112 protein-coding genes, 6 tRNA genes and 1 pseudogene (2 of these 119 cut by a window edge) are annotated in these 111,853 nt (G+C 68.8%); 49 read left to right on the top strand and 70 right to left on the bottom strand.

Annotated elements, in window-relative coordinates:
• The 5 genes from HC362_RS34905 to HC362_RS15605 all read right to left on the bottom strand — a co-directional run.
• Positions 1 to 442, bottom strand: the beginning of a protein-coding gene (locus HC362_RS34905) for a histidine kinase (protein WP_279240104.1). Its footprint begins 959 nt before the window's first position; the window shows 442 of its 1,401 coding nt (coding positions 1-442); it begins with the start codon at positions 440 to 442; its stop codon lies off the left edge, out of view.
• Between the two features lie 75 nt (positions 443 to 517).
• Positions 518 to 1,348 carry an ABC transporter permease gene (locus HC362_RS15620; protein ID WP_243084573.1) on the bottom strand — a complete coding sequence of 277 codons (831 nt, stop codon included), beginning with the start codon at positions 1,346 to 1,348 and terminating at the stop codon, positions 518 to 520.
• Positions 1,345 to 2,307, bottom strand: a complete 963-nt coding sequence (locus tag HC362_RS15615) for an ABC transporter ATP-binding protein (protein WP_243084572.1) — start codon at positions 2,305 to 2,307, stop codon at positions 1,345 to 1,347. The genes HC362_RS15620 and HC362_RS15615 overlap by 4 nt, the downstream gene beginning before the upstream one ends.
• A 115-nt stretch (positions 2,308 to 2,422) precedes the next feature.
• Positions 2,423 to 3,001, bottom strand: coding sequence for a class IV adenylate cyclase (cyaB, locus tag HC362_RS15610; RefSeq protein ID WP_243084571.1), 579 nt, complete (start codon positions 2,999 to 3,001; stop codon positions 2,423 to 2,425).
• 17 nt (positions 3,002 to 3,018) lie between these two features.
• Positions 3,019 to 3,864: a helix-turn-helix transcriptional regulator gene (locus HC362_RS15605; protein ID WP_243084570.1), complete on the bottom strand. Its 846-nt coding sequence runs from the start codon at positions 3,862 to 3,864 to the stop codon at positions 3,019 to 3,021.
• A 408-nt stretch (positions 3,865 to 4,272) separates the two neighbouring features.
• On the opposite strand from HC362_RS15605, the gene HC362_RS15600 reads away from it, so the two are divergent.
• Positions 4,273 to 4,842: a hypothetical protein gene (locus HC362_RS15600; protein ID WP_243084569.1), complete on the top strand. Its 570-nt coding sequence runs from the start codon at positions 4,273 to 4,275 to the stop codon at positions 4,840 to 4,842.
• Between the two features lie 946 nt (positions 4,843 to 5,788).
• Here HC362_RS15600 and HC362_RS15595 read toward each other — a convergent pair.
• From HC362_RS15595 to HC362_RS15585, 3 genes are all read right to left on the bottom strand, one after another.
• Positions 5,789 to 5,861: transfer RNA gene (locus HC362_RS15595), tRNA-Gly, on the bottom strand.
• A gap of 79 nt (positions 5,862 to 5,940) precedes the next feature.
• Positions 5,941 to 6,012, bottom strand: a tRNA-Gly gene (locus tag HC362_RS15590).
• Between the two features lie 285 nt (positions 6,013 to 6,297).
• Entirely contained in the window at positions 6,298 to 6,615 is a 318-nt protein-coding gene (locus HC362_RS15585) for an Lsr2 family protein (RefSeq protein ID WP_243084568.1), read from the bottom strand.
• Positions 6,616 to 6,983: 368 nt separating this feature from the next.
• Here HC362_RS15585 and purS point away from each other — a divergent pair, with 368 nt between their 5' ends.
• The 6 genes from purS to purM all read left to right on the top strand — a co-directional run bounded on the left by purS (position 6,984) and on the right by purM (position 13,986).
• Positions 6,984 to 7,292, top strand: a complete 309-nt coding sequence (purS, locus tag HC362_RS15580; protein WP_243084567.1) for a phosphoribosylformylglycinamidine synthase subunit PurS — start codon at positions 6,984 to 6,986, stop codon at positions 7,290 to 7,292.
• A complete protein-coding gene (gene purQ, locus HC362_RS15575; protein ID WP_243084566.1) occupies positions 7,289 to 7,972 on the top strand; it encodes a phosphoribosylformylglycinamidine synthase subunit PurQ in 684 nt (227 codons plus the stop codon). The genes purS and purQ overlap by 4 nt, the downstream gene beginning before the upstream one ends.
• Positions 7,969 to 10,266, top strand: coding sequence for a phosphoribosylformylglycinamidine synthase subunit PurL (purL, locus tag HC362_RS15570; RefSeq protein WP_243084565.1), 2,298 nt, complete (start codon positions 7,969 to 7,971; stop codon positions 10,264 to 10,266). Before purQ ends, purL begins: the two co-directional genes overlap by 4 nt.
• Positions 10,267 to 10,365: 99 nt before the next feature.
• Entirely contained in the window at positions 10,366 to 11,196 is an 831-nt protein-coding gene (locus HC362_RS15565) for a maleylpyruvate isomerase family mycothiol-dependent enzyme (RefSeq protein ID WP_243084564.1), read from the top strand.
• A 54-nt stretch (positions 11,197 to 11,250) separates the two neighbouring features.
• Entirely contained in the window at positions 11,251 to 12,801 is a 1,551-nt protein-coding gene (gene purF / locus HC362_RS15560) for an amidophosphoribosyltransferase (protein WP_243084563.1), read from the top strand.
• A 114-nt stretch (positions 12,802 to 12,915) separates the two neighbouring features.
• Positions 12,916 to 13,986 carry a phosphoribosylformylglycinamidine cyclo-ligase gene (purM, locus tag HC362_RS15555; protein WP_243084562.1) on the top strand — a complete coding sequence of 357 codons (1,071 nt, stop codon included), beginning with the start codon at positions 12,916 to 12,918 and terminating at the stop codon, positions 13,984 to 13,986.
• Between the two features lie 132 nt (positions 13,987 to 14,118).
• Here the strand turns inward: purM and HC362_RS15550 are convergent, their stop codons facing one another.
• Positions 14,119 to 14,379, bottom strand: a complete 261-nt coding sequence (locus tag HC362_RS15550; RefSeq protein WP_243084561.1) for a DUF3073 domain-containing protein — start codon at positions 14,377 to 14,379, stop codon at positions 14,119 to 14,121.
• Positions 14,380 to 14,652: 273 nt separating this feature from the next.
• Positions 14,653 to 15,768, bottom strand: a complete 1,116-nt coding sequence (locus HC362_RS15545) for a Glu/Leu/Phe/Val dehydrogenase dimerization domain-containing protein (RefSeq protein ID WP_243084560.1) — start codon at positions 15,766 to 15,768, stop codon at positions 14,653 to 14,655.
• Positions 15,769 to 15,988: 220 nt separating this feature from the next.
• Here HC362_RS15545 and HC362_RS15540 point away from each other — a divergent pair, with 220 nt between their 5' ends.
• Positions 15,989 to 16,864, top strand: coding sequence for a hypothetical protein (locus HC362_RS15540; RefSeq protein ID WP_243084559.1), 876 nt, complete (start codon positions 15,989 to 15,991; stop codon positions 16,862 to 16,864).
• A 510-nt stretch (positions 16,865 to 17,374) separates the two neighbouring features.
• The gene (gene bldC / locus HC362_RS15535) at positions 17,375 to 17,581 is read left to right on the top strand and encodes a developmental transcriptional regulator BldC (RefSeq protein WP_019355084.1); all 207 of its coding nucleotides are present in this window, start codon (positions 17,375 to 17,377) and stop codon (positions 17,579 to 17,581) included.
• Positions 17,582 to 18,024: 443 nt separating this feature from the next.
• Here the strand turns inward: bldC and HC362_RS15530 are convergent, their stop codons facing one another.
• From HC362_RS15530 to hrpA, 3 genes are all read right to left on the bottom strand, one after another.
• A complete protein-coding gene (locus tag HC362_RS15530) occupies positions 18,025 to 18,201 on the bottom strand; it encodes a DUF6274 family protein (protein ID WP_243084558.1) in 177 nt (58 codons plus the stop codon).
• A 176-nt stretch (positions 18,202 to 18,377) separates the two neighbouring features.
• Positions 18,378 to 18,452, bottom strand: a tRNA-Asp gene (locus HC362_RS15525).
• Between the two features lie 65 nt (positions 18,453 to 18,517).
• Complete coding sequence (hrpA, locus tag HC362_RS15520) at positions 18,518 to 22,600, bottom strand: ATP-dependent RNA helicase HrpA (protein ID WP_243084557.1); 4,083 nt, start codon at positions 22,598 to 22,600, stop codon at positions 18,518 to 18,520.
• A 142-nt stretch (positions 22,601 to 22,742) separates the two neighbouring features.
• Here hrpA and HC362_RS15515 point away from each other — a divergent pair, with 142 nt between their 5' ends.
• From HC362_RS15515 to HC362_RS15490, 6 genes are all read left to right on the top strand, one after another.
• Positions 22,743 to 23,498 carry an ElyC/SanA/YdcF family protein gene (locus HC362_RS15515; protein ID WP_243084556.1) on the top strand — a complete coding sequence of 252 codons (756 nt, stop codon included), beginning with the start codon at positions 22,743 to 22,745 and terminating at the stop codon, positions 23,496 to 23,498.
• Positions 23,495 to 25,579 (top strand): tetratricopeptide repeat protein, encoded by a 2,085-nt coding sequence (locus HC362_RS15510; protein WP_243084555.1) that lies wholly within the window; start codon positions 23,495 to 23,497, stop codon positions 25,577 to 25,579. The genes HC362_RS15515 and HC362_RS15510 overlap by 4 nt, the downstream gene beginning before the upstream one ends.
• Before the next feature lie 36 nt (positions 25,580 to 25,615).
• A complete protein-coding gene (locus tag HC362_RS15505) occupies positions 25,616 to 25,993 on the top strand; it encodes a hypothetical protein (protein WP_243084554.1) in 378 nt (125 codons plus the stop codon).
• Positions 25,994 to 26,059: 66 nt separating this feature from the next.
• Complete coding sequence (locus tag HC362_RS15500; RefSeq protein WP_243084553.1) at positions 26,060 to 26,866, top strand: thioredoxin domain-containing protein; 807 nt, start codon at positions 26,060 to 26,062, stop codon at positions 26,864 to 26,866.
• A complete protein-coding gene (locus tag HC362_RS15495) occupies positions 26,866 to 27,744 on the top strand; it encodes a cytochrome c biogenesis CcdA family protein (RefSeq protein ID WP_243084552.1) in 879 nt (292 codons plus the stop codon). The genes HC362_RS15500 and HC362_RS15495 overlap by 1 nt, the downstream gene beginning before the upstream one ends.
• 75 nt (positions 27,745 to 27,819) lie before the next feature.
• A complete protein-coding gene (locus tag HC362_RS15490; protein ID WP_243084551.1) occupies positions 27,820 to 28,917 on the top strand; it encodes an ABC transporter permease in 1,098 nt (365 codons plus the stop codon).
• A gap of 65 nt (positions 28,918 to 28,982) precedes the next feature.
• Here the strand turns inward: HC362_RS15490 and HC362_RS15485 are convergent.
• The 3 genes from HC362_RS15485 to HC362_RS15475 form a co-directional block, all read right to left on the bottom strand.
• A tRNA-Phe gene (locus HC362_RS15485) sits at positions 28,983 to 29,056 on the bottom strand.
• 61 nt (positions 29,057 to 29,117) lie between these two features.
• A tRNA-Asp gene (locus tag HC362_RS15480) sits at positions 29,118 to 29,192 on the bottom strand.
• Positions 29,193 to 29,649: 457 nt separating this feature from the next.
• Positions 29,650 to 30,135, bottom strand: a complete 486-nt coding sequence (locus HC362_RS15475) for a hypothetical protein (protein WP_243084550.1) — start codon at positions 30,133 to 30,135, stop codon at positions 29,650 to 29,652.
• A 61-nt stretch (positions 30,136 to 30,196) separates the two neighbouring features.
• On the opposite strand from HC362_RS15475, the pseudogene HC362_RS15470 reads away from it, so the two are divergent.
• A pseudogene (locus tag HC362_RS15470) lies at positions 30,197 to 30,376 on the top strand (DNA-binding protein); the annotation flags it as partial.
• Positions 30,377 to 30,555: 179 nt separating this feature from the next.
• On the opposite strand, the gene rraA reads toward HC362_RS15470, so the two are convergent.
• Positions 30,556 to 31,047 carry a ribonuclease E activity regulator RraA gene (rraA, locus tag HC362_RS15465; protein WP_243084549.1) on the bottom strand — a complete coding sequence of 164 codons (492 nt, stop codon included), beginning with the start codon at positions 31,045 to 31,047 and terminating at the stop codon, positions 30,556 to 30,558.
• Between the two features lie 190 nt (positions 31,048 to 31,237).
• Here rraA and HC362_RS15460 point away from each other — a divergent pair, with 190 nt between their 5' ends.
• The 6 genes from HC362_RS15460 (at position 31,238) to HC362_RS15435 (ending at position 40,461) form a co-directional block, all read left to right on the top strand.
• On the top strand, positions 31,238 to 32,116 hold the full coding sequence (locus HC362_RS15460) for a GntR family transcriptional regulator (RefSeq protein ID WP_243084548.1): 879 nt from the start codon (positions 31,238 to 31,240) through the stop codon (positions 32,114 to 32,116).
• Between the two features lie 158 nt (positions 32,117 to 32,274).
• Entirely contained in the window at positions 32,275 to 34,977 is a 2,703-nt protein-coding gene (gene acnA / locus HC362_RS15455) for an aconitate hydratase AcnA (protein ID WP_243084547.1), read from the top strand.
• A gap of 76 nt (positions 34,978 to 35,053) precedes the next feature.
• Complete coding sequence (locus tag HC362_RS15450) at positions 35,054 to 36,217, top strand: extracellular solute-binding protein (protein WP_279240103.1); 1,164 nt, start codon at positions 35,054 to 35,056, stop codon at positions 36,215 to 36,217.
• A gap of 63 nt (positions 36,218 to 36,280) precedes the next feature.
• Positions 36,281 to 38,110 carry an iron ABC transporter permease gene (locus tag HC362_RS15445; protein ID WP_243084546.1) on the top strand — a complete coding sequence of 610 codons (1,830 nt, stop codon included), beginning with the start codon at positions 36,281 to 36,283 and terminating at the stop codon, positions 38,108 to 38,110.
• Positions 38,103 to 39,188, top strand: coding sequence for an ABC transporter ATP-binding protein (locus HC362_RS15440; RefSeq protein ID WP_243084545.1), 1,086 nt, complete (start codon positions 38,103 to 38,105; stop codon positions 39,186 to 39,188). The genes HC362_RS15445 and HC362_RS15440 overlap by 8 nt, the downstream gene beginning before the upstream one ends.
• Before the next feature lie 49 nt (positions 39,189 to 39,237).
• Positions 39,238 to 40,461 carry an MBL fold metallo-hydrolase gene (locus HC362_RS15435; protein ID WP_243084544.1) on the top strand — a complete coding sequence of 408 codons (1,224 nt, stop codon included), beginning with the start codon at positions 39,238 to 39,240 and terminating at the stop codon, positions 40,459 to 40,461.
• Between the two features lie 67 nt (positions 40,462 to 40,528).
• Here the strand turns inward: HC362_RS15435 and HC362_RS15430 are convergent, their stop codons facing one another.
• Entirely contained in the window at positions 40,529 to 41,194 is a 666-nt protein-coding gene (locus HC362_RS15430) for a DNA-binding response regulator (protein WP_243084543.1), read from the bottom strand.
• Positions 41,195 to 41,398: 204 nt separating this feature from the next.
• Here HC362_RS15430 and HC362_RS15425 point away from each other — a divergent pair, with 204 nt between their 5' ends.
• The 3 genes from HC362_RS15425 (at position 41,399) to HC362_RS15415 (ending at position 43,518) form a co-directional block, all read left to right on the top strand.
• The gene (locus tag HC362_RS15425; RefSeq protein WP_019357901.1) at positions 41,399 to 42,244 is read left to right on the top strand and encodes an aldo/keto reductase; all 846 of its coding nucleotides are present in this window, start codon (positions 41,399 to 41,401) and stop codon (positions 42,242 to 42,244) included.
• A 53-nt stretch (positions 42,245 to 42,297) separates the two neighbouring features.
• Entirely contained in the window at positions 42,298 to 42,924 is a 627-nt protein-coding gene (locus tag HC362_RS15420) for an NAD(P)-binding oxidoreductase (RefSeq protein WP_243084542.1), read from the top strand.
• 117 nt (positions 42,925 to 43,041) lie between these two features.
• Positions 43,042 to 43,518, top strand: coding sequence for a hypothetical protein (locus tag HC362_RS15415; protein ID WP_019357899.1), 477 nt, complete (start codon positions 43,042 to 43,044; stop codon positions 43,516 to 43,518).
• Positions 43,519 to 43,572: 54 nt separating this feature from the next.
• On the opposite strand, the gene HC362_RS15410 is transcribed toward HC362_RS15415, so the two are convergent.
• Complete coding sequence (locus HC362_RS15410; protein WP_243084541.1) at positions 43,573 to 44,157, bottom strand: TetR/AcrR family transcriptional regulator; 585 nt, start codon at positions 44,155 to 44,157, stop codon at positions 43,573 to 43,575.
• Between the two features lie 81 nt (positions 44,158 to 44,238).
• Here HC362_RS15410 and HC362_RS15405 point away from each other — a divergent pair, with 81 nt between their 5' ends.
• On the top strand, positions 44,239 to 44,670 hold the full coding sequence (locus HC362_RS15405) for a tautomerase family protein (protein WP_243084540.1): 432 nt from the start codon (positions 44,239 to 44,241) through the stop codon (positions 44,668 to 44,670).
• Positions 44,663 to 45,691 carry an alcohol dehydrogenase catalytic domain-containing protein gene (locus HC362_RS15400; protein ID WP_243084539.1) on the top strand — a complete coding sequence of 343 codons (1,029 nt, stop codon included), beginning with the start codon at positions 44,663 to 44,665 and terminating at the stop codon, positions 45,689 to 45,691. Before HC362_RS15405 ends, HC362_RS15400 begins: the two co-directional genes overlap by 8 nt.
• A gap of 782 nt (positions 45,692 to 46,473) precedes the next feature.
• On the opposite strand, the gene HC362_RS15395 is transcribed toward HC362_RS15400, so the two are convergent.
• Together HC362_RS15395 and HC362_RS15390 are read right to left on the bottom strand one after the other, a co-directional pair.
• The gene (locus HC362_RS15395) at positions 46,474 to 47,109 is read right to left on the bottom strand and encodes an HNH endonuclease (RefSeq protein ID WP_243084538.1); all 636 of its coding nucleotides are present in this window, start codon (positions 47,107 to 47,109) and stop codon (positions 46,474 to 46,476) included.
• Positions 47,099 to 47,545, bottom strand: coding sequence for a hypothetical protein (locus HC362_RS15390; protein WP_243084537.1), 447 nt, complete (start codon positions 47,543 to 47,545; stop codon positions 47,099 to 47,101). Before HC362_RS15390 ends, HC362_RS15395 begins: the two co-directional genes overlap by 11 nt.
• A 539-nt stretch (positions 47,546 to 48,084) precedes the next feature.
• Between HC362_RS15390 and HC362_RS15385 the strand changes: the two genes are divergently transcribed.
• From HC362_RS15385 to HC362_RS15320, 14 genes are all read left to right on the top strand, one after another.
• A complete protein-coding gene (locus HC362_RS15385; RefSeq protein WP_243084536.1) occupies positions 48,085 to 48,822 on the top strand; it encodes a DUF2786 domain-containing protein in 738 nt (245 codons plus the stop codon).
• Between the two features lie 99 nt (positions 48,823 to 48,921).
• The gene (locus HC362_RS15380) at positions 48,922 to 49,329 is read left to right on the top strand and encodes a hypothetical protein (RefSeq protein ID WP_243084535.1); all 408 of its coding nucleotides are present in this window, start codon (positions 48,922 to 48,924) and stop codon (positions 49,327 to 49,329) included.
• Positions 49,330 to 49,912: 583 nt separating this feature from the next.
• Entirely contained in the window at positions 49,913 to 51,691 is a 1,779-nt protein-coding gene (locus tag HC362_RS15375) for a ParB N-terminal domain-containing protein (protein ID WP_243084534.1), read from the top strand.
• A 66-nt stretch (positions 51,692 to 51,757) separates the two neighbouring features.
• Positions 51,758 to 52,180, top strand: a complete 423-nt coding sequence (locus HC362_RS15370) for a hypothetical protein (protein WP_243084533.1) — start codon at positions 51,758 to 51,760, stop codon at positions 52,178 to 52,180.
• Between the two features lie 133 nt (positions 52,181 to 52,313).
• Complete coding sequence (locus tag HC362_RS15365; RefSeq protein WP_243084532.1) at positions 52,314 to 53,528, top strand: hypothetical protein; 1,215 nt, start codon at positions 52,314 to 52,316, stop codon at positions 53,526 to 53,528.
• Positions 53,529 to 54,026: 498 nt separating this feature from the next.
• Positions 54,027 to 54,662: a hypothetical protein gene (locus HC362_RS15360; protein ID WP_243084531.1), complete on the top strand. Its 636-nt coding sequence runs from the start codon at positions 54,027 to 54,029 to the stop codon at positions 54,660 to 54,662.
• Positions 54,663 to 55,212: 550 nt separating this feature from the next.
• Positions 55,213 to 56,067, top strand: a complete 855-nt coding sequence (locus HC362_RS15355) for a hypothetical protein (RefSeq protein ID WP_243084530.1) — start codon at positions 55,213 to 55,215, stop codon at positions 56,065 to 56,067.
• Between the two features lie 120 nt (positions 56,068 to 56,187).
• Positions 56,188 to 56,610, top strand: coding sequence for a DUF6409 family protein (locus HC362_RS15350; protein WP_243084529.1), 423 nt, complete (start codon positions 56,188 to 56,190; stop codon positions 56,608 to 56,610).
• Between the two features lie 330 nt (positions 56,611 to 56,940).
• Positions 56,941 to 58,335 (top strand): DUF3560 domain-containing protein, encoded by a 1,395-nt coding sequence (locus HC362_RS15345; protein WP_243084528.1) that lies wholly within the window; start codon positions 56,941 to 56,943, stop codon positions 58,333 to 58,335.
• A gap of 71 nt (positions 58,336 to 58,406) precedes the next feature.
• Positions 58,407 to 59,057: a hypothetical protein gene (locus HC362_RS15340; protein ID WP_243084527.1), complete on the top strand. Its 651-nt coding sequence runs from the start codon at positions 58,407 to 58,409 to the stop codon at positions 59,055 to 59,057.
• Between the two features lie 61 nt (positions 59,058 to 59,118).
• A complete protein-coding gene (locus HC362_RS15335) occupies positions 59,119 to 59,547 on the top strand; it encodes a DUF6197 family protein (protein ID WP_243084526.1) in 429 nt (142 codons plus the stop codon).
• 44 nt (positions 59,548 to 59,591) lie between these two features.
• The gene (locus tag HC362_RS15330) at positions 59,592 to 59,987 is read left to right on the top strand and encodes a DUF6181 family protein (RefSeq protein WP_243084525.1); all 396 of its coding nucleotides are present in this window, start codon (positions 59,592 to 59,594) and stop codon (positions 59,985 to 59,987) included.
• Positions 59,988 to 60,131: 144 nt separating this feature from the next.
• Positions 60,132 to 60,593, top strand: coding sequence for a DUF6349 family protein (locus HC362_RS15325; protein ID WP_347568540.1), 462 nt, complete (start codon positions 60,132 to 60,134; stop codon positions 60,591 to 60,593).
• 514 nt (positions 60,594 to 61,107) lie between these two features.
• A complete protein-coding gene (locus HC362_RS15320) occupies positions 61,108 to 61,764 on the top strand; it encodes a hypothetical protein (RefSeq protein ID WP_243084524.1) in 657 nt (218 codons plus the stop codon).
• Positions 61,765 to 62,045: 281 nt separating this feature from the next.
• On the opposite strand, the gene HC362_RS15315 is transcribed toward HC362_RS15320, so the two are convergent.
• The 3 genes from HC362_RS15315 to HC362_RS15305 all read right to left on the bottom strand — a co-directional run bounded on the left by HC362_RS15315 (position 62,046) and on the right by HC362_RS15305 (position 64,125).
• Entirely contained in the window at positions 62,046 to 62,261 is a 216-nt protein-coding gene (locus HC362_RS15315; RefSeq protein WP_243084523.1) for a hypothetical protein, read from the bottom strand.
• Positions 62,262 to 62,621: 360 nt separating this feature from the next.
• Positions 62,622 to 63,128, bottom strand: a complete 507-nt coding sequence (locus HC362_RS15310) for a hypothetical protein (RefSeq protein WP_243084522.1) — start codon at positions 63,126 to 63,128, stop codon at positions 62,622 to 62,624.
• A gap of 88 nt (positions 63,129 to 63,216) precedes the next feature.
• A complete protein-coding gene (locus HC362_RS15305; RefSeq protein WP_243084521.1) occupies positions 63,217 to 64,125 on the bottom strand; it encodes a hypothetical protein in 909 nt (302 codons plus the stop codon).
• Positions 64,126 to 64,389: 264 nt separating this feature from the next.
• On the opposite strand from HC362_RS15305, the gene mobF reads away from it, so the two are divergent.
• Complete coding sequence (gene mobF, locus HC362_RS15300) at positions 64,390 to 68,841, top strand: MobF family relaxase (protein ID WP_243084520.1); 4,452 nt, start codon at positions 64,390 to 64,392, stop codon at positions 68,839 to 68,841.
• A gap of 61 nt (positions 68,842 to 68,902) precedes the next feature.
• Here the strand turns inward: mobF and HC362_RS15295 are convergent, their stop codons facing one another.
• From HC362_RS15295 to HC362_RS15245, 12 genes are all read right to left on the bottom strand, one after another.
• Positions 68,903 to 69,775, bottom strand: coding sequence for a sugar nucleotide-binding protein (locus HC362_RS15295; RefSeq protein ID WP_243084519.1), 873 nt, complete (start codon positions 69,773 to 69,775; stop codon positions 68,903 to 68,905).
• A gap of 92 nt (positions 69,776 to 69,867) precedes the next feature.
• Positions 69,868 to 70,329, bottom strand: a complete 462-nt coding sequence (locus HC362_RS15290) for a GNAT family N-acetyltransferase (protein ID WP_243084518.1) — start codon at positions 70,327 to 70,329, stop codon at positions 69,868 to 69,870.
• Complete coding sequence (locus HC362_RS15285) at positions 70,326 to 71,663, bottom strand: UDP-glucose/GDP-mannose dehydrogenase family protein (RefSeq protein ID WP_243084517.1); 1,338 nt, start codon at positions 71,661 to 71,663, stop codon at positions 70,326 to 70,328. Before HC362_RS15285 ends, HC362_RS15290 begins: the two co-directional genes overlap by 4 nt.
• 141 nt (positions 71,664 to 71,804) lie before the next feature.
• On the bottom strand, positions 71,805 to 73,097 hold the full coding sequence (locus HC362_RS15280) for an aminotransferase class III-fold pyridoxal phosphate-dependent enzyme (protein WP_243084516.1): 1,293 nt from the start codon (positions 73,095 to 73,097) through the stop codon (positions 71,805 to 71,807).
• Between the two features lie 80 nt (positions 73,098 to 73,177).
• Positions 73,178 to 73,921 (bottom strand): hypothetical protein, encoded by a 744-nt coding sequence (locus tag HC362_RS35060; RefSeq protein WP_347568446.1) that lies wholly within the window; start codon positions 73,919 to 73,921, stop codon positions 73,178 to 73,180.
• Between the two features lie 10 nt (positions 73,922 to 73,931).
• Positions 73,932 to 74,438: a hypothetical protein gene (locus HC362_RS35055; protein WP_347568445.1), complete on the bottom strand. Its 507-nt coding sequence runs from the start codon at positions 74,436 to 74,438 to the stop codon at positions 73,932 to 73,934.
• Positions 74,439 to 75,143: 705 nt separating this feature from the next.
• Entirely contained in the window at positions 75,144 to 75,569 is a 426-nt protein-coding gene (locus HC362_RS15270; RefSeq protein ID WP_243084515.1) for a DUF6082 family protein, read from the bottom strand.
• Positions 75,475 to 75,918: a DUF6415 family natural product biosynthesis protein gene (locus tag HC362_RS15265; protein WP_243088613.1), complete on the bottom strand. Its 444-nt coding sequence runs from the start codon at positions 75,916 to 75,918 to the stop codon at positions 75,475 to 75,477. Before HC362_RS15265 ends, HC362_RS15270 begins: the two co-directional genes overlap by 95 nt.
• A gap of 44 nt (positions 75,919 to 75,962) precedes the next feature.
• Positions 75,963 to 76,436 carry a LuxR C-terminal-related transcriptional regulator gene (locus tag HC362_RS15260; protein ID WP_243084514.1) on the bottom strand — a complete coding sequence of 158 codons (474 nt, stop codon included), beginning with the start codon at positions 76,434 to 76,436 and terminating at the stop codon, positions 75,963 to 75,965.
• Positions 76,433 to 76,957: a hypothetical protein gene (locus HC362_RS15255; protein WP_243084513.1), complete on the bottom strand. Its 525-nt coding sequence runs from the start codon at positions 76,955 to 76,957 to the stop codon at positions 76,433 to 76,435. The genes HC362_RS15260 and HC362_RS15255 overlap by 4 nt, the downstream gene beginning before the upstream one ends.
• Positions 76,954 to 77,403, bottom strand: a complete 450-nt coding sequence (locus tag HC362_RS15250; protein WP_243084512.1) for an ATP-binding protein — start codon at positions 77,401 to 77,403, stop codon at positions 76,954 to 76,956. The genes HC362_RS15255 and HC362_RS15250 overlap by 4 nt, the downstream gene beginning before the upstream one ends.
• Before the next feature lie 70 nt (positions 77,404 to 77,473).
• The gene (locus HC362_RS15245; protein WP_243084511.1) at positions 77,474 to 77,983 is read right to left on the bottom strand and encodes a hypothetical protein; all 510 of its coding nucleotides are present in this window, start codon (positions 77,981 to 77,983) and stop codon (positions 77,474 to 77,476) included.
• A 271-nt stretch (positions 77,984 to 78,254) separates the two neighbouring features.
• Here HC362_RS15245 and HC362_RS15240 point away from each other — a divergent pair, with 271 nt between their 5' ends.
• The 4 genes from HC362_RS15240 to HC362_RS15225 all read left to right on the top strand — a co-directional run bounded on the left by HC362_RS15240 (position 78,255) and on the right by HC362_RS15225 (position 81,169).
• Entirely contained in the window at positions 78,255 to 79,124 is an 870-nt protein-coding gene (locus HC362_RS15240; protein WP_243084510.1) for a helix-turn-helix transcriptional regulator, read from the top strand.
• Entirely contained in the window at positions 79,124 to 79,336 is a 213-nt protein-coding gene (locus tag HC362_RS15235; protein WP_243084509.1) for a DUF397 domain-containing protein, read from the top strand. The genes HC362_RS15240 and HC362_RS15235 overlap by 1 nt, the downstream gene beginning before the upstream one ends.
• A gap of 58 nt (positions 79,337 to 79,394) precedes the next feature.
• Positions 79,395 to 79,631: a DUF397 domain-containing protein gene (locus HC362_RS15230; RefSeq protein ID WP_243084508.1), complete on the top strand. Its 237-nt coding sequence runs from the start codon at positions 79,395 to 79,397 to the stop codon at positions 79,629 to 79,631.
• A gap of 248 nt (positions 79,632 to 79,879) precedes the next feature.
• Entirely contained in the window at positions 79,880 to 81,169 is a 1,290-nt protein-coding gene (locus HC362_RS15225) for a helix-turn-helix transcriptional regulator (RefSeq protein WP_243084507.1), read from the top strand.
• A 171-nt stretch (positions 81,170 to 81,340) separates the two neighbouring features.
• Here the strand turns inward: HC362_RS15225 and HC362_RS15220 are convergent, their stop codons facing one another.
• From HC362_RS15220 to HC362_RS15120, 21 genes are all read right to left on the bottom strand, one after another.
• Positions 81,341 to 81,853 (bottom strand): hypothetical protein, encoded by a 513-nt coding sequence (locus HC362_RS15220; RefSeq protein ID WP_243084506.1) that lies wholly within the window; start codon positions 81,851 to 81,853, stop codon positions 81,341 to 81,343.
• Positions 81,850 to 83,298, bottom strand: a complete 1,449-nt coding sequence (locus HC362_RS15215; RefSeq protein WP_243084505.1) for a TraM recognition domain-containing protein — start codon at positions 83,296 to 83,298, stop codon at positions 81,850 to 81,852. The genes HC362_RS15220 and HC362_RS15215 overlap by 4 nt, the downstream gene beginning before the upstream one ends.
• Positions 83,299 to 83,339: 41 nt before the next feature.
• The gene (locus HC362_RS15210) at positions 83,340 to 83,603 is read right to left on the bottom strand and encodes a hypothetical protein (RefSeq protein ID WP_243084504.1); all 264 of its coding nucleotides are present in this window, start codon (positions 83,601 to 83,603) and stop codon (positions 83,340 to 83,342) included.
• Positions 83,603 to 83,920: a DUF6238 family protein gene (locus HC362_RS15205; RefSeq protein ID WP_243084503.1), complete on the bottom strand. Its 318-nt coding sequence runs from the start codon at positions 83,918 to 83,920 to the stop codon at positions 83,603 to 83,605. Before HC362_RS15205 ends, HC362_RS15210 begins: the two co-directional genes overlap by 1 nt.
• A 62-nt stretch (positions 83,921 to 83,982) precedes the next feature.
• Positions 83,983 to 85,419: an ATP/GTP-binding protein gene (locus HC362_RS15200; RefSeq protein WP_243084502.1), complete on the bottom strand. Its 1,437-nt coding sequence runs from the start codon at positions 85,417 to 85,419 to the stop codon at positions 83,983 to 83,985.
• On the bottom strand, positions 85,416 to 86,942 hold the full coding sequence (locus HC362_RS15195) for an SCO6880 family protein (RefSeq protein ID WP_243084501.1): 1,527 nt from the start codon (positions 86,940 to 86,942) through the stop codon (positions 85,416 to 85,418). The genes HC362_RS15200 and HC362_RS15195 overlap by 4 nt, the downstream gene beginning before the upstream one ends.
• Before the next feature lie 7 nt (positions 86,943 to 86,949).
• Positions 86,950 to 88,584 (bottom strand): hypothetical protein, encoded by a 1,635-nt coding sequence (locus HC362_RS15190; protein ID WP_243084500.1) that lies wholly within the window; start codon positions 88,582 to 88,584, stop codon positions 86,950 to 86,952.
• Complete coding sequence (locus HC362_RS15185; RefSeq protein WP_243084499.1) at positions 88,565 to 89,878, bottom strand: hypothetical protein; 1,314 nt, start codon at positions 89,876 to 89,878, stop codon at positions 88,565 to 88,567. The genes HC362_RS15190 and HC362_RS15185 overlap by 20 nt, the downstream gene beginning before the upstream one ends.
• Before the next feature lie 3 nt (positions 89,879 to 89,881).
• Positions 89,882 to 90,220, bottom strand: a complete 339-nt coding sequence (locus tag HC362_RS15180; RefSeq protein ID WP_243084498.1) for a hypothetical protein — start codon at positions 90,218 to 90,220, stop codon at positions 89,882 to 89,884.
• Between the two features lie 48 nt (positions 90,221 to 90,268).
• Positions 90,269 to 91,246 (bottom strand): bifunctional lytic transglycosylase/C40 family peptidase, encoded by a 978-nt coding sequence (locus tag HC362_RS15175; RefSeq protein WP_243084497.1) that lies wholly within the window; start codon positions 91,244 to 91,246, stop codon positions 90,269 to 90,271.
• Positions 91,247 to 91,256: 10 nt separating this feature from the next.
• Positions 91,257 to 91,658 (bottom strand): hypothetical protein, encoded by a 402-nt coding sequence (locus tag HC362_RS15170; protein WP_243084496.1) that lies wholly within the window; start codon positions 91,656 to 91,658, stop codon positions 91,257 to 91,259.
• A gap of 675 nt (positions 91,659 to 92,333) precedes the next feature.
• A complete protein-coding gene (locus HC362_RS15165; RefSeq protein ID WP_243084495.1) occupies positions 92,334 to 92,882 on the bottom strand; it encodes a hypothetical protein in 549 nt (182 codons plus the stop codon).
• 68 nt (positions 92,883 to 92,950) lie between these two features.
• Positions 92,951 to 94,060 (bottom strand): DUF2637 domain-containing protein, encoded by a 1,110-nt coding sequence (locus HC362_RS15160; RefSeq protein WP_243084494.1) that lies wholly within the window; start codon positions 94,058 to 94,060, stop codon positions 92,951 to 92,953.
• Positions 94,060 to 94,479, bottom strand: coding sequence for a DUF6195 family protein (locus HC362_RS15155; RefSeq protein WP_243084493.1), 420 nt, complete (start codon positions 94,477 to 94,479; stop codon positions 94,060 to 94,062). Before HC362_RS15155 ends, HC362_RS15160 begins: the two co-directional genes overlap by 1 nt.
• Positions 94,476 to 94,835 (bottom strand): DUF4326 domain-containing protein, encoded by a 360-nt coding sequence (locus HC362_RS15150; RefSeq protein WP_243084492.1) that lies wholly within the window; start codon positions 94,833 to 94,835, stop codon positions 94,476 to 94,478. Before HC362_RS15150 ends, HC362_RS15155 begins: the two co-directional genes overlap by 4 nt.
• Positions 94,835 to 95,560, bottom strand: a complete 726-nt coding sequence (locus HC362_RS15145) for an ATP-binding protein (RefSeq protein ID WP_243084491.1) — start codon at positions 95,558 to 95,560, stop codon at positions 94,835 to 94,837. Before HC362_RS15145 ends, HC362_RS15150 begins: the two co-directional genes overlap by 1 nt.
• A 2-nt stretch (positions 95,561 to 95,562) precedes the next feature.
• A complete protein-coding gene (locus HC362_RS15140) occupies positions 95,563 to 96,372 on the bottom strand; it encodes a hypothetical protein (RefSeq protein ID WP_243084490.1) in 810 nt (269 codons plus the stop codon).
• Positions 96,373 to 96,427: 55 nt separating this feature from the next.
• Positions 96,428 to 96,790 carry a hypothetical protein gene (locus HC362_RS15135; RefSeq protein WP_243084489.1) on the bottom strand — a complete coding sequence of 121 codons (363 nt, stop codon included), beginning with the start codon at positions 96,788 to 96,790 and terminating at the stop codon, positions 96,428 to 96,430.
• Between the two features lie 62 nt (positions 96,791 to 96,852).
• Positions 96,853 to 97,434, bottom strand: coding sequence for a WhiB family transcriptional regulator (locus HC362_RS15130; RefSeq protein WP_243084488.1), 582 nt, complete (start codon positions 97,432 to 97,434; stop codon positions 96,853 to 96,855).
• Positions 97,435 to 97,492: 58 nt separating this feature from the next.
• Entirely contained in the window at positions 97,493 to 97,861 is a 369-nt protein-coding gene (locus tag HC362_RS15125) for a helix-turn-helix domain-containing protein (RefSeq protein WP_243084487.1), read from the bottom strand.
• Positions 97,858 to 98,172 (bottom strand): transcriptional regulator, encoded by a 315-nt coding sequence (locus HC362_RS15120; RefSeq protein WP_243084486.1) that lies wholly within the window; start codon positions 98,170 to 98,172, stop codon positions 97,858 to 97,860. The genes HC362_RS15125 and HC362_RS15120 overlap by 4 nt, the downstream gene beginning before the upstream one ends.
• A gap of 306 nt (positions 98,173 to 98,478) precedes the next feature.
• Between HC362_RS15120 and HC362_RS15115 the strand changes: the two genes are divergently transcribed.
• Positions 98,479 to 99,369, top strand: a complete 891-nt coding sequence (locus HC362_RS15115) for a helix-turn-helix transcriptional regulator (RefSeq protein WP_243084485.1) — start codon at positions 98,479 to 98,481, stop codon at positions 99,367 to 99,369.
• Here HC362_RS15115 and HC362_RS15110 read toward each other — a convergent pair.
• The 5 genes from HC362_RS15110 to HC362_RS15090 form a co-directional block, all read right to left on the bottom strand.
• Positions 99,289 to 99,573 carry a hypothetical protein gene (locus HC362_RS15110; RefSeq protein WP_243084484.1) on the bottom strand — a complete coding sequence of 95 codons (285 nt, stop codon included), beginning with the start codon at positions 99,571 to 99,573 and terminating at the stop codon, positions 99,289 to 99,291. The genes HC362_RS15115 and HC362_RS15110 overlap by 81 nt on opposite strands.
• 277 nt (positions 99,574 to 99,850) lie before the next feature.
• Positions 99,851 to 100,336 carry a GNAT family N-acetyltransferase gene (locus HC362_RS15105; protein ID WP_243084483.1) on the bottom strand — a complete coding sequence of 162 codons (486 nt, stop codon included), beginning with the start codon at positions 100,334 to 100,336 and terminating at the stop codon, positions 99,851 to 99,853.
• 14 nt (positions 100,337 to 100,350) lie between these two features.
• Positions 100,351 to 100,770, bottom strand: a complete 420-nt coding sequence (locus HC362_RS15100; protein WP_243084482.1) for an arsenate reductase ArsC — start codon at positions 100,768 to 100,770, stop codon at positions 100,351 to 100,353.
• Positions 100,763 to 101,854 carry an ACR3 family arsenite efflux transporter gene (gene arsB / locus HC362_RS15095; RefSeq protein ID WP_279240102.1) on the bottom strand — a complete coding sequence of 364 codons (1,092 nt, stop codon included), beginning with the start codon at positions 101,852 to 101,854 and terminating at the stop codon, positions 100,763 to 100,765. Before arsB ends, HC362_RS15100 begins: the two co-directional genes overlap by 8 nt.
• Entirely contained in the window at positions 101,851 to 102,249 is a 399-nt protein-coding gene (locus tag HC362_RS15090) for a metalloregulator ArsR/SmtB family transcription factor (protein WP_243084481.1), read from the bottom strand. The genes arsB and HC362_RS15090 overlap by 4 nt, the downstream gene beginning before the upstream one ends.
• A 78-nt stretch (positions 102,250 to 102,327) precedes the next feature.
• Between HC362_RS15090 and HC362_RS15085 the strand changes: the two genes are divergently transcribed.
• Positions 102,328 to 102,801 carry an ArsI/CadI family heavy metal resistance metalloenzyme gene (locus HC362_RS15085; protein WP_243084480.1) on the top strand — a complete coding sequence of 158 codons (474 nt, stop codon included), beginning with the start codon at positions 102,328 to 102,330 and terminating at the stop codon, positions 102,799 to 102,801.
• 129 nt (positions 102,802 to 102,930) lie between these two features.
• Here HC362_RS15085 and HC362_RS15080 read toward each other — a convergent pair whose 3' ends face one another.
• From HC362_RS15080 to HC362_RS15065, 4 genes are all read right to left on the bottom strand, one after another.
• Positions 102,931 to 103,581 (bottom strand): HAD-IA family hydrolase, encoded by a 651-nt coding sequence (locus HC362_RS15080; RefSeq protein ID WP_243088609.1) that lies wholly within the window; start codon positions 103,579 to 103,581, stop codon positions 102,931 to 102,933.
• An 81-nt stretch (positions 103,582 to 103,662) separates the two neighbouring features.
• Positions 103,663 to 104,841, bottom strand: a complete 1,179-nt coding sequence (locus tag HC362_RS15075) for a family 1 glycosylhydrolase (protein WP_243084478.1) — start codon at positions 104,839 to 104,841, stop codon at positions 103,663 to 103,665.
• Between the two features lie 271 nt (positions 104,842 to 105,112).
• Positions 105,113 to 106,339, bottom strand: a complete 1,227-nt coding sequence (locus HC362_RS15070) for an MAB_1171c family putative transporter (RefSeq protein WP_243084477.1) — start codon at positions 106,337 to 106,339, stop codon at positions 105,113 to 105,115.
• Between the two features lie 21 nt (positions 106,340 to 106,360).
• Positions 106,361 to 106,930 (bottom strand): hypothetical protein, encoded by a 570-nt coding sequence (locus HC362_RS15065; protein ID WP_243084475.1) that lies wholly within the window; start codon positions 106,928 to 106,930, stop codon positions 106,361 to 106,363.
• A 538-nt stretch (positions 106,931 to 107,468) separates the two neighbouring features.
• Here HC362_RS15065 and HC362_RS15060 point away from each other — a divergent pair.
• Positions 107,469 to 108,254 carry a helix-turn-helix domain-containing protein gene (locus HC362_RS15060; RefSeq protein WP_243084473.1) on the top strand — a complete coding sequence of 262 codons (786 nt, stop codon included), beginning with the start codon at positions 107,469 to 107,471 and terminating at the stop codon, positions 108,252 to 108,254.
• Positions 108,255 to 108,554: 300 nt separating this feature from the next.
• Here the strand turns inward: HC362_RS15060 and HC362_RS15055 are convergent, their stop codons facing one another.
• The 4 genes from HC362_RS15055 to HC362_RS15040 form a co-directional block, all read right to left on the bottom strand.
• Positions 108,555 to 109,253, bottom strand: coding sequence for an HNH endonuclease (locus HC362_RS15055; protein ID WP_243084472.1), 699 nt, complete (start codon positions 109,251 to 109,253; stop codon positions 108,555 to 108,557).
• 171 nt (positions 109,254 to 109,424) lie between these two features.
• Positions 109,425 to 110,666 (bottom strand): site-specific integrase, encoded by a 1,242-nt coding sequence (locus HC362_RS15050; protein ID WP_243084471.1) that lies wholly within the window; start codon positions 110,664 to 110,666, stop codon positions 109,425 to 109,427.
• A 102-nt stretch (positions 110,667 to 110,768) separates the two neighbouring features.
• Positions 110,769 to 110,844 (bottom strand) — tRNA-Glu (locus tag HC362_RS15045).
• 209 nt (positions 110,845 to 111,053) lie between these two features.
• Positions 111,054 to 111,853: the end of a metallophosphoesterase gene (locus HC362_RS15040; RefSeq protein WP_243084469.1), read on the bottom strand. It continues 805 nt past the right edge of the window; 800 of the gene's 1,605 nt are visible here — the last part of the coding sequence; the start codon falls outside the window, past its right edge — the gene reads right to left on this strand; the stop codon is at positions 111,054 to 111,056.

Here is a 111,853-nt window from a genome sequence, read left to right as displayed (position 1 = left end):
CCGAGCGGCGCCACGGCACGGTGAGCCCGTAGACCCCCGCCAGCCCTGGGACGCCCGCGAACAGCGCCATCGCCGGCCCGGAGCTGCCGCCCGCCCAGCCGCGCGCCACCAGCACCGTGACCACCGCCGTGCTGAGCGCGAACGTCACCAGCCCGGCGATCAGGAGGCGGCGCGAGACCTCGCCGGTTCCCAGATAGTGGTCGATACCGCGCCGCAGACCGCGCACCGCGATCACACACTGCACGATCCCCAACGCCACGACGACCCCGGCCAGCGCCATCGGCTGCCCCTGGGAGGAGACCTGGACGAGGAACTGCGGCGTGCCGCTCACCAAGAAGATCCACGGAGTGAGCAGCAGCATCCAGCGCGTCGACGCCTCGACCTGCTCCAGCTTGCTGCGCTCCTGCCATTTCCGCCGCTTCTGCCGGCCCCAGCTGATCACCGGCGACCCCCCTCCCGTTCCTGTCCTGCGTACGGCACACCGTATGCGGCGCCCGATGGTGCCGGGCGGCCCCCGTCAGCGGCGCGGCTCCCACCGGAAGCGCCTGCGCACCGCGTAGGCGCCCAGCGCCGTCCACCCCACCGCGACCGCCAGCGCGCGCAACGTTCCCGGCCCGCTGAGCTGCTGTGTCCAGCCGCTCCGCAGCAGGTCCATGACCGGCGTCATCGGGAGCCAGCGGCATATCTCGGCAATCCGGTCGGGGTATATCTCCAGCGGGACGAAGACCCCGGACCCGGCGAACGTGGCCAGCATCAGCGGCATCGGCGTGAGCTGCGCCAGCTCGGTGGTCCTGGTGAACGCGGCCGAGGCGGCAGCCAGCGTCGCCGCCAGCAGCAGACCGAGCACCAGCCCCGCCACCACCAGGTCGGGGCGGGCCGGCGCCCCCACATCCAGCAGCAGCGCCCCGCCCGCCAGCAGCAGCACCGACTGGACGATGCCTATCGTCACGGACGGCAGGGCGGCGGCCCCGAGTATCTCCCGGTCGTCCGCCTCCCCGGTGCGCAGCCGCTTGAGCACCAGTTCCTCGCGGCGGCCCACATAGACCCCGACGAGATTGCTGTAGACGGCGAACAGCAGCACCATTCCCACCATGCCCGGGAGTACGGCGGTGCCCACCGAGAGCCCGGTGCCGGACAGATCCGCCTGGCCGGCGGCGGACTTCAGCGAGAACGTCATCAGGGTCGGCAGCAGCAGCACGACGAACAGCGCCGACCTGTTACGGACCAGCAGCGTCAGCTCCGCGCGCGCCAGTGCCCGCACCCGCTGTGCCGACAGCCTGCCCGATCGGGCGCTCCGTGCCGCCCGGGCCCCCGCAGCGCCGGTCGTGGTCGTCGTCGTACCGCTCATGCCCGGACCCCCGTCATCGCTCGGTCGTCTTCCTGGCCCGGCCGGTTCCCTGCCTGGGCGATCTCCAGAAACGCCTCCTCCAACGAGGCCGCCTTCGCCTGCAGACCCTCCAGTGCGATCCCGGACTCCCGTGCCCATAGCAGCAGTTCGGTCAGCGCCTGCTGCAGCTCGTACGTCCGGACCGTCACAGCGCGGCCGTCCACCGCGGCCGGGACGGACAGCGGCAGCCGCTCAGGGCTGACCCCGGCGGGCAGCCGGAACGTGATCCGCGAGGGCCGCTCGGCCACCACCTGCTCCGGGGTCCCCGACGCCACGATCCGCCCGGCCTGCATGATCGCCAGCCGGTCGGCGAGCTGCTCGGCCTCCTCGAGGTAGTGGGTGGTCAGCAGCACGGTGGTGCCCTCGGCCCGCAGCTCGCGTACCAACTCGGCGGTGTCCCGGCGCCCTTCGGGGTCCATACCCGTCGTCGGCTCGTCCAGGAACAGCACCTCGGGCCGCCCGATCAGCGCCAGCGCCAGATCCAACCGCCGCCGCTCGCCCCCCGACAGCTGCTTGACCCGCACCTCGGTCCTGCCGCCGAGCCCGACCAACTCCAGTGCCTCGCCCGGCGGCCGGGCCTCACTGGTGACTCCCGCCCACATCGTCGCCGTCTCGGCGACCGTCAACTCGGAGGGGAAGCCGCCCTCCTGAAGCATCACACCGGTACGGGGCCGTACGAACGCGCGCTCGGCGAACGGGTCGAACCCCAGCACGCGCACCGTCCCCGCGCTGGGCCGCGCCAGCCCCTCCAGCACCTCCACGGTGGACGTCTTGCCGGCCCCGTTGGTGCCCAGCAGCGCGAATATCTCCCCCTCCCGCACGGAGAACGAGACGTCCCGCACGGCCTCGAACCCGCCGCCGCCCGTACCTTCCCCCGCCGCGTAGCGGCGCCTCAGCCCTTCGACCTCGATCGCATCCATGCCTCCACCATCCCGCCGCCCACCGCCCGAAGGCAGTGCGCCCCGTCATGGCTCCACATGACAAACGTCATCGAAGGGCCCACACCCACGCCGCCCCCGTCTGGGACCGGGACTCCTACTCGTCGGTTCTCGTCCCCGTCGTCCTACGAGCGAGGACAGCATCCGTGTAGAGCTCGCGCGTAAGGTCCGCGTCCTCGATGCCGAGGCTTTCCAGAACCGCGCGGACGTCGGCCAATGCCGCTTGTACGTCGGCCTCGTCCTGCACCAGGGTTTCCAGCTCGATGAACGTCCCGTCGATCTCCGGGACCTGCACCAGCGTCGCCAGCATCAGTCGGCCACGAGCCTGTACGTCGTAGTTCCGGCACCGCTTCTCGAAGGCAATGACCGGCTCGTACCCCAGGCCTTGGAGCATCCGGTGCACCGCCTCCGCGTTCTCCACCCGGGTCTCATGCTCCGGCTTCGAGCCCGAGGCCTCGTCGACCTTCGCCTCCTTGTAGGTGAGGAGGGAGCGCGTCTCCGTCTCGCTGCGCACCGTCCGGACCCGCAACTCGGCGTCCCGCGCCCCGAGCTGCCCCTCTGACGTGTCGTAGTAAGTGTCCCGGTACACCTCGGCGCGGCCGACGGCGTATTCGTCCAGCCGCTGCTTCACCGCGTTCGGGTCCCGTACGCGCGCCTTCAGCTCCGCTTCGATCACTGGGCACCTCCAGCTCGTCAGACCGTGCGTACACCCTCACCGACCATCGCCTCGAACATGCGGCGAAAGCCTCGGTACAGCGGCCCGTGCGGTGTTTCGACCACCTTGTACGTAGCTGACTCGTGGCCTTCCCAGCCCGCGTCGAACGCTGAGACGAACACGGTCGAGTCGACGCGGACCAAGCGCCAGGTCGGCAGCAGGCGGTAGCGGTAGACACGCATGTCACACGAGGCGGAGAGTTCGCGCAGCCGAGCTTCGGTCACGTGTACTCCGCCCGCGAGAGATTCGGTGGACTCGCCGATCTCGGCAGCACGCAGGGCCACTGCGGGTGATTCGGGGTCGAGCAGTAGCACTCGCGCTCGTACGCGGTGCCCGGCTTCACGGATCAGTGAGGAGCGCAGCAACGAGTCGTTCAAGCCGATGAGACCCAGGCCACGCACGGCCAGGACGTCTAGTTCCTCAGCCGTGGCGGCCTGCCTGCGGATCTCTTCGGCGGCGGCGGCCTGAGCGGAGTAGACCCGGACGACTTCGGGGAAGGCAGCCAGATCGAAGGCGGATCCCCCGTTCCGTGTGTCTCGGCCGGCTGCCAGGCCCAACAGATGGCGTGCGTCGTCCGGCATGCCGAGGCCGTCGGCCACGCGCTCGTAGACATCGAGCCGGGAGACTTCCCGGCGGCCGTTGATGATCTCGTTGACCCGGGCCTGGGTCATACCTGTCGCGGTGGCGATTCTCGACTGGCTGGCGCCCGCGTACTGCTGGACGCATCGGAAGACCGCGCCGATATCGCGAGTCCGCAACGCCTGCCGTACCTCGGCACGTTGCCAGGCCCAATCGGGGAGTTCAACGGGCACAAGTACGGACATCAGTCCTCGGTTTCGGTTTCATGTTTCATGTTTCATGGCGGGACGGAAAGTCATCTCACGGTGAGATAGCCAGCAAGGTATCGAGTGGACACATACCGTCACAACACCCTGTGCGTGTGAAGCCAACCAGAATTCCGAACCCAGGCCGGGTCCCCATCGGCCGCACCGTCACGGTGACCGAGTCTCGTCACTGGCGGGACGCCGGATCCATTCCTCGATTGGCCGGCCCAGCGGCCCTCTCCTCAAGCTCTGACGCGGGAGACCGCAACGTGATCCCGACTGGCCAAAGCCGCCAAGGCGCTTACGGCACGTGTCGGAAATGTGGCAGGCCGATTCGGCTCATCAGTGCCGAGGAGGACGGGACCACGGTGATTCGGGCTCGTTGCTGCACGCGGGCGGGGGTGGCCGGTGGCTGAGAATCTTGATCTGACGCTGGTGCGGATGATGGGCGAGCGGCTCGAACGCTTCGGGGTCGAGGGCGTGCTGCGCAGTGAGTTGCTGCGCGGTATGTGGGAGGGCGCCGGAGGCGAGCAGCGGGCGGTGGTTCTCACCCGGCTCGCGTGGCGGGCGCGGGGTGCCGAGGTGCGGCATCGGGCCACTCATGACGCCAGCCGGCTGGCTCTTTGGGCGGTGCGGGAGGCTGCCGCCTGGCATGCGTCGCCCGCTCTCGCGGATGTGGCGTTTCGGCTGCCGTGCGGGCAGTTGGCGCGTATCCCGGCGGGGGTGCAGTGGGAGGCCGCGGTGCGGTTGTTGGTCGCCGTACGTAGCGGCGTGCTGCCGCCTGCCCCTTGGCGCTGCGCGGTCTGCGGTATTGAACGCGATCTCCAGGTGCGGAGCTACGAGTGCGGTTCCGGGCCCGGTCGGGACGAGCTTCGCTGTGTGGTGTGTGCCGGGCTGCCTGCCGATCCCGAGGAGATCCCCGAGGCCGTTGATGCCAGGTGGCGGCGGCTTCCGCGGGGCCCTGCGGAGAGTTGCTGACGCCCCCGGCCCCCCGGGGGGAGTCGTCGCGTGCGGCTTCCGTTCCAACGGGTGACGGTGATGAGTCCGGAGGCGGGTCCCCGCGAAATTCGGCAGCGGGAGGAGCACGATGCAGGCGCTGGTCCTGGCCGCTGGCCCTGGGGGACGACGCGTCTGTTGGTCCCGCTGACTCCCCGGGCCGCGGCGGAGGTCGGGTGACAACTTCACATGCGCGGTGTGCCGTTCGAGGGCGGGGCTGCGCTCGTAAGGAAGGGGCACCGGGCGGTGCACTGGCATGCGTACGCCTATACCGGAGGGCAGTGGCCCAAGGACAGCGAGGCTCGGAACCTCGAGGCAGCCGTGCCCCCGAACACGGTCGGTCACTGGTTCCGCAAGCCGCAGCAGATGCGTGCGGGGACTTTCACCGATCCGGGCGATGCCTGGGCTTGGTTGGAGAGGGAAGTGCGGGCGGCTCCGCCGCGGGACGTCGAGGGGAAGCTGGCGTTTCTGTGGGGGTGCGTTGAGCGGGGTGCTGACGCGTATGCGGGGTATTACTCGCACGGGCAGTTGGTGGTGCGGTGTGTGTTGGTGTGCCCGCGGGGTGGTGAGCGGTGTCCTGATCCGCCGCGGTGAGGGCTCCGCCTTGGAGTGGGGGGTTCCGTCTCTGGGGGGTGGCGGGTGGGGTGGGATGCGTGCATTTGGCGTTGGTTGCCGGGTGCGGGTTTCGTGCGAACGCGCCTTGCGGCCGGCTACGGGGGGAGGGGGCGTGGGTTGCGGCGCGTTCTTGGTGCTGGTGCGGGTGGGCCCAGGGTCCGGTGACCACGGGGAGGGCGTTGGGGTGGTCGCACTGGGGTAGGGGCTCGGGTTCATTTCGTCACCCCTTGAAGGGGTGACGTTTTTGGGGTGGGGGCCGGGGCGAACGCGAAGACGCCCGGCTGGGAACCCAGCCGGGCGTCTCACTGAACTGAGCGGACGACGAGGCTCGAACTCGCGACCTCAACCTTGGCAAGGTTGCGCTCTACCAACTGAGCTACGTCCGCAGTGCCTCCACCCGGCTCTCACCGAGTGGCGCGACCAATACTCTACCTGATCGTTTCCGACCGAAGAGCGGTATTGGAGAGCGGGTGACAGGAATCGCACACTGCGCCTCCCTCTTGGAAAGAGGGCGCTCTACTACTGAGCTACACCCGCACGCTTGCTCGGGTCCCTCCCTTTCGGGGGGCTCCCTTGCGGCGTGCCTTGACTCTAGCCGATCACCCGGGGTCTCTGGCAAGTCGAGTCCGAAGACCCCGGGTTCCGGTCCCTGAGCCGGCGGCGGGACGCACTTCGCGGCCGTCTCTCCCCCGGCGCCCGCAGTGGTGGGAAGCCGCCTGCCCGGGGGCCCGGCGGTAGAGCGACGACCGCCACCTCGCTCCGAGGTCGAGGGGGTCCGGTGGCAAGGACGGGACCGCCATCACGACGTTCGCCGCGATCGGCTCAGCTCGCCGCGCGGAACGCCTCGTAGACCTTCTTCGGGATGCGTCCGCGCGCGGGCACGTCGAACCCGTTCGACTCCGCCCAGGCGCGCACCGCGCGCGGGTCCGGGTCGATCGAGGTCCGGCGGTAGGTCTTGCCGGACCTCGCCCGCTTGCGGCCGGCCTCCACGAAGGGGGCCAGCTCGGAGCGGAGCCGCTTCGCGTTGTCGGAGTTCAGATCGATCTCGTAGGTCTTGCCGTCGAGGCCGAAGGAGACCGTCTCCGCCGCTTCTCCGCCGTCGATGTCGTCGGAGAGCATCACCACTACACGTTGAGCCACGGATATCGGTCCTTCCTCAGGATCACGAAAGGGGGTCACCCGGCATTACGGCGTCGGCGGGACCGTCGGCAAGCTTCGCCGAGGCGGGCCCCCGCCGACCGGCGGGTATGCGGGGCGAACCCGAGTAGGAGACAGGTTCTTATTCAACTATGTGCTGCACACCGGCACCGAAGTGCAAAGAGCGCACAAAGATTGGGCCGTCGGAATTGATTCCGGTTCCGGCCGCATTAGGGACCCTACTTTTTTCCCGCCGGTTTTCCCAGTGCTTCGCGAAGTCCTACCAGGATCGGCACACATATCAACGCGCGTAGATTCTCGCGCCGGGTACGCTGGCCAGCGCAGCGCCCCGCTAAGCACTAGGAGTACCTGTGGCTCGCGTCGTCGTCGACGTCATGCTGAAGCCGGAGATCCTCGACCCCCAGGGACAGGCGGTGCAGCGTGCACTGCCCCGCCTGGGTTTCGAGGGCATCTCCGATGTCCGCCAGGGCAAGCGCTTCGAGCTCGAAGTGGAGGGCCCCGTCGACAGGGACGCCCTCGCCCGTATCCACGAACTCGCCGAGACGTTTCTCGCCAACACCGTGATCGAGGACTTCACCGTCCGCGTCGAGGACGCGGACGGCAACGAGCGTCCGGTCGGGACGGGAACGGCCACCGCGTCCGAGGGAGCAGTGGCGTGACCACCCGTATCGGCGTCGTCACATTTCCCGGCTCTCTCGACGACAGTGACGCGCGACGCGCCATCCGTATCGCGGGAGCAGAACCCGTTGCTCTGTGGCACCGCGAGAAGGACCTGCGCAAGCAGCAGGTCGACGCGGTCGTGCTGCCGGGCGGATTCTCCTACGGCGACTATCTGCGGTGCGGCGCAATTGCCCGCTTCTCGCCCATCATGGAGTCGGTGGTCGAACAGGCGAAGGACGGAATGCCGGTCCTCGGCATCTGCAACGGATTCCAGATCCTGTGCGAAACCCATCTGCTGCCCGGTGCGTTGACCCGAAACGATCATCTGCACTTCCTCTGCCGCGACCAGCGGCTCCGGGTGGAGAACGACACGACCGCCTGGACGTCGGACTACGAGCGCGGCCAGGAGATCGTCGTTCCACTCAAGAACGGCGAGGGCGGTTACGTCGCCGACGAGCGGACCCTGGACGAGCTGGAGGGCGAGGGCCGTGTCGCCTTCCGTTACCTCGGCGGCAACCCCAACGGCTCGCGCCGCGACATCGCCGGAATCACCAACGAGGCCGGGAACGTGGTCGGCCTCATGCCGCATCCCGAGCACGCGGTCGAGGCCCTGACCGGGCCGACGACCGACGGGCTCGGTTTCTTCACCTCGGCCTTGAAGAAGCTGGTCGCCTCATGAGTCCCCAGAGCCACAGTTCGCAGTCCCACAGCCACAGCCTCGACACCGTCAAGCACGCCGAACAGACCCCGGAGACCGACCTCCCCTGGAAGGAGCTCGGCCTCAAGGAGGACGAGTACGCCCGCATCCGGGACATCCTCGGCCGCCGTCCCACCGGCGCCGAGCTGGCCATGTACTCGGTCATGTGGTCCGAGCACTGCTCGTACAAGAGCAGCAAGGTGCATCTGCGGCAGTTCGGCGAGAAGGCACCGACCGAGGGCCCGGGCGCCGAGGCGATGCTGGTCGGCATCGGCGAGCAGGCCGGTGTGGTGGACGTCGGCCAGGGTTACGCGGTCACCTTCAAGGTCGAGTCGCACAACCACCCCTCGTACGTCGAGCCGTATCAGGGTGCCGCGACCGGTATCGGCGGCATCGTCCGCGACATCATCGCGATGGGTGCCAGGCCGGTCGCCGTGATGGACCCGCTGCGGTTCGGCGCCGCCGACCACCCCGACACCAAGCGGGTGCTGCCCGGTGTCGTCGCCGGCATCGGCGGCTACGGCAACTGCCTGGGGCTGCCCAACATCGGCGGCGAGGTCGTCTTCGACGCCTGCTACCAGGGAAATCCGCTGGTCAACGCCTTGTGCGTGGGTGTGATGAAGCACGAGGACATCCACCTGGCGAAGGCCGCGGGCACCGGCAACAAGGTCATCCTCTACGGCGCCAGGACCGGCGGCGACGGGATCGGCGGCGCGTCCATCCTGGCGTCCGAGACCTTCGACGATGAAAAACCCAGCAAGCGCCCCGCCGTCCAGGTCGGCGACCCCTTCCAGGAGAAGCTGCTCATCGAGTGCACCCTGGAGGCGTTCCACGCCGACCTCGTGGTCGGCATCCAGGACCTGGGCGCTGCCGGACTGTCCTGCGCCACCAGCGAGCTGGCCTCCAACGGCTCGGGCGGGATGCGGGTCGAGCTGGACGACGTGCCGCTGCGCGACTCCTCGCTCTCCCCCGAGGAGATCCTGATGTCCGAGTCGCAGGAACGGATGTGCGCGGTCGTCGAGCCGGACAAGGTCGACCGCTTCCTGGAGATCTGCGAGAAGTGGGAGGTCACCGCGACCGTCGTCGGTGAGGTCACCGACGGCGACCGGCTGGAGATCTTCTGGCACGGCGAGAAGATCGTGGACGTCGACCCCCGTACGGTCGCGCACGAGGGCCCCGTCTACGAGCGCCCCTACGCGCGCCCCGACTGGCAGGACGAGCTCCAGGCCGACGACCCGGCCCAGCTGCCCCGCCCGGCGGACGGCGAGGAGCTGCGGGCCGCGACCCTGGCGCTGGTCGCCTCCCCGAACCAGGCCGCCAAGTCCTGGATCACCGACCAGTACGACCGCTACGTCCTCGGTGACACCGTGCTCGCGCAGCCCGAGGACAGCGGCATGATCCGCATCGACCCGGAGACCGGGCTGGGCGTGGCCGTATCCACCGACGGCAACGGGCGCTACGCCAAGCTCGACCCGTACGAGGGAGCGCGGCTGGCGCTCGCGGAGTCGTACCGCAACGTCGCCGCGACCGGCGCGCGCCCCCTGGCCGTCACCGACTGCCTCAACTTCGGCTCCCCGGAGGACCCGGCGGCGATGTGGCAGTTCGCCGAGGCGTGCCGCGGGCTCGCGGACGCCTGCAAGGAGCTCGGCACCCCGGTGACCGGCGGCAACGTCTCGCTGTACAACCAGACGGGCGAGGCCGCCATCCACCCGACGCCGGTGGTCGGTGTGCTCGGCGTCATCGACGACGTCGCCCGCCGCACCCCGATGGCGTTCCGCGACGAGGGGCACCTGATCTACCTGCTGGGGGACACCCGGGAGGAGTTCGGCGGCTCGGCGTGGTCCCAGGTCGCACACGGCCACCTGGGTGGCCGGCCGCCCCGGGTCGACCTGGAGCGGGAGCGGCTGCTGGCGGAGATCCTGATCGCCGCGTCCCGGGACGGGATGGCGGACGCGGCACACGACGTCTCCGACGGCGGCGTCGTCCAGGCGCTCGCGGAGTCCTGCCTCAAGGGCGGCAAGGGGGCCCGCATCGTCGTACCCGACGGTCTCGACCCCTTCGTCTTCCTCTTCTCCGAGTCGCAGGGCCGGGCGCTGGTGGCCATTCCGCGCAGCGAGGAGGTGCGGTTCACCGACATGTGTGCCGCGCGCGGGATGCCCGCGGCCCGGATCGGTGTCGTGGACGGCGACGCGCTGGAGGTCCAGGGGCAGTTCTCCCTCCCGCTGGAGGAGCTGCGCCGCCACCACGAGGCCACGATCCCGGAGCTCTTCGGCTGACGGGCGCACCCTGATCGCCCCCTGCCCGCCCCCCGAAAGAGGGTGGGCAGGGGGCATTCCCCCTCTCGTTCCCGGCCGGGACGGGCTAATCTCACGCGTATGCCGCCCGCTCGACGCGCCACCACCCCCTCCGGAAGAGACCGGCGCACCTACGACCCGACCCGCATCCGCACCGCGCTGATCCACCAGGTCGAGGCCGTGGCCGACGCCGCGCACCGCCTCACGCCCGAGCAGCGCGCCCTCCCGTCCGGACTGCCGGGCTGGGACGTGCACCACCTGCTGGTGCACATCGCCGGGCAGATCGACGCCGTGCCCCGCCTGCTGGGCAGCCCGCAGACGGAGGTGACCGGCAAGGCGCCGGAGGTCTCCCTCTCCCGCTGGGCCGTCTCGACCGCGACCGTCGCCGAGAAGCTGGACGCCGGCACGCGCAAGGACGCGGAGGCGTCGCCCGACGGAGCGGCCCGTATCGACCAGGCCGTCGCCGAGCTGGAGCCGGTGATCGAGTCGGCCGTACGCGAGGACCTGCTGATCCCGCACGACTTCGGCACGATGCGGATGCTCGACTTCACGGTGACCCGGCTGGTCGAGCTGGTGGTGCACAGCGACGACCTGGCGCGGGCCACGGGGGTGCGGGTGGCGCTGGACCGGCAGGCGACAGCGGCCACCGTACGGCTGCTGGCCGATGCGCTGGCCGCCAAGGCACCGGGCGCCTCGGTCGAGGTGCGGATTCCGCCGTTCGCCGTCGTCCAGGCGATCGAGGGCCCGCGGCACACCCGCGGCACCCCGCCCAACGTGGTCGAGACGGATCCGCTGACCTGGATCCGGCTGGCCACCGGGCGCACCACCTGGGCCGAAGCCCTGGGTACGCCACAGCTCACCGCCAGTGGCGCCCGCGCCGATCTGTCCCAGGTGCTGCCCGTACTGGGCTGAAGGTCACAGGTACCCGGTTCGGCGGAGGGGGCCGCTGGCCGTAGACTCGAAGACGTGCCACGTGGTGACGGAAAGCTCAGCCACGACCTCCTCCCCGGCGAGAAGGGCCCCCAGGACGCCTGCGGCGTCTTCGGTGTCTGGGCGCCGGGCGAAGAGGTCGCGAAGCTCACGTATTTCGGCCTGTACGCCCTGCAACACCGCGGTCAGGAGTCCGCGGGTATCGCGGTGAGCAACGGCTCCCAGATCCTGGTCTTCAAGGACATGGGGCTGGTCTCACAGGTCTTCGACGAAACCTCCCTCGGATCCCTGCGCGGCCACATCGCCGTGGGTCACGCGCGCTACTCGACGACAGGCGCCTCGGTCTGGGAGAACGCCCAGCCCACCTTCCGCGCGACCGCCCACGGCTCCATCGCCCTGGGCCACAACGGCAACCTGGTCAACACCGCGCAGCTCGCGGAGCTGGTCGCCCAGCAGGCGGACGTCCCCGGCGGCCGCGCCACCCAGGTCGCAGCGACCAACGACACCGACCTGGTCACGGCCCTGCTCGCGGGCCAGACCGACGAGGACGGCAAGCCGCTGACCGTCGAGGAGGCGGCGCCGCTGGTGCTGCCCCAGGTCAAGGGCGCGTTCTCGATGGTCTTCATGGACGAGGACACGCTGTACGCGGCCCGGGATCCGCAGGGCATCCGGCCGCTGGTGCTGGGCCGCCTGGAGCGCGGCTGGGTCGTCGCCAGCGAGACCTCGGCGCTGGACATCGTCGGCGCCAGCTTCATCCGGGAGATCGAGCCGGGCGAGCTGGTGGCCATCGACGAGGACGGACTGCGCAGCCAGCGGTTCGCCGAAGCAAAGCCGAAGGGCTGTGTCTTCGAGTACGTCTACCTCGCGCGCCCCGACACCGACATCGCAGGCCGCAACGTGTACCTCTCCCGGGTGGAGATGGGCCGCAAGCTGGCGGCCGAGGCCCCGGCCGACGCCGACCTGGTGATAGCGACGCCCGAGTCCGGCACCCCGGCGGCGATCGGCTACGCCGAGGCCAGCGGCATCCCCTACGGCTCGGGGCTGGTCAAGAACAGCTACGTCGGCCGTACCTTCATCCAGCCGTCGCAGACCATCCGCCAGCTCGGCATCCGGCTCAAGCTCAACCCGCTCAAGGAAGTCATCCGGGGCAAGCGGCTGGTCGTGGTGGACGACTCGATCGTCCGCGGCAACACCCAGCGCGCCCTGGTGCGGATGCTGCGCGAGGCCGGTGCGAAGGAGGTCCACGTACGGATCTCCTCGCCGCCGATCAAGTGGCCGTGCTTCTTCGGCATCGACTTCGCCACCCGCGCCGAGCTGATCGCCAACGGTCTCTCGACCGACGAGATCGGCAAGTCGCTGGGGGCCGACTCGCTCGCCTACATCTCCATCGACGGCATGATCGAGTCGACGACGATCCCCAAGAACCAGCTGTGCCGGGCCTGCTTCGACGGGGAGTACCCGATGGAGCTGCCCGACCCCGAGCTGCTGGGCAAGCACCTGCTCGAGGCCGAGGTGGAGTCCGACGTCGACGGGGTCGGCACGCTGGCCTCCGGCGTGGGCGCCGCCGACGCCCTCAAGCGCCCGTAGCCGACGGCAGCCCCGCGCTCCTGGGGGTGGGCGGTCCCGCCCCCTTCCGGCTCGCCGCCGGAGGGGCGCGCGGGGCGCCCTCTCCCTCCCGCAGACACGAGAGACGACGTACCCATGACCAACAGCAGCGAAGGCGTCAGCTATGCCGCCGCCGGCGTCGACATCGAGGCCGGCGACCGTGCCGTGACGCTGATGAAGGAGTGGGTCGCCAAGACCCAGCGCCCGGAGTCCATCGGGGCGCTCGGCGGCTTCGCGGGCCTCTTCGACGCGTCCCGCCTCAAGGGCTACGCCCGCCCCCTCCTGGCGTCGGCGACCGACGGCGTGGGCACCAAGGTCGCGATCGCACAGCGGATGGACGTGCACGACACGATCGGCCACGACCTGGTGGCGATGGTCGTGGACGACCTGGTCGTCTGCGGCGCGGAGCCGCTGTTCATGACGGACTACATCTGCGTGGGCAAGGTCGTCCCGGAGCGCGTGGCACACATCGTCAAGGGCATCGCGGAGGGCTGCGTCCTGGCGGGCTGCTCGCTGGTGGGCGGCGAGACCGCTGAGCACCCGGGGCTGCTGGGCCCTGACGAGTACGACGTGGCGGGCGCCGGCACCGGTGTCGTCGAGGCCGATGCGGTGCTGGGTCCCGATCGCATCCGTACGGGTGATGTCGTGGTGGCCATGGCGTCCTCCGGGCTTCACTCGAACGGGTACTCGCTGGTGCGGCATGTGGTCTTCGACCACGCCGGGTGGTCGCTGGATCGGCATGTGGCCGAGTTCGGCCGCACCCTGGGCGAGGAGCTGCTGGAGCCGACGAAGATCTACTCCCTGGACTGCCTGGAGCTGGCCCGGACCACCGAGGTGCACGCGTTCTCGCACGTCACGGGCGGAGGGCTGGCCGCCAACCTGGCGCGGGTGATCCCGGACGAGCTGCACGCCTCGGTGGACCGCTCGACCTGGCGCCCCGGGGCGGTGTTCGAGGTGGTCGCCGACGCGGGCAAGGTGGCGCGCGCCGAGCTGGAGAAGACGCTGAACATGGGCGTCGGCATGATCGCCGTCGTGCCGCGGGAGTCGGCCGACGCCACGCTGGCGACCCTCGCCGAGCGGGGCGTGGACGCCTGGGTGGCGGGAGAGATCACCGAGCGCGGTGACCGCACGGAAGCGGTCACCCTCACGGGTGACTATGCCCGGTGAGCTGCTGACGGCGGAGCCCGGACGGCCACTGATCGCACGGTGGCCGCGGGGCCACCGTGCGGCGAAGCCGTCGCCGGGCGCGCGCCAGAACCCGGTCCGGCGGATGCCGGACCGGGTCAGTACAGGCGAACGTCAGGCGCCGCGGCGCCTCGACTGGGGGTCGGACGACCCGGGCGCGCCCGCGTCGTCGTCCTCCTCGTCGTTGTACAGATCCGCGTACCGTGCGTACGGGTCGTCCTGCTCATCGTCCTCGAAGCGCTCGCCGTTCGGCGACTCGTTCGATGTCGATGCGCCCAGCTCCTCGGCCAGGCGCGATAGGTCCGTCCCGCCAGTGTTGTACTTCAGCTGGCGGGCGACCTTCGTCTGCTTGGCCTTGGCCCGGCCGCGCCCCATGGCTCGACCCCCTCAACGACGGGGCTCGACGGCCCCAGAGTCTTGACACGCGTTCATGGTTCAGAGCGGCCTCTCGACCGAGAGACCGGTACTCAGGGCTTCAACGGTACCTGCTTCCGCCGCCGTACGGTACGTCGCCCGCACGACACGGCCGCCGTCCGACGCGCCCGTTGACCCTTCTCGTGCTGGTCAGTGGCGATTTTACCTTCCTGTCGCCACGGGACCCGCCGTGGGGTGGTGAGACCACTGTCACGGTGGCCTCCCACGCCACGCTCACCGGCCCATGCGCTGCTCGGCGAGCCGGTCCGCAGCGGCCACCGGAGGTACGCCGTCCGCTTCGGCCCGCTCGAAAATGGCCACCGTCGTGTCGAAGATCTTCTCCGCCTTTGCTTTCGCACGTGCGAAGTCGAACCCGTGGAGCTCGTCCGCGACCTGGATCACGCCGCCCGCGTTGACCACGTAGTCGGGCGCGTAGAGGATGCCGTGCTCGGCCAGATCCTTCTCCACGCCCGGGTGCGCCAGCTGGTTGTTGGCCGCGCCGCAGACGGCCTTCGCTGTCAGCACCGGCACCGTCTCGTCGTTCAGCGCGCCGCCGAGCGCGCACGGCGCGTACAGATCCAGACCCTCGGTCCTGATCAGCGCGTCCGTATCGGCCACGGCCGTCAGCGGGGCGCCCGGGTGGGCCTCCAGCACGGCGCGTACCGACTCCTCGCGCACATCCGTGACCACCACCCGCGCCCCGTCCTCCAGCAGGTGCGCCACCAGGTGCTTGCCGACCTTGCCGACGCCCGCGATGCCCACCAGCCGGCCGCGCAGCGTCGGCGCGCCCCACAGCCGCTGTGCGGCGGCCCGCATGCCCTGGAAGACGCCGAAGGCCGTCAGCACGGAGGAGTCACCCGCGCCGCCGTTCTCCGGCGAGCGGCCGGTCGTCCAGCGGCACTCCTGCGCCACGACGTCCATGTCCCGCACATAGGTGCCGACGTCGCAGGCCGTCACGTACCGGCCACCGAGGGAGGCGACGAACCGCCCGTAGGCGCGCAGCAGGGCCTCGGTCTTGATCTGCTCGGGGTCGCCGATGATCACGGCCTTGCCGCCGCCGTGGTCGAGCCCGGCCAGCGCGTTCTTGTACGACATTCCGCGCGCGAGGTTCAGCGCGTCGAGCACCGCGGCCTGCTCCGGGTCGGCCGCGCCGGGGTACGCGTGGAAGCGGGTGCCGCCCAGTGCGGGGCCGAGCGCGGTGGAGTGCAGGGCGATGACGGCCTTCAGGCCGCTGGGCCGGTCCTGGCAGAGCACGACCTGCTCGTGGCCGCCCTGCTCGGAGCGGAAGAGGGTGCTGATGACCGGGTCCCCAGCGGGGACGCCGTCGGGAACAGGTGATACCTCGATCACGGTAGTGACTCCTGGAATCGCGTCGTAGCCCTCGGCGGACACGCCGCTTGTGGCAGTCGAAGCCCACGAGGGCCGGTCGTGGAGCAGCGTACGACCTGCGCGTCACGGGCACGTTGCGGTCCCACGATCGGGGTAGTCAACTGTCTCCCGGGCTCGCTCATGAGAACGGTTCGCAGCGGCCGGGAAGGCCGTGGTGGCCGTGGAGGCTTGGAGGCAATGCGTGGCTGAGAAAGCGTCGGTCGTCGTCCCGTACGCGGCATACCTACGGGTCTACGAACCACTGGCGGCCTTTCCCGAGCCGGAGCGCTCGCACTGGATCGCATATGCGAAGCAACAGCGCTTTCCCACGGCCCAGGACGAAATCCGCCGCGCCCTGGCCGACTTGGTGCCTGTGCCCCCGGTGGTGGTGCCGGAACGGGAGAGCGCCGAGGCTTTCGTGGCCGAGGCGGACGGCGTGACCTGCGTCTGCCCCTGGCGCACCCGGCTGCGCAGCTGGCAGGCGCTCACGGCCCTCACCCAGGCAGCGGCCGACAACGAAATCGCCCTGCCCCAGCCGGTCCTGGACGCCGCGCTGCCGCCCGTCGTGCGCCGGCAGGCCGCCGCGGACTACGAGCGCTGGCGGGAGCGCAACCCCGACGCCCGCCCCTGGATCCGTACGGCCCTGTGGCATGTGCCCGTGCGCTGGTTCGTTCTCTTCGAAGACGAAGAAAGGGAGTTTGCGAAGCCGGAATCGGGTCAGGAGAGCGGACAGCAGTTCGTTTTCCGCTATCGCACGCCCATGGTCCAGGCGAGGCGCCGCCTCGCTCGCGGCCTGAAGGTGCTCCGCGAGGAGCTGGAAGAGGGGCCGCTCGTCGAGGGTCTGATCGATGTGGGCCGCTGGCTGGAGGAATTCCACCCGCGCTCCCTGGTCGAGCTGGACTACGGCGGGCTGGCTCACGCCATCCCCGAGGAGCAGCTTGTGGGCGACCACTCCGCCGCCGATGTGGCGGAGGGCCTCCAGGCCCTCCGCGAGGGCGACGGGGAGCGTGCCGGTGCGGCGTACGAGCGGCTGACAGCGCGCTGGAGGGCGGTTCGCCGGCTCCAGTACGCGAGCTGAGGCCCATCCCCTTCCGTCAGGGGGAGGGGTGTCACCGGAGCCCCCCCGATCGACGGGGGTGGGGGTGGGACCTAGGTCCCGAACCGGGTGATTGCCTCAAGCGTGACGGATAGCACTTAAACGGGTCTTGCTCTCAGAGCTACCCCTCGTGTCAAAATAGGACAAGGAGTCCGCAGCGGGCTCCTTCCGTCCAACTATGGGCGGATAGATCGGTATTGCGCTCCTTGGTGGGTCTGATGACCCCTGCTCCCGTTGTGACTGATCGTTACAGGGGGGTGACTGTCCGCTATAGGACGGTCCATCGGCTTCCGCCGAGGTTGAACACCTGAGAGGGCAATTCCATCGGTTTGGCCGACGTGGCTGGACAGATGGTGTAGTTGTAGTGCCGAGGACAAGCCGTTCGTCCTATAACCGACTCGGCTCGCGTCCGCCATATCGGGCAACGCGGGCCAAGGTGCAGAATTTAGAGGAAAGAACCGTGATGGTTCGGTTCTCCCGAGGAGGCCGCTCATGACCGCTCGCACCCCTGATACCGAGCCGCTGTTGACCCCGGCTGAGGTTGCCACGATGTTCCGCGTGGACCCCAAGACGGTCACGCGCTGGGCAAAGGCGGGCAAGCTCACGTCCATCCGCACGCTCGGAGGACACCGCCGCTACCGCGAGGCGGAGGTTCGCGCACTGCTGGCGGGCATCCCGCAGCAGCGCAGCGAAGCCTGATCAGGGTTCCTGAGCAGGCACAACAGCACCACACAGGGGCGTTTCCGGGGCCCCCACCCCATCGATCCGCCCTCTGCGCACCACACGGCCAGGCCGCTGCCCCAACAGTGGTTGTCCGTTGATCGCGCTGGACTCCGCCGGGTCCAGCGCGATCTTTTTGTTTGCCCGGGGTCCGGTGACCTCCCTGCCCGGGGTGCGTCGGCGTGTGCCGGGTGCGTCAGCGGGCCGCGTGGGGGTTGCTGAGCGGTTCTGGGCGGGAGTGGGAGGGGTGGCGGGAGGGCAGCTCACCGGGCAGTGCAATTGCACATATTAAATTGAGGGCTTCTGAGGGTGTCTCAAGTTCCCCGTGGGTACCGGATAATCACGTGACACCCGTCACACCGGTGGGATCTTGTGACGATCATCGCCGGTACGGTAGTGCGCCAACGGCTGGGCGCCGTCCCTCACTTGCCGTTCCAGCCGCCCTCTCGAGGGGGCGTCGCCGAGGCCATCGCCAGCCGCAGCAGGCGGTGGCAGACCGCACAGTGCCGGCTCGCATGGTGCCGCCGCCCCGCGAGGTGGCTTCGCAGGAGCGCCCGCAACTCCTGGCGTCCCTCGTCGACGGTCCGCCGCCTCACCACGCGCCACCTCCTCTCGCGCCAAGGACTACCCATGGTGCCCCGTCCGTCAACACACGGAAGGGAGCAACGAAAAGGGCCCGCGCAACCAGTGGCTGCGCGGGCCCGCTCGAAGTGGCCTCCGGCCCCAACGGCAAGAGGGCCCCCGAATCAGCTTCGGGGGCCCTCTCGAAAAGGTGCGGTCCTGACGGGATTTGAACCCGCGGCCTCCACCTTGACAGGGTGGCGAGCACTCCAAACTGCTCCACAGGACCTCGCGAGATGGAACTCTACAGCAGGTCAGGGGTCCGGAGCGAACTCACTCTGAGCGACAGCGCCCTCACGGGGCGGCCGCGTCGACGGCCTTGACGATCCGCTTGTCGGAGATCGGATACGCGGTACCCAGCGCGTGGGCGAAGTAGCTGACCCGCAGCTCCTCGATCATCCACCGGATGTCCCGCGCGGCCTGCGGCACCGGCCGTCCCTGAGGGAACTGCTCCAGCAGCCACAGGTACTCGTCCCGCATCTCGTGGACCTTGGCCATCCGGGTCCGGTCGCGTTCCACGTTGTGCGGGAGCTGCTGGAGGCGCCGGTCGGCCGCGACGAGGTAGCGCATCAGGTCGGACAGCCGTCCGGCACCGTGCTCGGTGACGAAACCGGGCTTGATCAGCTCCGCTAGCTGCTGCCGTACGTCCGCGACGGAGTCGGCCAGCACCGGGCTGGTCGTCGCCCGCAGCCGGCCCTCGCACGAGTGCCAGGCGGCCAGTACCTCGCGCACCTGGCGTACCGTCCGCAAGGTGGCGTCCACCAGGTCGGCCCGTACGGCGTCGAACAGCTTGCGGAAGGACTCCTCGTCCCAGGCGGGGCCGCCGCGTGCGGAGACCAGCTGGTCCACGGTGGCCGCGACACAGTCCTCGAACAGCGCCTGCACGCCGCCGTGCGGGGAGCGCGAGAGAGCCAGCTTCTGCTGGTTGTCGAGCTTCGACTGGGCGAACTTCGCCGGGTCGGAGGGGATGTTGAGCAGGATGAGGCGCCGGGTGCCGCGCCACATCGCGGTGCGCTGCTCCGCCTCGGTGTCGTAGAGCCGTACGGCGACCGAGTCGCCCTCGTCCACCAGGGCCGGGTACGCCTTCACGGGCTGGCCGGCGCGCCGTGTCTCGAAGGTCCGCGGGAGCGAGCCGAGCGTCCAGCTCTTCAGCCCTGTGCGCTGGAGAGCGGGCGTGGGCGCGGCGGCGGCCGCATCGGGGGCCGCGGAGCCGTCTGCGGCGCCCCTGCGGCCCTTCCCGGCCTTGTTGCGGGCCGCGCGTGCGGAGGAGTCGAACGCCTTGGAGATCGCCGTCTGCGTCTGCGACTTGAGCTGGAGCTGCAGCGCCTCGATGTCCTTGCTCTCCGCGAGCTTGCGGCGCCGCTCATCGGTGACCCGGAAGGTGATCTTCAGATGGTCGGGGACCTTCGACCAGTCGAAGTCCTGGGCCGTCACCGGAACGCCGACCATCCGCTTCAGCTCCCGCGCCAGCGTGTAGGTCAGCGGCTCGTCCAGGGGAGTCGCCCGGCGCAGGAACTCCCGGGCGTAGTTCGGCGCGGGTACGTAGTGCCGGCGGATCGGCTTGGGCAGGGAGCGGATCAGCTCGGTGACCAGGTCCTCGCGCAGGCCGGGAATCTGCCAGTCGAACCCTCCCCCGGGCTTCGCCCGGGAGGTGCCCCCAGCCGTGACCTGGTTGAGCACCTGGAGCGGTACGTGCACCGTGACGCCGTCCGCGTCCGTGCCCGGCTCGAACTGGTAGGTCACCGGGAGGGCGAGGCCGCCCTGCCGCCACACGTCGGGATAGTCGGCGGCGGAGACCTCCTCGGCCCGGTCGCTGATGAGCATCGACTTCTCGAAGTTGAGCAGGTCGGGCTCTTCCTGGCGCTTCTTCTTCCACCAGGAGTCGAAGTGCGCCCCGGAGACGACGTGTTCGGGCACCCGCTGGTCGTAGAAGTCGTACAGCGTCTCGTCGTCCACCAGGATGTCGCGGCGCCGGGCGCGGTGCTCCAGCTCCTCGACCTCCTCCAGCAGCTTGCGGTTCTCCCGGAAGAACTGGTGGTGGGTGCGCCAGTCGCCCTCGACCAGCGCGTTGCGGATGAACAGATCGCGCGAGGTCTCCGGGTCGATCCGGCCGTAGTTGACCTTCCGCTGCGCCACGATCGGTACGCCGTACAGCGTCACTCGCTCGTACGCCAGCACCGCCGCCTGCTTCTGCTCCCAGTGCGGCTCGCTGTAGGTGCGCTTGACCAGGTGACCGGCGAGCGGCTCGATCCACTCCGGCTCGATCTTCGCGTTGACCCGCGCCCACAGCCGCGAGGTCTCCACCAGTTCGGCCGACATCACCCAGCGCGGCGGCTTCTTGAACAGCGCCGAGCCCGGGAAGACCGCGAACTTGGTGCCGCGCGCGCCCAGGTACTCGTTCTTGTCGGTGTCTTTGAGGCCGATATGAGACAGCAGGCCCGCCAGCAGCGACTGGTGGACGGCGTCGGGCGCGGGCTCCTGGCCGCTGTCGGAGAGCCGGATCTTCATCGTCTTGGCGACCTGGCGCAGCTGGCTGTAGATGTCCTGCCACTCGCGTATCCGCAGATAGTTGAGGAACTCCGCCTTGCACATCCGGCGGAAGGCGGACGAGGACAGCTCGCGCTGCTGCTCGCGTACATAGCGCCACAGGTTGAGGAACGCCAGGAAGTCGCTGCCCTCGTCCTTGAAGCGAGCGTGGTGCTGGTCGGCCTGCTGCTGCTTGTCGGAGGGGCGTTCGCGCGGGTCCTGGATGGAGAGCGCGGCGGCGATCACCATGACCTCGTGCACACACCCGTGCTTGTCGGCCTCCAGCACCATCCGGGCCAGCCGGGGGTCGACGGGCAGCTGGGCGAGGCGGCGGCCCAGCTGGGTCAGCTTCCGCGCCTGCCGGCTCTGCTGCTTCTCCAGCGCGCCCAGTTCTTCCAGCAGCTGCACGCCCGCCTTGATGCTGCGGTGGTCCGGCGGGTCGATGAACGGGAACTTCTCGATCTCCCCCAGACCGGCGGCCGTCATCTGGAGGATGACCGAGGCCAGGTTGGTGCGCAGGATCTCCGGGTCGGTGAACTCGGCGCGGGCGAGGAAGTCCTCCTCCGAGTACAGCCGGATGCAGATGCCGTCCGAGGTGCGGCCCGAGCGTCCCTTGCGCTGGTTGGCGCTCGCCTGGCTGATCCGCTCGATCGGCAGCCGCTGCACCTTGGTGCGGTGGCTGTAGCGCGAGATGCGGGCCGTGCCCGGATCGATGACGTACTTGATGCCCGGAACGGTCAGCGACGTCTCGGCGACATTGGTCGCCAGCACGATGCGGCGCCCCGAGTGCGGCTGGAAGACCCGGTGCTGCTCGGCGTTGGACAGCCGCGCGTAGAGGGGGAGCACCTCGACGGCGCCGCCGGGGCGCGGGCCTCTGCCCTCGCGGGTGAACTTCTTCTCCAGCGCGTCGGCCGTGTCCCGGATCTCCCGCTCCCCGGAGAGGAAGACCAGGATGTCGCCGGGCCCTTCCGCATGCAGCTCGTCCACCGCGTCGCAGATGGCGGTGATCTGGTCGCGGTCGGGCGCCGCCGCACCCTCGTCGTCCTCCTCCAGCAGCGGCCGGTAGCGGACCTCGACCGGATAGGTACGCCCGCTGACCTCGACGATCGGTGCGTCGCCGAAGTGGCGCGAGAACCGCTCCGGGTCGATCGTCGCGGAGGTGATGATCACCTTGAGGTCGGGCCGCCTGGGCAGCAGCTGCGCGAGGTAGCCGAGCAGGAAGTCGATGTTGAGCGACCGCTCGTGCGCCTCGTCGATGATGATCGTGTCGTACTGGCGCAGCTCGCGGTCCTGCTGGATCTCCGCCAGCAGGATGCCGTCGGTCATCAGCTTGACCAGCGTGTGGTCCTTCACCTGGTCGGTGAAGCGGACCTTCCAGCCGACCGTCTCGCCCAGCTGCGAGCCCAGCTCCTCCGCCACCCGCTCGGCGACCGTACGGGCCGCGATCCGGCGCGGCTGGGTGTGACCGATCACACCCTGGATGCCGCGGCCCAGCTCCATGCAGATCTTCGGGATCTGCGTCGTCTTGCCGGAGCCCGTCTCACCCGCGACGATCACCACCTGGTGATCGCGGACGGCCGCCAGGATCTCGTCCTTCTTCTGGCTGACGGGCAGCTGCTGGGGATAGGTGATCCGCGGGACGGCCTCGCGGCGGGCGGTCACGCGCAGCTCGGAGGCGTCCATCGCCGCGGAGATCTCCGCGAGGACGGCCGCACGGGCCTCCCCTTTGCGGATCTTCCGCGCCCCCGCGAGCCGGCGGGCCAGCCGCTGCTGGTCGCCGAGCATGAGGTGCGGGATGCGGTCGGTCAGCTCCTGCGGGGAGGGGGCGGGGGTCTGGGTGGAAGTCGACATACCACGCCAAGGATCGCACCCCCGGGGAGCGGGTGGCGAACGGTTTGCAACCGGGGGCGCGGCTTCCGCGTCGCTGTACGCGACGAAACCGGGCCGGGGACACGGGGAACGGCCGGGCACACGGGGAACGCGGGGGCGGAGTGTGAAAGGCAGTGTGACGGCGCGCCGCAGGCGGTGGGTGCAGGGCGCCGTACTCGCCTGCGTGCTGGCGCTGCTTCCCGCGACCTGGATACGGCTGTCCACCGACAGCCGTATCCGTGCGGACATCGCGGACGCACCCCGCGCCCCGGTCGCCCTCGTCTTCGGCGCAGGCCTGTGGGACGGCGAGCCCTCCCCCTACCTGGCACACCGCCTCGACGCCGCGGCGCGGCTCTACCGCACCGGCAAGGTCCGCGTCCTGCTGGTGTCGGGCGACAACAGCCGCAGGGACTACGACGAGCCCGGCGCCATGCGCGACTACCTCACCGACCGTGGCGTCCCTGCCTCCCGCGTCGTCGCCGACTACGCGGGCTTCGACACCTGGGACTCGTGCGCGCGGGCAGCGCGCGTCTTCGGGGTGCGCCGCGCGCTGCTGGTCAGCCAGGACTTCCACGTACGCCGTGCCGCCGCGCTGTGCCGGGCCGCCGGCATCGACTCCTACGGCATCCCGGTGCGGGAGCCGCGGGACGCGACCTGGTACGCGGGCGGGCTGCGCGAGCTGCCGGGCGCGGTGAAGGCGGCCTACGACGCGGCGCTCACCCCCGACCCGCACTTCCTCGGCCCCCGCGAGCCCGGCGTGCGACGCGCCCTGGCCGGGTCCGCGAAGCACAACAGCCACCCCGAGAAGCCCAACGGCCACCACTCGAAGCACCACCTCCACCGCTCGGACAAACCGCGAGAAAGCGACAGACAGCCATGACATCAACGGGGACCAGCGCCGGCGGCGAGCTCTCGGCCGAGGAGCGCAAGTACCGCGGCGCCGCCGAGGAGGGCGACGCGGCGGACAAGCAGGCCTACGGCGAGTACCTGGTCGGCAGAGGGCGCGTGGACGACGCCGTTCCGTGGCTGGAGGAGGCGGCCAGGGGCGGCGACGCGCGGGCCGCGCGGCTGCGGGCGATCACCGCGAAGGACCGCGGTCAGTACACGGTCGCCGACTACTGGTACCGGACGGCGGCCGAGCGCGACGGCGACTGCGCTTTCGGGCTGGCGGAGCTGCTGCTGGAGCGGCTGGACGATCCGGAGGGCGCGGCCGAGTGGTACGCGAAGGGCGCGGAGCTCGGCAGCGTCAAGTGCCGCACCAACGGCGCCCTCCTCATGCTGCGCCAGGGCCGCACCGACGAGGCCAGGGACGAGCTGGACGAGGCGGCGCCGTACGACCACGTCGCCGACCAGATCGAGGACCGGCTGATCGAGCTGGGGGCCCGGCTCGAGCGCTACCAGGACCGGATCGCCGAACTCGCCGCACTGCGCGCGCTGCCGCCCGAGGAGCGCCCCGAGGACCTGGACGAGCAGATATCGGAGTTCCTGGAGCTGGAGCCCTTCTCCGAACTGCACACCGATCCCGAGTGGTTCACCTCCTACCCGTCCTTCCTCCCGGAGGCGGAGAAGGTGTACGAGGAGGCGCAGGCGCTCGGCGACCCGCGTACGGACCAGTGGCACGCGCTCCTCCACTACAACCTCGACCGGTACGAGGACGCCTGCCGGGTGCTGGAGGGCGGGCTGCGCCGGCACCCGGAATCCCGGCTGCTGGCCCGCACCCTCAGCGCCGTGCACCTCCAGTACGGCGAGCTGGAGAAGTACGAGGCGTCGCTGCTGCCCGGCGCCGAGGCAGGCGACCGCGTCCAGCAGCGGCGGCTCGGCTCCTACTACCGCGACCAGTGGCGGCTGGCCGAGGCCCGCCGCTGGCTGGAGGCCGCCGACGAGGGCACCGAGGGCGACGACGACTTCTACGAGGAGGCCGCCGAATGCCTGGAGGACCTGGAGGAGGCCGAGCAGAGCACCCCGCCCGCGCTCGGCGACGAGGAGGAGCCCCGGCTCGCCGAGCTCCACGAGGCCGCCGAGTCCGACGACCGGGCCGCCGACCTGGAGCTCGGCCGCCTGATGGAGCGGCTGTGCCGCTACCCGGAGGCCGTACGGCACTACAAGCGCGCCGCCGCCGACCCCGGGGGCCGGCACGCTCCCGCCGCCTCGTACGCGCTCGGCCGCATGCTGCACGAGGAGTGCGGCGCCCACGAGAAGGCGGTCGTCCCGCTCTACCTGCCCGCGGCCAAGGCGGGCGACCTCGACGCGATCGAGGGGCTGGGCGCGCTGTACGTACGGCTGGACGAGCCCGTCAAGGCGGAGCCGTGGCTGCGCCGCGCGGCACGGTTCGGCCGGCCCGACGCCGCGAGCTGGGTCGGCAACCGGGTCGGTGACGACTACGGCGACATGGAGGAGGCCGTCCGCTGGTGGACCCGCGCCGCCAAGGGCGGACGGGCCTGGTACGGCTGGCGCGCCGGTATGCAGCTCGTGCGGTGGAAGCGGTACGCGGAGGCGGAGGGGCTGCTGCGGCTCGCCTGGGCGGGCCGCGAGAAGAAGGACCCGCTGCACGAGGCCGCGTACTGGCTGGGGCGGGCGCTGCGCGGGCAGGGCAGGAACGAGGAGGCGGTGGAGTGGCTGCGTACCGCGCGGGACGTCCACCACATCGTGCGGCGCGGCTACAGCGGCTTCATGCTCACCTCGCTGTTCGACCCGGCGATGGAGCTGGCGGAGGTACTGGTGAACGACCTCGCGACGGAAGAGGCGTACGAGGAGGCCGAGACCCTGCTCGCGCCGGTGCTGGAGCGCTCCCCGCAGCACCGCACCGCGCGGCACCTGCTGGCCCGCGTCGCGGAGCAGCGCGGCGACCTGGACACCGCGCGGAGCCACATCGAAGAGGCGTACACGCCGGAGGGCGAGGAGACCGGGCCGCTGCTGACGGCGGAGGAGGTGGCGGGCGTGCTCAGGAGCGTACTGGGCTGAACGGGGCGGCCGACTGCGCCCCGTTAGGGTGGCGGCATGCACGGTGGCGGGCGGACGATACGAGGCGAACGGCGGGCCGTCGCCGTCCTCGTGGCGCTGCTGCTCGCCCTGTGCGGAGCCGTCCAGTTCGCGGGGGCGCAGTCCGCGTCCGCCGCCGGCGCACCCGCTGTCTCCGCGAGTGCCCCCGCAGCGGACGCGGGGCCCTCCCACTGCCACAAGTCCAAGGACGGCGGCGGCGCGCTTCCGGCGGCACCCGCCGCCAGCCAGCAGCAGCTGCTCCCTCTCGCGCTCCCGGCCTGCCTGACCCCGCAGTCGCACAGCGCGATCGGCGCGGCGCACACCCGCCCGCCCGTGCGCGGTCCCGCGCCGATACCGCCGCCCACTCCCGTCCAACTCTCCGTACTGCGCGTATAGCGGCCCCGGCTTGCCGCTGTCCGTATTCGACGTATACGCCGTACACGCAGTACAGGAGACCTTCGCATGCCCTCGAACAGGCAGAGCACTCAGAACAAGAAGCAGAACCAGCCCATGGCCCGGAGCAAGAACATGGGAGTCGTCATCGGCGCCCTCGTCGCCGTCGCCGCGCTCCTCGCGGGCTGGCTGTCGCAGTACGCCGTCGGGGGCGGTGACAGCGCGGGCTCCGGCTCCGGCTCGGGCAACGCCACCGTCGAGGGCCGCTCCGACGACACAGCGGCCGGCGACCCCGCGCTGCTGAAGCTCGCGCGCCGCAGCGCTGACGACCCGTTCGCGCGCGGCGACAAGGACGCGCCCGTGGTGATGATCGAGTACGCCGACTTCGGCTGCTCGTTCTGCGGCAAGTTCGCCCGGGACACCGCGCCGAAGCTGGTGAACAAGTACGTGGACAAGGGCCTGCTGCGCATCGAGTGGCGCAACTTCCCCGTCTTCGGCAAGGGCTCCGAACGTGCCGCGCTGGCCAGTTACGCGGCGGGGCAGCAGGGCCGGTTCTGGCAGTTCTACAAGGCGGCCTACGCCGACAAGGGCAACGAGAAGAGCTCCTTCAGCACCGGGCGCCTGCACCAGCTCGCGGAGCAGGCGGGGGTGAAGGACCTCGACCGCTTCGACCGCGACCGGGCGAGCGGGGCCGCCAGGAAGCTGCTGGCCAAGGACCGCGCCGAGGCGTACGGGCTGGGCGCCAGTGCCACCCCGGCGTTCCTGGTCAACGGGCAGCCGATCGCGGGCGCCCAGCCGGACGAGGTCTTCACCGACGCGATCGAGCGCGCCGCGGCAGCGGCGGAGAAGCCGGCCCGGCACGGGGACCGGAACTGATGGACGTCGGATATCTGGCCGCCTTCCTCGGCGGCCTCCTCGCCCTGCTCAGCCCGTGCAGCGCCCTGCTGCTGCCCGCGTTCTTCGCCTACTCGATCGACTCAGCGGGCCGCCTGATGGCCCGCACCGGGATCTTCTACCTCGGCCTGGCCACCACGCTGGTTCCACTGGGCGCCGCCGGCTCCCTCACCGGACGGCTGTTCTACGGCCACCGGGATCTGCTGGTCTCGGTGGGCGGCTGGCTGATCATCGTGCTCGGGCTGGTGCAAATCGCCGGGCTCGGATTCGCGCCGCGCCGGCTGGCGGAGGCATCGGGCCGTATCCGTCCCACGACGGCGGTCTCCGTCTACGCGCTGGGCGCGGTCTACGGCCTGGCCGGGTTCTGCGCGGGCCCCATCCTCGGCAGCGTACTGACGGTCGCCGCCGTGCACGGCAACCCCGTCTACGGTGCGGTGCTGCTGGCGGTGTACGCGCTGGGCATGGCCGTACCGCTGTTCGTGCTCGCGCTGCTGTGGGAGCGGTTCGACCTGGGTCGGCGGCGCTGGCTGCGCGGGCGTGAGCTGCGGCTCGGCGGCCGGTTGAGGCTGCACACCACCGCGCTGCTGTCGGGGCTGTTCTTCGTGCTGCTGGGCGCCCTCTTCCTCGCCTTCGACGGGGCCTCCGGGCTGCCGGGCCTGACGGACGTGGACGGCGCCTTCGCCGCGGAGACCTGGGCCCGTCGGGCGGGGCAAGCGGTGCCGGACGGCGCGCTGCTGGCCGGGCTGGCGCTCGCGGCGGGCGCGGTGCTGGGGGTACGGGCGGTGCTGCGGGCACGGGAACGGGCACGGGCGCGGGCGAGTGCGGCACGGGGTCGTCGTGGGGAGCGTGCGGAGCCGTGACGAGGGGTGAGGGCGAAGCCTGCGCCGCTTCCGAAAAGTAATGGAAAGTGTGGTTTGCCCGCCTAGTGTGAGGCTATGAGCGAGGAACCGCACACCGAGGGCGGCCGGCACAGCGAGCGCGGGAAGCACGGCAGGGGGCGGCGCGGCCCGGCCCAGGCGTGGCGGGACTTCAAGGACTCGCCCTTCTTCCCCGCGACCGTCCTGGTGCTGATCGTCGCCGCTGGTGCCGGGCTCTTCGCCGGGTCGTACACGTATGCGATGGCCGACCCCACCCCGCACCGGGTGCCCGTAGCCGTCGTCGGGGAACCCGACAACGCGCGGGACCGCACCGCGTTCGTCGCCGGAATGGAGAAGGCGCTCGGCTCCTCGCTCAAGCTGCGGCACTACCGCACGCAGGCGGCGGCCGAGAACGCCATCGAGGCCCAGCAGGTCTTCGCCGTCATGCAGGCCGAGCAGCCGAAGGGCGTCGAGCTGGACGTCTCCAGCGCTTCCGGGGCCTCGGTGGCGGAGCTGCTGGAGGAGGCGGGCCCGAAGGTCGGCAAGAAGATCGGCGTACCCGTCCAGGTACGCGACCTCAAACCGCTGGGCAAGGGCGACCCGCGTGGCCTGGCGATCTTCTACATCTCGCTCGCCGCCGTCATCATCGGCTTCATCGGTGCCATCCAGCTCAGCGTCCACGCACGCGCTCTCAACCCGCCCGAGCGCATCGCCTTCACCGCCGCCTACGCCCTCCTGGGCGGCTTCGTCATCGCCGCCGTCGTCGACTGGGGACTCGGAGCGCTGGACCTGCCGTTCGCCCAGTCGTGGATGATCCTGGCGCTGACGATGTTCACCAGCGGCATGGTCTTCACCATGTTCAACACCCTCGTCGGCCGCTGGGCGATGCTGCCCACCTGGGGACTGATGGTGCTGCTGGGCAACCCCTCCTCGGGCGGCGCCGTCTCCTGGCCCCTGCTGCCCTCCGCACTCGGCGAGATCGGCCGCTGGCTGCCGCCGGGCGCCTCCGTGAACGCCCAGCACACCGCCGTCTACTTCCCGGACCACCAGCTGCTCCAGCCGTACCTGGTCCTCACCGCCTGGGCCCTGGTCTCCTGCGCCGTCTTCTGGATCTGGCGCCACCGCCACCCGGGCGGCCGCCCCCGCGCGGCACACGCATCCGGCAACTCCGACTGACCGGTCGCAGCGGACCGACCACGAAAAAGGCCCCGTCCCAAGGGACGGGGCCTTCCTCACGGCTGTGGCTGGGGCCGGGGTCGAACCGGCGACCTTCCGCTTTTCAGGCGGACGCTCGTACCAACTGAGCTACCCAGCCCGGTGTCCGGGGCGAGCCCCGGTCGGGAGGGCCATCAAGAGGCGAAGCGACTTGATGGCAGCGGTCCTGACGGGATTTGAACCCGCGGCCTCCACCTTGACAGGGTGGCGAGCACTCCAAACTGCTCCACAGGACCCAGCGTTCGTACGAGCTCCAGTCTCGCACAGTGCGACGGGTGCTCCTAACCACTTTTTGTGGGCTTCGGAGGCTCCCCAGCAGGGGTGACGTCGCCGGAAAAGAGTAACAGACGCGGGGACCCGGTCCGAACTCGTCTCTGTGCGGGGACGTGCAGGCGTACAGAGAGGGCGGCGGCTCGGGGAGGGGGAAGGGCGCAGAGCGCGCCAAAAGCCCTGCCACCTGCGTATTCGCAGGTCACAGGGCTGATGAGGTGGTGGTGCTGTGCCCCCAACGGGATTCGAACCCGAAAACTTTACCTTTCTGACCTGGGGCTATACCGGCGAGCCGAGCCCACAGCCCTGTTTCCACCCTCCTCGCTCCGGCTCCATCCGTCTTGATCCGGGGCCCGTGCCCACTGGTGGGCACGGCGTGGTATCCCGTTGCGACTGCACATTCTGGATCTACGAGGAGAGTGCTCACCGCCATGATCCCAGGGTTCTGCGTCGCGAAGCCATGTTCCGAACTGTGACGGCCTGGATGCGGCCCGACTGTGAAGAAGAAGTTCGGAGCGCGATGAGGGAACCACCAGGCTTGACTTCTGCACGGGGTGTGCAGAAGTCCGACGCCTGGATCTCACCACTGCCCGAGAGTGCCCCGAGCGCTGGGGCCTCAATCCGGCGAGCGTCCGGCGGGTCCTCGCCCAGGTCGACCGTGATCCGGCGACGGGTGCCATGCGCTATGACCGGGCTACGGCCGACGCCGCCCGTGCCGAGCGGCCTGGCCGAGGGCATCGTGCCGACCTGGCCGCCGAGGTCGTTGAGCCCGAGGAGTTCGTGCGTCTCATCAACGACGACGCGATCCCCGCCGAGCACCGAGCGCTGTGGGCTTTGCCGTGGGAGGGGGGCCTGCGAGTCGGTGATTCCCTTGCGCTCGATGTGCGCGATGCCGACCTCGATGAGCACAAGGTCAATGTGGACTACCCCAAGACCGACAGGGATCAGCGTGTGATCCCCCTGAGCGACCAGCCTCACTGCGGTGCAGTTGCCGAGCGACGCCGGTGGTCTGCATGGCCACGAGTACGCCATCGACGCTCTCGTCGCCGCCATGGCCCTCCGCTCCCCGGCGCCCGTCCTCGTGCTGACCTCGGACCGCGACGACTGGGCCAAACTGTGCGGCGACCGCGTACAGATCAAGGACGCCTGATGGCGTCGCGCGTGTGCGTGCCCACCTGCGGGTCGGCCCCACTACGTAGATGCCCCCAGGCGGCCCCCATCCGCCGATGCCGCCCCGCCGCCTTCCCGACATGGCATCAGATCGACGGAACCCCAGGCAGGGCGGGACTCGGCCACGATGGCCCGTATGGTTGGCCGTGCACGGGCGGTTCAGGCGCAGGGCAGAAGGACCACCCCGTCCTCGTCCGCGTGCAGCACGTCCCCGGCCTCGAAGGTGACGCCGCCGAAGGTGACCGGCACATCCACCGCCCCGCTGCCCGCCTTCCCGGCCCGGCGTGGATTGGTGCCGAGCGCCTGGACACCGAGCGGCAGGGTGGCCAGTGCCGCGCTGTCGCGGACGGCACCGTGGACGACGACTCCCGCCCACCCGTTCTCCAGGGCCCGGGTGGCCATGCGGTCCCCGAAGAGCGTGGTGGCGAGGGAGCCGCCTCCGTCGACGACCACGACGGCGCCCTCTCCGGGCGTGCGCAGCAGTTCGTGCAGCAGGGCGTTGTCCTCGTAGCAGGACACGGTCCGCACCGGTCCGGCGAAGGATCGGGCGCCGCCGTAGTTGGTGAACTGCGCATCACAGACACGGAGTTGGTCACCGTGCTGGTCGGCGAGGTCGGCGGTGGGGACGGGGGTCGTGACGGTCGTCGACATGCGGGGCTTCGCGCCTCTCACTCGGACTGGTGGCTGGGGCTGGCCACTGGCTCTCTTGCACAGCAGGACGATTCGACGTCCCACGAGCGCCACTTTGCATCAATATGCAGATCTATACAATCCCTCGGGTCGCAGCTGGTGCGGCGCTTAAGATGGGATCTCCCCGTCCCCGTACGAAGAGCGCAGCGTGATGTCGCGGCCGAACCTGACCACCTCCATCGCCACCCGCCTGGTGGACCTGCTGCGCCGCAGCGGACTCGAGGAGGGTGCGCACGTCACCGAGCAGTGGACCGCTGACGAGCTGGACGTCTCGCGCACCCCGGCCCGCAAGGCGATGCTCTTCCTCGCCGAGGTCGGCATCCTGCGGCGCGAGCCCAACCGGGGCTTCTTCCTTGCCCGTTCCGCCGCCACACTGGCCGGGACGGACCTGTCCGACGGTGGCGACATCGAGCAGGACGCGTATTTCCGGATCGCCGACGACTACGTGGGCGGCCGCTTCGCCGGGCCGTTCACGACGGCCGACGTCGGCCGCGGCTACGGCCTGACACCCCGCCAGGCCGAGCGGGTACTGGCCCGCATGGAGTCCGAGGATCTCGTACGCCGCAAGATCGGCGGGCGCGGCTGGGAGTTCCAGCAGGTCCTCAATACGGTCGAGGCGCACGACCAGAGCTACCGCTACCGCATGATCATCGAGCCGAACGCCCTCCTTGAGCCGGGCTTCACGATCGACCCGGAGGCTGCGGCCCTGCACCGCAAGCAGCAGGAGGCCCTGCTGCGCGGCGACATCCTGCTCTTGCCGCGGGCGGAACTGTTCCACGTGAACGCGTCGTTCCACGAGATGCTGGTCGGCTTCTCGGGCAACCAGTTCCTGCTCGACGCCGCCCGCCGCCAGAACCGGCTGCGCCGCCTCATCGAGTACCGCCACCAGGTCGACCGCTCCCGTCTGGCCGGTCAGGCGCGGGAACATCTGCACATGCTCGACCTGGTCGAGGCCGGCGATCTCGAAGAGGCGGCGGCATTCCTGCGCCGCCACCTTGACAAAGTGCGCACCATCAAGACGGGCCGCTGACCCCGCCCGGCCCGAGCACTCACCCTCCCCGCTCTCACGCCGCGACAGATTCCTCGCTCCAACCATTGTATTAATCGGCAGCGCAGGACAATACTGACGGCCCGGCGCACCCGGCGTGCGCCCGTGGACCCGCCCGCGCCTGAACCACAGCAGGGATCATGAGCACAGACCACACCGCCGCACTCGCGGCCGCAGCCACCGATGCATGCGCTGACGTGCCCGGCGCATCCGTCACCGCCGTCCTCACCGTCGACGGTCGTGCGTACCGCCATCTACCGCTGGACCGGCTGCTGCCGGCCGAGCAGCTCGCCGAACTGCCCTACGCGGTCAGAGTGCTGGTCGAGAACGTCGCTCGTCGCTCTCCGGCCGCGCTCGGCGCCGTACTCGACCGGATCCGGGCGGGCCACGGTGACTGCGAGGTGCCGGTGCACCCGAACCGGATCATGCTGCACGACACGACGTGCCTGCCCGCGCTCGCCGACTTCGCGGCCCTGCGCGACAGCGTCGCCGAACTCGGCGGTAATCCGGGGCAGTTGCAGCCCGCAGTACCCGTGGACCTGACCGTCGACCACTCCGTCATCGTCGAGGAGTACGGGCACGGCGACGCCGTCGAGCGCAATCTGCTGATCGACTTCCGGCGCAACGCCGAGCGGTACGCCTTCGTGAAGTGGGCCGAGCGCAGCCTCAGCAACTTCCGCGTGGTGCCGCCGGGTACGGGCATCATCCACCAGGTCAACATGGAGACCCTGGCCCGCGTCGTCTGGCAGCAGGACGACCCGGCAGAGGGCGGCGGTCTGCCGTGGCTGCACCCGGACGTGCTCGTCGCCACCGACAGCCACACCCCGATGATCAACGCCCTGGGCGTCGTCGGCTGGGGCGTCGGCGGGCTCGAAGGGCAGGCCGCCATGCTGGGCGAGCCGGTCACCATCCCGTTCCCGCGCGTGGTCGGCGTCCGGCTGACCGGGCGGCTGCGCTCCGGTGTCGGCGCCACCGACCTGGCCCTTACTCTGACCCAACTCCTGCGCGAACAGGGTGTGGTGGACCAGTTCGTGGAGTTCTGCGGGCCCGGTGTCGCGGCGCTCGGCTGGGCGGAGCGCGCGGCGGTCTCCAACATGGCGCCCGAGTACGGGGCGACCTGCGTCTACTTCCCCTACGACGACGAGACCGCCGCGTATCTGCGCCTCACCGGCCGGGACGAGGAGCACGTACGGCTCGTCGACGCCTATCTCGGCGCGCAGGGGCTCAAGCGGATCGCTGACAGCCCTGAGCCACGCTACGACGACCTGATCGAGCTCGATCTGTCGATGGTGGAGCCTAGCCTGGCCGGGCCCGATCTGCCGCATCAGCGGCTGTCGTTGTCGCAGGTGCCCGACTCCTTCCGGCCCGCTGCCACCGGTCGGGCACCGGTGACGGTCGCCGGTGAGCCGCTGCCCGAGGGGCCGGTGGCCATCGCCGCGATCACCAGTTGCACCAACACCGCGAACCCGTCGCTGATCGTGCAGGCGGCGCTGGTCGCCGAGCGGGCGCGGGAGGCCGGGCTCACGGCGAAGCCGTGGGTGAAGACGTCGCTGTCGCCGGGCTCACGGGTCGTCGAGGACTATCTGCGCGAGGCCGGACTGCTGACCCCGCTGGAGGAGACCGGCTTCCACATCGTCGGCTTCGGCTGCATGACGTGCATCGGCAACTCGGGCCCATTGCAAGATGAGTTGGAGCAGGTCGCCGCCGACGGCGGGGCCGACCCGGTCGCCGTCCTGTCCGGGAACCGCAACTTCACGGGCCGCGTCAACCCGCGCGTCGCCCACTCCTACCTCGCCTCACCGCCGCTCGTCGTCGCGTACGCGCTGGCCGGGTCGATCCGGCACGACTTCGAGCGCGAGCCGCTCGGCAGCACCGCCAACGGCACGCCGGTGTTCCTCAAGGACCTGTGGCCCAGCGACGAGGAGGTCGCCGCGCGCGTCGCCGCGGCCGTGCGGCCCGCGATGTTCCGGGCCAACGCGGCCCGGCTGCGCGAGGGCACCCAGGCGTGGCGCGACATCGAGGCGCCGGACGGCGTCCGCTTCCGCTGGGACCCGGAGTCGACTTACATCCGGCGCCCTCCGCACCTGACCGGCCTGCCCGCCGATGCACCGGGCCGACTGCGTATCGACCGGGCCAAGGCGCTGCTGCACCTCGGCGACGACGTCACCACCGACCACATCTCACCGGCCGGCGCGATCCCGGCCCGCAGCGCCGCCGGACACTGGCTCACCGAGCGCGGCGTCGCCCGGCGCGACCTCAACCAGTACTCCACGCGGCGCAGCAACCACGAGGTGATGCTGCGCGGCGCGTTCAGCAACGCCGCCGTGAGCAATCAACTCCTGCCGTCCGCACAGACGTTCAAGGGCGGGCACGCGTACACCGCCGACCGTTCCGCGGTCCTCCCCGTACACGAAGCCGCACCCACCTACGGCGCGGCCGGCCTGGACCTGGTCGTCGTCGCGGGCCGCAACTACGGCGCGGGCTCCAGCCGCGACTGGGCCGCCAAGGCGCAGGCGCTGCTCGGCGTCCGCGCGGTGATCGCCGAGTCGTACGAGCGCATCCACCGCAGCAACCTCATCGGGATGGGCGTACTGCCGCTGGAGTTCGAACCCGGCGACACGGCATCCGCGTACGGCCTCACCGGTGAGGAGGAACTCGCCTTCGGCGGCCTCGATGCGCTGCACGTCGGCACCAACCCCGTCGCCCTGCACCTCACCCGCCCCGACGGCTCCCGCACCACCGCCCGGCTGAGGCTACGCCTCAGCTCACGCCAGGAGCTGGCGTATCTGCGGCACGGCGGAATCCTGCCGTACGTGATGCGCCGCGCCGTCGCCGCCCCGTAACCCCGACGCCCCCTGCCACCCCCCTCTCGAAGTCGCAGCTGACAGCGCCGTCGCGCTCCCTACGAGAAGAGCCGCCATGTCTCCGACGCCACCACCGTCCCCACCTCGCCCCGCCCGCCCTTCCCGCCGTCGTGTCCTGCGCACAGCCGCTGCCGCCGGGACCTTCGCCGCCCTGGGCGGGGCCCTGGCCTCCTGCACCGCCGACGAGGCGAACGCCGCCGCACCCAAGGCCCCCGCGTACTACCCGGCCTCGTACGACAAGATCGTCGAAGCCTCGCGGCGCGAGGAGAAGATCCTGATCTACTCCAACACCTCACAGACCAACTGGCAGCCGGTCTTCGACGCGTTCAGTGACCGCTACCCCTGGCTGTCCGACATCCGCGCCACCAACCTCGGCGGCTCGGCGGTCTACGAGCGCTACTACAGCGAGTCCGCCACCGGCAGGTCCCCCGTCGACCTGCTCGCCAACAACGCGGGCCCGCTGTGGGGCGACTACGCGGCCCGGAACGTCGCCTCCGACTACCGCTCGCCGGAGAAGGACCATCTGCCCGGCTGGGCGGAGCTGGTGCCCGGCGTGTGGACCATGTCCACCGACGCCGTCACGCTCATCTACAACCGCAAGACCCTCGACGCGTCCCAATTCCCCAAAGGATTGCGGTCGTTGGCGGACATCGTGGAGGCGAAGCCCTCCCGGTTCCGCGGCAAGATCGGCGTGTACGACCCGACGAACGCCTACGGCTACGCCAGCAACCAGGGCTACACGGCGAACGTCCCCGGCGGCTGGGACACCTTCCGCCGCGTGCTGCCCTTCACCCGCCCCGACCACTCCTCCGGCACCCTCGTCGAGAAGGTCGTCTCCGGCGAGTACGACGTGTCGATCAACCTCAGCGGCGGCGTGGCCATCCCGGCCGCCGAGAAGAGCGGCGGCCTGCTCGGCTGGAGTTACTGCGCCGAGGGCACCGTCATCATGCCGCGCGCCGCGTCCATCGTGAAGACCGCGCCGCACCCCAATGCCGCCCGGCTCTTCCTCGACTTCCTGCTCTCCGCCCGCGGACAGGCCGCCGTCGCCGAAGGGGGCCTGTCGCCCTACCGGCCGGGGGTCCGCCAGGACGCCATGGACAGCTTCCAGGACATGCAGCGCAGGCTCGGCGCGGACCAGGTGCATCTGTACCGGCCCAAGAAGGTGCCGCAGGACGTCATGGAGGCGTACGTGACGCGCTGGGAGAAGGCGGTGGGCTGACCCCGCCCCTCGCCAAGACCTCCCACCTTCTCTTCCCCATCGGCCTGTTCGTACGGAGTCCCCATGGCCATCCAGAATCCCGTGGCGCCCACGCCACCCCGCAGTGCCCCGCGCGCCAGCGACCTCGGCACGCCGCAGTACCGGCGCCTGTTCGGCGCCGGGCGTGAAGTGACCATCCACTGGCTGACGTTCCTGATCACCGCCGCGCTCGTGCTCGCACCCGTGATCCCGATCCTCTACCAGTCGATCCGCAACCAGCCGCTGTACGCGGCCGGCGGCGCCTTCACCCTCTCCAACTACACCCACTTGTTCACCGAGGCGGGCTTCGGCTCGATCATCCTCGACACGCTGCTCTTCGCCGCGCTGACCACGCTCTTCGCACTGGTCATCGCGGTGCCGATGGCGATACTCCTGGAGCGCACCCGCTTTCCGGCGGCCCGCCTGTTCGGCCAGGTGCTGCGCTGGCCGATCTACATCTCGCCCCTCGTCCTCGCCTTCGGCTGGATCGTCGTCTACGGCCCCGCCGGGTTTTTGACCACGTCCGTCCGCGAGGCGTTCGGCTGGGTGCCGTGGAACCTGTACACGCTGCCCGGCATGGCGTTCGTCGAGGCTGTCGCGCAGGTCCCGATCGCCTACCTGTTCTGCGCTAACGCCCTGGCCGCATCCGACAGTTCACTGGAGAACGCCGCCCGCACGGTCGGCGCCGGGCCTTTCCGCATCCTGCGCTCGGTCGTCGTCCCGATGCTGCGTCCGCCGATGCTCTACGCCGGTCTGCTGATCTTCGGCACGTCGGTGGAGACCCTCTCCATCCCTCTCATCCTCGGTGAACCGGCCGGGATCACGCTCTTCTCCAACTTCCTCTACGACCAAGGCATCGACTCCATCAGCCCGGACTACGGCCTGCTCGGCGCCGCCGCCACCTTCATGCTGCTGACCACCATCGGCCTGGTCGTCGTCCAGTCGCGGCTACTCAAGCACGCCCAGCGGTTCGTGTCGGTGCGCGGCAAGGCGTCGCGCTCGCATCTGCTCGACATCGGCCGCTGGAAGTGGCTCGGCTTCGCCTTCGTCGGGATCTACGTCGTCTTCGGGGCGCTGCTGCCTCTGCTCGCCCTGATCCTGCGGGCGTTCACCTCGCTGCTGACCCCGCTGGTCAACCCGTTCTCGCTGCTCACCCTGGACAACTTCAAGCTGGTCTTCGCGTACGCGCCGTACACCGAGTCGATCACCAACAGCATCACCGTGGCCCTCATCGGCGCGGTCGCGGTGACCGTGTTCGGCACGCTCGTGGTGCTGGTCGCGCGCCGCTCGGACTTCCGCTTCGCCCGCCTCCTGGAGACGACCGCGCAGTCCCCGCACGCCGTGCCAGGGCTCATCGTCGGCATCGGCTTCTTCTGGGCCTTCGCGTGGATGCCCGGCGGCGACGCCGTACGCGGCACGCTCATCGCGCTGATCATCGCCTTCGGCGTACGGGCCCTGCCGTCCGCGTACGGGGCGATCTCACCGGCGACCATGCAGCTGGGTGCCGAACTCGACAACGCGGCCCGGGTCGCCGGGGCCGACTGGTGGCGCACCGTCTCGCGCATCCTGATCCGGCTCCTCGTCCCCGCGATGCTCGCCTCGTTCCTGCTCATCTGGACGCAGATGATCCGCGAGTACGCGCCCGCCATGTTCCTCGCCGGGTCCGAGTCCCAGGTCATCGGCACCACCGCGATCGACCTGTGGACGCAGGGAGAGACCGGCTCGGTGGCCGCGCTCGCCACCCTTCAGATCGCCGTCACGGCGGTCGTCGCCGGCCTCGCCGGACTGCTGCTGCGCGACAAGACGGCCGCCAAGGCCGAGGCAACCCAGGCCGTCACGGCCGGCACGAACCCGAAGGAGCTGACCCATGCCTGAGCTGGCCGTCGAGAACCTCAAGAAGTCCTTCAACGGGACGACCGTCCTGGAGGACATCAACTTCGCCGTCGCCGACGGAGAGTTCTTCACCCTGCTCGGCCCGTCCGGCTGCGGCAAGTCCACCACCCTGTCCTGCGTGGCGGGCCTGGAGACCCCAGACTCCGGCACCATCCGCGTCGGCGACCGGACCTTCTACGACGGGGTGCCGCGCAACACGGTGCCGCCCGAGGGCCGCAATCTTGGCCTGGTCTTCCAGTCGTACGCGCTGTGGCCGCACATGACGATCGCCGACAACCTCGCCCTGCCGCTCAAACTCCGCAAGGTCGCCAAGGACGAGCAGCGCCGCCTGATCGACGACGCCCTCGCCAAGGTCGACATGGCGCACCTGCGTGACCGCTACCCGCACCAGCTCTCCGGCGGCCAGCAGCAGCGCGTCGCTCTCGCCCGCGGCATCGTCTACTCGCCCGGCGTCCTGCTCCTCGACGAACCGCTGTCCAACCTCGACGCCAAGATGCGCGACCAGGCCCGCATCTGGCTCAAGCAGCTCCAGGGCGAGGTCGGCATCACCACGGTCTACGTCACCCACGACCAGGTCGAGGCGATGTCCCTGTCCGACCGCATCGCCGTCTTCATGCACGGCCGTCTCCAGCAGGTCGGCACCCCGACGGAGATCTACGAGACCCCCGCCACTCCGGAGGTCGCGGGCTTCATCGGCCGCTGCAACCTCCTGGACGGCCGGGTCGGCGCCGCTGACGGGAAGGTCGTGAGCGTCGAACTCGGCTCCACCGGCCAGCACTTGAAGGTGGCGGGCACCGCGCCCGCCGGGACGTCCGCGACTGTCGGCCTGCGCTCGGAGCGCATCACCCTCGCCGCCCGCGCGGACGCCCCGCACGACGGCGCCGTCAACGTACTGCGCGCCAAGGTCGAGCAGTGCTCGTACACCGGAGCCCGCTTCGAGTACGAGCTCACCGTCGGCGACCTGCGCATCCACGCCGAGAGCCCGGTACGCCACACCGACGGCGATCTCAGCCTGCTCATCCGCCCCGAGGACTGCCTGCTCTATCCGGCAGCCCCCTGACCAGCACCCAGCACCGCCCGTCCCGCCGCACCGTTCCGCAGGAGGAGAAATGACGTACAGCAGACGCGAGTTCACCCACCTCGCCGTGTTCGGTGCGGCGGCGACGGCGCTCGGCATGGCCGCACCCACGGCCACCGCAGCCACAGCCTCAGCAACCACCACCGCGGCCACGCCCGCGGCAGCCGGCTCCGACGTCCCCTGGGGCGGGCCGCTCGCGCCCGACAAGCCGCTGGCGAAGGCGTACGACACGGCGGCCAAGGCGCTGTCGGAGGTGGACGACAACCCCGTCATCCGCTGGCAGTACCGCGTGTGGTGCCAGACCGGCTACCGCGGCATCGGCGACGCGGGTACCGGCCAGCCCGTCGACGCACTCCCCGACCCCACCAAGGACTTCGTCTCCCCGAACGGCTTCCTCTACAAGAACCACATCAGGCCCATGCCCGCCGGCGGCGTCCAGTTCCTCGACAACGCCTGGTACTTCGGCACCGACTTCACCGGCCTCGTCATCGTCCGCACCCCGGACGGCGGCCTGGTCATGCTCGACTCCCTCACCACCCCCGACGACATGCGCACCCAGTTCCTCGACCAGGCGTCCGCCGCGGGCCTGGACCCGAGGCGGATCCGCTACGTCTTCATAGGCCACCGCCACGTCGACCACACCGGCGGCGCCAACCTCATCCGGGACCGGTACGCGCCCACGGCCAAGTTCGTCATGGGGCAGCCCGACGCCCAGTACGTCGCCAAGGCCCGCGCCGAGCTGCGCGCCCACCGCGACGAGTACACCAAGGAGGAGTACAAGGCGAAGCTGGCGGTCCTCCCGAGCCGTATCGACATCCAGATCAAGGCGTATCCCGGCCACACCGTCGGCATGGAGCGGATCGAGATCGCGCCCGGAACCGCGGCCGTCGCCGCCCTCGCGCCCGGACACACCGAGGGCCAGATGACCGTCATCGTCCCGGTCGAACACCGGGGAAAGACAAGCAAGGTGGTGGTGTGGAGCGGCAACGACAACGCCGACGCCGCCTCCCAGTACGCCATCTCGTCCGACTTCGTCCAGGGCCTGGCCGCCCAGGAGGGCGCGGACGCGTTCATCAACACCCACGCCTACCAGGGCGCCGCCTTCAGCCACCTGCGCACCCTCAAGGCCGACCCGTCCGCCCCCAACCCTCTCCTCATGGGTGTCGCCGGGGTACAGCGGCACATCGAGATCTTCGGCACCGCGCACCGGGCGCTGGCGCAGCGGCTCCTCGACGGGACGTGGAAGGCGATGTAGCGGGCGGGTACCGCGCCCTGCCGGTTCGTAGCCTGCCGGTCCCGCGGCCGACAGCCGGCCGGGGTGATCAGTCGCGGGTCAGGCCCAGTTCGCCGGCGCGCACTCCGGCCTGGAAGCGGGAGTCCGCGCCCAGGACGACGAGCAGGTCGGCGACCCGACGGCGGTAGGTGCGCAGGGACATGCCGAGTTCCCGCGCGGCTGCCTCGTCGGTGGCGCCGGAGGACAGGGCCCGCAGGACCCTGCCGGCTTTCGCGTCGGTCCGGGGCCGCCTCGCTCCCAGGAAGACGTCGAGGTCGATGGCGTGCTCCCAAGCGGCTTCGAACAGCGCGTACGCCCCGTCGACCAGGGCAGGCGCGGCACTCATGGTGTACCTGCGGTGTCCGGGAGCGGGCGGGGCGGAGGGCACGGGGCCGGTGAGGATCATGGTTCGCCGGTCGATGAAGACGGTCCCGCGGGACAGCGGGGTGGCGGAGATGCGGATCCGCATGCCCTGGGCGGCCATCTCGCTCAGGGCCTCCCGGTCGCGCTCGTCGGCGAGCACGGCGGGGCTGTACAGCTTGCGGGCGCGGGCCGCCGCGTCACGCCGCATCGTGCGGCGGGCCGCCTCACGAGCGCCGGGCCAGGTGTCGAGGTCGCGGGCGACGTTTACCCATTCCGCTTCGTACGACTCCGTCAAGGGCTTGATCCGCGCCCACAGCTCGAGATCACCGGTGAGCTCCAGGAACTGTGTCATACGCCCATTGTGCGCGCGGCGCCGGTCGCGGGGCCGGTTGATGAGGCGCGTGAACACCGTCCACGGGGCTCGGCACCGTTCACGCGGCACGTGGCCAGCATCCAGGGGGCACGGAGTCAGCGTCCACGAGGGGGCGCACGGCGGCGCGTGGCAGCAACGTGTCACGGCCTCGGCAGCCGAAGCCGGGCCATGCAGACTGGCGCCATGAACGACACGTTCCGCCTCGGCGGCGACCTTGATGTCCATCGGCTCGGCTTCGGCGCGATGCGCCTGCCCTCAAAGGACGGCATGGGCGGTCCCGCCCGCGACCCGGAGACCAGCCGTGCGGTCCTGCGCCGCGCCGTCGAACTCGGCGTCAACCACCTCGACACCGCCGACTTCTACGTCAGCGACAACGCCGCGGTCCGGGCGAACACCCTGATCCGCGAGGCGCTGCACCCCTACCCGTCCGACCTGGTCATCGCCACCAAGGTGGGCCCCATCGTGCGATCGGACGGCTTCTCCCACGGCACTGCCGCAGATATGCGCGGCCTCGTCGAGGCCAACCTGGACAGCCTGGGCCTCGACCGCCTCGACCTCGTCTACCTCCGCATCGGGGCCATGGCACCCCCGCACGGCGAGTCGCTGGCCGAGCGCTTCGAGGCGCTCGCCGCACTGCGCGAGGAGGGCCTGATCCATCACCTCGGCCTGAGCAACGTCGACGCCCGACACCTCACGGAGGCGCGCGCCATCGCGCCCGTCGTCGCCGTGCAGAACCAGTTCGCCGCCGGGAGCGGCGAGGCGGACCTCCTGGCCTCGTGTGAGGAGGCCCGTATCGCCTTCGTGCCGTTCTTCCCGGTGGGCGGTGGCCGGAACGTCGATGACAAGGGTCTGGCCGAGGTCGCGGCCCGGCACGGCGCCACCGTCCCGCAGATCGGCCTGGCCCGGCTGCTGGCCTCCTCCCCGGTGGCCCTGGCCATCCCCGGCACGGGATCCCTCTCCCACCTGGAGGAGAACATGGCCGTCGCCTCGCTCACCCTCACCGAGCAGGACCTCGCCGACCTCGGCTGACCCCCGAGCCCTCGCCTGATCTCGTGCCCGAGTACCCGAAAGAAGCCCCCGTCATGAAGCTGCTCATCCTCGGCGCGACCGGCCCCACCGGTCGCCACTTCGTCGACCTGGCCCTGCGATCCGGTGACTCGGTCACGGCCTTGGTCCGCAACCCGGCCGGCCTGGGCGACCTGGCCGAACAGATCACCGCGGTCACCGGCGACGCCACCTCGCAACGCGACGTCGCAGCCGCGGCGGCCGGTCACGACGCGATCGTCTCCGCGCTCGGCAGGGGCAGCTCGGTGCGCGCCGACGGCCTCTTCACACGCGCCTCGGCCGCCGTACTCGGCGCGGCCGGGGACGTGGGTATCTCCCGCCTGGTGTGGCTGTCGTCGTTCGGTGTCGGCCACACCCTCAAGTGGTCGAGTCCGGCACAGAAGCTGATCTACAACACGCTGCTGCGGTCGATCTACGCCGACAAGGAGATCGCGGACGAGCGCATCCGCTCCAGCGCTCTGGACTGGACCGTGGTCTACCCGACCCGGCTGACCCACGGCCCCGCCAAGGGCGCCTACAGCGCGGACGACCGGCTCCCGATGAAGGGCAACCCGACAATCAGCCGGGCGGACGTCGCCGCCTTCATGCACCAGGCGGTGCACAGCACAGAGTGGATCCACCGCACCGCCGTGATCTCCGACTGAACGGGGTGCTGCGCCCCCACGACGCGCCGCTCGAAGACCAGGCCATCGGCTTATGACAGGCGTTATAGACGGGTGTAATCTGACGTCGCCTATAACAACTGTCATAGGAGGAACGTCGTGACGATCATCACCGTGAACACCTCGAAGGGCCGCCTGAGCCTGGAGCGGCGCCGCAAGCTGGCCGGGACCCTGACGGACGCGGTCCTCGTACCCGAGGTCGGGCAGTTCGCCCCGCCCGCGCGGGTCGGATTCCAGGTGCATTTCGTCGAGCGCGAGCCGGACATGATAGCGATCGGCGGACGGCTCGTCGCGGACATCGGCCCGGAGGCCGACATCATGGTGATCGATGTGGCGGTGATGGACGGGGACTGGCGTCAGGAGGTCAGGACCGCCGTCATCGAGCGTCTCCTGGCGGCGCTGGCAGACGCCTGCGGCCTGGCGAAGCCGTCGCCCGCCTGGTGGGTCAACTTCCGCGTGATCGACGAGGGAAGCTGGGGCTCCAGCGGTGGCGTACAGTCCATCCTCTCCCTCCTCGAAAGCGGCGTGTTCACCGAGGAGAAGGCCAAGGCGATCCGCGCCGCGCTCGGGGCGTGAGCGCAGGCCGGGGCCGGGCCATCCACCCCGACCCCGGCCAGTCTCCGGCCCCGGTCAGTTCCCGGTCGCGGTGGCGATGAGGGCCTGTAGCTGTTCGGCGGTGCGGTCGAGCGGCTCGGTACTGCGCTTGGCGCGGCACATGGCCACCGTGCCCTCGACCGCGGCGACGATGAGCGTCGCGAGCTGCGCGGCCTGTTCCGGCTCGGCGCCGTGCGCCCTCAGCGAGTCGGCCAGCAGGGCTTCCCACTGCTCGAAGACCTCGGCCGCTGCGGCCAGGGCGGGTGGCACCTCATCGGCGGGCGGCTCTTCGATGGCCACGGCCAGCACGGGGCAGCCCGCATGGAAGCCGCTCTCGACGACGATCTTCCGCCACAGCACCAGGAAGGCGCTCAGTCCCGCCGCCGGACCCGCCTCCAGCTCCTTGCGCAGACTCCGCGCAACCCAGTCGCCCGTAAAACGGACGGCCTCGGTCGCCAACTGCTGCTTGCCCTCAGGGAAGTAGTGATACGTCGAGCCGAGCGGCGCCTTGGCGTGCTTGGCCATCTCTCGGATGCTCGTCGCACTCAGCCCGCGCCTGCTGATCATGTCGGCGGCACCGGCCACGATTCGCTCGCGCGACGGCGCACTGCTCTTGACCATCTCTGAGCACTCCCCTCTGGCTATAACGTCCGTCATAGTCTAGCGTGACCAGCGTCTATAACGACTGCCATAGGAGCTGCCATGCCCATGATCCGCCTGACCGCCCCGGCCGGCGCCCTCACCGACCAGGGCCGCGCGTCGATCCAGCGCGACCTTGCCGCGGTGCTGCTGCGCTGGGAGGGTGCCCCGGACACCGCCTTCTTCCGCGCCCAGGCGTGGAGCTACCTCGTCGAGCTGCCCGAAGGAGCGCAGACCACCGCCGAGGACGACGCGCCGCGCTTCCTCTCGGAGGTCACGGTCCCGCAGGGCGCACTGTCCGAGCGGCGCAAGGCGGGCCTCGTCGAGGACACCACCGCCACCGTGCTCGCCGCGGCCGGACTGCCCTCGACCGAGGCGCTACGGGTGTGGGTCCTCGTCAACGAACAGCCCGACGGCACGTGGGGTGCGGGCGGCTCCGTCATCCGCTACGCCGACCTCGTGGCCGCCGCGAAGGGACAGCAGGCCGATGCGTGAACTGACCTACACCGGCCGGTGGACCGCCGAGTGGCGCGAGGCCCCCGACCCCAAGGTCCGCTCCGCGGGAGAGGCGATCGTCGCTCCGGTCGCCGCCACCACCTGCGACGTTGACTCCGCGATCCTGGCCGGACACGGCTTCATAGCCCCGCCCTTCGCCCTCGGCCACGAGTGCGTGGCCCGCGTACTCGACATCGGCGACGCGGTGACCACCGTCGCCCCCGGGGACCTGGTCGTGGTCCCCTGGTCCATCAACTGCGGCACCTGCGACAACTGCCGCACCGGACTAACCGCCCACTGCACCTCGGTCCCGCACATGGCGATGTACGGGGCACCGATCGGCGGCAGTTGGGGCGGTCTCTTCTCCGACCTGGTCCACGTCCCGTACGCGGACGCCATGCTGGTCCCGCTGCCGACCGGCCTCGACCCGGTTGCCATGGCCTCGGCCAGCGACAACTGGTCCCTGTCCTGGCGCCTGGTCGCCCCGCACCTCAAGTCCCGCCCCGGAGCCCGGGTGCTGGTCGTCGCCCGGGGCAGCATCGGCCTGTACGTCTGCGACATCGCCCGCGCCCTCGGCGCCTCCGACATCCTCTACGTCGACCCGGACCCTGAACACCGCAAGCTCGCCGAGAGCTACGGCGCCCGCACCGCCGAGACACTCGAACCCATCCGCCACGGCTTCGACCTCGCCGTCGAGGCCACCGGCCGCGTCGACCAGCTCGCCCTCGCCGTCAACTCCCTCGCACCCGAAAGCATCTGCGAATCAGCGGGCAACCACTTCCGCCCCGGCGCACTTCCTCTCCTCGACATGTACCTCACCGGCGTCACCCTGCGCATCGCCCGCGACAACGTCCGCAGCCACCTCCCCGACGCCCTCGCCCTCGCCGCCTCCGGCACCGTCACCCCCGAACGCGTCGTCTCCCACGTCCTCGACTGGGACCACCTCCCCGACGCCCTCCCCGAGAAGCACCTCAAACCCGTCTTCGTACGCGACACCACTTCGCCCCCGACCGCACCCTGACGACCGACACCCCCGCACAGAGACAGCCGATGAACACGCCCCTCACCACGACAAGCGCCACCGAAGATCCGGCAGCCGAGGACCTGGCCCCGCACCGAGGGCGATCGCCGCCCTCGGTCACGAACTGCGCCTGCTCGTCGACGCCACCGTCCGCACCACCGCCTCACCAGAGACCCTGCACCGCCTGGCCGAGGACACCCGAGCCTTCACCCAACAGCTCACCGGCCAACGCCGCTCCCCATCGGAGATCCCCGAAGTCGATGAATTCCCGGGCGGAGTACGGATGTTCAGCCCAGTCACCGGCACCGGCAGCCCGATCGCACCGCTGATGCACGTCACCCGCACCGAAGACACCCTGACCGGACGATGCAGCCTCGGCATCCCCCACGAAGGGCCACCCGGCTACGTCCACGGCGGCGTCAGCGCCATGCTCCTCGACGAACTCATGGGCCGGGCATGCACCACCGTCGGCAGACTCCCGTTCTCGTCGACATCGAGATCCGGGCCCGGCGAGCGCCTCCCGACGCCGTTGTCCTGTCTCAACGAACCCAGTCGATCCCGACCTGCTGACCAGGAGCGACTAACTTCGTTGAGACACCCGCCCGTGGAGCGGACCCGCGCCGCCGACCCTCCAGCCTGCGGCGACTGGATTCGCTGAGACGAACCGCGGTCGTCTCGGTTCGTTGAGACGGGACAGCCGTCGACAACTGCTCTCGTGTGACGTCGATAAAGCCACCCGTCTGCGCTTCGAGGACCGTCTTGGTTCCGGGCCGCGGCGAGGTTCACCACAGGCTGAGAGGTCGCCCCGCTGCGATCGCTGTACGGATGCGCGCTTTGATCGACTCTACGGACTCCCCGCCTTTCCGGCCGGCCTGGATGGCGGCGCTGATGGCGCGGGACCTTCTGGCCGGGCCGCGGACGTCAGCAAGCGGACTGCTCGGGTCGCGCCGGCGAGCCAGCCATTCGGCCCGGTTCTCCGCCGCCGTGCCGAGACGCAGGTGCGTCGGCTGCTGGCAGGAATGGTTGTCGCAGGTGTGGCAGACGGTCGGGCTGTCAGTTCCCCAGCCGAGTCGAGGGATCACACCGTGCGCGAGCTGGTATCCGTACAGATGGCCCGGCACCGTGCCCGTGCGCGTCCTGCCCGGCCGCGACGCGGCCCTGAAGCTGGCGTGGCCGGTGCTGGAGATCCCGCCGAGGAAGAACCAGCAGTCCTCGGTTGACGGGGTCCAGTAGACCTTCGCCCAGTACCGGGCTTGTACGGACTCGTCGGCCAGCCAGCCCGTCCACTCAAAAGGCGGTATGCGGACGGGCGTTGGCTCGCCGATGAGCGAAAGTTGCTCGTCAACGTGAACGGGCCCGGTCCCGTTCACCGCCGAGAGCGGGAAGAGGCCGGGCCCGGAGTCGTGCTCAGGCGGCATCAGCCCGGCCGTCGTCCGTCACGGCCGGGACCGAGGTGTCAGAGGTCGAGGAAGCCGCGCCGGCCGCATCCGGTCGAGGCTTACGGGTGCGGGTGGAGCGGGGCCGCTCGGCGCGGGCCCGCAGCTCCTCGATGACCACCTTCGCCCGAGCGGCGGTAACAGGCTTCGCTTCCCGCTCCAGCTCCTCCGCCGGGACGCCCAGCAGTTCCGAGACCAACTCGGCGTCGTTGTCGAACAGCCGCAGGACGACAGCAGCGGCTTCCCGCGCGGTGACGTCTGCCTCCTCCTTCGCCCTGGCCGCCTTCGCCGCGGCCTCTCGCGCGGTCAGCGCGTTCGCGGCGGCCATCTCGCGCGTCTTCGCCTTCAGTGCTTCAGCAGCGCGAACCCGCCGCCGCAGCTCCGACGCGTTCACCGGCCCTGCCGAATTGGTGCTCACCCGTGCCCCCAGTTCTGTTCGAAATCAGTGCTCGTCGCGCGCAACGTAGACACAGGTCCGCGGACATCTCGAACCACCAGTTCGTCAGGTGCCGGCCCACCAGAGAACAGCCTCCGGCGGGTCCTCTCTCGGAGGGGGCGGGGGCTGGCCTGTTGGGTGCGGCGTTGTTGTGGTGCGGGTTGGGGGGCGGGGTTCCCTCCTCGGTCGGACACCCCGAGGGGCGTACCAGGAACCCGGACACGGCGTCCAGGCCGGGCCGCTTCGCGGTCGCTTCGCGAGCCAGGACACCGCGCCCGGAACCCTGGTACGGCGGAGCTGTCCGACCGAGGAGGGAACCCCGCCCAGGTGCGTTGTGGCCGGGCCTGGCCGGGCGAGTGCGGGTCGGTGGGGTGAGGGATGAGCAGGGCAGAGCGTGTGTTCGGGTTGACCCAACTCCTAGAACATGGTTTAATTAATGATGCCGGAAGGGGAGGGCAACCCCCGACCGGCACCGGCGGGCCGACCGGCCGCTGACAATCTCTCTCACCAGGAGGATGTGCGTGAGCACCACCAAGGAAGCCGCCAAGCTCGAAACCATCCGCGCTCTGCTTGCCAAGGCGGAGGACGCCCGGACGCCAGAGGCGGAAGCGGAGCTGGCCCGGAAGCGGGCGTTCGAGATGATGGCCAAGTACGGCGTTGAGCGGGCCATGCTCGCCGACGAGGACCCGTCCACCGACGCTCCCGCCAACCGTCATTTCAAGCTGGACAACCCCTGGGCAATGCACCGCACCCGGCTTCTGTGCTTCGTTGCCGAAGCCGTGGGATGTCAGGCCATACACCTTGGCAAGGTGGGCAATTCCCGCCGCGTTCACGTCTTCGGCTACGAGTCCGACATTCACCGCGCCCACATGCTCTACGCGTCACTGCGACTCCAGATGCATGGGGCCCTTGACGCGCAACGCGTCCCCTCCAATGTGACGAAGCCCAAGGCGTGGCGACACGCCTGGCAGCTCGGCTTCATCGACCGAGTTGTCGAACGCCTTGAAGAGAGTGAGAGGGCGGCGCGCGACGCTGTCGGGCAGGAGACCTCGGGTACTGGCCGCAGTGGTGCCCTCGTTCTCGCTGACCGCGCCGCGGTCATCGAGGCCAATTTCCACGCGGAGTATCCCCGCACTCGCACTCAGCGCAGCAAGGGCCTCGCAGACGGTTTCGGCTACGGACGTGTTGCTGGCAATCGAGCCGACATAGGCCAAACCGCCCGCGTCGGAGGGGCATCCTCCGGAGCCCTCACCCGCTGAACCGTCCCCTGCCGGGGCGGCGGTCACCGCTGCCCCGGCCCCAGGGGCGGGTCACGAGCAGCCGCGCCCGCAACTCTGAGGCCGTCCCGGAGGCACGTTATGAAGATCGGCAATCACGAAGTGCTCAGCTTTCACACCAACCACCAGACCGGCATGCGTACGGTGCTGCTCCACAACGGTGATGACTGGGTTACCGGCATCATCCCGAAGTCCTTCGGCCCCGACCCCTCCGAATGGTGGCAGGGCCACTACTACGGCGAAAGCTACGACACCGCACGGCAGGATTTTCTAAACAGGTCTGAACTCGTCGCCATACCAGGAGAGTTCGTGATGCGCGTCCGGTTCCTGTTGGATGAGTGGGAAGCCGATGCGGACCCGCGCGCCGAGAACGCCGAGCGCGACCAAGAGGATGAAGAAGCCTGTGCCAACTCCTTCGTGGAGAGGGTCATAACGCTCCTGTACGACCTATCGAATGCGGCTAAGTCCACCTCTACAACACGCTCTTGACCGCCCCGGCTCTTCAGGAGAACACCATGCCTAACCGCCGGATTGCGGCCACCCCCGCCCGCATTCTCACGGCCGTCGCCGACCACATCGAACGCGTCGGCCTGTACCAGGGGGACCACCTCTGGCAGCCCGGCCGTATGGGCGACACCGCCCCGTGCGCCGTGCTGCACCCGTGGGAGCGCGGCGTGCGCTCCGCCCGGCCCCGCTGGTCCGTACGCGGTGAACCGTGGGACATCTTCCAGCGTTCCCTGTTCGACTCCCTTGTGGTGCTCAGCAACCACATCAACGGCCGACCTGCATCCGGCGTCCGATTGCGAAAACTGAGGCTCACCGAGGACGCCTACCGGCGCACCATGCTGTGGAGCTGGGGGACGAGCCGGGGCGTACCACTGCTGAGGCCGCCGCGAAGATCCGCGCCGCCGCAGCCCTGCACCCGAGTAGCGGTGATCACAGCATCCCGGGTTGCCCCACCGTCCATAACATGGTTTAATTAATGATGTCGGAAGGGGGAGGGCAACCCCCCGACCGGCACCCTCGCTGGGTCCAACGGCCCGGCAATCTCTCACCAGGAAGAGAAGGATCGATGACGAACACCAAGACCCAGGTCAACGTCCAGACTGCCCCTGTCCCGTGGCCGACCCTCTCGATCGCCGAACTCGCCGCGCACCCCGGCAACGTCCGCGACATCGAGGCCCCGGCCGATCTGCTGGCCGAGGTGAAGGGCAACGGCGTCATGGAGCCGCTGTATGTCGTGCATACCCACGGCGACGTGCCGCAGATCATCGACGGGTTCCAGCGGCTGGCCGCCGCCGTCGCCGCAGGGCTGGAGACCGTGCCCGTCACGCCCCGCCCCGTCATCCGCATTGACGCGCTCACCCCGCACCCGAAGAACGCCCGCGAAGATCTCGACATCAACGCGCCGTTTGTGGAATCGCTCCGCGCCGAGGGATGCCGCATCCCCGTCAAGATCCAACGACTTGACGGGGGAGCCCTCCAGGTCAACGACGGCAACCGCCGCTTCTACGGCTCGAAGGACGCGGGCCTTACCCACTTGCCGTACGAGTGGGAAGAGGACGACCGCGACGCGGCCGGGCAGTTCCTCGACATGATCACGACCGCCCAGCACCGCAAGGGTCTCACCGCGATCGAGATGAACCAGGCCATGTTCAGCGCGGCCGAAGCGGGCGCGCAGGTCGGCCGCATCGCCAAGGCCGCAGGCGTGCGGCAGAAGGACGTGCGGACTCTCGTCAAGGTGAGGTCTGACGAGAAGCTGAACGCCGTTGTCACCGGCGTGAGCGGCTATGAGTGGACGTTTGAGCACTTGGCCGCACTCTCGGAATTCGCCGACGACCCCGAAGCGCTCGCCGAGATCACCGAGGCCGCCGCCGAGGACGACGCCGACGCCGGAGATGTTGACTGGGCCATTGCGGTCGAACGGACCAAGCGCGACAAGCGGACCAAGGCCGAGGCTCACCGCGCCGAGCTGGAGGCGGCCGGGCGGAAGACCCGGGACGCGGAGGAGCTGTCCGAGCGGGCTACGCCCGTGTGGCGGCTGCGCGGCATCAGCGCCGAGGAGCACGCGGAGTGCAAGGGGCAGGTGTGGGTGTTCGACGAGCGGCGGGGCGACCGGTACGAGCCGTACTGCACCGCCCCCGGCCTGTACGGGCATGAGGTGCTGGGGAGTATCAGCACCGGCAGCAGCGGCACGAAGACCACCGCTCAGAAGGAGGCCGAGCGAGCAGCCCGCGCCGCCGTCAAGAGGGGAAATGTCGACTGGGACGCCTCCGAAGACCTGCGCCGGAAGTGGATCACCGACCTGATCAAGCGCCGCACCCTCCCGAAGAACACCACCAACGCCTTGATCAAGCACGTCAACGAGGCACTCATAGGCGGTACTTGGGGAGTCTCCGACGACCTGAACAAGGAAGGCACCACCGAGATCTTGGCGGCCTTTCTCGGGCTGAGCGCCAAGCAGGCGGAGGACCGGAGTCGGTTCGCTGAGCACATCGCGAAGGACCCCCGCCGGGCCCCTCAGCTCCAGTTCGCGGCCATCGCAGCCGTCCGGGAGAAGTGCGCGAACCGGTCGGCATGGCGCACTGACGACCAGCACGCCCCGTGGACGCGGAAGCCCACCGCCCGCTGGTTCAAGGTCCTGGAGTCCCTGGGGTACCCGCTGACGCCGATCGAGAAGGCCGTGGCGGATGACGAGCCGTACGACCCGGTGAAGACGAAGCTCAGCGCTGCGATCGCGTCCAGCAGTGAGCCGGAGGCCGAGCAGGAGCCCGGCACCGACGAGGAGGCGGGCGAGCCGGAGACGGAGGAGACCGACGAGCCGTCGAGCGACAACGAAGCCGCCGCCTAACCACCTCAGCCACCCGACGCCGGGGGCGGGAACCCGCCCGCCCCCGGCTTTCCCAGGAGCTCCACAGTGACCCGTACAGCTCTGTTCGAGACCCACGTCGAGGACCACGGTTGCGGATGCCTCCCCGTCCCCACCGCACCCGACCCCGGCACCACCGCCGACATCATGCAGGCCCGCGCCATCGCATCGGGACTCGCCGAGTTCGGCATCGGACCCGCCCGCTGGTCCGCCGCCTACGACCACCAGGCCGCCGCCGTCGTCCTGCGCGTGGACACCCCGCGCGGCCTGTACGCGCTCGCCATCCCGGCCCCCGGCCAGCCGTTCCCCGTCCGCCACCGTGGCGAGCGCATCGGCGCGCTGGACTGCCGCCGTACGTACGGCACCGCCGACAGCTACACCGCTGCCTTGTTCGCCGCGTTCCTCCGCGACCGCGCCGCTCTCGACATCCCCGGCCGAGGTGCTTGCCTCACGGTCAAAAACATGGTTTAATTAATTGTGTCGGAGGGGAGGGCGACATCCCCCTCCGACACACGGGCCGCAAGTCGGCCCCCCGGCCGTACGCGGAGGGCAACCCGCCCGGCCGGGGCCCTCGATTCCTCTCTCACCGGCAGGAGCACCCACGATGACCAGCGCAGCCATGCGGTTTTCCATCCCCGCCACGGCCCAATCCCGCGTCCGTCAGCTTGTCGAGGCCACCAACGCCCGCGCCGCCGTCCACCAGCTCACCGCGTACACGCTCGACATCTCCGCGCCCTTCCTTGCCGACTACGAGGTGGACGGCCGCCTTATCGGCAAGCGGCCCACCGTCACCGTGACCATCTCCGGTGACATCCCCCGTCACCACGGCTGGACCGTCATTGCCCGCCTGGACCACGACGACGAGGGCGAGACGATCACCAGCCTGTTTCCCGGTCTGCCCGAGCAGGACGCCGAGGCCGCGCGCCAGTACCGTGCCATCGAGAACTTCTGCCACGGGTGCGCCGTCGCCCGCCATCGCACCGCCACCTACCTCGCGCGCCACGAGAACGGCGAAATACGGCAGTTGGGCACGACGTGCGTCGAGCCGTACACCGGATTGCCGATCAAGGGCCTTGAGGCCCTGTGGCGCTTCGGCACGCTGAAGGACTCCGACTGGGACGGCGACGAGGGCGGTATCCCAGCCGACCTCCGCGTGCCGGTGGTTGAGGTGCTGCGGGTGACCGCCGCCATCGTGGAGGCCGAAGGCCGCTTCTACAGCCGGTCCGAGCAATGGAAGAACACCAGGCCGACCGCCGACGGCGTCGAAGCGTATTTCTTCGACCGCAAGGCCCCGATGGAGTGGAAGGCAGAGATTGACGCCGAGCCGGACGCGCCGAGCACCGCCGCCGCCGTCCGGGCGTGGGCGGTCCAGGGATACGGCAGCCTCTCCGACTACCGCCACAAGGTGGCCCAGTTGGCGAAGGGCGAAACTGTTGACCCCCGTCACCTCCCGACGCTTGTCTCCGCCATCGCGGGATGGCACCGCAACCAGGAGAAGGAAGCCGCCGAGCGGGCCGCCCAGAATTCCAAGCCGCAGGGCGCCGTGGGCGAGCGCATTTCCACGAACGCCACCGTCACGACCGTGATCGAGCTGGAGGGGCGGACATACGGCTACCACACCCAGCGCCGCCGGTTGGTGAAGTTCCAGGACCGCGAAGGGAACGTGTTCGTCTGGTTCAGTTCCGCCGCCGAGGTCCCCGACCAGGGCGATGAAGTCGAGCTGACCGGCACGGTCAAAGACCACAGCATCTACCGCGAGACCGCACAGACCGTACTCACCCGGTGCCGCGTCATCGAGCGCGAGCCGGTAGCGGCATGAGGAAACCGGCCGGGCGGACAGGACGCCGCCCGGCCGGGCCCCGGCTGCTGGGCCGGCGTTAGTGGTTCAGTGCCTCCGGCGGGTCCTCTCTTGGAGGGGGAGGGGGCTGGCCTGTTGGGTGCGGCGTCGTTGTGGTGCGGGTGGTGAAGGCGGGGTTCCCTCCACGGCCGGACACCCGGGGGCGTACCAGGAACCCGGACACGGCGTCCCGGCGGGCCGCTTCGCGGTCGCTGCGCGAGCCTGGACGCCGCGCCCGGAACCCTGGTACGGCGGAGCTGTCCGACCGAGGAGGGAACCCCGCCAGGATCGGTTGTGGCCTGGCCCGGCCGGGCGGGTGCGGGCCGGTGGCGCGGGAAAAGGGCAGGCCAGGGTGTGTATCCGGGTTGACCCATCCCCCTGGAACATGGTTTAATTAATCGTATCGGAAGGGGAGGGCAACCCCCGACCGGCACCGGCAGGCCGACCGGCCGCCGCACACTTCTCACCAGGAGACAGAAGATGACTACGCCGCTCACCGTCGCAGAGCTGGTTTACCCGATCGCCGTCGAACTCGGCGGGAACTGGCGACCGCAATCCGCGCGCCACGGCGTCCGGGAGCTGGACCACGCCGCCGTCCTCACCCACCTTGACGGCCGACAACTCCACCTCTCCGAGCGGTTCGACGACCCCGGCCACCTGCACATCCGAGGAGCATTCCCCGCCACCGACTACCCGTTCCGCGCGGGCGAGCGCGACAGCGTCCGAGCCGCCATGAGCGAGGCCCCCGCGGATATCGCCGCCCGGATCGCCGCCGCCGACCTAATCCCCAGGCACCGTGACGTTCACGAGAGCGTGAAGGAACACAACCGCGCGCAGGCAGAGATGCGCCGGAATGTCGAGGAAACCGCACGCGATCTCTCCTCCCGACTCCCCGGAGCGCGAACCCGAATCGACGGCACAACCGCCTTTGTCTACATGGACCTTGAACCCGGCGAAGTCTGTATCGGACTCGACGGCGAAACCGTGAGTCTCGTACTCAACGACGCGCCCCGGATCATCGCCGACGCCGTCGTATTCGCGGTGAGTCGATTCCTTCCCCACGCCCAGACCCCCGAGGGGGAGCGCGGCGAATACGTCGACGGATACGCCCTCTAATTTTCCGTGCGTTGCGGCGGCGCGCTGCCCAGTGCGCCGCCCTCCCCTCACCAGAAAGGCCCCAGGATGAGCGCCGACGTATTCACTATCGAGCCGCAATGGACCGTGCAGGCCCCGCACCTTCGGTGCACCCTCAAACGCGCCCTTGCGCTCCAGTCCGCACACAATGTGTGGTCCGGTACCGAGCACATCAACAACGCCGTAGCGATGGCCTACGGCGATCAACTCCCGGACTCCGGCCGGTGGGAACTGACCCGTTCCCAACTCCGGACACTCAAAATCGCCATTGAGTGGCGAAGGGCCACGTGTGCGGCCAGCGACAAGAAGACTGCCCCCGATATCCTCGAACGCTGGACGCGGATAGAGGACGAGGTCATAGCCGCATATCGTGTCGTGTCCAACGAGGCGGGTTTGTACTGGATTTAAGGGCTTGCCGACCATCCTAGAACATGGTTTAATTATTTGTGTCGGAAGGGGGAGGGCAACCCCCCGACCGCCCCCGAGGGTCAGTCGGCCCCGGGCGCCGATGTCTCACCAGGAGGACCGCGATATGCCCCGTAAGCCGAAGATGACCGATGAAGAGCGCCGGGCCTACTCCGCCAAGATGCGCAGTGAACTCGAAGCCGTCATGGATCGCGCGTACGGCGCGATGGTCGGCAGCGAAGACTTCTGGGTCGCCGTCATGCGCACGGCCGCGAACCTCACCCACACGGACCGCGACGACCGCAGCCCCACCAACTGCATTGCCGTCGCCGCCCAGCACCCCACCGCCACCCACATACTCAGCTCCGGCGACTGGCGGAAGGTCGGACGCTTCCCGGCCAAGGGCTCCACCTCGCTCCGTATCTGGACACCGATCAAGCGGCGGCCCGAGAGCGGCCAGGAGGCCACGGCCGCAGCCGCCGACGGCGGGCAGCGGGAGACCGCCGACGAGACCGCCGGGGGTGAGGCGCGCAAGGTATCCGGCTTCAAGGCCGGACCGGTTTTCGACATCAGCCAGACCGACGGCGACGCCTACGAGCCGCCCACGCCCGCGCGGTTCACCGTCGAAGAGGTCTGGGCCGCCATCTCCGGAGCCGACGGCGTGCCCGACGCCGACGGGGAGTGCGACTACGCCGTCCGCCTCCACCTCTACAACTCCGCGCTTCAGCGCATCAGCGAACTTGACGCACCCGTGTACGGGCAGCGCGAAGCGGAAGTCGCCTCCGCCGCCCACGTCGCCGCGCTCATCCTCGGAATCGCACCCGGCCCCGCCGTCATGCCGCCGCTCGCGGGCATCATCACCGACGGCAGGAAGCCCCCGGTTCACGAGGCCGCCGTACGAGCCATCGAGACCGGCCGCGCCATCGCAAGTGCAGTCCGGGCCGCCGCCGAGCGCCGCCGCGAACTTGCCGTGACCGGTTGACCCGAACCCAAGAACATGGTTTAATTAGTGGTATCGGAAGGGGGAGGGCAACCCCCCGACCGACACCCCCGCCGGGGCCGACCGGCCCCGGCGGAACCTCTCACCAGACAGGGATACGACATGCTCACCACCGACCAGAAGCCCACAGTCCAGGACTTCCCCACCGCCACGCTCGTGATCGCCGGACCCTGGCACCGGGGCCACCAGCAGGACACCCGCCCCGCCGTCGTCGTCGGCCCTTTCGGCGGGCCGGAGTTCGCGGACGAGGCCACCATGGCAGTGGTCTGGTACTTCACCCTCGGTGCCCCGCAGCCGGGCGACAGCGTCCAGGCGATGTTCCCGCACGAGCTGACCCCGCTGGACGACACGCTCACCACGATGCACCAGGACACGTTCCGCGACATCGTCCGCAGCCTGCGCCGGGGCCGGTTCGCCTACGACGACGGGGACGCGCTCCGCGCCGCCGTCCGCCAGGCATGGCGCGAGCGGACCGGACTGGCCGACGCCGACCCGGCCGCCCGCCACACACTCCACCGCAGCTGACACCCAGGCCCGCCGGTCCGGGGGAGGGCAACCCTCCGAACCGGCAGGCCCCCAGCACCCCAGCGGACACCCCTTCGGGGCGGCAGGACAGGTCCGGTCCGGTGCCCGCCGCCGGCCGACTCCGCCGCAGGCGGCTCCGCCGACCGACGGCGGGCACAGGACCGCAGCGGACGCGCCCCGCGGGGGCGCGACTGCCCCTGTCGTCGCGCAGGCGCGACTACCCGCGAGCCGATCGTCCCTCACGGCCCGCGCCGGTGGTGCAGCGCCGCTGCCAACGCACGGTCCGCCCTGCGGCTGGACCACAAACTCTCACCAGAAAAGACCAGTTCAGTGACTATCGAGATCACCCACACCCGCCGAGAAGGAACCCTGATCGAGGGGACCAGCCGGGGCGACGGATCGGCCGAGATCCTGCGACTCCGTGAGTACGGTCGCACCCAGCGCCAGCCCTTCCGCTGGAGCAGGAACCTTGACTGCTGGTACCTCCCGCACAGCCGCGACCACGCCACCTACACGCCCTCCCTCGAACTCCTCGCGCAGCGACTCCGGGAGAAGGGGGTCGAGGTCACGCTGACCGTCGACAACGCCGACCGCCGGAGCTTCACCGAGGCCGAACAGGAGCGGGAGGAGAAGGCCGAAGGCCGGGCAGACCGGTTCGGCGGGTACGCGGCCAGCTCCACCCAGTCCTCCGAGACCGCGTGGAAGAAGAGCCACGACATATCCGAGCGGTTCGCCTTCGGTCAACCGATCCTCATCGGTCACCACTCTGAAGGCCGCGCCCGCCGCGATCACGCGCGGATGGACGACGCGATGCGCAAGAGCATCAGCGAGAGCGACCGCGCCGCCCACTGGACCGGCCGGGCCCAAGCCGCCGCGAACTACCAGCAGTTCAAGAAGGACCCCGGCCGCACCCTCCGCCGCCTGGACAAGCTACGAGCAGACCTCCGCGCGGTCGAGAAGTGGCAGCGCGGCCAGTCCGCCAAGGGGTTCTCCCGGAACCCGGCAGATCCGGAGCTGGAGATCGAGCACCAGGAGCTGACCGAGGAGATCGCCCATTGGGAGAAGGTCATCAAGGACGCTGAGGCCGAGGGCTTCAAGGTGTGGTCGCGGGCCGACTTCACGCGCGGGGACTTCGTTCTCTACCGCGGTACCTGGTACGAGGTCCTGCGGGTCAACCCGAAGTCCGTGACCATTCCCCACATCCACAACGGCACCGGCAAGCGCATCGTCCGCGCCACCGGCAACCAGCACGACGACTGGACATGGACCGCCCCCTACAACGACGTATCCGGACGTAAGAGCGCCGACGAGATGCAGCAGCCACCCCAGGCCCCGGCCACCGAAGCGCAGGAACCAGCCGAGCAGTCCCCGGCGGTCGAGGAACCGGTGCCGGTCGGGAAGCCGACCGCCGCAACGGCCCCCGCCGAAGGTACAAGCTGGCTGGACGGCATGGCGCTCGTGCTGATCGCCTCGAAGAACTCCCCGCGCCGCCGCAAGCGCGCCTTGTGGGCGATGACCCGCCGTGAGGCACAGGCAGTGTGCGGCGACCCCCGCATCTCCGGCCGCTCCTACATGCTCACCTGGACCGACCGGCCCGGCACCGAGGGCACCGACTGGGAATGGGTCCGGGACAACGGCAGCCACGCCCCGGTCCTCAACGAGCTGGGCATCACCCCGCGCCGTGAGTGGACCGGCGCCCCGCAGGCCCCGGGCGGGGCCGCGTAACTACGCCCCGCCCGCCCCGGCGGCCGAGCGCGCCGGGGCAGGCCCCTCTCTCACCAGAACAGGGCACCACCATGAACACGCAATCCCACGAACGACCCAAGACCATCACCGTCCCCGACACCGAAGCGGGCAGACTCGTCGTCCCCGCGACCCGGGGCAGCGCCACCGTTCCGACGTACCGCGTCGGCGCCCCCGACATCCAGTGCCGATACCCCGTGATCATCGGCGAAGACCAGGTCATCGGCCGCGCATACCGCTGGCACCGAGACTGGCTCGTCCTCACCACCGAAGGCGAACACAACCTCCGTCGCCCGCCCAAGGGGACTCCCGGCACCGACATGGCCGCCGCCCATCTCGCCGAGGAGTACGCCGCTGGTCGGACCGGCGCCGTTCCCCTGGACCAAGTGCTTGCCGAGGCTCCCACGCCGTTGTGCGGACCGGTGCCCCTCCTTCACCCGCGGATGCCGGTCAACGATCGCAACATCGAAGGCGCGGAGATCGCGTTCGCGGGACTCCGGGCCCACCACTGGCGGGCCGTCCTCACCGGATTTCCGGGGTCCGACAACCACTGGTTTCTCTCCTGCGAGCTGTGCGGCTGGGAAGGCCCCAAGTTCTGGTCGCACTTGCGCGGGCGCAACGGAGAACCCCCGAGCGCACACCGCCACAAGGGCGGGTGCATTGGAGAGGACAAGGTCCACCGACTGATCCCCGCCTACCACTAGCAGCCCGACCGGGGGCGGCGGCAGCGCGCCGCCGCCCCCGCCCTTCCCGAAGGACAGCACTGTGCCGACCCACCACACCCCCGAAAGCATCGTCATCGCGGACACCCCAGCAGCGATCCTGGAATGGGCCGCCCGCCACATCGAACACGTCGGCATCCACCAGGGCCCGCACCTGTTCGCCGGTCCCGGCCGTACGGCCACGTTGCCGTGCTGGCCGCGCGGCGCCCTCCAAGTCGCCGCCGGCCAAGGGCGGGGAGCCGCCGGCCGGACGTACGACTGGGACCGCATCGACCGCGCACGCGATCAAGCGTTCGCCATCCTCGCGGAAACGCTCGCCGGTCACCCCGTCGACATCGACGACCCCGCCGCCGCCAAGGCCTTGCACCGCGAGGTCATCGACCGGTGGAGCACCGAGCCCGGCCGCACCGCCGCCGACGCCGCCCGCGCTTTCCGCGCCGCCGCCACCCGCGCCGACCACGCCCTGTTCTAACCCCGACCGCCCGCCAGCATCCCGAGTCATCGAAGGCCAGCAAGATGGACGAGACGACAGACCGCAGCACCACAAGGACGCCAAGCCGCCGAGGAGCCGCCACCCCCAGCCGGGACGGCGTCCACCGACTCAGCGTCCACCTCCACCCGCGGCTCAACGCGACCGAGATGATCCGCGTACTCCTCGCGGCCCCCGGGGAAAACGACCTCTCCGCCCTCGCCCCCGTACAGGTCCGATCGCTCATCGCCGACGTGCTCACCCAACACGGCTATGACGTGCTCGACCGCTCGCCGTACTACCCGGAGCTCGACCGCCACCAGGACGCCCGCCGCGCCGTACGCCGCGCGTACGGGCCCCGGTTCCTCGACGCCCCCGACGAACAGGCCGTGCTCGCGGACCCGCTCCGCGAAGTGCTCGCCGCCGGAAGCAGGACGTCGTGACCGCCACCGTCGCCGAGCCGACCGGAGCACGGCCACGGCAGACGTACTACTGGCGAGTGCGCAACGCACGCACACGCCACCGACCCGAAAGCGCGGCCCAGGCGTGGCACATCCAGCCCGGACACCCCGGCGGCGAGTACAGCGATCTCGGCCACGAACTGGACGCGCCCGCACACCACACCCCGACCCTGCTCCCGCAGCCGGTCAACCGGCCGCCGGGGGGAGAAGCAGGAGTTCCGCGGCGGGTGTCTTGCGTGCCAATGGGAGGGCCCCGTGCACTGCGGCGAAGGGTTCGGGGACGGTGACAACGAGTCGGTGGAGGAGGCGCACGACCACGCTTTCCCCGGCTGGAGGACGCTGCCCCCGATCACCAAGGCCGAGGACCGATGGGCCGTCCCGCGGAGCCGGAGCCGCTGGACTCAGCTCACCGCCCAGTACCCGGCAGGCTGGATCGACCAGGGCGCTCCCGTCCTGGCCTGTCGCCGCTACCGCCGCGAAGCCCACGCTCCACCGCACGCGGGACGACCCCGCTACGAACTCCACACGCCCTGGCCACCGAGCAGCCAGGGCAAACGTCCCACAGATCAGGGGACCCTCTTCCGATGACCGCTACCCTCCGGGCCAGGGCCCGGCCCCACTCAGCGCAAAGGTGGTTTAATTACCCGGCCATCAGCGGAGCAGGCAACCTCCGACCGGCAGCGCGTCCCATGGACGCCACCCCAGACAACAGATGACGGCCAGCGCACAAGGGCAACAAGGCGCTGGCCGTCGTGTCCTTCTCACCAGAAAGACCACACCATGCTATGCGACCGACACCCCGACCGTCCCCAGCCCGGCGACCTCGCACAACTCAGGAGAGGTAACAGCATCGGCGCCGACACCACCGAGAGCTTCGTCATCGTCGAGGACTTCCCGCCCACAGGCCAGCACCTCGTACTCAACCTCCTACCCGAGCACTCCGGCCGAGGCGACTGGGCCGCCGCCGTCCCCCTGGACGACATCGCCACCCTCACCCGGCTCGAACCCGCCGGCAGCCGCACGTGGACGCCGGCCCCGGACCCGGATCGACATCCAGTGACCCCGCCCAGCGGTCACGACCCGACCCGAACAGGAGGCGACCGTGTCCCGCAAGACCGGCCGCACGCTCTACTCACGCGCGGACCTGCGCAAGGTCCACGGCATCAGCGAGCCGACGCTTCAGAACCTATGGACCGACAGGGAGAACAACGGACACCCGCCCGTCGCGGAGACCGTCGACGGCGTCATGCACTGGGACGGCGACGCGTGGGCGACATGGCACCACGAGCTTCAGCGGCAACGTGCTGCCGCGAACACCACGAACCCGCCGAAGCTCGACGGCGACCCCGAAGAGATGGTCGGCCCCGCCGAAGCGGCGAAGGTCTGCGGATTCTCCGACTCCGCCACCGTTTCCCACTACCTCAAGAGCCCACCGGAAGGGTGGCCCGAGCCCGACGACTGGGACGAACTCCCGACCCGTCGGCGCCCGAAATGGAAGCGCTGGAAACTGTGGAAGTACGTCGCCGAGCGCAAGGGCCGCGGACATGCCGGCGGCCGGAAGAAGGGCCGCCGCAGGCTCGCCTACCCCTACCAGGGAGACGACCGGCTCACCCTCGCCAGGCAGCTCCTCGCTGCCAACCCGGGAGCCAAGAACGCCGACCTCATCGCAGAGCTTCAGGAGAAGAGCGAAACCGCGTATTCCCGTACGGTCTGGCACCTCATCCTGAAGTCCGCCCGAGAGCACCCCGAGGAGGAGTGACCCGTGCTCGGCAGCAGCTGCCCGCGCTGCGGCGGCCCGCTCGGTGAACGGCCCTCACGTTCTCGGCTGACCATCGATCGGAAGGTCTTCGTCTGTACCCCTTGCGGTACAGACGAAGCCGTACGCGAAGCGGCAGGAAAACCGCCGATCCCCTTCGGCGACTGGCCCATTCGGACCGGCTGACTTCGTAACCCCAGACCCGTCCTTGCGCTGGAAAACAGTGAGGGGGGCGGGCCATTGGCCCGCCCCCCTCACGCATCGGCGGCTCGGTGTCGCATGCCCTATTGCAGGAACAGCGAGAAAGTCCCAAGAAGCAGGCTCATCGTGGTGGCGAATGCACCTCCCCCAGCGGTCAACGTGACCAAGAGGCTCGCCCCCGCGGCGTAGAAGATAAACGCTGCCCCAAGAGCGACCACGAGGGAGAGGAGTACAGCGATGATGACCAGCATCAGCCGGGACCTGAAGTTCGACAGCATGCGGATTTCGACCTTGCCCAATCCGACTCACGGTGGTCGAATCCGGGACTAGGCAGCCTCAGCTCGACCACCTGACAACAGTGGCCACTAGCTGAGGACCCGCCGACGTTTCAGATCCGCGCGGAGCCGACCCGCAACTACCGGCTGCCTCCAACAAGGTTGTGGATTTCTCCTCGCCCTGCGGGGTTCGTGGTGTTCCGTTCGCCCGGCACGTCGACCCCGAGAGAACGGAGACCTAAGACGGGCTTTGCCCTACCCGTCGCCAGCCTCGTGCTCGTCTTGCTTGAGCCCGCTCATCGTGGCACGAAAGGCCCGCCGTGTGCGGGCCTTCCTACGAAGCCGTTTAGATGAACTGCAATCGAGTGGCGAGCTGAAACTTCCCTAGCGTTCAAGATCGTCAACGATCGCCTCAACGACCGCCGACGCTCCGCCGATCTCCTGCGGTACCGCAATTCCAACGACCGTTCGGTGTGTGGTGAGACCGCCGGGCAGCAACACCGGTGTGGGGTCCTCCCGCACGATCCGCAGAATGTGGGAGTCGGAAGCCCCCTCCACGCGATAGCCCGCCTGGAGGCGCGAGAGCCACGCGTGATCGACCGCCACCGCCCTGCCATTCACGGCGCCCACGCGGACCCCGCGTGTCACCCACGAGGACCATGCGACAGCACTCCATCCAGGCTCATCCGCCTGGGCAGGGATGGCATCCGAAAGATCAGGATGGGCCTCGGACACCCATCGGGATTCCGCAGCCTTGCGGAGCACCCATTGCCCGTCCCGATTGATCTCCTCGTGCGAGAGGCCCTGGAAGACGCCAACGGCGCGCATATCAAGCGTGACGTGGCCGTCAGTAATCCGCTCGCCATGTACCCAAACTTGATCTTTGTTCACGACCCAGTCGCAGAGTCGTTCCCGTGCCACTGTCACTCGTCATACTCCCGGCAGAAATCTGGAAACCCACCGTAAAACAGATCAGCCGTCACGCCACAGTGTCGATCTTGCCCCGGCACGCGGCGCGCAACATGTCCAGCTGTGCTACCGCTTCCCGGCACAGAGGGGTGCCGGGACAGGCGATGGCTTCCGTCACCAAAGCTTCCAGCGAACGGCGGTCTTCGGTGGGAATGAGGAATGTCCCGGACAGGTGGAACCCGGTCTGGATCTTGCTCCGCAATGTCAGTTCCAAGGCGTCCCAGGCATCCTCGGCCGCCTCCTGAAGCCTCCGCCGTTCAGTCACCGCACCTTGTGAGAGCCGGTCCAGACATCGCACCATCCGCCCGGCGTTGCTCGCCAGCTGTGTGCCGAGCTTCCGTACCCGGGCGAACACCTTCAGCAGCGCGGTACCCAGACCGACGACCGCACCCAGGGAGGTCCCGACGACGACCGGTTCGAAGCGCTCGGGGACCGGCAGGGCCCGGGTGATGCAAAACACGAGGCCGACGGTGCCGCAGACCATGGAGAACGCCTGGAACGCCGCTGCCCAGGTGAGGCGTCCCGCCAACCGCTCGAAGGCGAAGGAGGTCGGCTCCGGCGCACCGCTGGACACGTGGAAACCCCACAGTCCGAGCAGAGCTACGCCGGCCAGCGCAGGGTTATCCGACAGTGTCCCGGCAGCCGCAATCGCGACCGCGCCGAGCAGCAGCACGTACACGATCAACGGCAAGAAGGTGATCACCCGGTGCCAGCGCTCGGAGCGCGCCACGAACCAAGGCTTCACGACCAAGTACGCGCCCACGACGAGTAGACAGGCCGGGAAATTCAAGGGGTTCACCTCGTAGAGACGAGCTGCCGCCAGGAGGATCACGCCTGCGACACCGCAGGTCGCCCCGATCCATACCCGCTGACGGAGCCGGCGCGCTTCGGCTGCGGACGGTAGGGACGCGACTGTCACGGAAGAGCCTCCTCGCGTTGGTCGGCGCCTCTCTTCGAGCGCCGACACGGCCTCTTGAGGAGAACACCAGCCACTGACACCAACACGAGCCGCCCGGTAACAGCGAAAACCCGAGCCGCCATTCACCTACGACTTTCAGAGACAGAGGACCGTCTCTCTACTGATCTCGATTGAAGAGGACCAAGGTATCGTCACTCCGTGACGATACAATCAGCCAAGATGACCGAATCTGAACAGAACTGACCGGAGGAGGTGGGCGGGCCAGTGGGATGGGTGACCATGATCGGCCCGTCCGACGAACAGGTCGAATACCGCCTGACCGGGGGACACGGCTGCGGCAAAGCCACCTCTGTAGATGCCGCCCCGCTTGTCGCCGCCGTCGAGGCCAAGGCCGCGGAAGCGGGAACTACCGTCGCCGCCTTGCTCGGCGCCACCGAGGCGAAGAAGGCGTTCTACCGGGCCCGCGCCCAACTGCGGAACGACAAGAAGACCCGGTTCACCGGATTCGACGCCATCGAAGTCGCCGCCGCGGCCGGTATCGAAGCCCGCGACCTGTACGGAGACAGCGTCCTTCCCGCCCCGCCCACAGACGGACAGGTGGACTACCACCTCGACGCCAGCGAACGCCCTCTGGTCTGGATCGGAAACGGCCTCACCGAGTTCGACATCACCCCCGGCAGCGTCCTCGCCCCTGAGCACTTCCAGGCCGCGCGACGTCTCATGCACGGCGAGGACCCCCGGACCGGGCAAACCCTCGTCGAACCCAAGCTGGCCATCGCGCCGGCCGCCAAGCTCCCCGCCGCCCCACTGGCCCGCGCCGTCCGCCGCGCCGCCGCCGAACGCAGCGTGAACCCCGCCTCACTGCTGAACTCCAAGCGCAAGCAGGACGCCTTCCGCCGGATGGAGAGCCAGCTCAAGCGGTTCGGAGAGTCGCACCGCGTCCCCGTCTCGACGGTGCTGAAGCTCGCCGACGCCGTCGGCATCGACGCCGTCGAGCTCTACGGCGAGGACGTGGTGGAGAAGGCGATCGCTGCCGAGGCGGGCGGCCACCTGGACGCCCGCGCGCTCCTGCGCGCGGTCGAGGCCCGCGCCACCCAGACCGGGCAACAGTGCGCCGACCTGTTCGACGCCGCGTCCATGAAGCGCCGGTACATCCAGACCGAGGGCGAAGGCGCACGTCGTCTTCGGGACCTGCCGATGGACGTACGCGAAGCCGTCGCGATGGCCAAGGCGGCAGGGCTCGCGCCCGAGGATGTGTGGGACGAAGAGGAGATCAAGGCCGCTCTCCTCGAAGGCCGCGTGCAGGTCGGCAACTTCGGTGCCGACGTCACCTTGGATCTCTCGAAGTCGAAGAGTGCGTTCCTCGCCTACGCGCCCGAGGAGATCGCCGCTCAGGTCGAGGGCATCTACACGGCCGCTGGCCGCGAGTCCATCGGTGCTCTCGAACGGTGGACCGCGTACGCCATGCGCGGCCACCACGGCGACGGCGACGAAGCCGGGACCGTGGAGACGAGCGGGTTCTCCGGCTGGATGATGGTCCACCGCGCCGCCCGCCCCGTGGACGGCGCCCCATACGGAGACCCGCACTTCCACCTGCACTTCACCCTGGCCAACATGGTCAAGGGCACCGACGGCAAGTGGTCCACCATGGCCAGCGGGGGCCGCGACCTGCACCGGCACACCCGCGCGACCCAGTCCCTCATGAACGCCCGCATCCGCAGGGAGCTGACCGACACGTTCGGCATCAGCTTCCGCCGTGACGAGCGGACCGGCGCGTGGGAGATCGGGGCCATCCCCGAGGCCACGATCCGACTTTTCAGCAAGCGCGACAGCCAGGTCCGGGACCTACTGACGAAACTCGGCATCGACTACGACAACGCGACGACCCGCGAGCGCACCGCCGCCTCAACCGCGTCCAAGGCCGCGAAGAACGGCGAAGCCGCCGGAGTCGAGGACGACGTGCTGCGCGCCTACTGGCAGGCCGAAGGCCGCGCTGCCGGTGACGACCCCGACGCCATCGCGGCCAGCGCCATAGGACCAGGCCGAGCAGACCAGAACCCCTCCCTGGACGAGCTGTGCGCCCAGGTCTTCGACCCGAAGACCGGCCTGACCGCGCACGCCAAGGACTTCACTCACGCCGCCGCCATCGCCGCCGTGCTGGACGCCCTCCCGTACGGCGTCGCGGACGCTGCCGAGGCCGAACAGCTCACCAGCTCCGTCCTCCGTCACGCCGGATACGCGGTCCAGCTGAACCCGAAGGGCGCCCAGCACTTCACGCACGCCGACCGGTACACCACGGCGGACATCGTGGCCGCGGAAACGCTCATCATCTCCGAGGCTGAGAACCGTCTCAACGAGCAGGCCGCCCTTGTCAGCCGCGACACGATCGACATGACGCTGTCCACCGTCGAAGCCCAGCACGGTGGCACCTTCGCGTTCTCCGACGAACAGCGCGCAGTCCTCGGACGGCTGCTCACTGCCGGACACGGAATCGATTCGGTGGAGGGCATTGCCGGGTCGGGCAAGACCACGATCATGAACACCGCCCGGGCGGCATGGGAATCCCACGGCCTCGTCATCGCCGGCGCGAGCACGGCCGCCGTCGCCGCCGCGAACCTCAAAGCCGAGGCGGGCATCGAGTCTCGTACGCTCGCGTCCTGGCTCACCGGCATCCGCAACGGTGGCTCCGGCCTCACCGGCGTTGACGTCCTGGTCATGGACGAGGCCGCCATGTGCGACGACCGCGACATCGCCGAACTCCTCGCCCACGCCGCTGAAACCGGGACGAAGGTCGTCGGCATCGGCGACCCCAAGCAGTTGCACTCGCCGGGCATCGGCGGGTCCTTCGCCGCCGTGCACCGCATCGTTGGAGGACTCCGCCTCACCGAGAACTTCCGCCAGAAGGACGCGATCGAGCGCCGGGCACTGGAACTGTGGCGCGACGACAAACGCGTGGAAACCCTCCGCACCTTCGCCGGTACCGGCCGCGTGCACGCCCTCTCGGACAAGGACGCCACCCTCGCCGCGATGCTCACCATCTGGACCGACAAGCGCGCGGCGCACCCCGACGACCACACCGCCGTGCAGCAGCTCGTCATGCTCGCCGCCACCAACGAGATCGTGGAAGAGCTGAACACAGGAGCCCGCGCGCTACGGAAGGCGAACGGCGATCTCACCGGCCCCGAGCACGTCTACGCGCTCCCTGGCGGCGGCGAGCTGACGCTGTCCGTCGGTGACCAGGTACTCCTTCGGACCAACGACTACCGGGGCAAGAAGAGCCGAGGCGAGAACGAAGACGTCCTGAACGGCTACCGCGGAATCGTGCGCGCCGTGGACGAAGAACGCCGGGTGCTGGTGGAGTGGCGGGAGAAGACGGGCGATGGCCACGGTGACGTTGCCGAATGGGTTGACGCCGACTACATCGCACAGGGCGGACTCAGCCTTGGATACGCGATCACCGGCCACAAGAGCCAGGGGCTCACCGTCCAAGAGGCCCTGGTCTACGGCCCCGGAGCCCAGGCGAACGCGCTCTACACGATGATGAGCCGCGACAAGAAGGAGTCGCACCTCTTCCTGCCGCTCTCCGTCTACGAGACCGACACAGACCGCGCCCGCCACGGCGACGCACTTACCGAACAGGAACAGCTTGACCGCGCCGTGGCGGGCCTCATTCGCGAGATCGAGAACGGCACCGAGGAACGCATGATCCTCACCGAACTGCCGAAGAACGCGGTCCCTGCCCATGTCCGCGAGGTCGTAGCAGACCTCCCGACCCCGCGGGCCCCCGGCGCCGACGAGTCTCACGACGCAGACACTCCCGAAGAGGCTCCGGAGCACGAGGACCGCCCCGCACCGGCGAACGCCGAGCCGCCCACGGAGCCGACCACACCTTCGGACCCCGCGCCGACGGCTCACCGTCCCTACGCTCACCTCAGTAACTCGGCGCTGCGTGACGCCGCGCGGAAGGCCGCCACTGCTGCCCGCGCCACGAGGACGGCGGCCGACAAGGCCGAGGCCGCGGCCGACCGCGCCGAAGAGCAAGCTTCCGCCGGAACCGGTCCGAACGCGCTCGCGCTCCACCGCCGGCACCAGGCCGTGGCCGACCGCGCCGAGGCAATCCGCGAAGTTCGAGCACTGGACAGCACGATTACCGAACGCGCTGCCGGACTGCACAGCACGCAGAGCCGTATCGAAGGGCTTGAACAGCAGCTTTCCGCGACCGGCCCCTTCGGGCGTCCGGTCCTTCGCGGGGACGAGCGAGCTGCGGTCGAGGCAGAGCATGAGGGACTGCTTCGTACGTACGAGGAGACCGGGCGAGAACTGGAGCAGATGAACGCACGGTCCCAAGAGTTTGCCCAGGTGGCCGGTCCGGCCGATGAGCAAGAAGGGGTGCTCACCGAAGCGGACATGCCGCAGGAGGAGAAGGCCGCTCTCCTGCGGCGGGCCCAGGCGAGGGACAACCAGGCAGCGAAGCAACTCCGGGCCGAAGCCACCAAGGCGCGCGGCACGGCCTGCGACGCCGAGCACCGTGATGCCGGCCTTCGGGGTGAACTGTCAGCACGAGCCCGAGGGAGCGCGCAGACATCGAGTTCGGGGCCCCAGCGTCAGCTTGGGCGGGATGGAGTGCCTGTATCTCCGTACACCGGCCCGGCAGGCATGGATGTGTATCAGTCACACGATGGACCGAGCGAGCCCCCTGTTGGCCCGCTGCTGTGAAGGAGCCCGCCGTCCAACCAGACCCGTCGGAAGCCCCGGTTGGTCATACCTATGTGTGGGTTCACCTCTCTGTGCGTCGCAATCCGGAGCCAGGTTCTGGTCCGTCCTCGTTGAGGCAAAGGAAGTCGCGCGCACCGCGTAGTCGGGTGCGCAAAGACCGTTGGGTCGTCTGGCTGTCGAGGCGTACGTCGAGGGCTCCGGGGACCGTGCTTTCGGCTCGCAGGCCCGCCGGGAGGCGGGAAACGTCGAGACCATCTCGCTGTGCGATAAGGACACCGAGTTCGTGGCGGCTCAGGGCATCGGCTCCCGCGGCATGGTGGATGCCTGCGGCGCCGCTCAGCGCCAGTTCCAGCAGGGCGGCAGCCAGGTCTGAGACGTGGACGGGGCAACGGATGTCGTCGGTGAACAGGGTTCCGTCGAACGCGCCCGCGGCGAGCTGGTGCACAAGACGCTCGTGCACGGAACGACCGTGGCCGATGATCAGCGACGTGCGGACGATGGCGGCCTTCGGGTGCACGGCGAGGACTCCGGTCTCCGCAGCGGCCTTGGCCGCGCCGTACGGGGTGACGGGGTCGGGGAGACAGGACTCGTCGTAGTGGACGCGGCCGGTGCCGGAGAAAACCGCGTCGGAGGAGACGTGGACCATGCGGCTTCCGTGCTTCGCTGCGACCATCGCAAGCTGGAGGGGTCCTTCTGCCGTGACCGCCCAGTCGGCCCGGCCGCTCGATGCGTTGATGACAATGCGCGGGTTCACCTCGGCCATAGTGGCGTCCAGGCTTCCCGCGTCCCGCAGATCGAGGGGGCACCACGCGGTCGGGGAGGCGGCGCCGGGCTCGGTCGAGTACGTCGCGACTGCTGTGTGCCCCGCCGATCTCGCCTGCCGGACCAGCTCGGTCCCCAGGAAGCCGCTGCCGCCGACGATCAGAATTGTCATGCGCGTAACCGTAGCCCCGTAAGTCCCATGACGAAGGCGGTCACACCCCGGTGTTGGGGGATGACCGCCTTCATCGTCAGTCGGCTGGGCGACTACGTCTGTGGCTGCCAGACGTAGCGGACATCCGGCTCGCGCTCGTCGTTGCGCTGTCCGTCGGTGCGCTCGGCCTCGATGAAGCCGTGCCGCTGGTAGAAGCGCCGGGCTGGTCCGTTGACCTGGAACGTCCATAACGACAGGCCGTCCGGCTTCTGCTGCTTGGCCAGGGCCATGAACCGGTCGCCGAGGCCCCGGCCGCGCCAGGGGGGTTCGAGGTAGAGCTGCTTCAGCTCGTTGCCCTTGAGCACCAGGAGCCCGACCACGGTGCTGCCCGTGACTGCCACCCAGGTCTCGTACTGCGGGATGAGCACGCGGGCGAACCAGTCCCGTACATCGTCCTCGCCGTGAGCGCAGCGTACGGTCGGCAGGGCGGCGGCGTACGAGCGCAGCCACACATCGGCTGCGGGGCGGGCGTCAGCGGCGCGGGCCCGGTGGAGAAGAATGTCGCCGCTGTTCATGGTGTGGCGTTCAACTTCCCGGGCCGACCGAGCTGGTGGACGGTCCAGCCCGCCGAGTGCCAGGGCTCGGGGTCGAGGGCGGTACGGCAGTCGACGAGCAGGGGGATGGCTGCACGGTCCGCCAGAAGCTGGGCGTCGGCGTGCCGATACTCGGGCCACTCAGTGGCCAGGACGACGAGTTCGGCGCCGTAGACGGAGGCGGCCAGGTCGTCCGTGTAGTCCAGCTCCGGGTTGCGAACCATCGCCGTGGGCACGGCCTGCGGGTCGTGAACCGTGACGATGCCGCCGGCCTGATGGAGAGCCTGGGACAGTGCGAGGGCCGGAGACTCGCGTACGTCGTTGGTGCCGGGCTTGAACGCGGCCCCCCACACGGTGATCCGGGTGCCCTTGACGGGGCGGTTCCCGAGGGCGCGGGTGATAAGGCCCAGGGCAACGTCGATGCGATTCTCGTTGATCTCCTCGGCGGCGCGGAGGAGGGCTGCGGCCTGGTCGGCGCCGAGCTGCCGGGCGGAGGCGGTGAAGGCGCGGACGTCCTTGGGGAGGCAGCCGCCGCCGTAGCCGATGCCGGGCCTCATGCCCCCCGCGCCAATGCGAGGGTCGATGCCGAGGATGTCCACGATCTGGGAGACATCGCCGCCCGCGGCTTCGCACATGTCGGCGACGGCGTTAATGTAGCTGATCTTGAGGCCGAGGAAGGTGTTGGCGGCGCCCTTGGCCAGCTCGGCGGTCTGCGGGTCGGTGATGAAGATCGGCACGCCCGCGTCGATGATCCCGGCGTACACGGCGCGGATCGCCTTCTCGCCCTCAGCGGTGGTGACACCGGCGATGAGCCGGTCCGGGCGGAGGGTGTCCTCGACGGCGTGGCCTTCGCGCAGGAATTCCGGATTCCAGACGACATCGACTTGATCGCCTGCGGGGGCCAGGCGCTGGACGAGGGCGGTGACCTGACGGGTGGTGCCGACGGTGACGGTGGACTTCCCGACGATCGTGCACGCCCGGTCGAGGTGAGGAGCGAGCTGACGAATGGCGCCGAGGACCTGTGCGGTGTCGTAAGAGCGGCCGTCGGCGTCGATGGGGGTGCCGACGCTGATGAAGTGCAGCTCGGCAAATGCGGTGGCCTCGTGGATGTCGGTGGTGAACCGCAGGTGCCCGTCGGCGGTGTGACGGGCGAGCAGTTCCGGCAGGCCGATCTCGTAGATCGGGCATTCGCCGGCGTTGAGCCGGTCGACCTTGGCCTGGTCGACGTCCACGCCGATGACCTCGTGGCCCAGTTCGGCCATCGCCGCCGCGTGCGGGATGCCGAGGTGGCCGCAGCCGATCACGGAAACACGCATTTCAGGTCGTCCTTGTCTAGTCGGGGGCACACCGGACACGGTGTGTCCCCGACGCTATCGGTTGGCGAGCGGCACCCAACTCGGACCACTCGTAGGTTCGTTGTCCTGTTGGAGCCGGTGGTGCGGTGTGGATCCGGACGGTCAGCCCACGGCCTTCAGCGCGTCGGCCAGGGCCGTGGTCAGGAACTCGATGTCCTCGTCCGTCGAGATCAGCGGAGGCGCGACGACGAGCCCTTCGCTCCTGGGCTCTCCGGCGCCGGTGAACGGGTAGAAGAACACCCCGCGCACCTCCGCGGCCTTCATCACGGGCCAGAGCTGCCCCGGGGTGACCTCCACGCCGTAGAGGAAGCCGAGCCCGCGTATGTCCTGCACGGGCCCGACGCCGGTCAGAGACTTCAGGGCCTGCCCGAGGCGTTGCCCGCGGGCCTTGAGGGCGATCTGGTCGATCGCCTCCAGCTCGTCGAGGACACCCAGGCACGCGGCTGCCATGAGGGGATGGGTGGCCATGGTGCCCATGGCGGGCAGCGGGTCGGCGTCCTCATGCCGGACCCACCGGGCCATCTCGGGGGACACCAGCACCGCGCCGACGCCCGTGTATCCGGCGCCCAGCCCCTTGGAGAGAATCACCATGTCGGGCTCGCAGCCCTCCCAGTGGTGGCTGGCGAGCGGCGTCCCGGTGCGCCACAGCCCGGTCAGCACCTCGTCGTGGATCACCAGGACGTCCCGCTCCTGGCAGATCTCTGAGACCCGCCGGAGGTAGCCGTCGGGCGGTACGAAGGCGCCGCCTGTGGTCCCGTTGACGGGCTCGATCAGCACCGCGGCGACGTTCTCGGGCCCACGGCGGTCGATCGCCTTCGCGATCTCGTCGGCGCACGAGGCGCCGCAGCCGCTGCCCTCGTGAGCATGAGTCGGCGGGTAGGGCGCCGGGAAAGCGGGGCCGAGGTCGAGCGCGTCCTCCCGGCGTGGCCTGCGGGCGTGATTGCCCGCGAGGGCGAGGGTCAGCGCCGACATCCCGTGGTAGCTCAACGTCGAGGTCAGGATGTCCCCGCGCTGCTTCCGGTCTCGCGCCCGGGTGATGTTCCGTGCCAGGCCCACGGCGACCTCGACGCCGAGCGTCCCGCACGTGGTCAGCGCCACGGAATCGTCCGGGCGGCCGACGGCGCGGCACACACGGTCCATCAGCTCCATCTGGATGTGGGGCTGGACAACGGCGGCGCCGCCGAAGGAATAGCGAAAGAACTGCTTCTCGATCCTGGCGTGGACCTTGGGGCTGCTCTGGCCCACGTTGGTGCAGAGCAGCCCGCTCGATCCGTCGAAGATCCGGGTGCCGCCCGCACGGTGCAGCCAGGGGCCTTGCGATCCCACGACCTCGAAGTCCGGCATGGGCCTGGATGACGTCAGCAGCCGCTCACGGGTCTGCGAGTACCGATCCACTCTGAGGGTCCCTTCTCGGGTGTGCTCACGGGGTGGGGCCGCGCACGGGGCGTCGCGCGTGGCCCCGGGAACCGTGCCGGTCAGACGGACGCCTGGGCGGTGACGGCAACGTTCACGCCGAGCTGGCAGCACAGCGCGACGAGAGTGGACGTGGCCTCGGCCTTCACGATCACGTCGCCGTCCTGCGGGCCCTCCAGCGGGTAGGGCATGTACGTGCCGAACTCCTCCAGGCCCTCTGTGTCGATGAAGAAGACCTTCATGCCGCGCTCGCGGGCCCGCTTCTGGACCGACCGCCGGTCGGCGTGGAGGCCGATGACCAGCAGCGCCTTCGCCTCGGGGTGGAACGGCACGGGCGGGATCTTCTGGTCGTAGCGGCGCACGAAGCACTCATCGAGGCCGGCCCGCGCGGCGAGCAGGTCGAAATTGTGCTGGAGCACGGGACCAATGAAGTGCCCGGCGTCGTGCAGAGCCTTGAGCGCGTGGTGTGCGGCCGTCGGCTTGGCGAGGAAGCTTTCGCGGAACATCGTGACCAGCTCGTCCGCCTTGACCGTGGCGTCGAGCAGCATCTCCCGTACGAGGGTGTCCTTCTGCGGACTCAGGACGAACGGGTGGGTCTGCTTCATGACGTTGTCGGTGCGCTCGGTGACCCGGTACGCCTGGTGCAGGAAGTGCAGCGGCGGCACCCCGGCCTCGACGCTCGTGCCGCAGCCGATCTCGACCTGGAACGGCAGGTACTGGGACAGCTCGCTCAGGTCGTCGGCGTAGGTCGGGTTGCCTCGCTGGTCCTTGACACGGATACCACCCGCCAGGACGTTCCACGGCAACTGCCGCACGTTACGGGGTCACCGCGAAGTCCTCGGAGACGAACACGACGTCGAGCGAGCAGAACCCGGCCGGCGTCGGCCTGGAGGCCCGGTCGTCCTGCGGGTGGACGTCGTACGGGACGACATTGACGCGCAGGTCGCCCTTCATCCACAGGGTGTCATCGATCTGCCGCCAGCCGCCCTCGGCAAGCCAGGAGCGTACATTGCTGCGGTACTCGTTGATCTCGGCCTTCGGGGCGAGCACCGACGTGTACAGATACAGCTCCGCGAGGACGAGCCTCGGGACGGGGAAGGTGTAGTCGAGGTCGTACCGGTAGCGGTAGTGCACGATGCGGCGGCGGCCCTGCTCGTCTTCCGTCCAGCCGGACTGCTGAGCGTTCGACGGGTCCTGCGTCCTGCGCCAGATGCCCTCCTCGATCGCCCGGGGCCGTTCGTGTCCGGCGCCGGCGAAATGCGTGTTCCAGGTGTCCACCTGGGCGTCATCGAGCTGTTCGATCACGGGATAGGGAAGGAACATCTCGTCCTCCTACTGAGCGATTGTGGGATTGCGCGTGCTTCCCGGCCGGGCGCGGCTGCCATCCGCTTCAGCGTGGGGAGCCTGTCGGGTGGTGCGACCGCGTGGTCGCGGCCGAGCGGGAAGTAGTTGGTGCCCCCGGCCAGCGACACGTTGGGCCGGGTCGGTGCCCGGCAGCAGGCCGGGGGCGGGGGGTCTGGGGAAGTTGCGAGGATGCTTCGAGAACACCATCGGCGCGATGGCCGTGGTGTTCGGCTAGCAGGACGTGCAAACGTCTTGCAGGACCTGCAAGAGACGCGGCGCACGCAAGCCGTCAGTGTGGGGGCCGCTGCCACGCGGGCGGAACTCCACCCCGGACTCGGCCAGGCACCGGTGTCGGGAGGTGATGGGGCGTTCGCTGGTCATGCGTCTCACTTCGAGAGGTGTTCCGGCTTCCGATCGGTAAGCGGACGTGGGGAGAGTCCAGTGGGAGGGGGTTCTCTCCCCACGCCGCTCCTCTCCGGCAACGGGCCTTGTGTCAGGCCCGTTGCCGGGTCTGACACCCGCCCGACGTACGGGACCGTCACGCACCGGGCGACGGGCGGGTGGGTGAGCGGGCCGACGCTCGTTTCTCATGGGGCGTGCGGCCGGGGCGCGCGGGTGCCGTCTCCTCCGTGGACGGGGCGGGTCAGTCGTGCACGCGCGCGGCGGTTGCTCCTGACTCAGAGGTCAGGCGACGGCGGTGTACTCGTCCGAGAGGATCGCGTTGAAGACACGGTCCATACGGTCGCTTGCCTCGTCGTTGCGGAAGCCGCCGTAGCGCTTCCAGTACGAACGGGCGATCTCGCGCTGCATGAGCCACCGCGCCTGGACCCGCAGCGAGCGCTTGTCGAGGAGGCCGACCCGGAACTTCGCGGCGAGGAAGGAGATCAGCCGGTTGGCGTGCAAGAGGTTGGCGTATTCCTCGTCCGGCAGCTCGCCACCGGTCGGCGTCCAGGCCGCGCGCAGACGGGGGTTCTCCGCCACCTCCGCAATCCATGCCTGGTGCATCTGGGCGACGTCAAGTGCGTTCTGTCGCCGGTGCTGTCGCTCGCACAGCCAGAGTCCAGCGGCGCCGACCGCGGAGACGACGAGAACAGAGTGAGAGGTCTTCATCTGGTGCCTTTCGTCGTGGTGTGCTGCTGATGTCGGCGGTGCGCGCCTGCCCTTCGCCGACCTCTCCCACTGCTCGGAGCAGTGCCTTGAGGAGGCGGGCGATGTTCTGGGCGCGATGTCCAGCTGCTTGCGGTGTTCTGTCCGGGAGCGCGAGCTGGAGCCGTCGGGACGCTTCACCGAGCGTGACCCCGGCGCATCGCACGGCGTACGAGTCCCCGGGGAGGAGCTGGCACTGGGCACGAAGGTCGTCTGCGACGATCCGGCCGTACTCGGTGAACTGCCGGGCGAGGCTCAGTGCGACATCGACGGGCGGGGGGGCAGGGCCCTCCAGGTTCCACGCAAGCACCATCTCGACGTTGGCCAGCACTTCGACCTTGTCGGGGACAGCGGAGGTCAGCTCAGCCACGCCATCACCTGGCCTGCGGTGAGAACCTGGAATTGCCATGCACGGGAGATCAGGTGGGCCCGGTTATGGGCCCGGAGGGACACGAGGAGCCTGCGGCCGTCAGCTCGTACGTCATTGATGGGTCGGCCCAGTTCGGCAGCCATTTGCCAGGCGGCCATACCTTGCGCAACGAGAGGGACGATGTCGCGCTGCTCGCGGGGAAGGAACAGCGTCTCGGGATCCAGCAGGGGCGGTCGGCTGATGGCCTCAATGGCGTAGCCGACGGCGACAGCAGCGGCGGTCTCGTTTGTGCCGTGCAGCTTGTGCTTGGCCACCTTCAGGTAGCCAGAGGCGGTGCTCTCCCGGATCCGCAGCTCGCGTGCAACCAGGGCCAAAGTGTCGCCATCGGCCAGCCTCTCAAGGACTTGCTGTTCCCGGGGGCCGAGGGTCACCTTCGCGACGGGCGTGGCGGTCACTGTCATTCCCCATCACCGAGCAGGATGTCGAGGAGTTCCTGGGTGGCCATGGCCAGACGCCGAAGGTGTCCGCGGGCCACCCCGATGTCTTTGGGGATGTCGGGGTTCTTGCTGCGGAGGAGCCTTCGGGCCGGGGTGCTCGCCTCCGGGTCTGCGGGCGGCGCGGTCTCGGCGAGGACTCGTTTCGTGCGCTCGATCGCCGCAGCCGTGGCTTCGGTCAGCTTCACATCGAGTTCCCCGGCCGGCGCGTCGTCTGGTTCCTCGCCTGCATCCCTCTTGGCCCGCGCTTCCTCCTCGGCCCGCTTGACCACGACGGTCACGAGCTGTGGGAGGGACCGGCGAAGGCGGGGCGTGAACTCGGCGATCTCTTGCGGAGTCGGGGGGAACTCACCGAGAGCGACCTCGACATCGTTTGAGACGAGGTCCATGGCGTGGGTGTCCCGAAGGGCTTCGAGAAGCCGTTCGAGGACGGAGATGTCGCGCTCATTGGCGGTCTGGGCCGGCGCGAGGTCTGTGGTGATGGTCATGCGCTCCTCCGCGCGGTGGTGGGGATCGTAAAAACGCACCAGGTTTTGGTCCCGTCGGGGCTCACGCCGCACAGGGTGGAGAGCGTGGTGACGATGGACAGGCCGCGGCCGTTCTCGACGTAGGGGCCCGCTTCACTGACGAGCGCTCGCTGGGGAGATCCGTCGTCCACTTCGAGCGCGAGGACATCGACGGCGAGGAGGAAGCGGACAGCGACCGTGTCACCCTTCCCGTACAAGAGGGCGTTGGTGACCAGCTCGCTGATCGCGACTTCGGCGTCCTCGATGAGGTCGGGAAACCCCCAGTGGCGCAGCTTGGCCGCGCCAATCCGGCGGAGGCGACCGACCCACCGGCCCTCGTGGGCGGGAATGGAGTGGCCCTCGGGCCTGGGATGGCGGTGGATGCTGAGGGTCAGGTCGTCTCGTACGGCCTCGGGGGCAGCTACCATCTCATCGACTGTTCCGACGATCACCGTGATCCCTCCCAAGGAACCGGCCCGCGTCGCCCTGTCCGCCGCCTCATTGCGGCACCACGTTCTCGGCGTGCACCAGGGCGATGAAGCCGCTGTGCGTGGCGAACCAGCTCAGTCCGGTCTCGTACTCGTCGAGCAGCGGGCTGATGGTGGCCCGGGTCAGCGCCACGACCCCGTCGGCGAATCCGCTCTTGACGTGCTGCTTTATCTGCTGCCAGCCGTAGCGGTCCTTGGCGGCGGTCACGTTGAGGCAGTCGGTGAAGGTCCCCTCGCGGACGAGCTGCCACCTCATCCGCTCCGCGAACTGGCGGGCCGCGGCGAGGGATCGGTCCGGGGTCTGGCCGTTCACCGTGCGGGCGTACAGGCCGACCCGGGGGACGCGGACGCAGATTCGCGCCGCTTCGAGCCGCCGTTCCATCTGTCCAAGGCGGAGCTTCATGAGCTGGACATTCCGGCCCGTTGCAATACGGGGGATCTCGGTCCGGAACTGCCGGTCGGCTTCGTTCTCGCGGTCGGTCCAGCCAGTGAAGGTGCGGGTCCTGCTCTGGCTCGTCATCAGCGGCCTCGGCTTCGTCGGAGGGGAGTAGCGGAGGCCCGCCCCCACGGGGGAGGGAGGGCGGACCTCCGCCGGGCCAGCGACCAGGCCCGTACGACGGCAGGCGTAACCGTGCGTCACAAATGATCATGACTTGATGGACAGTCACGTCCGCCACGGCTCTAGTTTGCTCCCATCGAGCATCAATGCGCAATATCGAGCGTTGAAATGTCGAATCGACAGAACACTTGTTTTATCGCCAAGGCTCCTCGCGACTGACAGAATGCTCCCCATGACTCAGAAGAAGCTCCCGCCGCCTGTCATGAGACGTCGCGTAGGTAGCTTGCTGCGCGATTACCGTGAACAGGCCGACCTGGGCCCCGGCGCAGCCGCCAAGCAACTCGGTTGGGACTCCACGAGACAAGGCCGCATCGAGCGGGGCATCTACCGAGTCACCGAAGGCGACATCCGCAAGATGCTGGAGGCGTACGGCGTCCACGGAGACGAGGAGGCGGTACGTGAGTTGGCTGCCGCCTCCAATGAGTCGCTGAAGTCCGGCTGGTGGGCCTCATACGTGGGCCAAGTTTCAGATGCACTCCTCGATTTCGTCATCCTTGAGTCGAAGGCGAAGAAGATCCAGGTCCAGCACCCTGCGATCATCCCGGGTCTGCTTCAGGCGCCTGGATACGTCAGGGAGATCTGCAACAGCCCGCTCCACCCAGATAACTGGGAGCTGTCAGACATGCTGAGCGCGGTTCGAATGGCGCGCCAGGAAGTCCTGCACCGCCCCGGAAACCCGGTCCAGCTTCATGCGTTGATCTCCGAGGCTGCTCTCCTGCACCGGTTCCCCAGCGCTCCGGGCGTGATGAAGGAACAACTACGCAAGCTCGCAGACGACGCCGGGCAGCCCAACATCACCATCCAGATCGTTCCGGTAGACGTCCCTGCCTACACGGCTGCAAACCAAGCCATGACAATCTTGAACTTCCGCCATCCCTGGCCCGCTGCTGTCTCCATCGACAGTGCCCTGGGCGGCAGCTTCCTGGATGAGCCAGCCGAAGTGAGCGCCCTCTCGGTCGTGTTCGAGAAGATCGCCGAGCTCGCACTTCCCGCGGACGAGTCGCGGGATCGCATCAACGTTCACCTTGAGGAGAACTTTTAATGACCGGCTACACCCGTACCGATGAGAAGACCGGCCTGACCTGGCGAAAGTCGTCCTACAGCGGCGGAGATCAAGGGCAGTGTGTAGAGGTTGCCGAGGCCGCCGGCGCGATCTACGTTCGGGACTCCAAGGACCCGGACGGCGCCTCGCTGGCCTTCACCCCTGCCGAGTTCAACGCCTTCACCCAGTTCGCATCCGAGCTTGACGCCTGATCCGGCATGTGGATGGGTCGTGGGATCTCATTACTGAGTACCTGGAAGGACTGCACCAGTGACCACCAACAACCTGACGGCCTCGGAGCTCAGGGGCGCCGTCTGGAGGAAGTCCTCTCACAGCGGGGGGAACGAGGGCCAATGCGTCGAGATCGCTGACCTTGCGGCCACGCCGTTCGCCGGACAGCAGGGCATCAGGGACTCCAAGAACCCGGACGGCCCAGCGCTACTCATTCCCAAGGGATCGTTCGCGAGCTTCATGACTGCCGTGAAGGCGGGCGAGTTCGACATCTGATAGGCGCCGACAGCGGTTCGAGGCCCGGCTCCCCCATCCCATATCTGGGGGAGCCGGGCCTCGTCGTTACCTGTGCACCCCGCGGGGTCTGGGCAGCGTACCCCGGAAGATCGCCTTACCCGGCGAAAACAGAGGCGTCCCCTAAACAGCCCTCGTTTGCACATCCTGCAAACTGTGCCCACGCAGCGATCCGAAGACCCTACGGTGGGTGTACATACGTGTCGGGTCCTCGCGCGGGGAGAAACCGGATGTACGCGGTTCGTCTCTGGGAGTCGCAAGAGGCCCGTGCTTGCGCGGAAGGCCAGGACCCGGGCGGCCTGATCCGGATCGGCCGTACGGGGCGCGGCTGGCGCCTGGAAGATCTCGGTGTCCGCATCGGCTGCTCGGCGGCGACCGTTTCGCGGCTGGAGCGGAGAGGTCGGAAGGCCGATTTCGACATGCTCATGAGCGCCGCCAGGGCCGTGGAGATCCCGACACACGTCCTAGCTGCGTCCCTCGGCTTAACCAGCGTCCCAGCGACTAGAGTTGCGCCAGACGGGCCACGCTGTGCCGAGGAGGACCCAATGCGTCGCCGCACGTTGCTCGCCGCCGCCGGCATGGCGGCCCCCGCTTCCCTCTTGGCAGGGGTGAGCGATGCGCTCGCCAGCATCCCCGATCCCACCGGTTCGCCCATCCCCCTCGACTCGCGGTTTGCCACTGCCCGCCAGCTCTTCGACGCGGGCCAGAACTCCAAGCTGTTGCGCGCCCTGCCCGGCCTTCTCGCTGACGCGAACCACGCCGCCCACGGGCGCGAGGAGATCCCGCTCGCCCGCCTCTCGACTGCGTACAGCCTGGCGAGCAGAGTGTTGACGAAGGTCGGCCACTATGGCGACTCACGACTCGCCGCAGACCGGGCCACGCTCTACGCGGAGTGGTCCGGATCGCCGCTCGCCGCCGCGGCGGCGGCCCGGGAGCTGAGCATCGTGCTGCGCCACCAGGACCAGCCCGCCGCCGCTGAACGTCACATCCTCGACGCCGTGACCAAGGTGGAGGAGACCGGGCTGCGCACGGACGCGCAGCGCTCGGCGTACGCGCAGATGCTGTGCACGACGTCATACACCGCGGCCCGTGCCGGACAACGCGATCAGGCGCTCACGATGATCCGGGAGGCCGCGCAGGCTGCCCACGACCTGCCTGCGGTCGCCCCCGAGGGGCGCTTGTTCCCCGTCACCCCGGCCGCCGTCGACCTATATGCCGTCGGCGTCCATTGGGCCCTCGGGGACGCGGGCGCCGCGCTCGAAGCCGGCCGGGATCTCCGCGAGGGGCAGTTCACGACCGCCGAGCGCAAGGGCCGGATGCACACCGATCTCGGGCGGGCATGGTGGCAGTGGGGCAAGGCGGAGCAGACCGCCACCGAACTGTTGGCCGCGGTGCGCGTCTCCCCGGGGGAAGTCCGTGACCGGCCCGCTATCCGGCAGATCGCCAACGACCTACGGTCCCGTCACCCTCGGGTGACGGGCGTGCGCGAGCTGGTAGCGGCTGTGGACTCGACGGCCTGACAGGTCCTGCGTCTACCTCCGGTACGTCGTTCGGGGGGACAAGTGCGTGCAACTCCTCTCTCCACTCCCAGCCGAGATCGCGGAGCACGGCCCGTGCTTCTTCTTGCTCCCAGCCACTCCGTGCCACGAGTCCGTGGCGGGGGTCTAATGAGAAGACCATGTGGGGGTTCGTCATCGTCCCGCCAACTCCTCGACTCGCTTCGCGCGGTCAGGCTCGCAGGCGTCGCCGTCGGCCGAAGCCGGCCAGGCCGCGAGCTGGAAGCGCACCGGACGCGGTTCGTGCCTCCCGACCCGGCATTCGTCGCCCGCTTTACCCAGGAACTTGTTCATTCGTGTGAGGAAGCGGTTGTACTGCTCGTGCCAGATCACAGCCGAGCCCGCCTCCGCGTACGCGTCCTCCCTGGCGAAGGCCAGCGCCGCGATCTCGTACGCCAAACCCTCGTGCTTTGTCCAGCAAGGCGGGATCACCTCTTCCGGCTGCCAGGCGTACCGCCCGTTCAACCAGCGGCACACGGAATCGAGCCACGCAGACATCGGCTCGATCAACTTCGTCGGCAGGGCGCCGAGGTCCCAGGGGGCGGGGCTGTCGACCACGGAGTTCTCCGCGCTCCGCTCCGCGAGGTATTCCAGGATCAGCGCGGGTGGCTCGGGGAACGGCTCGAAGGTGGAAAGGGGGCTGGTCATGCGGCAGCCGCTCCTTCACGGTCGGCCCATGCGGCGGCGTGGGCCTTGGCCTCGTTCTTCTTCTCTGCGGTTCGCCGGGCTCGCTCCGCTTCGTTGGCGGCTCGTAGCCTGCGTACGTGGTTCTCGATCTCGGTCCACGACTCCCACTTCCACATGCCGTCGAGTCGGGTGACGACCGGCGGGAGGTTGTCCGCGAGGACCAGGGCGTGGCCCTCGGGCAGCCCCCTGATCTCGTCTGCGCGCAGGACCGGTTCGAGCGCCATGTGCGTGGCGGTTGAGTGACCGCCACGGTCTCCGCCGGACGTGGTCTTCGTCGTGCGCTCGCGTTCGACCTGACCGCACAGCTCGGACATGTCCTTGAGGAAGGCGGGGTCCTTGTCCCCGCTGAAGACCACGACGTTGTTGGTGAAGGCGGCCAGCTCCTTCGCGGTGTCCTCGCCGAAGCGGGCACGGGCGGATGCCCAAGCCTGGAGTCCGTAGACGACCGTGATGCCCCGGCCTCGGCCATCGGCGACGCGTTGACGCAAGCTGGGGATGGGCGCGATGTTCGGTGCCTCGTCCAAGGCGGCGAGCAGTGCGGGGTCGAGTCGCCCGGTTGGGGAGGCGATGGCGTGAGATTCCGCGAGGTCCAGAAGGTCTTCGGCTATCGCGGTGGTCAACGGGGCGACGCTGTTCACCTCCGAGTCCTTGCCCAGCAGATAGAGGGTGCCCCCGGCGTCGAGGAACGCATCGAAATCCGTCGGCCCCTCCCCATCGCCCTGTAGAGCGCTGACCACAGACTGATGCATGAAGGGCTCAAGAGCTGCGTCGAGCGTGCTGGCGGTGTTGCCGACGGTGCGACTGTCGCCGGAGGTCGCCGTGCGAAGCATGTCCGCCCAACCGAGGCCGGCACCGGGGTGGGCGTCGAGGATGCCGAGGGGCGCCGGATCGGTGAGCTTGCGGCTCCACCGCAGTACCCAGTCGAGGGACGCGCCGTCGAGAGCAGCAGCATGGAAGAAGGCGGCCAGGACTTTGGATGCCTGCCCCTTGTAGAAGGCGCTGCCCTCGCTGGACTGCGCAGCGCTGTTGGGGGTTCGGGAGCCCGCGACGAACGCCTTGGCCCTCATCATCGCCACCTCTGTTTCGGACGCGTCGTTGATCGGCGTCCACCGGAACTTCGGGAGGATCGGAGCGATGTTCTGTGGGTCGAAGACCGCGACGGGGCGGCCATCACGACGCCGAGCGTCGAGGGTCAGTTCGACCAGGTCGGGCTTGGTGGACGTGGCCAAAACCGGCCCGGCCCAGCGTCGGACGGTCGGCGCGAAGAACCGCAGAGTCTTTCCGCTGCCCATAGGGCCGATGACGCGGCATGCCTTGTCGGCGCGGGACCACAGATCCACGCCCTTCGGGCGCTGCGACGTGCCCAGCGAATAGCCGTAATCGTGAGGGTCAATGGGGTGGTGCATGACGTGCTCCGGGACGAGGTGGGCGACCGGGAAAGGAGAGGTCAACGATCGGCAGAGCCGTCTTTCACGAAGCTCACTCCTGACGCACGGGCGGGGCGGCCGTCGTCGTGGGTGAGGGAGGGCCGAATCTCGGTGGCACGCAGGACCGCCTTGGCCGACAACTGGCGCTTCAACTGGCCCTTCCTCGCGAATCCGGCGTTGCGTCGGCTCCGCTTCAGCAGGACCCAGACCGTGACCAGGGCCACCGCGCACACAGCCGTCAGGGCGTATAGGGCCAGGAGGATTCCGCCGGGCATGACGTCCATTACGCGGCCCTCCGCGCGACGCGGGCCGCCAGGTAGCGCATTCGACGGCTGCACAGTTGCGACAGCGAAGCGTCGGGCCCGGCACGGCGCGGGGGCGCTGTGTGAAAGGCGGTGTGCATGTCCTCGGCGGCTCGCCAGATGTGGGTGACGGCCGTACGGACGCGGCCCCCGGCGGCGGAGTAGTCCCCGTGGTCCAGCACGATGGCCAGCGCCTTCGTACGCCGGGCGAGGTCGAGCGCTTCGGCGTGTAGCTGGTCGATGTCTTGTCGCACCGCGTGCTCGTCCCGGGGGAGCTTGGGATCGGTGGTGATGGCCATAACGGGAGCGCGCTCCGAATCTGCGTTGGAGGGGTCGGCGGCGGAGAGGTGGCGGTACCGGCTCATTCGGCGTCCGGCGAGGTGCTGGACAGATCCGTCATCGAGCCGGAGGAGAAGCACAGATGTTGTTCGGCTTCGACCAGGAGGTGTTGGACGCCGGGGTAGATCACTTCGCCGACTTTCCACAGGGCGATTCCTCGGCGTAGGCGCATGATGTGTTCCGCCGTCCAGGACGGCAGGCCCAGACGGGCGACTGTCGCTTCTGCCTCGGCTTTCTTCTGGCTGTAGATCACGATGGTGTCGGCCATCTTCAGGGCCGCTTGGGTTTCCGGACTGTCATCGATGTCCGACAAGTGATGGACGATGAAGATGCAGCTCAAGCCGTAACCGCGTGCGAACTTGAGGAACTTCTCAAGCAGCGACGCGAGCTGGGGTGTGCCGAGGACGTGCCAGGCTTCCTCGCAGACGAGGACGCGCTTGCGCTGGGTGTAGCGACGGCAGCCCGATTCCGGGTTCGGTCCCAGTTCCCAGGCGCCGGAGTTCGCATCGACCACGATGCGTTCGTGCTGTCCCGGTTCGGTGCCGCACTCGCACAGCGGGCGGAGCCACACCTCTTCGAGGAAGACGCTGATGACGGCGACGAGGATGGTCATGGCGACGCCGCCGGAGGGAACCTTGGTGAGGTCGAAGACGATCATGTCGGCGTCGAGGTCCACGCCGAGGCTGGTGGGGCCGTCGAGCATGCCGGTGAGGTCGCCGGTCGCGTCCTGCTGACTCCCGCAGAGCCGGTCCAGGACGTAGGACGCTTCCAGGCCGTCACCGAGGAGTTCATCCCGTGTGCGCTGCTTGGCGACGGCGTCCGACTCCTCCGGGGACCGGAGCGCGGCGGCAACATCGGCGAGGACCGGCGTGCGGCCGAGGTCTCCGGCCCGCTGGTGGGCCCTGCGGATCGCGATCCGCAGAGCGGAGCCGGCGAATTCGTCCAAGGGCTTGCCGAGGCCGAGTTCCACGATCGTGCGCACCAGCTCGATTTGGCGCTTGCCCGCGATGGCGGGGTCCATCGGGTTGATGCACGAAGCACCACGTCCGCCACCCGGAGTGAACTTCACCGGGGCCTTGCCGGTCAGCGAGCGGCCGAGCGCCGCCCACTCGCCCTCTTCCCGCTCTTTTTGTTCCTTGGTGTCGAGGACGACGACCTGACGGCCGAGGCGGATCTGCCGTGCGGTGTAGGTCTTGGTGAGGGCCGACTTCCCGCGGCCGGTGTCGCCCATCACGATCATGTTGCCGCCGGGCAGGCCATCACCGAACGCGGAGAAGGGGCAGTAGATGAAGGCTTTCCCGCTGTACAGCTCCCGGCCGATGATCGCGCCCGCAGTGCCGAGGGTCGGCGGCGCGATGGGCAGGTACAGGGCTTGGCTGGTGGTCGTCTCCGTGTGGAGGGGACGGCGCACCGTCTCGTGCATCGGGGACAGCGGGGTGAGGTCGAGCAGGTCAGTCACTTGATGCCTCCGGCAAGGGGGAGGGTCGTGGCGAAGGCACGAGCGTGTTCGAGGTCGAGCCATTCGATCCGCAGGTGGGCATTGCGGGCGCGGGAAGCGGTCGTCCGCTTCGTACGCTCCAGCTCCTCGGCGCTGCGGGAGGAGATGGTGATGTAGCCGACGACGGCGGAGCCGGCCGCGCCGGAGGAGGCCAGGGCCATGCCGCGTGATCCGGTGGCTGTCGCCGCGATCTGGTCGCGGGGGTCGATGTTTTTGCCGCGCTGCCGGTTGCGGTGCATTTCCGCCTGGTTGTTCGTGTCTTCTGCGAGCATCCGTTCCACGGCCTTGTCGTTCGGCTCCAGCTGCTGCGTGATCGCGATGGTGCGGATCACGTCGGGCATCCCGATCAGCAGGGGCGACAGGAAGTCAGGGCCCACCGGCGTGGTCGGCCATCCGACGACGGCGGCCGTGGCGTGGAACCAGCTGTCGGTGGAGCCCGCGGCGCGGGTGGCGACGTGAGCCCCGTTGCGAACATCGACGTTGCGCGGGAAGGCGTGCGCCTGCTGGATATCGGTGTCCCAGATGGCGTGGTCCGGGTCGTAGCTGTTGCGGATGAACGCGGTCATCCGGTCCTGGTCCAGGGGGGCGACCACGGACAGGTCGGCGTCTTCTGCGCGGGTCCACAGCTCTTCCAGGTACGCGGCCATCGCGGCGGCGATCCCTTCATCGCCGGTGCCACGAGCTGCGCCTTCGGCCGCCAGGTCGCGGGTGAACTTCGCGTGGATGGTGAGGTAGTAGCGGTGTTCCTCGGCCGATGTGCTCACGGCGTTGGCCAGCACGTCGTAGGAGTTCTTGAGCCACTGCGGAGCGTCGGCTGTCGCCGCGGACTCGTCGCGCTGGGCGATGAAGCGCTGATGTGCGTAGGGGTCGGATTTCATCTGGCGGGCCAGGACCTGGATCCGCTTGACCGGGTGTTCTTCGACGTTGCCGAAGGCGTCGAGGAGTTCGCCCCAGCGCTCCAGGGCGACGACCTGTTCGCCGACCTCTTTGCCGCCGAGCCCGGGGGAGGCGATCTCCAGGGTGCCCGTGACGCATCCGGCCTCCGGCTGGAGCACGATGACGGCTTTCTGTCCGCGGACCGTGACCGGCATCCATGTCATGCCCGCGATGCCCTCCGGCTCCACCAGGGCCGTGTCCGGCGGGGTGCCGTCGCGCTGCACGCCGGCTTCGAAGGCGGGGGAGACCCAGACGCCACCGGTACGGCGGAGTGCCTTGCGGCGGTAGCGGTCGATGCGCCACCAGCGGTAGAGCGTGCGCCGCTGGGAGGTGCCCTTGGGCCGGCACGGGGCGTAGACGATGACCAGGGCGATGAGGATCGGCAGGACGAGGCAGGTCGCGGCGATGGCCGTAGCGCCGTTGAACAGGTAGCCGAACAGAATTCCGGCGACCGCGCCGCTACCGAGAACGATCTGTTCGCCGAGGTCGCGGTTGCCCACCAGCCCCGTGGGGCGGTGCTTTCCGAACTGATACGTACGAGTCGACATGAGACAGTCACTGATCCTTGTTGGGGTCCGGACGTCCGGGCGGCTGGCCGCCCGACGGCCGCGGTGGCGGCGGAGGCGTGACCGACGGCCCGGAGCCCGAAGTCGTTCCTGACGTAGGAGAAGGGGAGGCGGGCGGCGGCGTCGAAGAGGGGGCCGCCGGGCCGGGAGCAGGTGGCGAGGGCGGCTGCGCCGTACTCGGGGTTCCACCGGTTTCCGGCGGACGACCGGACGCTGCGTGGTCGCCGGCCGAGGACCAGTCCGGGGGCGAGTTGACCACCGGGGCGGAGGTTGCTCCTCCAGGTCGAGCTGCGGCCGGTGCGCTGGATGTACCGGCGTCGTCGCTGCCCTGCTGGCCATCGGGCTGCTCGGGGCCGCCGCTGTTCGCGGCGTCGGTGCCCTGCGTGCCGGGGGAAGTCGCGGCCTTGTTCTTCGCCATGGCGACGCCCGCCTTGGCCGCCGCTGCCCCAGCAGCGACCGGTCCGGCCGCAGCTGTTCCGCCGCCCATCTTGGCACCGACTGTCTTGCTGCCCGCCGCCTTCGGGCCGCCGCCGACCAAGGAGTCCTGCATACGGGCCCCCATCGCACGGTTGGCGTGCTGGCCGGGCCCGTCGATCGCAGCGGCCGGGCCGGAGGACTGGGCGCTCTTGCGGTCGTGGTGGAGCTGGGCCATCTCGTCGCCGAAGGCGGGAACCCACTTGTAGAGCGTGGCGCTCGCGAAGACGGCGAGGAGGAGGATCAGCGCACCGACCAGCGTCTTGGAGACCGCGTCGGACATGGTCCCGGAGCTGTCGCTGAGAACCGCACCGCCGAGGCCGAGCAGGGCGAAGAGCACCGGTTTGCTCAGACCGATCGCGAAGATGGCGCCGAACCACTTCTTGCTCTTGTTCCACAGGTCGCGGTCAACGAGCCCGGCGTTCACGAGGGGGCCGAGGGCGACGGCCACGTAGATTGCCGCGCTGCGGATCAGCAGCTCGCACCACATCAGCAGAGCGCCGAGCAGCATGATGAGGTTGACGACCAGGAGCTGGCCGACGCCCTCCGAGCGTTGGGCGGCCATCACCTTGAGGATGTTCTCCAGGAACGGCTTGAAGTTCGCCGTCGCGTAGGGCTCGAAGATGGCCGTGACCTCGTCAATGGCCTTCATCAGCAGGGCGATTGCGCCCGGAGTCATCGCGTTGACCACGAACTGGAGGAGCAGGAAGCCGATCGCCTCGGAGATCGCGGTGGTCACAGCAACACCGCGGACCGCCCTCTTGGCAACGGCGATCAGCCACAAGGCCACGGTGAGCAGGCTGGAGGCAGCGAAAATGATCGCGTACTGCTTCAGGAAGCCGGCCGACGTGAGGTCGATCTCCGTCGTGTTCTGGATCAGCTGCAACATCTTCCGCAGGAACCAGATGTTGGCCTCGGTGAGCTTCTGGAGCAGGAAACCGAGCGGGTCCTTGACGAAGTCGATCGCCCGCTTCGCCTCGCACACCATCGGGATGTAGCAGAAGGGGTTGGCGACCGCGGAGGGCACGAACAGGAACCCGATGATCACGTTGATGACGGCCACAGCCTGAAGGCGCCGCCGCCAGCGGCTCGGGGCGCCCCGTTCGATGGTCAGCAGGCCGGGAGCATCTTCACGCAGTCGCAGGCGCATTGCCGGCACCTCCCACGTCCGCGAAGCTGTCGGCCGGGTCGGCTTCCTGCATGGCCGGTGGCGACGGCACGAGCGGTTCGGACGGAGTAACGGCCGTGGTCTTCCAGGTGCCGTCCTCCCACACGAGGTCCACGGTCATTCGGAGGAAGGCGATCTGCGGGCGCTGCGTCTCGTCCTTTCCAGCGACGCCTCCCACCGACGCGGTCCACAGCTCGATGCTCGCGGCCCGGTCTGAGTGGGAGATCGAGCGGGTGGCGAGCGCTGCCGTCCGCGTGATCAGTTCGCTTCCGTCAACGGTCTTGCCGTCTGCTCCGACCCCGCGGTTCTCCATGACCAGGCGGGCCGTCGAGTCGGTGTCCGAGGTGACCGAGTGCAGCACACTCGGCGCTGCGGTGGCCGTCAGCATCCGGTGCCGCCAGTCCTCATCGGTGAAGAACCTCGGGTCGCCGTAGAGCATGGCGGCGCTGACAGCGGCGGCGCGGGCGCCGCGCTCGTCGTGTCCGTACGGTGCCGGGAACCCGTTCTGACGAGCCGAACCGCTCAGGACGGGATCCTGTGCAGCGGCCGGTACGTAGTCGGAGAAGTCACTCGTGACGTTGGACGACTGCTTCGCGTCGATCGGGACGACCAGGCCGGTCGCACCCGAACGTGACTTCAGCTTCCAGTCGTTGGACTCCCAGGTGAGCGTGATCGTCACCGACTGGAAGCCCGTCCTCGGCGTCGCGTGCCCGGCGGTGCTGCCGCGAACCGTTGTCGTCCATAGCCGGACCATCGCCCCGTGAGCGTCGAAGCCCAGCAGGTGGGCCGAGAGGACGCCGGTACGCGCGATGGCCTTCTTGGCGGAGACCTTGGACTTGTCGCCCCGGAGCGCGCTGGCTGCTTCAGCGGCAGCGTGGTCGGCCTTCTTCACCGCCGCTTTGGCGGTGTGCCTGGCTGCCATGACCGAGACAGCGTGGTGTCGAGCGTCCTTGTCCGTAAGAAAGGAAGAACTTCCGCTTACCGTGGCGTAGTTGGCTGCCGCCGCCTTCGCGCCGGACGGTGTGTGCGGGTGGCCGATAGGGACACCGTGCACCTCACGTATGCCCCCTCCGCTCGCCTGCGGCGCCGAGCGGGTGGGCGCTGACGCGGTGGAGCCCGGCGCGGGCGGGTCGCCCGTGACAAGGCTGACGATCACCCCGGCTGCGGTGACCACCGCTGCCCCGCCCATGGCGACGCCCCAGAGCTTGGCGGACGGCTTGCGTGCTTCGGAGGTCTTCGCGGAGGAATCGTTCCTGCTTCGGGTGGGGGAAGCCATGGGTCACACACCCATGCCGTACGTGATGGCGAAGATGGTGCCGAAGGAGGCCACGAGGAAGACGCAGGTCAGACCGCCGACCATCATGCCCTTGCCCCGTGAGCTGTCCATGGTCGAGTGGCCTTCACCGAACCACCCCTTGGACTTCCCCACGCCCGCGAGGAAGGCGCCGCCGCCGATGACGAGTACGACAGCGGCGATGACGCAGAGGATCACCTTCGCGGTGTTACCGAGTTTGCCGAAGGGGCCCCAGTCCGGCTTCACGCCGGAGACGACGTCGGCCCCGGCAGCGAGGCCCGAATGCAGGGAGGGATCGGCAGCGACAGATAGGAGGTTGTGCATGTTGAGTCCCTTGGTCCTTTAAGGAATGAATGAGATGATTTGCGGCGATTAGCCCACGTGTCGCATGGCGGTGATCTGCGGTTTCCAGTAGCTCAGCGGTTTGATCCGCACCCGGGCCCCTGTATGGGGAGCCTCGATGACTTGGCCGCCGCCGATGTACATGCCGACGTGTTCGGGACCAGCACTGCCGGGGACGCTGAACAGCAGGTCGCCGGGCGCCAGTTGCGAAACGCTCTTGACGGCCTTCCCGGCCCGGACCTGGTCGTACGTGACCCGGGGCAGGTTCACACCCGCTGCGGCCCAGGCCATCTTGGTGAGCGACGAGCAGTCGCAGCCGCCCGCACCGGTGTACGGCTTCACGCAACTGCCGCCCCACCGGTACCAGGTACCCAACGCTGATTTCGCGGCGGAGACCGCACGAGCGGCGCCTTTGCCTGCTGGAGCGTCCGGACGGACGGCGTCCGCCCATTTCGAGGCGAGCGCACGAATTTTCCGCACGTAGTCGCGGGTCTCGGGGTACGGAGGAACGCCCACATACTTGATCACCGCGCCGCTGCCCGCGTTGTACGCCGCGAGCATGGCGTCTGTCGAGTCGCCCGGCACGTCCTTGACCCCTTCGGCCAAAGAGCAGTCGTACGCGGCCTGCGCAGCGATGGCATCGGCCGGGTTGCGGACGTCCTTGACCCCGTCTCCGTCACCGTCCTTGCCGTGCTGAGCCCAGGTCGCCGGCATGAACTGCGCGATACCGAGCGCCCCAACCGGTGACGTCGCGCGGGGGTTGAACTTGCTCTCGGTGTAGAGCTGAGCCGCCAGAAGCGAGGCCGTGACCTGCGGACACTCGCCCGCGTGCTTGTTGACGAGTTCGCGGATCCAGCCGGGAACGGGTGCGTCCGCCCTGATGTCACCGCCGGGACCGGTCTCTTGCGTGGAGGCGCTGTCGGCCCCGCCGAACGTGGTCAACAGAGCGCCGCCCGAAACGACGGTGGCCGTGAAGAGCGCGAGACCAGCTTGCACGCCTTTGTTCATCACGGCTCCGTCACGCCCAGGGCAAGTCGGTGACCCGCCAGCCCTTGGAGGTGTGCTCCAGCCGCAAGGCGAGCTGCTCGCTGCTGTGCCGCGGCCGGCTGTTCTTCGGGGTCGTCGTGAGCGTGTAGGCGACGCGGACGAGGGCCGACGACTTGTCCGCCGCGGGTGCGCCGTCAGGAGTCACAACAGAGGTGATCTTGATTGTCTGGCGGGCTTGTTCGGCCCGAAGCGCTGCCCAGGGTGTGTCCTGGCTCGGCCGCTTCTGGCCCAGAACATCCACCAGTTCACCCGCCGCGAACTTGGCGGCCCGCGCACCGGCATCCGCGTACGAACGGTCCCTGCCGTCGCGGGCGTCGTGCTGCGCGTACGCCTTGGTGAAGGCTCGTGCAGTCCGCTCAACGCCAGAGACCACACCGGAGCTTGACGCCGGGGCGGAGGCGCTCGCGTTCGCCGTGGCCGTTTCCTCGACGCCTGACGAGACCGAGTGGCGCTTTGTGTCCTGGGGCTTCGGTTGGCCTCCATGCGGGCTGGAGCAGCCCGTCGCCAAGCTCAGTGCAGCCGTCGCGGCTACCCCGGTGGATATTTGAAGAGAGGGCCTGGAAAAAGACATGCGTGATCACCACCTTCTTGGGCTGGGGGATTTAGGGAAGACGGGTGTTGTGGTCCTGCGGTATGGAGGACCACAACACCCCTCCGTAGACAGAGAGTCCTGCGGTAACAATCCGGTACTCGCAGAGATGGAAGAGAGGAGGTGCCACGGCACTATTGCTACGCGTCTACGACAAGCGCCCCCCGAGTGGGCCTCGCGGATTGATCGGTGTCCTTCAGCAGAACCAATCTTCAGGCCGCGAGCCGCTCATGAATCGAAGCTCCATTCGCAGGCTTCTCATATCAAGGTCATCAACCCCTTTTAAGGCAGGCCGGATTCCGGAAATGTGGAATCAGGGAGACGGCCGGGAAACGCCGTGACGTTGGCCGTGCCCCAGACTTTGACAGAGGCCCGCGGACAACTCGAATCAGTAGAAAGGTGGAACCTAATTCTATGAATTAGGTTCCACCTTTCTGGGGGCCTGTTGTCTGTGAGGCTCTATACGCCGTGAGAAGCGAGGTGCTGTATCGCGACCCCAAGCCAAGGAGCGGCCGAGCCAGAGAGAAACAGCGGGGCGCACACGCTGTACGACAGGACCACCCCAGAAGGCCGCCGCTCAGCATGGGTCAGCAGAGCGTGATCGAAGGGCAGCCAGTTCGAACCTGGCGGCTGGAGGCGCAGGCCGATGGAGGTCAGGACGACGCGGGCAGGCATGTGGTCACGCCAGCGCTCCTGTGCGTCCGCCTCAGCCTCCCCGCTCCGGCGGGCGTCGAGCCGACGGTTCGGCACCCATCGGCGGCCGAAGGACGGGTGGTGCTCGAAGTACCCGGCGCGCGGTGGATAGATAACGTCGGTCCCGTAGAAGCGGGCCGCCGCGCATGCGACATCAGCGTAGGCGCGTTCCTCCTCGGCGAGGGCCAGGTCCGTCACCGGGATCGGCGCGAGTGCTCCGCCGGCCTGGAGATGCTGGGCAAGCGCTGATGCTGACTGCTCAGCGTTGAGGTGGCCGGCGTCGGTCGAGGTCTGTCGGGCTCGCCACATGGTCATTCCTTCCTGTCGAGCGCGCGAGCACGCCCACCTCGGAGAGGGATCGCACTCGGATGTTGCTGGTGACATCAGCGCAGAGAGGCGGAGGCACAAGCGGGGCTCTGCGCGGCGTCTTCCTCTTCCTGCTTGAGCCGAGCGAGCAGCATGCCCAGCCGTTCGTTGCCAATCGGCTGGTGCGCCCGGACGGCATCCTTCACCGCATCCCGGCTGATCCGTCCGGCCTGCTCGGACGCCGCTCGCGCGATGGGCAGCAACTCGCCCAGCCACGCGTCGTCCGTCTCACGGTCTTCCAGGGAGTTCGCGCTGTCCTGGACGGGGGGTTCTTCCCCGTCTGGATGGTCGCGGACTGCCTTCTGAACGGGCTGATAATCGGTCGTTGCTGCGGCTGGTTTCTCACCGTTGTTCGGACGGTCCGCACCATCCGAGCTTGGCGGTCCGCTCCCGTCGTCCGGAGCGTGGTGGGTATCGCCCGAGCGCGCGGGCAGTTCCTTGTCTGTTTCCCCAGAGAGCTTCGTGCCCGCCCCCTGGGAATCGTCTTTTCGCAGTTCAACAGGGCTATCCGTCCGCTTGTCCAGTGCGGGCGGACCGAGCGCGGTGGCCGATGCGGATGGCGTCTCCCCGACCTTCAGGAGCGGACCATTCCCGACGGTCGACGCGTCGTCTGCGGTGAACGAGACGTGGTTCTGAGTCAGCCCCGGACCGCTGCCCGCGTGGTCCCGGACCGATGAGTCGACGGTCCGCGCCATCAAGATGTACAGGTGGACCGAGCCCGCCAAGGCGAGGGGCGCGAGCATCGACAGCGCACCGACGACCGCGTCTCCCAGATGCAGAGCGGACCGTCCGGACAGCGGTCCGCGGTTGAGCGTGATCGCGTGCAGCGCGTTCGCCCACAGGCTTGCCCTGGTGGCCGCGAGGAAGAGGAACCAGGCATACAGCCGGGCACCGAAGGGCCGGTTCCGCAGGAGCACGATGGCCCGGACCCCGTAGGCAATGAAGCCGTCAACGACGACCGGAAAGAAATAGCTGAGCGACGGCCGAACATGGATGGCGACAGCGACCTGGCGTAGCGCGTCGTACGACAGGAAGAAGCCGACAGTGGCAAGCGCGATGATGGCGCCGTAGTCCCAGCCGGTCATCCCGTTCTCGGCAGAACGGGCCTCTATTCGGTCGGTGGACATCAGCTCTCATCCCCGTTGCGCGGGTTGATCGACTGCCAGGCCGGGGTTTGAGAGAGGAGCTGACCGAACTGTTCCAGCGACGTCACGTCATGCACGTGCTGACTGGGGCAGCTCACGCAGGAGACCCGGAGGTGAAGCCTCTCCGTCCCGCCTTGGTCCGTGTAGTACAGCTCCAGATGCTGGCCGCTGACCGTGTCCAGCGACGCGACAGCTTGAAGGTGCTCCTCGAAGGACACCAGTCCCAGGACATCCCAGTCGAGAGTGACCGCCGCGTCTCCCAGTACATGCCGAGCGAACTTGGCCGCCGCGGTGACCGACCGCGGTCCCCAGGTGCGGAATGCAGCCTCGCGGGCCGCTGCACGTCGCTTTTCGACAACGGTAAGACGCTCGGCGGCGGCGAACATGATCGGGTGACTCATCGAGGGCCTTCCAAAGGACGGGTGGTACGGAGAGCGAGGCCGCTGGTGCTGGGGCTGTTGGCGAGGCGCAGAAGGACATCGGCGTGGCAGGGAGCGCCGGGAGGGCACGTGCACATCAGGTCGAGATCGTGCAGAGCGCGGGCGAACCGGACGGCGTACTGACGACCGACCGGGCCTCGAAGAGTGGCAGTGAACAGATTCACCGCCATTCCGGCGTCCATCGGCGTGCCGAGGAGCGACGGCTCGCGATCTCCCACGCGGAACGGGTTCGCGTATCGGCTGTGGGGGCCGACGTAGGTACAGGTTCCGGATAGCGATCGTGCATCTCGGGCGGTCCCGGTCAGACGGGAGGGCATCAGGCTGCCCTCCCGCCACCACGTCGGCGGTCATCGCCGATCATGGGAACCAGGGTGGTCACCATCTCGGCCAGACGAGATGCCACTCGCGCGCCGACGAAGTCGGTCAGGTCCGGTCCGTTCTCGTCACGAGCAGGCAGGTTGGACGTGATGATCGTCGGAAGGCAGTGGCTGTACCGGTAGTTGAACAGCCGGTACGTGACCTCCTCCGTCCATTCGGACGTCTTTGCCGTCCCCAAGTCGTCCAGCAGCAGGTACTGCACCTCGCTGAGGCGCCGCAGTTCCTGCTCCGAGCTGCCCATGACCTGCGACGGCCGCAGCATGCCGTACATGTCCGCCGAGTTGACCGCGATCAACTCGAAACGGTCCGGGCCGGCCTCGGCGATGCGGCGCAGAGCCCCGTACGCCTGATGCGTCTTGCCGGTCCCTGTGTGCCCGGTGAGGAGCAGAGCCCCTGCTGACTCGTTGCCCGCTTGAACCTTGTCCGCCCAGGCGGCCACTTCGGGGAGCGTCGCCTCCGCGTCGCGAAATCGCGGCGGGGTGCCAGTCTGCCACCGGTTCATCGCGTACTCGGCCCGCGCCCGCCTGTGCCATTCGCGGTCGCCAGGGTTTTCCGGCGACTGTTCATCGGCGCTTTCCGGAACGAGCTGGATCCCCTTCGCGGCGAGTATCCGGTCGAGGGCGCCCAATGATCCGGCTCGCCCTGCACGTGCTGGCTCCGGCATGATCAAAATCCGTTCTGGTAGGCGCTGGACTGCGCGACGTTCTGAAAGGGCGCCCAGGCGCCAGGTCCGGGTTGGCGTGGCAGCGATACGACGTTGCCCGTCTGAGCGGAGGGTGGGCAGTGGGCCGGGAGGTCATCCCAGATGCGGAGTAGATAGCGGGCTGACTGAGGAGGGCGGGAGGTGTTCCAGCGCCTTGCTGCCATTTCGACCAGCCGCTTCGGTCCCCAGCGCTCCGAGAGAGCTGTTACCCGCTCCCATTCCGATTCGGTGAGCCGCCAGCCCACGAGCATTCCTGCACCGGTAACAGCTGAAACCAACTCTTTGGCGCCAGAAGGAACGTCCACCGATTCTGAATGTTTCACGGTTTCAACGTCAGGCTGTGGCGAGCTAGCTTGCTTTTGAGTGGTGATACTCCCTACGGGAGTATCACCAACACGCGTACGCGAGGAAGAAACTTCCAACTCTGCGTGAAGGAACTTCTCACTTGTAGCCGTCCGGGGGTGCTTCTTTGGAGTATCTTCTGAGAAGCTTGTTCCACCTTCCCCTTGCTTCGGGCGCAGGTCAGGATCGAAAGTGGGAACCTCTGTCCTCGTATTGGAGGTTCCTTCCGTGTTTCTTCCGAGCAAGATGAAGTAATTGTTCGGTTTCGAGCGTCCCCCTCCGCGCTGATGGCTGAGTTCACCGAGTGCTTCCAGTTGAGTTAGGCATTCTGTGATGGATCGTTGGGAAAGACGAGTGAGTTGAGATATCTCTTTAAGAGTCATGGTTGACTTCCCCTCCTCGTCGGCAACGCGTGCAATGGCGAGCATCACCAGGCGTGCTCCCCTGCACGATTCAGATTCCGACCACACCAGATCCGTAGCGGCTTCACCCATGGCCGTTTCCAGATATCTCGATGCGCCGGAAAGGATTCAATCCGAACGTGAAGTCGTCTTCCGGCACGTAACCCTGTTGCTGAGGTTCCGGCGTCAGGTAAAGAGTCCCGGTGGGGAGGTGAAAGTCGTGTGCGCGGCGCCAATCCACGAAAGAGGAGAAATGGTCGCGGACCAAGTGGGCAACCACGGCAGCGGAACTTTGCTCGATGTGGACGCGCCGGAAGTCCGATGAGAAGAGGTGCATGACGCCTCGGCTACGTGGATACACGCGAGCCAATTCCGCAGAGGGGGCAAAGATACGGATGGCATCGCTGAGATGCGGGCACGGCGAATCAGCCGTAGGGTATTGCGGCATGTGGGGACTCCTGGGAACACAACAGGAACTTGCGTGAAGAATGGGCCCGGCGTGGGGCGGCTTCAAGCCGCTGCGGTGCCAGAGATCGAATCCGAAGTCGGCGCCGAGCGTTTCCGATACCGCCGCGCCAGCTTGAGGAGGTATTCGCGCGATACGCCGAGTCCTCGGGCGACAGTGACGGGCCGCAGGTAGGGGGCGGCAACAAATCGAGCCACCACCTCTTCCCGCTCAGCCGCACTGAGGGTGCCAGTAGCGCCGCGCAGAGCACCTGAGACGGCCTCTTCATTTACGCGTTGCTGCCAGGCGGCACGCAACTCGGCACGCTCAGCGGCAAGGAGCCCTGCACGGATACTGAACTCGTCATCGTGGTGCAGCGAATCAACCAGACAACGGGCAGCCACTGCCACCGGACAGGAGGCGCAGAGGTTCAGCGGCTTATTCAGTGCTGAACCGATATTCTTCTTCACTTCCTGGGGGTCTCCATGCGGCCCGTCTCCGGGAGGAATGAAGACTTCGACATCCTGTCCAGCGCAACGGGCGTCCTCCGCCCAGTGCTTCCCAGGAGATTTTTCCGACTCTCGCAACAACGGCGACCAGTCGCCCTGAGTTGCAGCCTCAATGAGACTGGATATATCTGTGCTCATGTTATCTCGCGTTACTTGTGGTGCTCCCCGGGACTCCCGGCGGAACACAAGAGGAGAATCAGGAACGCTTACGTGACCTTCCAGAGGGCCGGATCGGCGCCTCTGCGGATTCGCTGGCCGTGGCGTACTTCGCGCCCGGCTGCACAAAGTGCATGTCGGAGATGGCGCGGATGTCTTCCTCGGTGAATTTCACAAGCTTCCCGAACTTCCGGTGCGGCAGCGAAGTAATGCGCTCACGCAACCACTTCTCGGGCAGATTGAGACGTTCCGCCGCTTCTGCGTACCCCAAGTGGATGGGGTCTGAGGGAATTCCGCTCGGTCGTGAATCCATGTTGCCGACGCGGGCGAGAAGGCCCATCAATGTGGAAAGCCCCTCCACCTCCGCTGGGCCCACGTCCGGGCGAACCTCCGCGGTTGCCGCCGTCATCGGATTTCCATCCCGTGAAGCGTAGCGGTGCGGAGGTCGAAGACATGACTGGTCTCGGCCCATCCGGCATGCGGAAACGAGCGGATGACCCACCGGGCAATCGCGAGTGCCTTGGCCCGTGTGACGGGAACGGGGCGGCCGTTCCCGTCTATCGCATCCAACCGCAGGTGCGGCCACGGGGTCTGGGGGCCTGTGAGGCGTACCCGGACCGTGGCGGCGTCCGGCAGCAGGGTCGACAGCCGCTCGGCCAAGTCCTCGGCCGTGCTCGCCAGCGTGCTGGCCTTTGGGTTGCAGCCCGTAGTAGTGGACATGCGAGACTCCTCTATTGGTACGCCGCTCCGTTTGTGCCGTGCGAAGGACACGGAGTGGCTCTGTGCGACCGCTCGCCTCTGCCAGGAGGTGAGCGGTCGTGTATTACAGGCCCGACGACTCCGCCCGTCGGTTCATGAGGGCAGAGAGCCTGCTAGGAATGAGGAACTGGCAAAATGGAGCGCTGAGGAAGCACAACGACCAGCCTCGATAGTCGAAGTTACATTGCGTGCCTCAACCTATCAAGGGGTCGGAGTGGAACATCCTCATTGTCCGTTTCGTAGGGTCATGCAGTAGCCGGAGTCGCTATGCCCACACGTCAGTTCGACGGCGCGCGTGTCCGCGCCGAGCGGCGGGCGGCCGACCTTACGCAGAGTGATGTAGCGGAGCGCATGGGTGTAGGGCGGGCCGCAGTCGCCAAATGGGAGACGGTCTCAAGGCCCCCGGATGCCCACAGGCTTCCGTTGCTCGCCAGGGTGCTGGGCAGACCGCTGGACGAGCTGTTCCCCAGGGAAGGGGAGCCAGATCTGGCCGACCTTCGATGTGATGCCGAATACCCCCAGAGTGAGACCGGGCGCATTATTGGGGCGCAAAGTCACATCCCGGTGTACAAGGCTGAGCGGGGTATCGCTCGGCTCGACGGCTCTTACGTGGAGCCGCTGGCGGCTGCCTACGGGGTGAGCGTTGCCGAACTGCTTGCCGCCCAGGAGCGTTCGTTCGGCATCTCCACCCCGCCGCCGTCCTTGGCGCGATCCGGCGGGCCAGTGGCAGTTCCCCGCACGGTGGCGGAGAAGGTGAACTACCTTCTGGAGAATGCCTATTTCGGGCAGACCCCTCCGACCGATGCGGAGATGGCTCAAGCCATCAACGAGCAGAACGCCGCAACCGTGGTCACTGCGGAGGACGTCCGCGCGCTCCGCACTGGTGCCGAAACCTCTGCTTCTCCCGCCGTGAGAGCCGGCCTGGCTCACGCCTTCCAGATCGATCCCGCCTTCTTCGCTGACGGTGCCGAAGTGCATCCTGCCGCGCGTGAGGTGATGGAGGGGATCCGCTTCTTGGGGTCGATCCAGCGCGGGCAGATCCTCGGCCTGGCGGCCCGGGGCAACAGCGCCGGCCTGTCACCCGAGATGATCGCCAAGGTCAATGAACTCGTAGCCGAACTCCAGGACAAGCTTCCTGACGCGCAGAGCGACGAGTGACACAGTCGCGATTGGATGACCAGCCCGATCAAGCGCACTCACCGCTGTCGGGTCGCGGATCCCAGTCGGCTGCCCCCCGCCGCCGCGCCAGTCGAAGAGTCGGTCGTCGTCCAGGGCGGCGCTCACTGGGTCGAGGCCGACGGCTTCGAGGTAGCTGAGCAAGTCGAAGACGTTGAAGGCTTTGCCGGGGATCTTCCCGTCCACGCGGACCCGTCGGCCCCCTCGACATTGGGCGGGTACATGATCACCTTCGCCATGCCTCCACCGTGCGCCGGGCCGGACCTGTCCGCATCCTGGGTTAGTGGCCGTACATCCGCCGGTGACCGTCGCGCCCGCCCGCTCCGCTCCTTCACCCTGTGCCACCGGCCGCTGGGCGTGGGAGATCAAGGTCGATGGTTCTCCGGACACTCTCGGGTGTCTCTTTCCTCGGGCCGCCCGCGCTTAGCTGACAGGGCGGATGTGTAGCTGGCGCGGGCTTCAGTCACAGTTCGGTGCTGCGGTGTTCGATGAGGAGGACATCGCGCCATCGGTCGTGGTGACGGCCGATGCGTTCGCGGGTGCCGATGACGCGGAATCCAGCGTGGCGGTGCAGCGCGAGGCTGGCGGTGTTCTCCGGGAAGATGCCAGACTGCACGGTCCAGATCCCAGCGGTCTCGGTGGAAGCAAGCAATGCGCGCAGCAGGGCCGTGCCGACGCCTTGACCGCGGGCGGCGGGGTGCACGTACACCGAGTGTTCAACGACGCCGGCATACGCGCAACGGTCGGACACAGGCACGGCCGCGACCCACCCCAGCACCTTGCCTGTGTCGTCGAGGGCGACCGAGCGGTGCGCGGACAGCTTGGCGGCGTCGAACTGCTCCCACGTCGGCGCCACGGTCTCGAATGTCGCGTTCCCCTCGTCGATGCCGAGTTGATAGATCGCGAGGACCTGCTCGGCGTGCTCGGCTCTCATGGGCACGATGCGCATGCCCTCGGACGTGCTCACGACTGGCCCGCGGGCGCGACCTCGCCGATCAGTCCCCGAATCCGCTGCTCGATCTCGTCGCGGATGGGGCGCACTGCCTCGACGCCCTGCCCGGCGGGGTCGGTCAACTGCCAGTCTAGGTACCGCTTTCCGGGGAAGACGGGGCAAGTGTCCCCGCAGCCCATCGTGATCACGACGTCAGACGCCTGCACGGCGTCGACGGTAAGCACCTTGGGCACCTCGGCCGAGACGTCGATTCCGACCTCGGCCATTGCCGCGACGACGGAAGGGTTCACCTCGTCGGCGGGGGTGGACCCTGCGGACCGGACTTGTACGCGGTCGCCCGCAAGGTGCGTGAGGAACGCGGCGGCCATCTGGGAGCGGCCGGCGTTGTGGACGCAGACGAACAGCACGGAGGGCGGGGCGGTGTCAGACATGGGCGGGGTCTTCCTCGGTCAGTGGCGCGGGGGCGGTGAAGAAGCGGCGGGCGTACAGCGCGACGTAGACGAGGCCGATCAGCACCGGCACCTCGATAAGGGGCCCAACCACGCCGGCGAGGGCCTGCCCGGACGTGGCACCGAACGTGGCGATGGCTACCGCGATGGCCAACTCGAAGTTGTTGCCCGCCGCGGTGAAGGCGAGCGTCGTCGCGCGCGAGTAGTTGAGGCCGACGGCGCGGCCGACCACCATCGAACCGGCCCACATGATCACGAAGTACACGAGCAGCGGCAGCGCGATACGGACGACGTCGAGCGGCTGCGAGGTGATCGCGTCGCCTTGCAGCGCGAAGAGAACAACGATCGTGAACAGCAGCCCGTACAGGGCGAACGGCCCGATGCGCGGGATCAGCTTCGCCTCGTACCAGGCGCGGCCCTTGACCTTCTCGCCGATCCGGCGCGTGAGGTATCCGGCGACGAGCGGGATTCCGAGGAAGATCAGCACGCTTCGGGCGATCTCCCACACCGACACGTCGAGGCCGGCCTGCTCCAGACCGAGCCACCCGGGCAGCACGGAGAGGTAGAACCAGCCGAGGGCCGAGAACGCGATCACCTGGAACACCGAGTTCAGCGCGACCAGGACGGCGGCGGCCTCGCGGTCGCCACAGGCCAAGTCGTTCCAGATGATCACCATGGCGATACAGCGCGCCAACCCCACGATGATCAAGCCCGTGCGGTACTCGGGCAGGTCCGGCAGGAACAGCCACGCCAACGCGAACATGAGCGCCGGCCCGACGATCCAGTTCAGCAGCAGCGAGGGCAGCAGCAGACGGCGGTCGCGAGTGACGGTGTCGAGCCGGTCGTAGCGCACCTTGGCGAGGACCGGGTACATCATCACGAGCAGGCCGAGCGCGATCGGCAGCGATACCCCGGTCACGGTGACCTCGGCGAGCGCGTCGCCGAGTCCGGGCACGACGCGGCCGAGACCGAGACCGACCGCCATCGCGGCGAGAATCCACACGGCGAGGTAGCGGTCGAGGAAGGAGAGGCGGCCGGCGACCGCCTGCTCGGGTGCGGCGCTCACGCGATCACCTCGGCGGGCGCAGGCAGGGGCTCGCCGACCGGGCGGGTCAGGATGCCGGCGAGGCGGTCGGTCACCTCGGGCAGCAGCCAGTAGTAGACCCACGTACCGCGCCGCTCGCAGTCGATGAGGCTGGCTTCCCGAAGCAGCTTGAGGTGATGCGAGATCGTCGGCTGCGACAGGTCGAAAGCGGGAGTCAGGTCGCAGACGCAGACCTCGCCGCCTGCGCGCGAGGCAATCATCGAGAGCAGGCGCAGGCGCACCGGGTCGCCCAGCGCCTTGAACACCTTCGCCAGTTCTACGGCCTGCCCCTCGTCGAGGGGTGTGGTCAGCAGTGCGGGGCAGCAGGCGCCGGTCTCGCCGGTCTGGCCGAGCGCCACGGGCTCTTGTTTCGACATACTTCTATGTTGACAGTCGTCGATACAAGATGCAACCTTGAATCGACGGACATCAATACAATCGATCGGAGCACCGCCATGTCTCGTGCACAGCTCGCCCTGCGCGTCAGCGACCTTGAAGCGTCGGTCACCTTCTACTCGAAGCTGTTCGGCACCGAACCGGCCAAGCGACGCGAGGGGTACGCCAACTTCGCCATTGCCGAGCCGCCGCTCAAGCTCGTGTTGATCGAGGGCGAGCCCGGACGGGAAACCCGCCTCGACCACCTCGGCGTAGAGGTGGAAGCAACCGAGCAGGTGACCGCCGCGACGAACCGGCTCAAGGACGCCGGACTTGCCACGTTCGAGGAGAACGACACCTCGTGCTGCTACGCCCTACAGGACAAGGTGTGGGTGCACGGCCCCGGTAAGGAGCCGTGGGAGGTCTACGTCGTCAAGGCCGACGCCGACGCCCTCGGCAAGAGCGCCGACCCCAACCTCACCGGCAACGGCTGCTGCACCAGTCAGGCCAGCGAGGCAACACCGGAAGCGGTCGGCTGCGCCTGCGGTAGCTGACTCGCGAACCTCGGCAACGACTTCGCGGTGTCTCATGAGACACCGCGAAGTCTGGAGAACACCGCTTCTCCTGGCTTCAGCCGGGCCACTCACACACCCGGGTCATCAGTGACGGAGCAGGCCAACCGCTCACAGGCCATTCGTTAGGAACTCTTCCTCTTCGGTCAGGGGCACCCCGAGCAAGTCCTCAAGCTGGGAGATCGTCTGCTGCGGTGCCTCCGCGTGGACCGTCGCGAAGCCGAGTTCGGCTGCTGGCGGGAGGTAATCAGCGGTGTCATCGACGAAGACGCACTGCTCGGCGGGAAGGTCCAGAAGTTTCAGTACGGCATTGAAAATCTCCGGGTCGGGCTTGCGCATCCCGTGATGCTCGGAGATCACCACGGCATCGTACAGAGTGTCGAGGCTGTACCCGTCGTAGAGATTCCAGGGCGTGAGCCCGACCGAGTTCGACAGGATGCCGACCTTGACCCCCGCACGGCGTGCTGCGGCAGCTGCGTTGATCATCAGTGGCTCGGGGCGCAGGTCGGCGAAGATCCTTCCCATCAGGTTCTCGGGGGTGACGCCGAGCCGTGCCGCTGCGGCCTCGTTCCACTGGTCTTGGGTGATCGCACCGCGCTCCAGCTCGTGGGTGAGCCGAGTTCCTTCTTCGTCCAGGTAGAGCGCTGTGATGCACGCGCCCTTGGCCAGCCCCTCGCGCTTCTCGAAGTCGAGCACAGCGGGCAGCAGCGACGTGGTGAGAACCCCGCCGAAGTCGAGGACGAGGCCGGTGTGATGGGACATGGGGAACTCCAACAGAGATGAGGCTCGGGGGCGAGCTGGGGAAGCACGCCCGGTTGCGGAGCCAGCGTGTGAAGGGCCGGGTTACTTGCGGATCAGGGACTGGACGAGGCGTGCGCTCGGTCGCGGGGTGCGATGTCGGTCGAAGAGGCCGAACGAGACGGTGTGCCCTTCGAGCCACTCGTAGTTGTCCACGCCGGTCCACAGGTGAACGCCGGTGATATCCATGCCGCGGGACATGGCGTCGTGGACCTGGCCGAGAGCGTCTTGGAGGTAGGCGGCCCGAGCGCGGTCGTCCTCCCCGCCGTAGCCGATCTCGGCGACGAGGAACCGCTTGCCGGGCAATTCCGAGTTCAGCCGGTCGAGGACCTCGCCGAGGCCCGGTGCCCAGGACACGTAGCCCTGCGGCCCCACCGGCTCGCCTTCCGGGTAGGGGAAGAGATCTCCCGAGGGGCCGACCGTCGGCGTGAAGTAGTAGCTGAAGCCGTACTGGTCGAAGGCGTTCTCGTAGCGCGGTGTCCTCGCCAGGTTCAGCCAGGAATCCCACACGACGGCGTCGACGAGGGCGGTGGCGGCAGCGGCATCGGCGCTGTCATCGGCCGGGTGCAGAGGAAGCAGGGCCTCGTTGGTGGAGGTGGGTTTGCCGTCTTGGCGCAGCCGCAGTGCGGCCTCGAAGTCTGCCTGGTGGATGGCCTGCAGGACAGTGAGGAACTCTTCCTGCGAGGTGTGGCCGGGAGGGAACGTGCCTGCGAGATATCCCTTCTGGGCGTATGCGGTGGGGTTGTTGACCGGCATCCAGCCGTCGGCGAGGTCGCCAAAGGTCTCGGCGATGAAGTCCACGTGCCGGGCCCAGGTAGCGCTGGCCCCGGGGGAAAGAAAGCCGCCCTCGGACGCGAACCAGGTCGGCAGAGCGGTGTGCAGAAGGCAGACCCACATGGCCAGGCCCGCATCGCGGCCGGCCTGGAGGATGTGCCGGTAGTGCTCGACCGCTTCCTGGTCGTGTCGCCCCGGCTGTGGCTCGATCCGTGCCCAGTCCAGGGACAGCCGGTGGTCGCTGAAACCCCAGCCCGCGAGCAGCGCGAAGTCCGACGCATAGAGGTTGTCGAAGCCGTTCCCGTCTCCGCTCCGGGGGGCCTTCCCGGCCTGCTCCCAAGCCCACCAGTTATCTGCCGATGTCGCCCCCTGACACTGGGTTGCTGAGCTGGCGGTTCCCCAGGAGAAGCCGCCGGGAAAACCGTTGGGAGCGGGGCTGGACGGGGCCATGGGAGTGATCTCCTGATCGGTGCTGACTGTTCTTGTGCTCAGGGGCGGAACGCTGTGTCGCGCCACCGCGGGCGTCATCCGGGAAAGGACCGCGAGTAGGTATGTACCGCGTGACGGATCTCGTATCGCTGTGTCACTCGGCGGCTGCCTGCCGACCGGTCGGCTTCGCGACGCTGAGCTGAGCGCGGAGCACTCGACGGGGGACGGAGCATCCGACGATGAGGCTCCGGGAACAGCGTGTCCGCCGCTGATCGGGGCCTACGGCATTGGCTCATACGACGAGTTCTTCCTCTGCTCGCGCGAGCACGCGCTTGGCCTGGGAGGTGGTGATCTTGGAGTAGGCGCCACGGACTCGTACCAGCCAGCTCGCTTCGGCGTCGGTGTCAATGAAGGGTTTGGTCTGGAGCGGCGCGGACGGGGACGGGCTTGGCTGCTTGTCGGCGACGGCCAGCACAGCGGCCTTGATCCAGTACGCCTCTGCCGCCGGCTGGGGGTCGGGGTGTGAGACGACAGCTTCCTCCGCAGCGATCAGCAGTTCGGCCGGGGCGAAGTAGCGCAGTTTGTCGGAGGCATCTGCGATGTCCTGGGTCCACCGGTCCAGTCGCACGTCGAAAGGGGTGTGCGAACGGGTGAATTCGCGTAGGCGGGGGCCAGGCGGGTACAGGCTGGTGCCAGGGAAGACTTCCATCAGGTCGCGCCAGAGCGGGTAGAGCAGGTACACGGTTCGCCAGGTCCTCCAGCGAGCCGCTGCCGCGGTGGTGGTCGGAATGCTCGCGCCGACCGCGACGATCAGGAACAAGGCGTTCATCCATATAGCCGTGGCGGTGACGGCGTCGTTCAGGACACCCGAATCCAACGGCGTGACGACTGCCACCGAGATCAGGGTCATGCGGGCCGCTACGTAGACCAAACCCATCCACATGGAGATGGCCATCAGCAACAGGCCGACACGCATGCTGGCGGTCTCTGCCCGCCGGGCTGCTCGTGTCCACTGATAGCCGCAGACCGCAGTGGTGACGAGCGGAAAGAAGTAGAAGACGTTCATGTAGATCGCGGCGCCCCATTCGCCTGCGTGGTCGGCGACGAAGTCCGCGCTCGGTGTCTTGCGGTCCACCACGGTGAAAAACAACGTGGTCAGCAGGAGTACACCGACTATGCCGGCCTTGTATGCCCAGCGTGCGATCCAGCGGGAGACCGCGACGTGTGTCGGCACTACAGGTGCCGAGGTCTTGCCGTAGCTGGTGGCTACGTAGGTGAGAGCAGCCAGAATGGCTGACGTGCTGGCGAAGTGTTTGAGCAGAGCATTGAGGTCGATGACCGGGATGTGCTCCACGGCGTGCATCACGCCACGTGTGCTGAGCCACAGGGCCGCGGCGAATCCCGCGTAGCCGCCCCACAGGGCTCGGCGGTGGGCGTCGCCGTATCGAACGGCCGGCACACGCCATACGGCGACGACGGTCATCACAGATGCGGCGAGGTACTCGATCGTGGCAAGCACGCAGGGATGCTCCTTGCAGAGTTACGTCTTGCCGCGGCGCGGCGGTGCAACGGGGTGGGACAGCGAGGATTCGAGGAGACTGACCATGTCGTCGCCGACGTCGAGCTGTTGGCGGGCGGACTGCTTGACGGTCCGCTTGATCAGCGAAGCCGATAGCTCTGCCTGCTGTTCCTCGGGGCTGTCGTAGTTGACCCGCCCCTGCACCGGGGCGGTGGGAAAGTTCCTCAGCAGCCCCTGCCGGATGTGTTCGGGCACCAACCGTTGAATCTCGGCCTGCGACAGCGTGGTCCCGTGGTCCAGCCACTCGTGGGCAAGCTCGTGGAGGATGATGTGTTCGGTCTGATTCCGGCTCGCTCGCTGCCGGTACAGCACAAAGGTGACATTGGGCCCCTTAACCCGAAGCCCGCACGCCGTACCCAGGCCCGCCCCGTGATCCCCGAGCGGTACGAGCTGAATCCGGCGACCCAGTACGCCCTCCATGTTGCGCACCAGCGCCTCGACGCTGAATCGTTCCGGCAGCGGGAGACCGACGAGCAGCTTCTCGCACTCCTTCAGAAGGGCGCGTCGTGAGCGGCTACGGCGACGGAGCACCTTCAGGAGGGGCGACCTCGACCCTGCCGGAGGGCCGCTGCTTCGCCTCCACATAGGTCTCCCCTCTTACTCATGCCCCATTGCTGCGCCCATCGGCGCGGAGGCCAGTCGTGCCGGACGCGTACCGGCCCTTACCCGAGCGGGGTCGGCAAGGAGGCACCGCCTACGGGCGCACAAGGGCGCGACTCCGCTCGCCGGCATCCCCAGAGGAACCGCCCCCGGGGCGCAATGGCCCGAGCGCCGCGTGGCATTCCCGTGGAACCCCTGACGCAGCGTTGGCCTGGAACTCTAGGACACACGGAATAGCCCGCAAATGATCACAGGAACTACAGGTTCCGCTTATTGTTCCGTTGGGTCCGTCAGCTGCTCCGCGACGTCAGTAGCGTCGTATGTCACGCCGCCCTGAGCTGGTGAAACGCCTGAATCAGGGGGTGGCCGGGACGACCCCATGGTTGGTTTAGGTCAGCCAAAATGTGATCCACGACTCGCGGGGGCTGTTTGGGTGACTCTTGCAGATTCGCCCGGTTCGGGGCGGCGAATGATCAGCCGCGTGCTACGCAACGCTCGGGCTCGTCGCGAGCCACGCGGCATCTCAAGCTTCGAGGCCCTGCTAGGCCCTCGGACCGAACGCGGGCTCAGCCAAGAGGACGTTGCCCTGCTGTGTGGGGTCAGCGAGCGGTGGTACCGGAGGTTGGAGTCGGGCGAGCCCCGCAACTACTCCGATGCCTTCCTCACTGCCGTCCGCCGGGTCCTGGACCTGAGCGAGGGCGAATGGGATCTCGTATCCAGTCTCAGCCGCAATCAGGCGGCCTCGCAAAAGCACCAGCCCTCGGCTCACGCCCAACAGCCCAAGGTGCCCGCGCCTCTCCGGACACTCCTCGATGGGCTGCCCTGGAGCGCATACATCTGTGACCACCGCTGGGACGTCCTGGCCTGCAACACCAGGCTCACCACGGACTTCTCCTGGCTGGTGCACGAAAACTTCATGGTGTGGTGCCTGACTCACCATGACGCTCGATCCCGGCTCATCGACTGGGAGGAGGGCTGGGCGAAGCCGATAGTCGCTCAGCTTCTGGTGCACGCCGAAAAATGGAAGGACGACCCGCGCATGCGCGCCGTCGTCCGCACCGCGCTCGCCGATCCGGATGTCAGGCGATTGTGGAACGCCCCGGATGACCTGCCGATCGTCTTCGACCCGGACATGAATGAACCCCGAAGGCTTCACCTGCCCCGCCAAGGGGCCGAAGAACTCCGTGTCGCCCTCCTGGCCTTGACTCCCAGCGGGCACCCCCATTGGCGGCTGATGGCGTTGGTGCCGACGTGACCGGCACCAACGGCGACGCCGTGTGGGCACGTCGAGTCGAAGTCGGGGCGGGCCCGGAGAAGGCCCTGTTTAGGTGTGCCATCTCGTGAGGTTGGAGACACCTCGGTGATCACACGAGCCGCGGCGGGGAGACGCCTGCCGCTCTCGCGCCGCTGCCCCGCATCCTCGGCGACATTCTGCTGCGAGGGCGGGCCTGTGGTGCTGCGGGGCGTCAGTAACGACTGTTGTACGAGGCAGAAGCCGCGTCCTGAGCTTTCGCCGCGGCCATCGAGAGCTTCTGGGCTGCTTTGTTGAGGATAGTCACCGTGTCCGGGAGTCCTTTGAGATCATCAGCGGCATCCATGAGTGTCGAGGCCGTGTCCGGGAGTGTCCTGAGACCATGGGCGGCCCGAAGCAGCCAAGGCGCGGTGTCCGGTAGATGGTCCAGGTCGCGGGATGCGCGTTGCTGAGCATGCGTACGCTGTCCTCGGAGATTCCGAACCCGTGAATCCTTGGGTCGGAAATCTCCCTAGTGACGCTCTTCAGGAGGTCCGCCAGTTCGGGGGCCGTCTTGGCGAACTCGTCCAGGGCAGGTTCCAGACGCTCGAACAGCTCGTGCTGAGCGTCCTGGATCATTGTCGCGAGCTTGTCCTCGGTGAGGTCGGTGAGCCCTGCAAGCGCGTCGATACCGTCGGACTCCCGCGCGTCCTTCCAGCCTTCGAGCACCTCGACCGGAAACTCCTCGCTTCGAGGTCCGTCCACCAGCTTGTGGTGCGGAGTGCACAGCAGGATCAGGTTGCCGAAGCTGTTCCGCTCCCGGGTGTCGAGGTCTTCCTCCGACCTCGGCCCGTTGTCCTCGAACGCCCGGATGTGGGCGATCTCCAGATTGAGGAACGGCTCGCCGTCGATCATCCTCAGGATCGGGACATTGCACTCGGGGTAGTAGCAGCCGCCTCGTGCGAGCGTGGTCAGAGCGGCGATAGTGGCGTTGCTGTACGAGCGACGGGGCTTGGAGGTCACGCTGGCTCCTTCAGGTAGGCGAGACACTCATCAAGCTAGCGGGCGGGACTGACAACTCCCCTTTCACGCATGAGAGTTGCGGGGTGCCCGACCTGCAATCCACATGAGCAGCGAGACGTTCGGAGACGGCCAGGCCCGCGTGCCAGCGAGAGGCACGCGGGCCGGTTCGGTTCACGCGGCTTGAGCGACGAAGTATCGCGGCATCCCCACGTTCGGGTTCATTGCCCATTCGACGGCCGAAACGACCTCCTCGTCCAGCGCATCGAGCAAGTGACCGTATCTGTCCACCGTGGTGCTGATCGACTCGTGGCCGAGGCGGGCCTGGATCGCTGGGAGGGGTACCTTCGCTGCGATCAGCCACGAGGCGTGCGAGTGGCGCAGGTCGTGGAGGCGGGGGGCCTTGGTGAGCCCTTCGGCCTGCGCGCCCTCGATCGCGGGCATCCAACGCAGGCTGCGAAACGTCCACGAATCCCAGCGACCGCCCTTGGGTCCCTCGAACAGCAAGTCCTTCGACCCGATGCCCTTCGCGCGTCGGCGCAGCATCTGATCCAGATTGCTGGTGATGACGAGCGTCCGCCGCGCCTTCTTCGTTTTGGGGGCGCCGGTATAGGGCGCCCCGTCCTCGTCCTTCTTCCACGCTCGCTGAATGCGGATAGCGGGCCGACCATTGCGACGTACGAGATCCCGGGGTTGAAGTGCGGTGACCTCGCCCCAGCGTGCGCCGGTCTCGGCGAGAGCTTCGGCGAGTTCGCGGGCGTCCGGGTCGACCAATTGAGTGCGCAACAGTGCCCACTCGTCACGTTCGAGGAAGACCATCTCGTCTTCGGCGCCGTCGTCCTTGCGGGGGAGTCGGGTGCCTGCGCACGGGTTCTTCGTGCGCAGAGGCGGGTCGTGCTCCACAGCGCTCTGGCAGATGCTAGACAGCAGGCCGTGGACGTTGCGGATGGTCTTGGGGCTCAGCTTGCGGCGCTTGGTCCCCTCCGGATCGTGTGGGGCAGGGCGACCCGCCTCTAGATCGTTGACCCAAGTCCGTATCGCGTCCGCAGCGAGTCCGCCCTCTCCACCGCGCATCGAGTAGTTGCGGAACCACGGCGAGAGCTTCTGCCGGACGAGCTTTCGGTACTCGGCTTTCGTGTCGCCCTGTACCCCGGTGAGCTGATCTATGTGGCGGAGGGCGAACGGTTCGAACATCTCCTCCGGCGTGCGGATGTTCTCCACGAACCCTCGACCGCGTATCCAGCCAAGGGGCCATTGCTGTCCGTGGCCGTCTACGAGGTTCTTGAACTTCTCCGCCGACGGCTCGTCGTCGAAGGACTCGGACGCTCTGCTGCCGCTGCGGGTGCCTCCCGCACGCCAGCGAACGACGTAGCTGGACTGTCCGTCACGCCTTTGCTTGACCTCGATGTACGCCATGCTCAGGACTGTAAATGAGGTCTGGTGCCCACTTCGTGCCCACCAGAACAGTAAAAAAGTCCCCCTGACGAGCGTTTTCGCTGGTCAGGGGGACTATAAGCGTGGTGCCCCCAACGGGATTCGAACCCGTGCTACCGCCTTGAAAGGGCGGCGTCCTGGGCCGCTAGACGATGAGGGCGAAACGGCCCGGCTGGGCGCCTGAACAGCGCTTCAGCAGGCTCGGGCAGCATATGGGATGCACGGACGGTTCGCCAAAACTTATTCGTACGGCTGCGCACGACTTGTCCGCTCGGATGCGGGCGCAGCGTCGGCACGGCTGCGCCCCGAGCGTCGGCCCGGCCGCGCGCTCGGCGTCCGCACGGCCGCGTGCCCAGCCGTCAGGCGCCGTCAGCGGCCCGTCGCCGGGCTCGTGACCGGCGGGCTCGACGAGGACGGTGAGGGCGACGGGGACGAGCCGGGCTCTATCTCCTTGGGGAGGTGCCGGGAGACCTCCGCCTTCGACAGCCCGAGACCGCCCAGGTCGACCTCGTCCCACGCCTGGAGCCGCTTGCTGTCCCGGTCCAGGTAGAGCACCGAGGCCTGCACCTTGTCGGGGGTCTCGCCCTCGACCGCGCGCAGGCCGCTGCCGCCCGTGGAGCCCTCGATCATCAGCCGGGTGTCGTGCGGGAGGACCCGCGTGCTCCGGTTGTGCGTGTGCCCGGCGAGGGCGAGCGGGACGAGGCCGTCGGTCTGCTCGGCCAGTACGGGGTTGTGGGCGACGGCGATGTCCACCGGGGTGCTGGCGGCCCGCTGGGCGCGCAGCGTCCCGGCCAGTTGGTGGCCCTCGGCCCGCTCCGCCGGGTCGCCCTCGGGCACGACCGAACGGTCCGGGGTGAACTGCGGGTCGCCCCAGCCGGAGATCCGCAGCCCGGCGACGTTCACCGGAGTGCCCTTGTCGAGTACGTGCACCTTCGAGCCGCGCTTGTCGGCCAGCTTCCGCATGGCCTTCTGGGTGGTGGCCGAGTCGTGGTTGCCGCGTACCCACACGTACGGCGCGCCCAGGTCCGGGATGGGCTCGAGGAAGCCGTTCTCGGGGGCCGTGCCGTGGTCCATGGTGTCGCCGGTGTCGATGATGACGTCGATCTTGTACTGCTCGACCAGCGACCGGATGATGTGCCAGGCGGCCGGGTTGAGGTGGATGTCGGAGA

The sequence above is a fragment of the Streptomyces sp. 891-h genome, assembly GCF_022760275.1.
Taxonomy (GTDB): domain Bacteria; phylum Actinomycetota; class Actinomycetes; order Streptomycetales; family Streptomycetaceae; genus Streptomyces; species Streptomyces spirodelae.
This window is presented reverse-complemented; position numbering and strand designations above follow the sequence as displayed.

Excerpts from the sequence above, each read along its gene's own strand:
- HC362_RS15620 (WP_243084573.1), bottom strand. The coding sequence starts at position 1,348 with ATGAGCGGTACGACGACGACCACGACCGGCGCTGCGGGGGCCCGGGCG.
- HC362_RS15615 (WP_243084572.1), bottom strand. The coding sequence starts at position 2,307 with ATGGATGCGATCGAGGTCGAAGGGCTGAGGCGCCGCTACGCGGCGGGG.
- HC362_RS15605 (WP_243084570.1), bottom strand. The coding sequence starts at position 3,864 with ATGTCCGTACTTGTGCCCGTTGAACTCCCCGATTGGGCCTGGCAACGT.
- purL (WP_243084565.1), top strand. The coding sequence starts at position 7,969 with ATGAGTCCCCAGAGCCACAGTTCGCAGTCCCACAGCCACAGCCTCGAC.
- HC362_RS15565 (WP_243084564.1), top strand. The coding sequence starts at position 10,366 with ATGCCGCCCGCTCGACGCGCCACCACCCCCTCCGGAAGAGACCGGCGC.
- purM (WP_243084562.1), top strand. The coding sequence starts at position 12,916 with ATGACCAACAGCAGCGAAGGCGTCAGCTATGCCGCCGCCGGCGTCGAC.
- HC362_RS15550 (WP_243084561.1), bottom strand. The coding sequence starts at position 14,379 with ATGGGGCGCGGCCGGGCCAAGGCCAAGCAGACGAAGGTCGCCCGCCAG.
- bldC (WP_019355084.1), top strand. The coding sequence starts at position 17,375 with ATGACCGCTCGCACCCCTGATACCGAGCCGCTGTTGACCCCGGCTGAG.
- hrpA (WP_243084557.1), bottom strand. The coding sequence starts at position 22,600 with ATGTCGACTTCCACCCAGACCCCCGCCCCCTCCCCGCAGGAGCTGACC.
- HC362_RS15510 (WP_243084555.1), top strand. The coding sequence starts at position 23,495 with ATGACATCAACGGGGACCAGCGCCGGCGGCGAGCTCTCGGCCGAGGAG.
- HC362_RS15505 (WP_243084554.1), top strand. The coding sequence starts at position 25,616 with ATGCACGGTGGCGGGCGGACGATACGAGGCGAACGGCGGGCCGTCGCC.
- HC362_RS15500 (WP_243084553.1), top strand. The coding sequence starts at position 26,060 with ATGCCCTCGAACAGGCAGAGCACTCAGAACAAGAAGCAGAACCAGCCC.
- HC362_RS15495 (WP_243084552.1), top strand. The coding sequence starts at position 26,866 with ATGGACGTCGGATATCTGGCCGCCTTCCTCGGCGGCCTCCTCGCCCTG.
- HC362_RS15490 (WP_243084551.1), top strand. The coding sequence starts at position 27,820 with ATGAGCGAGGAACCGCACACCGAGGGCGGCCGGCACAGCGAGCGCGGG.
- rraA (WP_243084549.1), bottom strand. The coding sequence starts at position 31,047 with ATGTCGACGACCGTCACGACCCCCGTCCCCACCGCCGACCTCGCCGAC.
- HC362_RS15460 (WP_243084548.1), top strand. The coding sequence starts at position 31,238 with ATGTCGCGGCCGAACCTGACCACCTCCATCGCCACCCGCCTGGTGGAC.
- acnA (WP_243084547.1), top strand. The coding sequence starts at position 32,275 with ATGAGCACAGACCACACCGCCGCACTCGCGGCCGCAGCCACCGATGCA.
- HC362_RS15450 (WP_279240103.1), top strand. The coding sequence starts at position 35,054 with ATGTCTCCGACGCCACCACCGTCCCCACCTCGCCCCGCCCGCCCTTCC.
- HC362_RS15445 (WP_243084546.1), top strand. The coding sequence starts at position 36,281 with ATGGCCATCCAGAATCCCGTGGCGCCCACGCCACCCCGCAGTGCCCCG.
- HC362_RS15440 (WP_243084545.1), top strand. The coding sequence starts at position 38,103 with ATGCCTGAGCTGGCCGTCGAGAACCTCAAGAAGTCCTTCAACGGGACG.
- HC362_RS15435 (WP_243084544.1), top strand. The coding sequence starts at position 39,238 with ATGACGTACAGCAGACGCGAGTTCACCCACCTCGCCGTGTTCGGTGCG.
- HC362_RS15430 (WP_243084543.1), bottom strand. The coding sequence starts at position 41,194 with ATGACACAGTTCCTGGAGCTCACCGGTGATCTCGAGCTGTGGGCGCGG.
- HC362_RS15425 (WP_019357901.1), top strand. The coding sequence starts at position 41,399 with ATGAACGACACGTTCCGCCTCGGCGGCGACCTTGATGTCCATCGGCTC.
- HC362_RS15420 (WP_243084542.1), top strand. The coding sequence starts at position 42,298 with ATGAAGCTGCTCATCCTCGGCGCGACCGGCCCCACCGGTCGCCACTTC.
- HC362_RS15410 (WP_243084541.1), bottom strand. The coding sequence starts at position 44,157 with ATGGTCAAGAGCAGTGCGCCGTCGCGCGAGCGAATCGTGGCCGGTGCC.
- HC362_RS15405 (WP_243084540.1), top strand. The coding sequence starts at position 44,239 with ATGCCCATGATCCGCCTGACCGCCCCGGCCGGCGCCCTCACCGACCAG.
- HC362_RS15400 (WP_243084539.1), top strand. The coding sequence starts at position 44,663 with ATGCGTGAACTGACCTACACCGGCCGGTGGACCGCCGAGTGGCGCGAG.
- HC362_RS15395 (WP_243084538.1), bottom strand. The coding sequence starts at position 47,109 with ATGCCGCCTGAGCACGACTCCGGGCCCGGCCTCTTCCCGCTCTCGGCG.
- HC362_RS15380 (WP_243084535.1), top strand. The coding sequence starts at position 48,922 with ATGAAGATCGGCAATCACGAAGTGCTCAGCTTTCACACCAACCACCAG.
- HC362_RS15375 (WP_243084534.1), top strand. The coding sequence starts at position 49,913 with ATGACGAACACCAAGACCCAGGTCAACGTCCAGACTGCCCCTGTCCCG.
- HC362_RS15365 (WP_243084532.1), top strand. The coding sequence starts at position 52,314 with ATGACCAGCGCAGCCATGCGGTTTTCCATCCCCGCCACGGCCCAATCC.
- HC362_RS15360 (WP_243084531.1), top strand. The coding sequence starts at position 54,027 with ATGACTACGCCGCTCACCGTCGCAGAGCTGGTTTACCCGATCGCCGTC.
- HC362_RS15355 (WP_243084530.1), top strand. The coding sequence starts at position 55,213 with ATGCCCCGTAAGCCGAAGATGACCGATGAAGAGCGCCGGGCCTACTCC.
- HC362_RS15350 (WP_243084529.1), top strand. The coding sequence starts at position 56,188 with ATGCTCACCACCGACCAGAAGCCCACAGTCCAGGACTTCCCCACCGCC.
- HC362_RS15340 (WP_243084527.1), top strand. The coding sequence starts at position 58,407 with ATGAACACGCAATCCCACGAACGACCCAAGACCATCACCGTCCCCGAC.
- HC362_RS15330 (WP_243084525.1), top strand. The coding sequence starts at position 59,592 with ATGGACGAGACGACAGACCGCAGCACCACAAGGACGCCAAGCCGCCGA.
- HC362_RS15295 (WP_243084519.1), bottom strand. The coding sequence starts at position 69,775 with ATGACAATTCTGATCGTCGGCGGCAGCGGCTTCCTGGGGACCGAGCTG.
- HC362_RS15290 (WP_243084518.1), bottom strand. The coding sequence starts at position 70,329 with ATGAACAGCGGCGACATTCTTCTCCACCGGGCCCGCGCCGCTGACGCC.
- HC362_RS15285 (WP_243084517.1), bottom strand. The coding sequence starts at position 71,663 with ATGCGTGTTTCCGTGATCGGCTGCGGCCACCTCGGCATCCCGCACGCG.
- HC362_RS35055 (WP_347568445.1), bottom strand. The coding sequence starts at position 74,438 with ATGTTCCTTCCCTATCCCGTGATCGAACAGCTCGATGACGCCCAGGTG.
- HC362_RS15270 (WP_243084515.1), bottom strand. The coding sequence starts at position 75,569 with ATGAAGACCTCTCACTCTGTTCTCGTCGTCTCCGCGGTCGGCGCCGCT.
- HC362_RS15265 (WP_243088613.1), bottom strand. The coding sequence starts at position 75,918 with ATGGTGCTTGCGTGGAACCTGGAGGGCCCTGCCCCCCCGCCCGTCGAT.
- HC362_RS15260 (WP_243084514.1), bottom strand. The coding sequence starts at position 76,436 with ATGACAGTGACCGCCACGCCCGTCGCGAAGGTGACCCTCGGCCCCCGG.
- HC362_RS15255 (WP_243084513.1), bottom strand. The coding sequence starts at position 76,957 with ATGACCATCACCACAGACCTCGCGCCGGCCCAGACCGCCAATGAGCGC.
- HC362_RS15250 (WP_243084512.1), bottom strand. The coding sequence starts at position 77,403 with ATGGTAGCTGCCCCCGAGGCCGTACGAGACGACCTGACCCTCAGCATC.
- HC362_RS15245 (WP_243084511.1), bottom strand. The coding sequence starts at position 77,983 with ATGACGAGCCAGAGCAGGACCCGCACCTTCACTGGCTGGACCGACCGC.
- HC362_RS15240 (WP_243084510.1), top strand. The coding sequence starts at position 78,255 with ATGACTCAGAAGAAGCTCCCGCCGCCTGTCATGAGACGTCGCGTAGGT.
- HC362_RS15235 (WP_243084509.1), top strand. The coding sequence starts at position 79,124 with ATGACCGGCTACACCCGTACCGATGAGAAGACCGGCCTGACCTGGCGA.
- HC362_RS15225 (WP_243084507.1), top strand. The coding sequence starts at position 79,880 with ATGTACGCGGTTCGTCTCTGGGAGTCGCAAGAGGCCCGTGCTTGCGCG.
- HC362_RS15220 (WP_243084506.1), bottom strand. The coding sequence starts at position 81,853 with ATGACCAGCCCCCTTTCCACCTTCGAGCCGTTCCCCGAGCCACCCGCG.
- HC362_RS15215 (WP_243084505.1), bottom strand. The coding sequence starts at position 83,298 with ATGCACCACCCCATTGACCCTCACGATTACGGCTATTCGCTGGGCACG.
- HC362_RS15210 (WP_243084504.1), bottom strand. The coding sequence starts at position 83,603 with ATGGACGTCATGCCCGGCGGAATCCTCCTGGCCCTATACGCCCTGACG.
- HC362_RS15205 (WP_243084503.1), bottom strand. The coding sequence starts at position 83,920 with ATGGCCATCACCACCGATCCCAAGCTCCCCCGGGACGAGCACGCGGTG.
- HC362_RS15195 (WP_243084501.1), bottom strand. The coding sequence starts at position 86,942 with ATGTCGACTCGTACGTATCAGTTCGGAAAGCACCGCCCCACGGGGCTG.
- HC362_RS15190 (WP_243084500.1), bottom strand. The coding sequence starts at position 88,584 with ATGCGCCTGCGACTGCGTGAAGATGCTCCCGGCCTGCTGACCATCGAA.
- HC362_RS15185 (WP_243084499.1), bottom strand. The coding sequence starts at position 89,878 with ATGGCTTCCCCCACCCGAAGCAGGAACGATTCCTCCGCGAAGACCTCC.
- HC362_RS15180 (WP_243084498.1), bottom strand. The coding sequence starts at position 90,220 with ATGCACAACCTCCTATCTGTCGCTGCCGATCCCTCCCTGCATTCGGGC.
- HC362_RS15175 (WP_243084497.1), bottom strand. The coding sequence starts at position 91,246 with ATGAACAAAGGCGTGCAAGCTGGTCTCGCGCTCTTCACGGCCACCGTC.
- HC362_RS15165 (WP_243084495.1), bottom strand. The coding sequence starts at position 92,882 with ATGACCATGTGGCGAGCCCGACAGACCTCGACCGACGCCGGCCACCTC.
- HC362_RS15160 (WP_243084494.1), bottom strand. The coding sequence starts at position 94,060 with ATGTCCACCGACCGAATAGAGGCCCGTTCTGCCGAGAACGGGATGACC.
- HC362_RS15155 (WP_243084493.1), bottom strand. The coding sequence starts at position 94,479 with ATGAGTCACCCGATCATGTTCGCCGCCGCCGAGCGTCTTACCGTTGTC.
- HC362_RS15150 (WP_243084492.1), bottom strand. The coding sequence starts at position 94,835 with ATGCCCTCCCGTCTGACCGGGACCGCCCGAGATGCACGATCGCTATCC.
- HC362_RS15145 (WP_243084491.1), bottom strand. The coding sequence starts at position 95,560 with ATGCCGGAGCCAGCACGTGCAGGGCGAGCCGGATCATTGGGCGCCCTC.
- HC362_RS15135 (WP_243084489.1), bottom strand. The coding sequence starts at position 96,790 with ATGCCGCAATACCCTACGGCTGATTCGCCGTGCCCGCATCTCAGCGAT.
- HC362_RS15130 (WP_243084488.1), bottom strand. The coding sequence starts at position 97,434 with ATGAGCACAGATATATCCAGTCTCATTGAGGCTGCAACTCAGGGCGAC.
- HC362_RS15125 (WP_243084487.1), bottom strand. The coding sequence starts at position 97,861 with ATGACGGCGGCAACCGCGGAGGTTCGCCCGGACGTGGGCCCAGCGGAG.
- HC362_RS15120 (WP_243084486.1), bottom strand. The coding sequence starts at position 98,172 with ATGTCCACTACTACGGGCTGCAACCCAAAGGCCAGCACGCTGGCGAGC.
- HC362_RS15115 (WP_243084485.1), top strand. The coding sequence starts at position 98,479 with ATGCCCACACGTCAGTTCGACGGCGCGCGTGTCCGCGCCGAGCGGCGG.
- HC362_RS15105 (WP_243084483.1), bottom strand. The coding sequence starts at position 100,336 with ATGCGCATCGTGCCCATGAGAGCCGAGCACGCCGAGCAGGTCCTCGCG.
- HC362_RS15100 (WP_243084482.1), bottom strand. The coding sequence starts at position 100,770 with ATGTCTGACACCGCCCCGCCCTCCGTGCTGTTCGTCTGCGTCCACAAC.
- HC362_RS15090 (WP_243084481.1), bottom strand. The coding sequence starts at position 102,249 with ATGTCGAAACAAGAGCCCGTGGCGCTCGGCCAGACCGGCGAGACCGGC.
- HC362_RS15085 (WP_243084480.1), top strand. The coding sequence starts at position 102,328 with ATGTCTCGTGCACAGCTCGCCCTGCGCGTCAGCGACCTTGAAGCGTCG.
- HC362_RS15080 (WP_243088609.1), bottom strand. The coding sequence starts at position 103,581 with ATGTCCCATCACACCGGCCTCGTCCTCGACTTCGGCGGGGTTCTCACC.
- HC362_RS15075 (WP_243084478.1), bottom strand. The coding sequence starts at position 104,841 with ATGGCCCCGTCCAGCCCCGCTCCCAACGGTTTTCCCGGCGGCTTCTCC.
- HC362_RS15060 (WP_243084473.1), top strand. The coding sequence starts at position 107,469 with ATGATCAGCCGCGTGCTACGCAACGCTCGGGCTCGTCGCGAGCCACGC.
- HC362_RS15050 (WP_243084471.1), bottom strand. The coding sequence starts at position 110,666 with ATGGCGTACATCGAGGTCAAGCAAAGGCGTGACGGACAGTCCAGCTAC.